Below are 95810 nucleotides of genomic sequence, written 5' to 3'. Positions count from 1 at the left end.
GTGATTTTGAACTGTCGAACCCAGGCGGCCCGCAAATCCTCGCCACGTCTAGGTTCTTCCCACATCATCCCGCGTTATCCCGCCGACGGTCCCTGTGCCAATACTCCCACCACACCACACCGGAGCCGGGTTTTTATTTGCTGCGCTAACAGGCTTACTCGCTGCGCGGGCGACGGTCGCTGCTGCCACCGTTGCGCGGGCCGTTGCTGCGACGATCGCCGTAGCCGCCACGGTTGCCACCGTAGCCACCGCCCGGTTTGCGGTCGCCGTAGCCACCACCGTTACCGCGACGCGGGCCGCCTTTGCCGGCCGGACGGCCTTTCGGCGGGCGACGGGTCGGTTCCAGGCCCTGGATGACGGCTTCGGCCAGCTGGCGCTTCAGGTATTGCTCGATACGACGTACGCGGTGGAATTCGCGCGATTCGGCGATGGTGATCGCCACGCCGCTACGGCCGGCACGACCGGTACGGCCAATGCGGTGTACGTAGTCTTCGGCTTGTTTCGGCAGATCGTAGTTCACTACCAGGCCAATGCCCGGTACGTCGATGCCGCGCGCAGCCACGTCGGTTGCCACCAGAATCTTGATGCGGCCACGACGCAGGTCGTTCAGCGTGCGGTTACGCCAGCTTTGCGGCATGTCGCCGTGCAGGCAAGCCGCGCTGTAGCCCATGTCGGACAGCTTGTCGGCGATTTCTTCGGAACCGATCTTGGTGCCGGAGAACACTACGGCTTGGTCGAAGTCGGCTTCTTTCAGGATGGCGTCCAGCAGACGGTTCTTGTGGTTGTTGTCATCGGCGTACAGCAGATGCTCTTCGATGTTGCCGCTTTCTTCCTTGCGCTCGATCTCGATGCGCTGCGGGTCGCGGGTCATGCGTTCGGCCATCTTGCCGACGATACCGTCCAGCGTGGCGGAGAACAGCAGGGTCTGGCGCTCGCTCGGGGTGGCGGCCACGATGGTTTCGATGTCTTCGATGAAGCCCATGTCCAGCATGCGGTCGGCTTCGTCCAGGATCAGCATTTCCAGGCGCGAGAAATCGATACGGCCGGAGCGCATGTGGTCCATCAGGCGGCCCGGGGTGGCCACGATGATGTCTACCGGGCGCGACAGGGCGCGGGTCTGGAAGCCGAAGGAAGCGCCACCTACCAGGGTGACGGTACGCAGCCAGCGCAGCTCTTCACCGTAGATCTGGGCGTTCTTTTCTACCTGCTGGGCCAGTTCGCGGGTCGGGGTCAGTACCAGAACGCGCGGGCCGTTGCCGGCGCCTTTGGAGCGTTCGCTGACGCGGGTCAGGGCCGGCAGCAGGAAGGCAGCGGTTTTGCCGCTACCGGTTTGGGCGGATACGAGCAGGTCGCGACCAGCGATGGCAGCAGGCACGGCTTCGCCTTGTACCGGGGTCGGCGTGTCGTAGCCGGCTTTTTCCAGTGCTTTGGCAATAGCGGGGGCCAGCCCCAGGTCGGAGAACTTCTGCATGAATTGTCCTTTCAGTCCGGCGTGATGCGCCGGTTGTGAGCCCGCTTGGGGTTACAGGTCATCGAACCAACCTGACGAGCGGCGAACAGCGGGTCCTGAACAGAAAGGACATGGCGGAAACGAAGCCAAATAGGGTCAGATGCGATGAGATCGTAGAGGCCCGGGACGCGGGTATTACCCCGGGCAATTTCGTGAAGGGCGCATTCTATTGAAAATAATTCGTTTGCGCAAGGGTTTTTACAGTTCAGCCTGCGCAAGTCGCTGATTTTTCACTGGGCAAGCTGATTGTATGCAAAAAAAAGCCATCAGCTGCCGCTTAGCCAGCTCAGCGTGGCGGCGGTGTCGGCGCCGGGCTTGTATTCGGCCGCCAGCCAGCCGGTATAGCCACTTTTTTCAATAAAATCAAAATATTCCGCCAGTGGCAGTGCGCCGCTGCCGGGCGCGCCACGGCCGGGGCAGTCGGCAAACTGGATGTGGGCGGTGCGCGGCAGGTGGCGCGCCAGCATGGCCGGAATGGACAGATTCATGCGTGCGGCGTGGTAAAGGTCGATTTGCAGTGCAATATCTGCCGCCGGCACCCGCGCCAGCAGCGCGGCTACCTCGTCCGGCGTGCGCAGCAGGAAGCCCGGCATGTCCAAATCGTTGATGGCTTCGCAGCACAGCCGGATGCCGGTGCCGGCGAAGAAATCGGCGGCGCGCAGCAGGTTGGCCGCCAGGGTGGCTTCGCACGCCGCCCGGCTGTAGCCGTCGGCCAGGCGGCCGGGCAGGATGTTCAGCAGCGTGACGCCCAGCGTGCGGGCGTAGTGCAGCGCGGGCGGCAGCGCGGCGGCAAATTCGGCTTGCCGCGCCGGGTGGCAGGCCAGGCCGGGGCCGCCGGCCATCAGGTCGCCGGCAGCCACGTTGATCAGCAGCACCTGCGTGCCGGCGCTGCGTGCGGCGTCGGCCAGCTGCTCGGCCGGGTAGTCGTAAGGGAACTGGATTTCTACTGCCTGGAAACCGGCGTCGGCGGCACGGGCAAAGCGCTCCGGCAGCGGTACTTCGGTGAACAGCAGTGACAGGTTGGCCGCAAAGCGTGGCATGGGTTTACTCCGGCTGGTAATGCAGGATCAGGCTGCTGAGGTCGGCCTGCGCGTGGCCGGCCTGGCAATGGGCGTGCAGTTGCTGCTGCGCCTGGCTGGCCATCGGCAATGGCCGTTGCAGTGCGGCGCCCAGCGCGGTGGCGTTGTTCAGGTCTTTCAGCAGGGTGGCGGCTTTCCACTGCACCGGCTCGAATTGGCGGGTGGCCATGCGCGGCGCCAGAATCTGGAACGGCAGCGAATCGGCAAAGCCGCCGGCCAGTGCCGGGGCCAGCAGGCTGGCGTCTACCCCTGCGGCTTCGGCCAGCTGCACCGTTTCGGCAATCAGTGCCGCGGTGCTGGCCACGATCAGCTGGTTGCACACCTTGGTGACCTGGCCGGCGCCGCAGTCGCCCATGCGGGTGACGCGCTGGCTGAGGTGGGCCAGTAACGGGCGCAGGCGGTCGATATCGTGCGCGTCGCCGCCGGCCATGATCACCAGCTGGCCGCTTTCGGCGCCTTTGACGCCACCGGAAACCGGCGCGTCCACCCAGCGCATGCCGCAGTCTGCGGCCAACTCGGTGGCGTAGCGGCGGGTGGCGTCGGGGGCGATGCTGGAAAAGTCCACTAGTAACTGGCCAGCGTGGCCGTTGGCGGCAATGCCGCCGGCGCCGAATACCACCTCGCCAACGGCAGCAGTGTCGGCCACGCACAGCATGATGATGTCGCTGCGCTGCACCAGGGTGGCGATGCTGTCTGCCGCCACGGCGCCGGCGGCGGCCAGTGCGGCGGTTTTGTCCGGGCTGCGGTTCCAGACGGTAAGCGGGTAGCCGGCCGCCAGCAGGCGGCGGCACAGCGGTTGGCCCATCAGGCCCAGACCGATGAATCCGATACGCGGGGTCATGTGCGTTTTCCGTGCATGAAGTTGCCTTGATGCTAGCGCAGTGCCTTTCGCCTGCGCAGCAAAAAAACGGGCTGGCGCGTAGCCAGCCCCGACAAGGACTCATTGCAACAAGGTCAGGCCGCCGGCAGCATGCCGGCCGCACTCTCGCTTGCGTAGCGGCGCTGTTGAGGAACCACTACGCCGAACAGCTTACCTGCCGCCACCTGGCCTGACAATGCTTGTTGCATGTTCTTGCCCCGTCATCAATGGCAGCGTTGCTTTGCGTTACAATCGCGCCTTTTTGCGAAGGGAGATCGGGGTGAACGATTTGCATAGCGCCCGTTACCAGGCATCGCGCCCGTGGGCCAAGCGCGTCGCCCAGCTGTTTGCCCAGGCGCGCCAGCAGGAAGATGCCTGCACCCAGGCCGCCCAACTGGTTCAACGCGAGCTGGCCCAGCTGGCCAGCCTGTACAGCATCAACGATACCCAGCGTGAAACCGAGTTCGTGCTGGCCGAAGCCTACGGTCTGTTCGTGCGTGACGGTCGCCGCGTCTACGGTTGCGACACCGCGCTGGCCGCCGCCTTGTGCCATACCCGCCCGCTGACGGCGTTGCCGGCGCAGCTGGCGCTGCCGGAAGGCACCTTTCTGCTGAGCCTGCCGGGCGAGCAGGGCGACGCTGCCGCCTACGTGACGCACCGTGCGGCCGACAAGCGCCTGGACATCCTGCTGCTGACGCCGGACTTCGCGCCGGCTGGCGTGCCGTGCCACCAGCGCATGGAAGCGGCGCTGACGCTGGGCGTGCATTATCCGGATAGCGTCAGCGTGCCCGATTCGCCGGCACTGGCCAGCTGGAAGCCTTGGCTGGAAGGTGTGTTTGCCGTGCTGGCGGTGTTGGCCCTGCCCAAGGTGCAGCAGGCGGCGCAGTGGCTGCCGGCGCCAACGCCTGCCGAACAGCAATGGCTGGATAGCGGCAACGCCCGCGACCGCCAGAAAGCGCGGGCCAGCCTGCTGAAGACCGGTGCGCAGGAAGTGCAGCGGCTGCAGTTGCCGGGCCTGGCGCCGCTGCCGGCAGACGGCGTACGCGCGGGTTATTGGCGGACGCAAGCCAGCAAAGATGGTGACAGGCTGGTATGGGTGCCGCCGCGCGCCAATGGCTAAAGGTTGGCCGCAGGTGCAAAAAAACCGCAGCCAAGGCTGCGGTTTTTTCATGCGGCTAAGCGCGGGCTGTGACTTACAGGAACTGCACGATCAGGCTGCGCAGCGTGCTCATCTCGAACGGCTTGTCGCAGATGGCCGATACGCCGGCTTCTTCCACCGCCGCCAGCCGGGTTTCGTCCTGCTCGCCGGACACCATCAGGATGGGCACCGACATTTGCGGGCTGAGTGTGCGCACGTATTCGATCAGTGCTCTGCCGTCCATTTCCGGCATGTTGTAGTCGGTGATGATCAGGTCGTACTGCGTTTCTTGCAGTAGCGGAATGGCCGACATGCCGTTGGCCGCCTCGTCTACGTACATGAAACCCATGCGTTCCAGCACCGTGCGCAGGTAGTGGCGCGAGGTGCTGCTGTCGTCCACCAGCAGGATGCGCTTGGTGTCCAGGTCGTAGTGCTCCAGTTCGGCGCGGGTTTCTTCGGTGTTCAGGTAGTCCAGCGCCGAGCACAGCGCACGGTCCAGCTGGCGGGTGGTAAACGGCTTGGGCAGGATGGCCAGCGCGCCGGCCTGGCGGATGGCGTCCAGCTGCTGGGCGCGGGTTTCGCTGGAAATCAGCACATAGGGCATGTCGCGGATTTCACCGTCGGCGCGCATGGCCATCACCAGCTCGGCGCCGGTCATGTCCGGCAAATACATGGCACTGATGGTGATGTCCGGGCGCGGCAGCTCGCGCATGCGTTCCAGCCCTTGGGCGCCACTTTCCAGCAGGTCGATGTTTTCAATGCCCATCTCGCGCAGGTGGTGCTGGATGATATGGCGCTGTGTTCTGGACGGCTCGATCAGGCAGACCATCAGGTTTTGCAGATCAAACATGCTGTTTTCCTGTTTTGCTTTCCTGCAAGCATAGTCACTGCGCGGCTTTTGGTCTAACCCCGAACGATAAAACGCCGTTTCTATAAGTCTTGCTTGCCGATTTTGCCGGCCTGGCGTTGTTCGTTTGCCGCAGTCTCGTCCAGCCATTGGCAAAAAGCCTGGATGGCGACGTCGCCGGCGGCGGCGCGCGGCGCGATCCAGCAATAGTCGCGCACCGGCACCACCGGCTGCTGCAGCGGTGCCACCAGCTTGTCGCTGTCCAACGCTTGCTGCGCCATCGGCAGCGGCCCCAGCACCACGCCCAGGCCGTCCATGGCCGCCTGCAGCGCCAGCGAAAAGCGGTCGAAGTGCAGCCGGCTGGCCGGTTTCAGCTCCGGCACGCCGGCCAGCGTGAACCAGCGTTGCCACTGCGTTGGCCGCGTGTCGGCGTACAGCAGCGTGTGCTGCGACAGGTCGGCCGGGCTGCGGATGGGCTGGCTGGCCAGCAGCGCCGGGCTGCACAGCGGCAGCTCCCACTCTTCCAGAAATGGCTTGGCGATGTGGCCGGGCCAGTCGCCGGGGCCGCGGCGGATGGCGATATCAAACGGCGTGTCCAGCCGGCTGATGTCGCGGTCGGACGTCACCAAGTGCAGGTCGATATCCGGCCAGCGCTGGCGGAAGGCGGCCAACCTGGGCAGCAGCCAGAACAGCGCAAAGGTGGGGGTGGAGTTGATCGACAGCCGGCGCTGGCGGTCGGGCTGCAACAGCTGGCTGGTGGCGTTGGCGATCAGGTCCAGGCCGTCCTGCACCTGCACCAGATAGCGCCAGCCGGTGTCGGTGAGCTTGACGCGGCCGCCGCTGCGTTCAAACAGCTGCACGCCCAGCCATTCTTCCAGCTGCTTGATCTGCTTGCTCACAGCGCCGTGCGTCACGTGCAGCTCGTTGGCCGCAGATGAGAAGCTTTCCAGCCTTGCCGCAGCTTCAAAAATGCGCAAGCCGTTGAGGGGAGGGTAGGTATTCATGGCTGTGATTTTATCTCACAATCTATGTTTCGATTACTCGTTTGTGATTGCGGCAACAACGGCGTAATCTGTGGCTGTTATTACCGGAGCGGTCACACCGCGCCGTGTGGCTGCTGGCAGGACGCACCCGCTGCCGGCAGACTGATTGCAACCAACCCAAGCAAAAAGGTCCCGTGCCATGCTAGAAGCTTACCGCCAACACGTTGCCGAGCGCGCCGCGCTGGGCATCCCGCCGCTGCCTCTGACTGCCAAACAGGTAGAACAACTGGTAGAACTGCTGAAAAACCCGCCGGCTGGCGAAGAGCAGACCCTGGTCGAGCTGATTACCCACCGCGTACCGCCGGGCGTGGATGACGCTGCCAAGGTAAAAGCGTCGTTCCTGGCTGCTGTGGCCGAAGGCGACGTGGCTTCCCCGCTGGTATCGCGCGAGCTGGCTACCCAACTGCTGGGCACCATGCTGGGCGGCTACAACGTGAAGCCGCTGATCGACCTGCTGGGCGACGACAAAGTCGGCGCCATTGCTGCCGAAGGCCTGAAGAAAACCCTGCTGGTTTTCGATTACTTCAACGACGTGAAAGAGCTGGCCGACAAGGGCAACGCCAACGCCAAGGCCGTGCTGCAAAGCTGGGCCGACGCCGAATGGTTCACCAGCCGCCCTGAAGTAGCCCAGAAAATCACCGTGACCGTATTCAAGGTACCGGGCGAAACCAACACCGACGACCTGTCGCCGGCACCGGACGCCTGGAGCCGCCCGGACATCCCGCTGCACTACCTGGCCATGCTGAAGAACACCCGCCCCGACGCGGCCTTCAAGCCGGAAGAAGACGGCAAGCGCGGCCCGATGCAGTTCATCGAAGACCTGAAGAAAAAAGGCAACCTGGTGGCCTATGTTGGCGACGTGGTGGGTACCGGTTCTTCGCGTAAATCCGCTACCAACTCGGTAGTATGGGCCACCGGCCAGGACATCCCGTTCGTACCGAACAAGCGCTTTGGCGGCGTGACCTTGGGCGGCAAGATCGCCCCGATCTTCTTCAACACCCAGGAAGACTCCGGCTCGCTGCCGATCGAAGTGGACGTGTCCAAGCTGGAAATGGGCGACGTGATCGACATCTACCCGTACGAAGGCAAGATCGAAAAAGACGGCCAGCTGGTAGAAAAATTCAGCCTGAAATCCGACGTGCTGCTGGACGAAGTGCGCGCCGGTGGCCGTATCAACCTGATCATCGGCCGCAGCCTCACCGCCAAGGCGCGTGAAGCCCTGGGCCTGCCGGCTTCCACCGAATTCCGCTTGCCGAAAAACCCGGTAGACAGCGGCAAAGGCTTCTCGCTGGCACAGAAAATGGTTGGCCGCGCCTGTGGCCTGCCGGAAGGCCAGGGCATTCGCCCGGGTACCTACTGCGAGCCGCGCATGACCACCGTGGGTTCGCAAGACACCACCGGCCCGATGACCCGCGACGAACTGAAAGACCTGGCTTGCCTGGGCTTCTCTGCCGACCTGGTCATGCAGTCGTTCTGCCACACCGCCGCCTACCCGAAACCGGTAGACGTGAAGATGCACAAAGAACTGCCGGCCTTCATCTCCACCCGTGGTGGTGTTGCGCTGCGCCCGGGCGACGGCGTAATCCACAGCTGGCTGAACCGCCTGCTGCTGCCGGATACCGTGGGTACCGGTGGTGACTCCCACACCCGCTTCCCGATCGGTATCTCGTTCCCGGCCGGTTCTGGCCTGGTCGCCTTTGCCGCCGCCACCGGCGTGATGCCGCTGGACATGCCGGAATCGGTACTGGTGCGCTTCAAGGGCGAACTGCAGCCGGGCGTCACCCTGCGTGACCTGGTGAACGCCATTCCGCTGTACGCCATCAAGCAAGGCCTGCTGACCGTGGCCAAAGCCGGCAAGAAGAATATCTTCTCCGGCCGCGTGCTGGAAATCGAAGGCCTGCCGGACCTGAAAGTGGAACAAGCCTTCGAGCTGTCCGACGCGTCGGCCGAACGTTCCGCCGCCGGTTGTACCGTGCGCCTGAACAAGGCCCCGATCGTGGAGTACATGAACTCCAACATCACGCTGATGAAGTACATGATCGCCAACGGCTACCAGGATGCCCGCACCCTGGAACGTCGCATCAAGAAGATGGAAGAGTGGATCGCCAACGGCGAACTGCTGCAGCCGGACGCCGATGCCGAATACGCCGCCGTGATCGAAATCGACCTGGCCGACGTGAAAGAGCCGATCGTGGCCTGCCCGAACGACCCGGACGACGTGAAGTTCATGTCCGAAGTGGCCGGCACCCAGATCGACGAAGTGTTCATCGGTTCCTGCATGACCAACATCGGTCACTTCCGTGCCGCTTCCAAGCTGCTGGAAGGCAAGCGCGACCTGCCGGTAAAACTGTGGCTGGCCCCGCCGACAAAGATGGACGCCGAACAGCTGACCAACGAAGGCCACTACGGCGTATTCGGCATGGCCGGTGCCCGCACCGAAATGCCGGGTTGCAGCCTGTGCATGGGTAACCAGGCCCAGGTACGCGAAGGCGCCACCGTGATGTCCACCTCCACCCGTAACTTCCCGAACCGTCTGGGCAAGAACACCAACGTGTTCCTGGGATCCGCCGAACTGGCCGCCATCTGCTCCAAACTGGGCAAGATCCCGACCGTGGAGGAATACCAGGCCAACATCGGCATCATCAACGAGAAGGGCGCCGAGGTGTACCGCTACATGAACTTTGACCAGATCAAAGACTACCAAGAGGTCGCCGAGTCGGTGAACGTGTAAACCAGCTGTCGGCCCACGGGCCGGCCGGTTTTGCCTAGCCACCCCGCCACGGCGGGGTGGCTTTTTTCTGGTTCCCACGCTTCCGTGAAGAACCTTCTTCTTGGTGTTACCGAGCCGGCGGCTTGCCACGCCTATACCCATGCTGGGTTGGCCGCACCGCTTGTGGCAGAATGCCTGCGTATTATCACCACACCCTGCCACGGCAGGGCCATGCCTGAACACACCATGCTAGACGATATCAAGAAAACCCTGTGGGCCGCCGCCGACAAGCTGCGCGCCAATGTGGACGCCGCCGAATACAAGCACATCGTGCTGGGGCTGATTTTCCTCAAATTCGTGTCCGACACCTTCCAGGCGCGGCGCGACGAGCTTACCCGCCGCTTTGCCGACGAAACCGACGACTACTTCCTGCACGACTGCGACGCCGAGCTGCTGGCCGACGAGCTGGAAGAGCGCGACTACTACCGCGAAGTGAACGTGTTCTGGGTGCCCGAAGCCGCCCGCTGGGAAGGCCTGCGCGCCGCCGCCAAGCAAGCCGATATCGGCAAGCGCATCGACGACGCACTGGCCATCATCGAGCAGGAAAACCCGCGCCTGAAAGGCATCCTCGACAAACGCTACGCCCGCGCCCCGCTGCCGGACGGCAAGCTGGGCGAGCTGGTGGACCTGGTCTCCACCATCGGCTTTGGTGAAGACCAATCCATCGCCCGCGACATCCTGGGCCAGGTGTACGAATACTTCCTCGGCCAGTTTGCCAGCGCCGAAGGCAAAAAAGGCGGCCAGTTCTACACCCCACAGTCCATCGTCAACACGCTGGTAGCGGTGCTGGACCCGCACCAGGGCAAGGTGTACGACCCGTGCTGCGGCTCCGGCGGCATGTTCGTGCAGTCGGAAAAATTCATCGAAGCGCACGGCGGCAAATTAGGGGATGTGTCCATCTACGGCCAGGAATCCAACCCCACCACCTGGCGCCTGGCCGCGATGAACCTGGCCATTCGCGGCATCGATTTCAACCTGGGCCGCGAACCGGCCGACACCTTCATCAAGAACCAGCACCCCGACCTGCGCGCCGACTTCATCCTGGCCAACCCGCCGTTCAATATCAGCGACTGGTGGCACGGCAGCCTGGAAGGCGACCCGCGCTGGGTGTACGGCACCCCGCCCGCCGGCAACGCCAACTACGCCTGGCTGCAACACATGCTGTACCACCTCAAGCCCGGCGGCCGCGCCGGCATCGTGCTGGCCAACGGCAGCATGTCTTCCAGCCAGAACAGCGAAGGCGACATCCGCCGCGCCATGGTAGAGGCCGACGTGGTGGAAGTGATGATCGCGCTGCCCGGCCAGCTGTTCTTCAACACCCAGATCCCCGCCTGCCTGTGGTTCCTGGCCAAGGGTAAAACCACGCGCCAGGGCGAAGTGTTGTTTATCGACGCGCGCAAGCTCGGCAGCATGATCAGCCGCGTGCAAGCCGAGCTGGCCGACGACGCCATTGCCCGCATCGCCGCCACCGTGCAAGCGTGGCGCGGCGCTGCTGAAGCAGCCTATGAAGACATCCCCGGCTACTGCCGCAGCGTGGGGCTAGCGGAAATCGCCGAGCACGGTTTTGTGCTGACCCCCGGCCGCTACGTGGGCGCGGAAGCCGTCGAGGACGACGACGAGGCGTTCGAGGAAAAAATGCAGGCGTTGACGCAAAGGTTGGCCGCACAGATGGCCAAGGGCGCAGAGTTGGATGAGTTGATCCGCCAGAAGCTGGGGGGGATTGGGTATGAGTGCTGAGTGGATCTCAACAACGTGGGGAGAAATCGCTAGCCTTGAGTATGGCAAGGCTATTCGCGATTATCAGGATGCCGATGGTACTTATATTGTTTATGGCACGAATGGACCAATTGGCAAACATCACACCCCACTTTGCAATTACCCAAGCGTTATCGTCGGAAGGAAAGGGGCATATCGAGGAATACACTATAGTGCGAAGCCTTTTTTTGTCATTGATACTGCCTTTTATTTAAAACCAAAGGCAAAGCTCAATACAAAATGGGCGTATTACTGCCTACTAACCTATGACATTAATGGCATGGATTCTGGCTCAGCCATTCCATCCACGAGCAGGGATGAATTCTATAAGCTACCCGTTCTTCTCCCTTCCGAAAATGAGTGCAACCAAATTGCTGAATATTTAACAGCATTCGACGACCGCATCGCCCTGCTGCGCGAAACCAACGCCACGCTAGAAGCGATGGCGCAGGCGTTGTTCAAGTCGTGGTTTGTCGATTTCGACCCTGTGCACGCTAACGCCGGCAACCGCGCCGCCACGCTCCCCGCCGAGCTGCAAGCCCTGTTCCCGTCAACTTTCATCGATACCCCCCAAGGGCCGGTGCCGGAGGGGTGGAGCTTTGTAAATTTAGGTGAACTGGTTTGCAATCAAACTACAACCTTCAAATTTTCGGGTGTCGATGAGGTTGTTTTTGTGAATACCGGTGATGTGGCTGAAGGTGTTTTTCTGCACAAGAACTATAGCCCTGTACAAGGGTTGCCAGGGCAAGCTAAAAAAGCCATTCAAAAAGATGACATTTTATTTAGTGAAATACGTCCAAAAAATAAACGCTTTGCTTATGTGAATATTGATCCTAAGGATTATGTGGTCTCGACGAAGTTCATGGTTTTGCGCGCCATTGGCGACATTGCTCCACGATATATCTATCAGATTCTTAAACAAGATGTGACGATTGATTTCTTCAATATGATTGCCGAGTCGCGCTCAGGGACATTCCCACAGATTACATTTGATTCAATTCAAAGCTACCAAGTTTTGAGACCATCGAAAGCTTGTGTCGACCTTTTTATTGATATTGTCCAGCCAATTATTGATCGAATTGATTTGACCTCCGAGCAAGCCCAAACCCTCGCCACTTTGCGCGACACCCTGCTGCCGCGCCTGATCTCCGGCCAGCTACGCCTGCCGGACGCCGAGGCGGCCTTGGCGGAGGCCGGCGTATGATGCCGTTTTTCGTAGGGTGGGTTAGGCGGAACGCCGTAACCCGCCATGCCATGCACCAAGCCAAACCACCATTTGCCCGCGTGGCGCCGGTGGGTGATGCCGCTGTGCGGCTAACCGCCCCTACACATCGCCTGATCGCAGGCACCCTACGCCTGCCGGATGCAGCTGTGGCCTTGGCGGAGGCTGGCGCATGACCCGCACGCCGCGCACAGGACTCACAGCGGCCAATGTTGGCCGCAAAGCTTTCAGCCACGCATCCGCCTTCCTGAGGCTTGCCCTGCTATACGGGTAAGCCTCTGCGAAAAAGACTGATATTACGAACGCAAATATTAAAGCCTGCAACAACCACAGAGGTTGCTTAGCGAAGACCGGGAGTTTATGGATGAGTAAAACGGTAGCGGAACGCGAAGAAATACTCGCCGATTTTGTCAAGGCGTGGCCAGTGTCAAAAATAGAATCACTGACACTTGATCAGTACATAAAGGTTGATGACAAGAGCACTTTGGCGTACTGGCTTGAGTTTGGTCTGGGGAGATTCCTGGGTTCAATCAAGGGTGGTGACTCTTCAAAGTTCGGTATTTATGAGCGAAAGGCCGAGCCCAAAGGCAGCCGATCATTTATTGGCTACGATGAGCGCTACTCTTGGAAGAAAAAGTATGGCGATTCTGCAGTGTCAGCATTTTCAAAGATCAAGGAGTGCATGCTGCACACTATTCGGGCTGCCCAGTGTGGTGAATTGGATGCTGTAGAAAGTATTGATTTTGAACCTGCATTGAAATGGAAGCTGGCTTTCTTGTATCAAAATCATCAGCAGCCATGCGTGCTTCCAATTTATCAATTGAAGATGCTAAAGAAGCTGGGGAGTGATAAGCCCTATGCCACTCATAGTGATGCATATCGTGATTTGATGTCACGCCGTGGCCAAGAGCCTGTCTTGCAATACGGTGAACGACTGTGGAGTAATGTACCGGAGGCAGAAGATGGCAACATTCTTGATGATGAGCGTGATGAACCCCTGGCAAGCGCTGATAGCTCGGGGGCAAGTTTAATGCGCCATGCCTTGAACCAGATCCTTTACGGCCCGCCTGGCACCGGCAAAACCTATGAAACCATTTACGCGGCCTTGCAGATCCTCGACCCGGCTGCGGCGGCCGCCTACAAGCAGGTGGATGGTGATAAAGCCGCCTCATCCGCACAAAGGTTGGCCGCAAGGGAAAAGCTGAAACAACGTTTTGACGAATTGAGCGCAGAACAGCGCGTGCGCTTTGTTACCTTTCACCAGAGCTTCAGCTACGAGGATTTTGTCGAGGGCTTGCGGGCGGAAACAGACGAAACAAGCGGGCAACTCCGTTACGACGTATCGGATGGCGTATTCAAGATTTTATGCCGTGATGCAAAGAGTAAGGCTGAGTTGGTGTCTGTTTTTGACCAGGCGATTGAACGGTTGCAGGAGAAATTGGATGCTGCTAACGGCAGATTGTCACTGAAGACGGTGCGAGGTAAGGCGTTTGAAGTCGCTTACGAGGGGGGGAAAACATTCCGTGTTTTCCCAAACAGTACCGAAGTGGACGACCCTTACTATGTGGCCAGCATGGATAATGTGAGGAAGCTGTTTGCCGGGGAGGCCAAAAAGGGCATGTATAACCCGTCCTACGTTGAAGGTATGCTGCGCTATTTGCAGGCGGAGTGTGGGCTGCCTGCCAAGCCTGAAGTAACTGAGTCTTCCGCCGAAGTGAAGCCCTACGTTTTGATTATCGACGAAATCAACCGTGGCAATATCTCGCGCATTTTCGGCGAGCTGATCACGCTGATCGAACCGTCCAAGCGCGCCGGGGCCGACGAGGCGCTGTCGGTGACGCTGCCGTATTCCAAAGAAACGTTCAGCGTGCCGGCTAACGTTTACATCATCGGCACCATGAACACCGCCGACCGTTCGCTGGCGGGGCTGGACCTGGCTTTGCGCCGCCGCTTCTCATTCACCGAAATGCCGCCGCAGCCCGAGCTGCTGGATCAAGTGGCGGTGGAAGGCGTCAATATCGGCCAGATGTTGCGGGTGATGAACCAGCGCATCACGGTGCTGCTGGACCGCGACCACACCATCGGCCACGCTTATTTCATGCCACTGCAAACCGAGCCAACGCTGGACATGCTGGCGGACATCTTCCGCCAGAAAATCCTGCCTCTGCTGCAGGAGTATTTCTTCGAGGACTGGGAGCGCATCCGTTGGGTGCTGAACGACCAGACCAAGCCGGATAGCGTGGCTTTCATCATCGAGGACAAGTCGCTGGATGTGTCTGGCTTGTTCGCGGGGGTGGCGGACAAGCTGCGCCAGTCGTCGCAGTGGGTGTTGAATGATCAGGCGTTTGATCAGGCGGATGCCTATCGCGGCATTGCGGCCAAGCTTGGTAAGGGTGAGGAATAGCTTGAAGCGTGAGCCGATTGTGGTGCGCGAGTACGCGCGGCTGACCACCAGCCCTTTGCCCACATCATCACTCGATGAAGCGCAGATCAGCCAGACAGCGTTTGACTGGCTGTGCCAGTTGGCCGCCGGGTTCCGGCGCAGCGGCGCGCAGCTGCTGCAGGTGGATGGCCGCCAGTGGCTGCGGCTGGACAGCCACGTGGGCGTGCTGGAAAGCCCGTGCGGGCAGGTGATCGAAATCTTGCCCAAGCATCACGACGACGGCGATTGCAGGCTGTCTTCGCGCCAGCTGCTGTGCAAGCTGATCGCCGGCTCGCTGGACCTGACATCGCGCGAGGTGGACGAGGCCGGTTTGCGGCTGTTCGACACCTCGCTGTCCGAATGGGTGATGCGCCAGTTCTTGCGGGCGCTGGAGCACTTGCTGAAGCGCGGGCTGCGCTTTGATTACCAACGCATCGAAGAAGAGCAACGTTTCTTGCGTGGCCAACTGGATGTGGTGAAGCAGATGCGCCAGCCGCCGGGGCGGCAACATTGCTTCCAGATTCGCCACGATGTGTTTCTGCCGGACCGGCCAGAAAACCGCCTGCTGCAAAGCGCGCTGACGCTGGTGTGCAAAACGGCGCAGGACGCCGATAACTGGCGCCTGGCGCACGAGCTGGCCGGCATGCTGCACGCGCTGCCCGCCAGCCGTGATATTGACGCCGACTTTCGCGCCTGGCGCAACGACAGGTTGATGGCGCATTACCAGCCCATCAAGCCGTGGTGCGAGCTGATTCTGTACCGCCAGATGCCGCAGGCGGTAGCGGGCGACTATCGCGGCATCAGCCTGCTGTTTCCGATGGAAAAGCTGTTTGAGGGCTATGTGGCGCGCTGGCTGCGTGGCCGCTTGTTGCCGGGCGCACGCCTGATTACCCAGCCCAGCCGCCATGCTTTGTGCCAGCACAATGGCGGGCGCCTGTTCCAGCTGGAACCCGATTTGCTGATCGAGCAAGGCAAGCGCCAGTGGGTACTGGATACCAAGTGGAAACGGCTGGATGAAACCGACCGCGATAAAAAGTACCAGCTGAGCCAGGCGGATTTTTACCAGTTGTTTGCCTACGGCCAGCGTTATCTGGGTGGCGAAGGTGACATGGCGCTGATCTACCCGGCGTGGCGCAGGTTTACCGAGCCGTTGCCGGTATTCGAGTTTGACCGGCAGCTAAGGCTGCACGTGCTGCCGTTTGATCTGGACAACGACACCCTGCTGCACCCGGACGGCCCGTATTTGCCTATCCATTTCGATGCACAAGGCATTTGACGGCATGGCTTTACGCTATGATGTTGGTCTTGAATTCAGGAGGAATGAAGCATGCTGCTGTTTCATTGCACCAAAGACGCCACCGATGCCTTGAGCAGCACACGCCAGGGCAAAACGCAGAGCCTGGTAGACAGCACCCCGTTGCCGGCAGACGCGCAGCCGTGGGTGTGGCAGCTGCATGCGGTGAAAATAGCGCGCCACAACGTGCTGGTGGCGATGCAGGCCGACACCCGTTTTGCCATGGTGTTCTGGGGGCTGAAAAAGGGTGATGGCGAAACGCTGCTGCGCCTGTTTTACGAGCGCCTGGCCAACCATGTGCTGTGGTTGGCCGCAGACGCTGCCGCACTGGACGAGGCAGGCAGCCAGGCCATGCTGGAACGCTTGCTGCAACAGCATGCGGGCTTCCGCTTTCACGCCGGTAGCGACCGTAGCGTGCAAACGCATATCAACGACGTGGTGCGCTGTTGCCGCGATGCCGTGGAAGACAACGGCGGCCTGCCGGATAACCGCGAACAAGCCGCCGGGTTTGACGAATTCCTGAATGGCGGCATCCGCAGCGTGAAAGGCGGTGCCTACTTTCAGCCTGCCGAAGCACTGCTGTGCGCGTGCTTGCGGGATTTTGCCGGTATGGCGGAGCCGGATATTGCCAAGGTGCAGGAACGGCTCAAGGCGCTGCGGCGGCAGGAGATGGCGCAGACCTTGTTGCAGCACGCCGAGATAGAGGGGGTGCCAGAGGATGACCCCGCCCATGCGCTGATGCTGCAGCTGCTGGAGCAGGCGCAAGGCAAGGGCCGCTTGCACTAGGCAGACGCTACGCACACTCCCTGCATTAACCATTGAATGCGCCCGTTGCGGGCCACATACCATGACCGAAGATCAACTGGAACAGGAAGCCCTGAGCTGGCTGGTGGAAACCGGCTATCGCCACGTCTATGGCCCGGCAATCGCACCGGAAGGCGAGCACGCCGAGCGTACCGATTACCGCCAGCCGCTGCTGATAGCGCGGCTACGCACCGCCATTGCGCGGCTGAACCCGCTGGTGCCGCTGGTGGCACGCGAGGACGCGCTGGCGCAGGTGATGGACTTGGGTATCCCGTCAACGTTGGCCGCCAACCGGCACTTTCATGGCCTGCTGGTCAACGGTGTGCCGGTGCAATACCAGAAAGACGGCGAGACGCGCGGCGACTTTGTGCGGCTGATCGACTGGGAAAACACCCCCGGCAGCAACGAGTTTCTGGCCATCAACCAGTACACGCTGAAAGGCCCCAAGCATGCGCGGCGGCCGGACATCATCCTGTTTGTGAACGGGCTGCCGCTGGTGCTGCTGGAGCTGAAAAACCCGGCCGATGAACACGCCGACATCTGGAAGGCGTTTGACCAGATCCAGACCTACAAGGCGCAGATACCGGACGTGTTCCAGTACAACGGGGTGCTGGTGATCTCGGACGGCAGCCAGGCACGCATGGGTTCGCTGTCGGCCAATGCCGAACGTTACATGCAGTGGCGCACCATAGACGGCCTGGCGCTCGACCCGCTGGGCCAGTTCAATGAGCTGGAAACCATGATTCGCGGCGTGTTTGCGCCCGAATATCTGCTGGATTACCTGCGCTTTTTTGTGCTGTTCGAGGACGACGCTGCGCTGGTGAAGAAGATCGCCGGCTATCACCAGTTTCATGCCGTGCGTTCGGCTATTGGCCAGGTGGTGGCGGCGTCCCGCGCCGACGTGGCTGGCAGCCGCAAAGGCAAGGGCGGGGTGGTGTGGCACACCCAGGGCAGCGGCAAAAGCATCACCATGACCTGCTTTGCAGCCCGGGTAATGCGCGAGACGGCGATGGAGAACCCCACCATCGTGGTGATCACCGACCGTAACGATCTGGACGGTCAGCTGTTTGGTGTGTTTTCGCTGGCGCAAGACCTACTGCGCGAACAGCCGGTGCAAGTGGAAACGCGGCAGGATCTGCGCGCCAAGCTGGCCGGCCGCCCATCCGGCGGCATTTTGTTTGCCACCATCCAGAAGTTTGCACCGGGGGCAGACGAAGACCGCTTTCCGCTGCTGTCCGACCGTCACAATATCGTGGTAATCGCCGACGAGGCGCACCGCACGCAGTATGGCTTCGAGGCCAAGCTGCGCGAGCGCAAACTGCCGACTGCGGCCAACGTGGTACAAGAAGCCCGTGCACCGTACCTCACCAGCAGCTACCAGGTCGGCTTTGCCCAGCACCTGCGCGATGCGCTGCCCAATGCCACCTTTGTGGCCTTTACCGGCACGCCGGTAGCCAGCGAAGACCGCGATACCCGCGCCGTGTTTGGCGACTACATCCACATCTACGACATGCAACAGGCCAAGGAAGACGGCGCCACCGTGGCCATCTACTACGAGTCGCGATTGGCCAAGCTAAGGCTGAAAGAGGACGCGCTGCCGCAGATTGACGATGAAGTGGACGAACTGGCGGAAGACGAGGAAGAAGACCAGCAATCCAGGCTGAAATCGAAGTGGGCGGCGCTGGAAAAAATCGTCGGTGCCGACCCGCGCATCCAGCAGGTAGCGGCCGACCTGGTGGCGCACTTCGAGCAGCGCCAGCAGGCACAACGCGGCAAAGCCATGGTGGTGGCGATGAGCCGCGAGATTTGCGTGCATCTGTACGATGCCATCCGTGCGTTGCGGCCAGACTGGCACGATGACGACCCGGAAAAGGGCGCCATCAAGATCGTGATGACCGGGTCTAGCAGCGACAAGGCACTGCTGCGCCCGCACGTGTACACCAAGCAAGTGAAAAAACGGCTGGAAAAGCGCTTCAAAGACCCGGCCGACCCCTTGCAGCTGGTGATTGTGCGCGATATGTGGCTTACCGGCTTTGACGCGCCGTGCGTGCATACGCTGTACGTGGACAAGCCGATGAAGGGCCATAACCTGATGCAGGCCATCGCCCGCGTCAACCGTGTGTTCCGCGACAAGCAGGGCGGGCTGGTGGTGGACTACATCGGCATTGCCAACGAACTGAAAGCGGCGCTGAGGGAATACACCGCCAGCAATGGGCGCGGCAAACCGACGGTAGATGCTGCCGAGGCCTGGGCGGTGCTGGAAGAAAAGCTGGATATCCTGCGTGGCCTGTTGCACGGCTTTGACTACAGCGATTTTGCTACCGGCGGGCACAAGCTGTTGGCCGGTGCGGCCAACCATGTATTGGGGCAAAAAGACGGCAAGAAGCGTTTTGCCGATACCGCGTTGCAGATGAGCAAGGCCTTCAGCCTGTGCTGCACGTTGGACGAGGCCAAGGCCGTACGCGAGGAGGTGGCCTTTTTGCAGGCGGTGAAGGTGCTGCTGACCAAGCGCGACATCTCGGACAAGAAACGCAGCGACGAAGAAAAAGAGCTGGCCATTCGCCAGATCATCGGCCAGGCCGTGGTGAGCGACGAGGTGGTGGACATCTTCGACGCCGTGGGCCTGGACAAGCCCAATATCGGTTTGCTGGACGATGACTTCCTGGCCGAAGTGCGTAACCTGCCCGAGAAAAACCTGGCGGTTGAGCTGCTGGAGCGGCTGCTGGAGGGTGAAATCCGCAGCAAGTTTGCCAGCAACGTCATTCAGCAGAAGAAGTTCTCCGACCTGCTGGGCAGCGTGGTAAAGCGCTATCAGAACCGCAGCATCGAAACCGCCCAGGTGATGGAAGAACTGGTCGACATGGCCAAGAAGTTCCGCGAGGCGGCCCGCCGTGGCGAGGCACTGGGGCTGGGCGAGGACGAGGTAAAGTTCTATGACGCGCTGGCTAATAATGAGGCCGCGGTACTGGAGCTGGGCGACGAAACACTGAAGAAAATTGCCCACGAACTGACAGAAAACCTGCGCGCCAATATCAGCGTGGACTGGTCGCAGCGGGAAAGCGTACGCGCCAAGCTGCGCATCATGGTCAAGCGCATCCTGCGCAAATACAAATACCCGCCGGACCAGGCCGAAGACGCCGTGCAGCTCGTGCTGCAGCAGGCCGAAGCGTTGGGCGAGGAGTGGGTGTGAGTAGGCTACGTTGTTGCAGCGGGTGGGGTAGCGGGCCTGCGGCCTAGACCGTCCAGCGCATCTTCCTGCTCAAAGGCTGGCTAGGGAAAAGCGACTGGTCGGCTTCCGGCCCTGCGTGAAAGCCCTGTAAATGTTTGACTGCTGCGCCCGCGAATTGTTGGGTTGGCATCAATCACGCAGTAGTAACGCCAGTTGTAGCTACACTGCCTTGGTGAAGAGTCTGACCTCTGCAGAAAGGGTTGTGTCGTTACACGGTGCTTTGTGGGGAACCATAAAAAAACCCCGCCTTGGCGGGGTGAAAGCGAGTGTCATGCTCAAACGGTAACTGTTATTCGCGGTACGGTCTTTTTAGGTGTTGGGGTTGGAATCTCGTACCCAAGCATGAACAGGGAAGACTCGAACTTACGCAGCGAGTCGGGCTCTTGGCACCAAGGTGCACTTGCGCGTGACAGTGCTTCATTGACGATCCAGCTGGCACGGATTTTCCACTCGGCATGGAAACGGCTGCGGTTGGCAAGCTGCTTGAAGTGCAGCAGTTCGGTGCTAGGGTTGCGGTTCATGGTGGAAGCACCAGGCGCCCACGGGAAGCAAAGCTCCTCAGGCAGCAGGATGCGGCGGCTTTCGCAGAACTGTCTCACCAGATAGCCCATGGCAGCGCCGGTGCGACCGTCGTAGATCATGATCTTGTCCCCTGCGAGGGCATACACTTTGGTAAAGCCGGCGTTCATGCGTAACTCGCCATCAAAGCGTGCCACATCCGGCTCTTCTGATTGCAGGATATCGAGCGCCTGTTTGACCTTGTTTACCAGATGGGTTTGGTTGTAGCGCGCCCAGTCGCGGTTGAGTGTGTACAGCTTGATGACTTTGCCGCCAGATCCCCACAGCAGGATGTCGTCAATGACGCTTACCAGAGCCGGGGCATTGTTGGTGGTTAGTGCTTCGCGCAGGCGTTTGCGCATGTCACTCAGCTGAACCTGATTCTCATCGAAGTAGTTGCCATTCCAGTAAAAGCGGGCGAAAGCCTGTTCCAGAGTGCTGGCAGAAAAATCCCGGTTGTAGTTGGCCGGTAGGATCTTGTCGCGCACTTTGAAGGTGTGATCGCCGAAACTTTCACCGTCCATCCAGCTGGTCAGCTGTCCGATGAAGTCTTGGACAGGCTGGCGCTGAAGATAATCTGTTTTGTTTGTTAAATTCATTCTTCAACAGGACCTTATAGCAAGGGAGCGGTAAGTAATGCTTGTACGTTTGTTCGGCCTGCGTTCTGTGATCGGGGCGAAAGTGCGCGGCTCAATTTATATTTTCTCACATTCAGATCTTTTCACAACCCTTCAAAATGCCATTGGAATTCAAATGGTGATTTTTAATGTCAAATGGAATTGATATTAAACCTATTGGTTTAAAAACATTTACTAATGCTTTTAAGTTGGAGTGTTTTTAGGCAAGAGACAGGGCACTTTTTTTTGCGGATTTTTGTTGCTTTTTGGCAACCCGCAGTACAATCCAGTACTTTCGGCTGTTTTGGAGCGGATCGGGATGAAATTCGAGCACTTGATCAAGATGTTTGACGAACTGTCACCTGCGCCAGCCATCACGCGGCGCCAGCTTTGGCAGGGCCTGGTGTTGCGGGCAGAAGATCCTTGTCGCTTTGACGAGAACATCACTGAAGCAAGAGTGTTGTCGTACGAAAATGGCAGCTTGCGCAGGGAAGTTCGCTTCGGTGAGCTGGTGGTACGCGAGCATGTAGGTTTTGTGCCTGAAAAAAGCGTGATCTACCAGACCGAGCCCAGCAACCAGTACCCCCCCAGCAAATTAGGGATGTTTATCGAAGAGCCGCAGCCGGGTAGTCTGTTCATCCGCTTTGTGTACGAGAACGATTTGCCGGAAGACGTTGTCACAAACGACACCAACGACCCTGCCTACTACGTTCCCTATTTGAAGTCGGCCTACAAGCAGGCGGACTTACTCACGGCTGAACGTATACTGGCGCTGGCACATGAAGGTGTGCTGGGGTCTGATTGACCCGAACTGTTTTTCTTGCATTTGATGAATGGACGCGAGCGAAGATGAATAAGTGGTTTGCAGCTGTGATGTTGGGGCTGGCTTGTACGCAGGCTTTGGCCGGTGCGGGTGAAGATCGCCAGCGCAGTTTCAAGAAGGTATTGCTCAGCTATGAGCCTATTGGTGTCATGTTGCGTGATGGCCCGTTTCGTAAAGACCAGTTTATCAAGCACGCCGATGCTTTGAAGCTGGTTGCACGTGAGCCGTTCAAGCTTTTTGCGCCCGGAACCATTGACGAAGTAAGCCGTGCCAAGCCGGAAATCTGGACGCAGGCGGCCAAGTGGAAGCAAGAGGAGGTCCGTTTCCTGCAAGCGGTTGATGCGTTGCAGGCTGGTGCGCGTAGCGACGATCTGGCTACGGTGAAGAACAAGTACAACGCGATTTCGCAAAGCTGCAAGAGCTGTCACGATGCGTTTCGTGGGCCCAAAAAGTAAAGCCTGACTGCCGATGCAAGAAGACCCGGCTGATTGGCCGGGTCTTTGTTTTTGCTGGCAATGCTAGGGCTCAGTCTTTGCGGAAGCTGTCGTGACAGGTTTTGCAGGTTTTCATGACGGCGCCGAACTGGGGCTTGACGTCGTCCAGACTCTTGGCGTTAGCCGCAGCCTGCTTCAATTTGGCTACTTCGGCCTTGTGGCCATCAATGGCAGCTTTGAACTCGGCTGGCTTGCTCCAGATTTCCGGCTTGGCATCAGTCTTGCCCTTGTCGCTACCTGGCGTAAAGTACTGCCACGGTTGTTGTGCCAGTTCGTCCAGATGAGCAGCCATCTTGGCAAACTCGTCTTTGTTGAATGGGGTTTCGCCCTTGATAACCTTGGACATTGGTCCGACAGTTTTCTTGTATTGCTCGAAGACATCCTTGCGGGCTGTTACCGGGTCTGCTGCCATGGCGGGCGCCATCAGGGCACAGGATAGCAGGGCAAGCATCAGTTTTTTCATCGTTTCACCTCGCTTCATGAAGACACATATTGAACGTTTGCAGCATAGCACAGTATGTCAGCGTGTTTGCTTGCCAAGGTGTTAACGCTTGTGGTTGCTTTTGTTATAAAGTAACATTTGAGAATTCTTAACGTTTGGAGGGTGCCGCATGGATCATGCCGGCTTTATCGAGGCGGCAGACCGCCATTGCCAGCAGCAGGGCGTCAAGCTGACAGCTCTGCGCCGGCAAGTGCTGGAGTTGGTGCTGGGCTATCAGGGGGTGGTAAAAGCCTACCAGGTACTGGCCGATCTGCAGCGCATGCGGGGCATAGCGGCGCCTCCGACCGTTTATCGCGCGCTGGATTTTCTGGTGGCCGCAGGCTTGTTGCACAAGGTGGATGCGCTAAACGGTTACATTGTTTGCCACCATGTTGGCTGCAGTCACGCCGGCCTGATCCTGGTGTGTGCACAGTGCGGCAAGGTAGAAGAGCTCGATGCCACCCCGACGCTTGATGTGTTGCGTCAGCAAGCCGGGCAGGCTGGTTTTGCCATCAGTGCGCAAAACCTGATGTTGACTGGCCATTGTCAGGGGTGCGCAGCATGAAAAAAACGTTGGTCAATGTCATTACCGGCTTTCTGGGCGTGGGGAAAACCACGGCGCTACGCCACATGATTGCCCACCGCCCGCAGGGTGAGAAGTGGGCCATTATCGTCAACGAGTTTGGCGAGATCGGTATCGACGGTGCGGTGCTGGACAACGGCGAGCTGCCGGTGGCCGAGATTGCAGGCGGTTGCCTGTGCTGCGTGGCCGGGCCGCAGATGACGGTGACGGTGGCCAACCTGGTTCGGCGTGAGCGCCCGGACCGGCTGATCATCGAAGCCAGCGGCCTGGCACATGCCGCCGGCTTGATCGACGAGTTACGCGCTGACCCGCTAGGCAAGGCGCTGGAAGTGGGGGCGGTAATGACGTTGGTCGACCCGCGTCAGTTCGTCAATAACGATTACTTCCGTCAGCCGCTGTACCGCGATCAGGTGATGGTGGCCGACGTGCTGCTGGCTACCAAAGGCGACCTGTGTGATGAGGCAACTCTGGCCCAGTACCGAGACAAGGCGGCCGCCCTTTTCCCGCCCAAGTCGTTGGTGGCAGATATCCGTGACGGTGCGGCCAACCCTGCGTGGCTGGACACCGAAGTGGCGGCCAAGCCGCGTTACCGCCCGGCTGTACGCAGCGACGACAAGCCGGGTTGGCAGTCGCACGGCTGGACCTTGCCGGCGGATACCGCGTTTTCCGGTGAGGCGCTAACTGCCTTTTTTGACACCCTTCCGGGCATGGTGCCGGGTCTGGTACGAGCCAAAGGCATTTTTCGCGTGCTGGACACTTGGCTGTGGCTGAACTGGACCGAAGGGCGCTGGGCGGCCAATCAGGTTGCCTGGCGTCGTGATAACCGTTTTGAACTGATTGCCGAGCAGATCGACATTTCCGCCATTGAAGCGGCGCTGCACGCCTGCATTGCCGCCGAATCCTGAGTTTGAATTACTGCATGTCCGAACATCATCACGCTGCGCATAAGCACCATGCGCATTCGCACCCCCATCCACACGGAGCTGGCGAAGACAGCCACCTGCCGCGCTGGCGCTTGCTGGCCATGCCTGCTTGGCAGCGCTTGCTGCTGGCGCTGCTGCCGCTGGCCCTGCTGTGGCTGTTGGTCGCCTGGGCGCTGGGAGGCGGCGCATGATTACGCTGCATAACCTCACAGTGTCTTACCAGCGTCATCCGGCAGTACACCATGTCAGCGGTCGTTTCATCGCCGGCACTGCCACCGCCATCTTTGGGCCAAATGGTGCTGGTAAAAGCACCTTGCTCAAGACCATCATGGGGGCCCTCAAGCCCGATAGCGGTCATGTACAGCTGCACGGCATCAGTCGGCGCGGGCTGGCCTACCTGCCGCAGCAATCCGAAATTGACCGCTCATTGCCGGTGTCGGTGATTGATCTGGTCAGTAGTGGCCATTGGCGCCATAGCGGCCTATTCGGCAGTGTTGGCCGCAAGCAGGACGAAGCCAGCTGGAACGCGCTGGTGGCGGTAGGGCTGGAAGACTTTGCCACCCGTCCTGTATCGGCCCTATCCAGCGGTCAATTTCAGCGCGTATTGTTTGCCCGCATCCTGGTACAGGATGCCCAGCTGATCTTGCTGGACGAGCCGTTCAATGCGGTGGATGCGCGTACCACGCAAGACTTGCTGCAGCTGGTAGATCGGTGGTGCCACGAGGGTCGCACCGTGGTGGCGGTACTGCATGATCAGGCTCAAGTGCACAGCCATTTTCCGCAAACCTTGCTGATGGCGCGTGAAGTGATTGCCTGGGGCGATACCGCCGAGGTGCTTACCGAGTCACGTTTGCGCAAAGCCAGTGAAACCGCTGCGCATTGGTTAGCCAAAGCCCCGCTGTGTGATGTGGATGGGAGGCCGGCGTGAGTACACTTTACGATTTGCTGCTGGCGCCATTTGCCGATTTTGCCTTCATGCGCCGCGCGCTGGCCGGCTGCCTGGCGCTGGCGTTGGGCAGCGCTCCGGTGGGGCTGTTTCTAGTCATGCGCCGCATGAGCCTGATGGGAGACGCCATGAGTCATGCCGTGTTGCCCGGCGCGGCGGTGGGGTACTTGCTGGCCGGTCTTAGCTTGCCTGCCATGAGCTTGGGCGGCTTTGCAGCCGGGGTGCTGGTGGCCATCATGGCGGGTCTGGCCACGCGTTATACAGCGGTAAAAGAAGATGCCAGCTTTGCGGCCTTTTATCTGCTGTCACTGTCGTTGGGGGTGCTGTTGGTTTCCAAGAGCGGCAGTAATGTCGATCTGATGCATCTGTTGTTCGGCTCGGTGCTGGCGGTGGATGACGCGGCGCTTTTGCTGGTGGCCGCCGTCGCCACCGTCACGTTGCTGACCATGGCGCTGGTATACCGACCGCTGTTGCTGGAGAGTCTGGATCCGGTGTTCATGCGTGCCATTGGTGCTCGTGGCGGCGTGTGGCACCTGCTGTTTCTGTTGCTGGTGGTGCTGAACCTGGTGGCAGGCTTCCAGGCGCTGGGGACGTTGATGTCGGTAGGGTTGATGATGCTGCCGGCCATCGCGTCCCGCTTGTGGGCGGTGTCGGTGGGTGGGATGTTGCTGGTGGCGTTTGCTATCGCTGCCTTGTCCGGCATTGGTGGCTTGCTGCTGTCCTATCACTACGAGCTGCCTTCCGGCCCAGCCATTATCCTGCTGGCGGGTCTGGCCTATCTGTTTTCGCTATTGCTGGCACCGCAGGGTGGCCTGTTGCCGCGCCTGGTGCGAGCGCGTCATTTCACCAACTAGGAATCGTTATGCGTAGATTGCTTGCTGCGGCACTATTGATGTCGCCCCTGTTAGCGCAGGCCAAATTACCCGTAGTTGCCAGTTTCAGTATCGTGGCCGATGTGGCGCGCGAAGTGGGTGGCGACCGCGTCGACGTCGTGTCGCTCGTGGCGCCTGATCAGGATGCCCACGTTTTCCAGCCGGCACCGGCCGATGTCAAGAAGTTGGCCGCAGCCAAGGTATTTGTTGTGAATGGCCTGGGTTTTGAGGGCTGGATGACGCGTTTGAGCAAGTCTGCCGGCTTCAAAGGGATGACGGTGACCGCCGCTGCCAAAGTCAAGCCGCTGGCCATGCCTGAGCACGACGAACACGGTCGCAAAGGCCATGATCATGGGCATGGGCACGATCACGGCAAGGTGGACCCGCATGCCTGGCATAACCCGCAGAACGTGGCCTTGTACGCTGATGCCATGGCTGAGGGCTTTACCAAGGCCGACCCGGAGGGCGCAACGTATTATCGCCAGCGTGCCCAGGCTTACAAAGTAAAACTTGGCGAGCTGGATAGTTGGGCGGCCAAGAGCCTGGCAGCGGTGCCTGCAGAACGTCGCAAAGTGCTGACCTCGCATGATGCCTTTGCCTATCTGGGTGCTCGCTATAAAGTGCGCTTCATGGCACCGCAAGGTGTAAGCACCGACGCCGAGGCGTCAGCCAAGGGCGTGGCAGCGCTGATCCGCCAGGTTAAAAAAGAGAAGGTGACCGCCGTGTTCTTCGAGAACATGGCCGATCGTCGTCTGCTGGATCAGCTTAGCCGTGAGGCCGGGGTGAAAGTGGGGGGCAAGTTGTATTCCGATGCGCTGTCCGCCGACCCTGCGGCCAACAGCTATCTGCAGTTATTCCGCAGCAATGTTAACGCGCTGCTGGCATCCATGAACTAAACAGGCTCAGCAGGTGCCAGCCACCGATGCCGCATACGGCCAGTCCGGCAAGCAGCCGCACTGGCCGTTGTTGTTTCAGGCGTTGCAAATGGCTGGCAAAACTGCCCATCAACAGCAGGTTGGGTAGGGTGCCCAGGCCAAAACTCAGCATCACCAAGGCGCCATCAGCTGCCGACTGCGACGCCAGTGCCGACAGGCTGGCGGTATACACCAGGCCGCAGGGTACCCAGCCCCACACCGCGCCCACCGCTATGCTGTGCAGCGGATGGCGTACTGGTAGAAAGCGCCGCGTCAGTGGTTGCAGTCGCTGCCATAGCGGCACGCCCAGTTTCTCGATGCGGCCAACCATATTCGATAGCCCGGCCAGGTACAGCCCCAGCAGGATCAGCAGCATATTGGCCAGCACAAACAGGCTTTGCTGCAGTGGCAGATAGCTGGTTTGTGCGAGGCCCCAGTGGCTAAGCCCGCCCAGTAAAGCGCCGATCAGCACATAGCTGGCGAGGCGTCCCAGGTTGTAACCCACCAGCAGCAAAGGGCGGCTGCCGTTGCCGGTGAGCGATATGGCCGTGACGATGCCACCACACATGCCAAGGCAATGTACGCCGCCCAGCAGGCCGGTAAGAAACAGGGATATCAGGCTGATTTCCAGCATATCGTTAAAAACAGTTCTAAAACGTAACAGGGATTGTAGCAGTCTTATTAACCAGAACCTTCCATTTTTGCGGTTAATACTCTAATTGACTATTATAAATGACTAGCAATGACATTATGATTATCTGTATTGAAATACTTGCAAAATCATGGTGATAGTCCATCTTTAGTACTAGAAAATCTCGACATTTAGTCACAAAATGAACCCCTTTCCGTGATTGGGGATGTTGTCGATGTGGAGACGTACAAGCACGGTCAATAAGTCAAAAAGCCGTGTGACGAGGGTGGGGAGGTAATAAATGAGCAAGTACATTATCGTAGAACGGCTGGGACAGTGTGCCATTGTTACCATCAATAATCCTTCGTCCAATGCTTGGACGCTGGAGTCGTTGAAGGCACTGAGCGCGGCCATGGAAACCCTGGATGCCGACAGCGCCGTGCGCAGTGTGGTGCTGACCGGTGCCGGCGACCAGTACTTTTCTGCCGGTATCGACATGAATCTGCTGGCCAAGGCCAGCCGTGAGCAGGCGGCACGCATCGTCGACGCGATGGCGCTTGCCTATAACAGCATACGCCAGTTTCGAGGCGTTACCGTGGCTGCGCTTAATGGCCTGGCACTGGGGAGCGGCTTGGAATGTGCCTTGGCTTGTGACTACATTGTCATCGAGCGAGGTGCCAAGCTCGGCATGCCGGAGGCTGTCGCCGGGCTGACGCCTGCAGCGGGTGGTACCAAAGCCTTAACCGACCGCGTCGGCGTGCCGTGGGCCAAGCGCATCATACTGGGTGGAGAGCTGGTGGACGCAGATACCGCGCTACGCATCGGCTTGGCCGAGCAAGTAGTTGATAGCGGCTTTGCCAAGATTGTTGCCATCAGTCTGGCGGGCAAGGTTGCCAACCAGTCGCGTAGTGCGGTGTTGGCGGCTCGGCGTCTGATTGAAGTCAGTCAGCAAACCACCCTGGATCGCCAGCTACTGCTGGAACGGGCAGCTTTTCTGGAGCTGATGGAAGGTGATGAGCAGCGCGAGGGCGTGGCTGCGTTACTGGCCCAGCGCAAGCCTGCTTGGCAGGACGATAACGACGACTAGGTCTTGGTGTTGTCGCTAAAGTTAAAAGCCCGCTTGCTTGGCAAGCGGGCTTTGCTTTGTAGACAGCAAGGCTGCCGGTTCAGGTATTTCAGGTGCAGCGGCGCGGTATGTTGGTACTTTGGCAAGCGCTTGGGCCGCAGCCTGAAACGCAGATGCCAGCTGCAGTCAGCTGGCATCTGCCTGTGCCTTACGGCTGTACCTTGGCTTTGGCTTTCAGGTCTTTGATCAGTGTCTCGATGCGTTCGGACTGGATGCGCTGTTCCAGCTGCGGGCGCAGGGCATCAACCGGCGGCGCGGCTTCCACTTTTACGTCGTCCAGCTTGATGATGTGGAACCCGAACTGGGTTTTGACCGGTTTGGCGGTAACCTGGCCTTTGGCCAGCTTCACCATGGCTTCGGAGAACGGTGCCACGAAAGTAGCCGGCTCGTTCCAGCCCAGGTCACCACCATTGGCTTTGCTACCCGGATCGTTAGACTTTTCCTTGGCCAGCTGCTCGAATGGCTTGCCTTTTTTCAGCGAAGCCAGCAGCGCCTGTGCTTCGGCTTCGGTTTTCACCAGAATGTGACGTGCCTTGTAGCTTTTCTTTTCCGGGAATTCGGCTTTTACCTTCTCGTACTCGGCCTTGATCTGGGCGTCGGTAATCGGGTTGGTGCGAACGTATTCCTTGATATAGCGGTTGGCTAGTGCCATCGCCTGGGCGTTTTCCATTTCGGCCTGGAAGTCAGCAGACTTGTCCATGCCTTTCTTGACAGCTTCCTGGCGCAGGATTTCAGCAGTGATCAGCTGGTCGGTGATCATCTCTTTCATTTGCGGGTTGGCTGGCTGGCCTTGGGCTTCCATCATGCGCACGATGGCATCGATGCGCTGCTGGCTAATGGCAACGCCGTTAACGGAGGGTGTGGCAACAGCGACAGTACCCACGGTCAGCAGGGCAGCGGCGATCAGGGTTTGCTTGAAGCGAATTTTCATCAGAATGTTCCGGTCGGGTTACTGGATGGTGGCCTTCTGGCGCAGGTCGAGTACTGCGTCACGGATAGCCTTTTCCTGAAGTTCCTGCGCAATGCGCGCCTTGACCGCTTCTAGCGGTGCCGGTTGGGCAGCACGGATGTCTTCAACTTTGAAAATGTGCCAGCCCAGCTGCGATTGCAGCGGCTTGGCGCTGATCTGTCCTTTCGGAATGGCTTTCAGCGCTTCGGCTAATGGTGGCTCCATGGCCGCCAAGTTACCCCAGCCCATGTCGCCGCCACGTGCTTTGCTGGCGTTATCCAGTGATTGGGTCTTGGCCATCTGGTCAAACTTGGCACCCTTCTTCAGCGCGGCGATGGCTTTGTTGGCAGCATCTTCGCTGGGCAGTACGATTTGACGGACGGATACCTCGTTGACGCCTTTGAACTGTGCACTGTAGCGGTCGTATTCTGCCTTGATATCAGCGTCGCTCACCGGGCGATTTTTGGCGGCAGCCTCAAAGAATGCTTGTTGCAGCAGCTCTTTGCGCGCCTCTTCCAGGCGTTGGGTGAAGTTGGCAGCCTTGTCCAGGCCAGCTTTCTGTGCGGCTTGCAACACCAGTTCGCGGTTGATCAGGCGCTGGCGCACGTCTTCGCGCAGAGCCGGGGTGTCTTGCACGCGGCCACCGTTGGCGGACAAAATTTGGCTTACCGCTTGGTCGAGTACGCTCTGATCAATAGCAGTGCCATTAACAGTAGCGATGGGTGCGGCCATGGCGCCATGGGTTGCCGCCAGCAGCAGGGCTGCGGCCAACGTTTTGTGAAGTGTGTTCATGAGTTTAGAATTCGTCCGGTGTAAAGGTGCGCATGGCAAGGGCATGGATGCCTTGCTGCATCAGGTCGCCCAGTGCTTCGTAAACCATGCGTTGTCGCTGTATGCGGGTTTTGCCGGCAAAGGCGGTCGAAACGATAACGACATCAAAATGACTGCCATCACGGGCACCGGCATGCCCGGCATGGGCGGCGCTATCGTCATGAATGTCCAGGTGGCTGGGGGCAAGCACCGACAGCCGCTGGCGGATGCTGTCGCTCAAACTCATGCTGGTAGCACTTTGCGGAAGGGCTTAACGGCGACGCTGGCGTAGACGCCTGCAGCGACGTAGGGGTCGGCATCCGCCCAAGTCTGCGCCTGTTCCAAGCTTGCAAACTCGGCCACGATAAGGCTACCGCTGAAGCCAGCCGATCCAGGGTCGATGCTGTCTATGGCGGGGAAGGGGCCGGCCAGTACCAGCCGGCCTTCGGCTTGCAGGGCTTGCAGCCGCTCAAGGTGAGCCGGGCGGGCGGCCAGGCGCTTGTCCAGCGACCCGGCTACATCTTGGCCGGTGATGGCGTACAGCATCAATGGGTCTCCTCGATATACTTTGACAGATAGATACTTTGGGCCACTACAAAAGCAATCATCAGGCCGAAACCGCCGAACAGCTTGAAGTTGACCCATATTGCCTCGCTAAAACGGTAGGCAACAAACAGGTTGATGGCGCCCAAGGCGGCAAAAAAAGCTGCCCAGGCGTAATTCAGTCGTGCCCATACCGCTTCGGGTAGCGACAGCTGGCTACCCATCAGAGTTTTCATGCCAAACCTGCCGCTGAACTGACCGGCAAGCAGACCGCCGCCCATCAGCCAGTACAATACGGTGGGTTTCCACATGATGAAGTGCTTGTCGTGCAATAGCAGGGTGGCACCACCCATGACGACGATCAGACCCAAGCTTACCCATTGCATGGTTTCTACTTTGCGGTAGCGAAGCCAGGTGAGCAATACCATGGCGATAGTGGCCGCAATGGCAATGCCGGTAGCAAGAAACATGTCCTTGGTAAGCCAGTAGCAGGCAAAAAACAGCAGGACCGGGAACAGGTCGGATAAGAATTTCATGTGCAGAATTATGGGGGCAGGGGGCATGCAAAACAAGTGTGACAGCGCCGGTCCGGCTTTGTTCAAATCAGCATGCACCTGGTGGCTGCAGCAGCGGCAAGGACTATGTGCGGCATTTAGGTCACACTTTGCGCGTATCTTGCCCCGGGTATCCACATTGAAGCCTCTGAATGCCAACACAATTTTTCACTGGCTAGGCTACCAAAGTGATTCCGGGGGCCAAAACCGGGTGCAAAGCGATGGCTGCGCGTTATCATGACGTATTGTGTTCTATGAATGTCATCGCGCCGGAGACTGAATGATGGCCCACGAAAAGTACCGCCTGGTTACACGAAGCGATTTTGATGGTTTGGTTTGTGCTGTCTTGTTGAACGAGCTGGATCTGATAGACGAGATCAAGTTTGTCCACCCCAAGGACATGCAAGATGGCAAGGTTGATATCAGTGATCGTGACATCACGACCAATCTGCCTTATGTGCCTGGTGCGCATTTGGCATTTGATCACCATTTTTCCGAAACACTGCGCAACGAAGGCGGGCGCAGTAACCATGTGATTGACCCCGACGCGCCTTCTGCGGCACGTGTGGTGTACAACTATTACGGTGGCAAAGCGCGGTTTCCCGATGTGGCCGAGGACATGATGGCTGCGGTGGACAAGGCAGATGCCGCGCAGTTTACCCAGGATGAAATCCTGAATCCGCGTGGCTGGGTATTGCTCAATTACCTGATGGATGCCCGTACCGGTCTGGGCCGCTTCCGTGAATTCCGCATCAGCAATTACACCCTGATGATGGATCTGATCAAGTACTGCCGTCATCACAGCATTGATGAGATTCTGGCTTTGCCAGATGTAAAAGAGCGTGTAGATCTGTACTTCGAGCACGAGGCCAAAGCCCGCGAACAGATCGAACGCTGCGCCACCGTGCACGGCAATCTGGTCGTGCTGGACTTGCGCGAAGAAGACCTTATCCACCCGATCAACCGCTTTGCCATCTATGCCATGTACCCGCAGACCAATATCTCTATCCACGTGCTGTGGGGTCTGAACCGCCAGAACACGGTGTTTGCCACGGGTAAGTCCATTATCGACCGCAGTAGCAAGACCAATGTCGGTGCGCTGATGCTGGAGTACGGCGGGGGCGGTCACGAGGCTGCCGGTACCTGCCAGGTGGAAAACGAGCAGGCCATGGCGGTACTGGACGCGCTGATCAAGCGCATCAATGCGGATGGTTGAGCAAGTCCGCCAGTAATGCTTGAGCGGCCAACAGGTCCTGGCATACCGCCAGGGCCTGTTTTGCTATCTGCGGGGGTGCTGGTGCCATGTCCGGCACGATGATCACCCTCATGCCGGCTGCCAGCGCGGCTTGTGCGCCGTAAGGCGAATCCTCCAGCACAATACACGCTGTTGGTGGCACTTCTAGCAACGCTGCTGCTTTCAGGTAGACATCTGGCGCTGGTTTGCTGTGTGCGACTTCGTCCCCGCACACGCTGTGACGGAAATAGGGCGCCAGCCCGCTGCGTGATAGCTTGATATCGGCCAGCTGGCGCTGGGTGGCCGTAGCCACGGCACGCGGTACCTGCCGGGCCTCGCACCATTGCAGTAGTGACTCGATGCCGGGTTTGAGCGGGATGGGCGCTTCGTACAAGGCGCGGTGATAAAGTTGACGTGCCGCCTGCAGCAGATCGCGGGTATCGAGGGCGGGGAGTACTTGTTGCAGGTAGTCGGCGCAGCGGTCGCTGGCAAGGCCTACCATGCCTGCCAATACGGTTTCTGGCAGCGTGATGCCCAACTTTTCCCCTGCCTGCCGCCAGGCTTGTGCCGACAGTGCTTCGGTATCGATCATCAGGCCGTCCATATCGAACAGCAGTGCAGCAAACGCCTGATTGTGCATGGCATCATCCTTTGTTGGAGGGCGTTCAGCATACTGCAGGCGTGTTACCTTGTGTATCGCGAATCAACAAGAAGAGCGGAGAGCTTGTATGGCGTATTCGATATTGGTTGCCAATCCTAAAGGGGGGAGCGGCAAGTCGACTTTTTCCACCAATCTGGCTGGTTTCTATGCTGCGCAAGGCACCCGCATCATGCTGGGCGATGTGGATCGGCAGCAGTCATCCCTGTCTTGGCTGGCGTGTCGCGATCAGTCGCTGCCGCCGATATCGGGCTGGAAAGTGGTTGCCGGCGAACCCGCACGCCCGCCAAAGGGCACTCAGGTCATCGTGCTGGATAGCCCAGCTGGCTTGCGCGGCAAGAAGCTAGCCAGTTTGGTGGCGCAGGTAGATCGCGTGATCGTACCAATACAGCCATCACCATTCGATATCTGGGCCAGTCGTGACTTTTTCGAGGTGTTGCTGCAAGAGAAGGCTGTGCGCAAGCAGAAGGCTTTTGTCGGTGTCGTTGGCATGCGCATCGACCCGCGTACCAAGTCGGCGCGTGATCTGCAGCAGTTTCTGGACGGCTTGGATGTGCCGGTGATCGGTCACGTGCGCAGCAGTCAGTTGTATGTACAAGCTGCGGCGCAGGGCATGACCCTGTTCGATCTGCCCGCATCGCGTACCCAGCGTGAGCGTGATGCGTGGCAAAGCATTCTGGCGTGGCTGGATAATTAAGCTGGTAGATTGTGCGATAATGGTTGACAGTAATAAATCGGTGCTGTACATTTGAATCGTTTGTGCGCGCCTTTCGTCGACTTGATGTCGAAAGCAAGCGCAGGGATAAATGCAAGCGGAAGCCAGTGGCTTCCGCTTTTATTTTTGGGGCCCCCAGTTTTATGTCGCTATCCGGAACGGCGGCATGCCAACCCCATTAATGGAGCGCATCATGCACAAAACCGAATTGAATTATGGCGACGTTTATCTGGTGCCTAAAAAGACCATTGTCGATAGCCGTAAAGAATGCGATACCTCGGTGCAGTTTGGCCCGCGTCGTTTCGACATGCCGCTGTACGCGTCCAATATGAAAAGCGTGGTGGATGCTGAAACCTGCGAGTATTTTGCGCGCCGTGGCTGGTTTTACACCATGCACCGTTTTAATGTCGACACGGTAGCTTTTGTAGCAGACATGCAGCAAAAAGGTTTGTTTGCATCGATCAGCATTGGTGTCAATGACGATACGCTGCAACAGTTGGCCGCACTGAAGGCTGCCGGCCTGACGCCAGAGTACATCACGCTAGATATTGCTAACGCTTGGTGTGTGAAAGCTGAGCGCATGATCAAGCACGTCAAGGCCGAGTTTCCGGATAGCTTCCTGATCGGCGGCAATATTGCCACCGCTGAAGCGGCGCGCGATCTGGAAGCCTGGGGCTGCGACGCCATCAAGGCCGGCATTGCCGGTGGCCGTGTCTGCATTACCAAGAACAAGACCGGCTTCCACCGCCCCATGGTGTCCACGGTGCGTGATTGCGCCGCTGTGGTGAAGGTGCCGGTGATCGCTGACGGTGGCATTGTCGAGCACGGTGACGTGGCCAAGGCACTCGCCTGCGGTGCCAGCATGGTGATGGCTGGCTCGCTGTTTGCCGGCTATGACGAGTCTGCTGGTGAAATTGTTGAAATCAACGGCAAGCATTTCAAGAAATATTTCGGTAGTGCCTCGCAATTCAACAAGGGCGAATACAAGAACGTGGAAGGTAAAAAGATTCTGGTTGAATACAAAGGCAGTATGGGCCGAGTGCTGCTGGAGCTGAAAGAAGATTTGCAGTCCTCCATCAGTTACGCCGGTGGCAAGGATATTGCTGCCTTGCGTGATGTGGAAATGATTGTCGTCGCACGTTAAGCCGCTGTGCGGCCAACTTGTGGCTTGGCTGCACGCCATGCAAAAGCCCACTGCCTTCAAGGTGGTGGGCTTTTCTTATTGGGCTGTTGCGGCGAAAATCAGGCTCGGGTGTGAATGAATTCGCTCTTGAAATAATAACCTTGTACCCAGTCGACACCTAATTCTCGTGCCAGTGCCAGATCTGCGGCAGTTTCAATACCTTCCAGTATTGTTGTGCGCTTTTCTTGGCGAGCATAATCGAGCAGCATGCACAACATGCGCTTTTGTGCCGGTTGGTGCATGGCGCGAAGCCAAGCACGGTCAAACTTGAAGATGTCCACGCTGCACAGAATTGGCAACGACAGCATGGTGCCGTTACCACCGATATCGTCAAGCGCCGTCTTGATGCCCATGCCGGCAAGGCAAGACGCCAGCCACAGGCTGCGTCTGGCTTCCTGAATGCTTGCATTCTCGATAATCTCGACCACCATTCTATTAGGCTGATCCAGCAAGCGTAGTACCGGGTGTTGCTCCGGCGAGGCTTCGTTGTCGATCACGTCCGGGTCCAGGTTCAAGAACAGCAGGCCATCAGCCGGTGCGTTGGCAATCTGCCAGCGTTTGCTAAGCTGCTCGGCTTGAACCAGCGTGATGGGGGAGGCGTGCAGCGCTGCGAATACGTCTTGCGGGGCGACTGCTTGTTGCTTGTCATCGTAAAACCTGGCCAAGGCCTCATGTCCAACCGTTTGTAGCGTATGGACATGCTTGATGGGTTGGTATTCTGCGCCAATGCGCTGCTGTTCGAGGATGTCCAGCAGGGTATGGGTGCTGATAGGGTGTGCTTGGTGGTTCATTTAATTTGATAGTGATTCTTGTTCTTGAAATGTACTGCTTTTCTTTGATCCTGGGAAGTCAGTATCAATATAATCAACTCTTATTTCATTAGCGTTTGCTTATGAATGCTAGAATCTGCCGACGACACAACGCGAGCCTGACATGAAGATCAACAACCCGGTCACCCAGAATGAGCTGTTTCTTGACCCTCAGCGCCCGATTGTCACCAAGACAGATCTGAAGGGTGCGATTACGTATGCCAATCGCGCCTTCATTGAAATCAGTGGCTTTGAGGAGCACGAATTATTGGGCGCCAACCATAACATCGTGCGCCATCCTGATATGCCGCCGCAGGCATTTGCCGATTTGTGGGATACCGTCAAGGCTGGCAAACCTTGGCGTGGCCTGGTCAAGAATCGCGCCAAGAACGGTGACTTCTATTGGGTGGAGGCTTATGTGACTCCGATCCGGGTACAAGGGCAGCTGCAAGGTTATATCTCGGTACGAAGCGCGCCACAGCGTGCCGACGTGGCAGCTGCCGAGACCTTGTACCAGCGTGTGCGTGCCGGCCAGGCGCGTCTGCCATCTACGCTACAGGCGTATGCCGCACGCAAAGACAGTGGCCGTATTGGTTTTGCCTTGACTGGCGTGTTTGTCGGCGTGCTGTTCGCTGGGGGCGCGGTGCCTGGACTGGAGGATGGCTGGCGTTTGTTGCTGGCCGTGCTTGGCGTGGCAGGCCTGGGGCTCACTTCCTTCTGGTGGCGTCGTAGCGAGGCGCAGGGTCAGGCACTCATTCACCGTGGTCTGCGTGCCCTGGGCGAAGGCCGGCTGGATCAGCCGCTGCGTGCCGAGCTGGGGGGGCAGATCGGCCGCATGACCGATAGCCTGGAGGCATTGCGCTTGCAATTGCGCGCGTTGGTGGCGGATACCTTGGCTGCCAGTGCAGATACCCATCAGCAGGCTGCCCGTTTGGGTGAAGAGATGGCCGGGCTGGTAGGCCGTGCTCATGAGCAGGGTAGTGGTCTGAACCATATCAGCAGCTCGATGATGGCGATCAGCGAAACGGTTGGCCGCATTGTGGCCATGACCGATCAGTGTGTGGAAGGCGCTGAGGCCACCCGCCGTGCTGCGACAGATGGCGAAGGCGTGATGAAGCTGGCGGAGCAGGCTGCAGGGCAGGCGGTGCAAGTTGTTAGCGATTCGAAAAACCAGCTCGGAGAGTTGTCGGCGGCGATTGCGCAGATCAAGGGCATGACCGACCTGATTCACGAAATTGCCGACCAGACCAATCTGCTGGCGCTGAATGCGGCCATCGAATCGGCACGAGCCGGCGAGACCGGGCGAGGCTTTGCCGTTGTGGCCGACGAGGTGCGCAAGCTGGCTGAGCGTACTGCACAAACCACCGAGCGCATCACGGCACTGGTGCAGGATATTGTCAGCATTACGGATAGCGTGGCGGGCAAGATGGATTTGTCAGCAGCCGAGGTTGGCCGCGTCAGTGACGAGATCCGCCAGTCCGCCAGCCACTTGCAAAGCCTGCTGCGGGTGGCAGACGAAGCGCGTGACTTTGCGCTGGGTTTGTCGTCGCAAATGAATAGCCAGTCGGCGTCGGTACACCATGTGGCGGCGTCGGTGGAGCAGTTGGCCGCATTAGGTGAACAGAACGTCAATTCGGCGCGTTTTGTGCACGCTAGCGCACAAAAGCTGGAAGACACTGCCAGCGACATGGACAAGCTCACCCGCGATTTCCGGCGGGAAGGCTGATCCAGCGTGCAGTGCTCAACAAAAACGGCGCCGATAGGCGCCGTTTTTTCGGCCAGTGGCTGTTTACAAGTGCAAGGCCCCGATCAGATCGGCTTCCAGTGCCAGCAAGGCCTTGTCATCGGATAGCCGAGGCGATGATAGCAGGAAGGAGTCCTCGACCCGACCGCCTAGCGTCATGATCTTGGCGGAATCCACGCTGACCTGATAGTCGGACAGTACTTTGGCAATGCGTGCCAGCAGACCGGGGTTGTCGCCTGCCACGATGGACAGCACAAAGTGCTTGCCCTTGTCGTCGGGGCGGATCAGCACCTGTGGCTTTACCGGGAAGTTTTTCTGGTGGCGATTAAGCCGGCCTTTGGCGGGCAGGCTGATCGGATCTTGCCGCTGCAGGGTGGCGGCCAGTTCGAACTCGATGAAGTTGATCAGGTCGCGGTAGTTGCCCTCGTGGTGCTCTGGCAGGAATACATGGAAGGTATCCAGTGCGTAGCCATGGCGCGTGGTGTAGATCTTGGCGTCAGCAATGCTGTAGTTATGACGACCCAGGAATGCGCACAGGCGGGCAAACAAATCCGGCTGATCCGGCGTATAGACCAGTAGCTGCAGGCCTTCTTTGTCTTCCGATAGCCGGGCACGGACCACCGGTTCCTGGGTGTCGACCAGGCGCGCCAGCATGCGCGTGTGCCAGGCGATTTCTTTGGCTTCATGGCGCAGAAAATAGACGGTTTCCAGTTTTTGCCAGAAAGCTTGTTCTGCACCTTGCGGCATGATGTGCAGCCGCATCAGGCGCAGCGCAGCCTGCTTGCGTTCTTCTAGCTCGGAGTTCACATCAATGTGGCCACCGCGCTTCAGTGCACGCTGGGTGGCGTAGAACAGGTCTTCCAGCAGCTTGGCTTTCCACGCATTCCATACCTTGGGGCTGGTGCCGCGGATGTCGGCTACCGTCAGGATGTACAGTGCGGCCAACCTTCTGGGGGTGCCGACCAGCTCGGCAAAGTACTGGATGGTGTCCGGGTCGTAGATGTCCTGCTTCTGTGCCACGCTGGACATGGTGAGGTGCTGTTGTACCAGCCAGACCACCAGTTCGCGGTCTTCGTCATTAATGCCGTGGTTATCGCAGAATTGTGCCGCGTCCGCCATGCCCAGTTCGGAGTGGTCGCCACCGCGGCCCTTGGCAATGTCATGCAGCAGGGCGGCCACGTATAGCAGCTCGGGGCGGTCGAACTCGTGTATCAGCCGTGATAGCAGCGGGTACTCATGGTTAAAGGCGGGGATGGCAAAACGGCGCAGGTTGCGTACTACCATCAGGATATGCTCGTCCACGGTGTAGACGTGGAACAGGTCGTGCTGCATCTGGCCCATGATGCGGCCGAAAGCCGGCAGGTACTTGCCCAGTACGCCGTACAGGTTCATGCGGCGCAGGGTGCGCGTCAGGCCACCGCCGGCGCGGAACAGCTGGATGAACAGCTCACGGTTAACCGGGTCGCGGCGGAAGCGGTCGTTGATCTGGCGGCGCGCGTGCCACAAACCGCGCAGCGTGCGCGGCGCCATGCCACCCAGCTCGTGCTGTTGCAGATGCAGGAAAGCACGCAGGATGGTGGAAGGTTCGCGCTCGAATACCTGGCTGTCGTAGATGCCCAGCAGACCGTTGACGCTATAGAAGTGTTCGTCCAGCTGTTGCGTAATACGCGGTACGTCACATACCAGCCGGGCACGCAGGTTGGGGAGCAGGATGCCGTTAAGCTGGCTGACATTCTTGGCCGATTTGTAAAAACGCTGCATCAGCTGCTCGCTGGCGCGCTTGGCCTTGTCGTCTTCCAGGCCGCTCATGGTAGCAACCTGTTGCTGAAGATCGAAAATCAGCCGGTCTTCACGGCGGCGGGCCGCCAGGTGCAGGTCAATGCGGATCTGCTCCAGCTGGCGCTCGCTGTAGTGGATCAGACGCGCTTCGGAGGCGGTCAGAATCTCGTTGGCCGCCAGGCTATCCCAATTCTGGCCAAGGCCAATGGCCTTACTGATCCACAGGATGGTGTGCAAGTCGCGCAGGCCGCCCGGGCTTTCCTTGACGTTGGGTTCCAGGTTGCTGGTGACGCCAAAATGTTTGTTGTGGCGTTGCTGTTGCTCCAGCAGTTTCCCTTCCAGAAAGCGTAGTGGGTCGCGGTGCTTTTCTACTGACTGGTTCAGCTGGTGGTATAGCGTGATATTGCCGGCAAGCAGGCGGTTTTCCAGCAAGGTGGTTTCCACCGTGATGTCCTGGCTGGCTTCGCTCATGCACTCTTTGATGGTGCGTACGCTATGGCCCACCTCCAGCCCGATGTCCCACATGACGCCGATAAAGTTTTCTACCGCGCCAGACAAATGATGCGAGGTGGCCTCTGGCAGCAATAGCAGCAAGTCGATATCGGAATGAGGGAAAAGTTGGCCGCGGCCATAGCCGCCGACTGCCAGCAGTGCGGCGCGTTGGCCCAAACCCAGTACTTCCCACACCGAGCGGATGGTGCTGTCCACCAGATGGCCGTGCTTGATCAGGTACTGGCGGGCGTTACGGTTCTGGCGGTACTCCTGTGCCAGAGCGTCACGGCCTTGTTGCAGGGTTTGCCGCCAGCGGCGGGTAAGCTGAACCTGATCCTGGTTACTCATCGTCTTTCCTGTCTGGCTATGGCAGTCAAGCCTGCCACCAGAAACAGCATGGTTGGCAGGGTGGCCGAAATAATCGGGTTCCAGTTATACAGCAAGCCTAAATGCCCAAACAGGCGGTTGCTGAAGTGGAACGCAATGCCCAGGCAGATGCCGGCAAACAGCTTGATACCCAGGTCGTTATGGCGGCCGGAAACCGGCGTAAACGCGAGCGCTACCATCACCATCGAAATGCACGCCAGCGGGTAGAACAGTTTGCTCCACAGGGCTATTTCGTAGCGTTGCGTCTTCTGATTATTGTTATGCAGGTGTTCGATATAAGTCATCAGGTCGAGCGCTGACATCTGCTCGGGCACCACCAGCAGTACCGACAGGATGTCCGGCTGAATGACCGAATGCCAGACCTGTTGGTTCAGCCGTTGTACCCTGACCTGGTCGGACAGGATTTCAGACTGTCTGACGCCGCTGAGCAGCCAGCTCTTGCTTTGCGGCTGATACTGCGCACGTTCTGCGTGCCGGCTCATCACCAGTCGGTAGTCTTGGTCGTAGGTATAAATGCGTACCCCAAGCAGTGTGTTGTCGGGCAGCATTTCACCAACGTTGATGAAGTGATTGTCGTCCTTCACCCACAGCCCGGAGCGGAATTCTTGGGCTACCAGTGAATGTGTAGCCTGAAGTTTTATTGTTTCGGCATTTTTTTCTGCCAGCGGTGCACCAAACTCGCCCAGCAGCAAGGCAAGAATGGCTGTGATGATGCCGAACAGCAGCTTGATGCGGGCAATCTGGCCCAGCGAGACGCCAGCTGTACGAATAGCGGTGTACTCCGAGGTACTGGACAGCTGCGACATGGCAACCATGGCACCAATCAACACCGCCAGTGGCATTAATTCATAAGCGTGGCCGGGTGCTTGCAACAAGGTATAGATCAGCAAAGTGCCGGAATCGAAGTTGCCTTTGCCGATATTGGGTAGCTCGCGAACGGCATCAAAGAAACCGTACAGGCCCAGCAGGCAAGCCAGGGTGAACAGGGTAGTGCTGGTGAAGCGGCCCAGCAGGTACTGGCGCAGCAAGCTCATGCGGCTTTCCTCCGCAGCAAACGTTTCATACGGATAAGCCAAGGTTCAGCAGGTCGGTTGCGATAGAAAAGCAGTGCAGCAGCCAAGCCCAGCATCAACAGGTGAGCCGGTGCGATGGCCAGCGCACTGCCCAGTTTGCCGCTGGCAATGCCGTCACGCAGCAGCCACAGCAGATTCTGGTACAGCAAGTAGGCCCCCAGCGCAAACACCAGGTTGTATGCATGGCCGGCACGGGGATTGAAGTAGCTGAGCGGCACCGCCAGCAAAGCCAGTACCAGTGCGCATATCGGCAGCGACAGCCGCCACGCCAATTCGGCCTTGTCTGCTGGGTCGCTGCTGCCCAGTAGCGCCAAGGTTGACCGTGTCTCGCTATTGACTTCCGGCTGCACCAGCCGGGCAACCTCCGTGACTTTGAGTGTGTAGCGCTCGAATTCGGCTACTTCAAAGGCGCCGGAGCCGGGCTCGCCGGTATAGCGGCGGCCGTTCTTCAGTATCAGTACCCGGTTACCATCCTTGTCGGTGCTCACTTGCCCCTCTCTGGCAAAGATGGACGATACCTCGCCGGCGCGCGTGGTTTGCACAAACACATTACGGGTGGCGCCGCTGAGAACCGAGTAGCTTTCGATGAAGTAAACGCGGTCGCTACTGCGCGATTCCTTGAATACGCCTGGTGCCAGCGCGGTCATTTCTTCGCGCTGCTTCAGTGTTTCGGCGTACTCCTTGCTGCGCTGCACGGCCCATGGTTCGACCACAGTCGTACCGACAGCAATCAATAGTGATAGTGGCAGGGCAAAGCGCAGTACTGGCCATAACCAGTCAGCCAGCGATTTGCCACTGGCCATCCAGACAGCCATTTCGTGCTCGCGCCACATGCGGGTCAGGGTGACAATGACGCTGACGAAGATGGTGAGAATCATCAGAACCGGAAAAAAACCGATTGACCAGAAACCCACCATGGCAAAAACGGCATCACTGGCAATGCGGCCTTGCGCGGCGCGGCCCAGTAAATTGATGGTCTGCGTGCTCAGCAGAATGGCGAACAAAATGAAAAAAACCCCGATACTGGTATAAGTCAGCTCGCGGGTAAGGCTTTTCTGAAAAAGCATAAAACAGGCCCGTTTTTGACAATTCGTCAAAAGGATAGTGATAATTGGAAAGGTTAACCTGAATGGTTGTCGGCCAGAAAATCAAGGCTTGCCGGCCGCGTGCCGGAGGGCCAAAAGCCCGCCGGATAGTCTGTCTTGATGTAGCAAACACACATGGTGGAGCGTTTCATGGAGTTTAACATTAAAAGCGGAAGCCCGGAAAAACAGCGCGTCGCCTGCGTTGTGGTCGGAGTGTACGAAACCCGCAAACTATCCTTTGCTGCCGACCTGCTCGACCGCATTTCCAACGGTTTCATTAGCGACGTGCTCAAGCGCGGCGACATGGACGGCAAGCTCGGCACCACCCTGGTGTTGCACTCTGTGCCGCACACCCTGTGTGATCGCGTGATGTTGGTTGGCCTGGGCAAAGAGCGCGATTTCCGCGCCAAAGAATACCGTGAAGCCATTCGCGCATCGGTGAAGGCGCTGGCAGCAACCCAGTCTAACGAAGTGGTCAGCTATTTGTCCGAACTGCACGTCAAGAAGCACGATGTAGAGTGGATGGTAGAGCAAGCTACGGTGGTGACGCTGGACGCCCTGTACCGTTTCGACAAATTCAAGTCGCGCCAGGACGATGTGCGCGAGCCCCGCAAGATGACTTTGGCCGTACCCCGCCGCAGCGACCTGACCGATGGTGAGCGCGGCTTGTCGCGTGGCCAGGCTATTGCTGCCGGCATGAAGATGGCCAAAGACCTGGCCAACGCTCCCGGTAATGTCTGCACTCCCAGCTATCTTGCTGACGCCGCCCGAGACATGGCGCAAGCGTTTGGTGCCGATGCCGAAGTGATGGGGCCGCAGCAGCTGGACGAGCTGAAAATGCACTCCTTCCTTGCCGTGGCCAAGGGTAGTGATGAAGAGCCGCGTTTCGTGGTGCTGAAGCACTTTGGTGCGAAGGACAAGAATGACCGCCCGATTGTCCTGGTGGGCAAAGGGCTAACCTTTGACTCGGGTGGTATCTCGCTGAAGCCCGGCGAAGGCATGGACGAGATGAAATACGACATGGGCGGTGCTGCCGCTGTACTTGGCGCCTTCCGTGCTGCGGTAGAAATGAAGCTGCCGCTGAACCTGATTTGTGTTGTCGCCAGCTGCGAAAACATGCCGTCCGGTCGTGCCGTAAAGCCTGGCGATATCCTTACCTCGATGTCTGGCCAGACCATCGAAGTGCTGAATACCGATGCTGAAGGCCGCCTGGTGCTGTGCGATGCACTTACTTATGTCGAGCGTTTCAACCCGGCCACCGTGGTAGACGTAGCCACCCTCACCGGTGCCTGCGTTATTGCACTGGGGCATGTTGCTACCGGTCTTTACAGTAACCAGGACAGCTTGGCCAAGGAGTTGTGGGCGGCCGGGGAGGAAGTCGGTGACCGCGCGTGGCATATGCCGCTGTGGGACGAATACCAAGAGCTGCTGAAGAGCCCGTTTGCCGACATGGCCAACATCGGTGGTCGTGCCGGTGGCAGTATTAGCGCTGCCTGCTTCCTGTCGCGCTTTGCCAAGGCTTACGACTGGGCGCACCTGGATATTGCCGGCACAGCATGGCGCAGTGGCAAAGACAAAGGGGCCACCGGTCGTCCGGTGCCGATGCTGGTGCAGTTCCTGCAGGACCGTGCCGATATCGCACTGGGCAATGTGGTGCGTCGTGGCCGCCCGCGTCGTGAAGTGGTTGAAGTGGCAGACGATGACGCGGATTGATTTTTACACCGGGGTTGGCAACGTGCAGGCATTTGCCTGTCGTGCCGCCCAGACGGTATACCGCAAGCAAGAACGGCTGCTCGTCGTGCTTGCTGACGACCAGGCGCTCGAAGCTTTCAGCCGGGCGCTTTGGTCTTTTGGTGAGGGCAGCTTCATTGCCCATAGTCGCTGGGATGCCAAAGAAGCCAGCGCCTCGCGCATCTGGTTGGCAACGCACTTTGACGTGCCGGCAGCCCCGACTGTAATGTTGAACCTGGGTGAGGCGCAGGCAGAAGACCCCTCGCGCTTTGCCCGCATATTGGAAGTCGTCAGTCAGGACGAAGCCGCCAAGGCTGTGGCGCGGCAGCGTTATCGCCGCTATCTCGACCTGGGCTTCGAAATTCAACATCACGACATGAGTGATGCAGCATGACAAATCCCTCTCCCGATAATGACTGGAACGCACTGGACCTGCCGGTGCTGACTGATGTGGTCGACGTTGATCCGCCAACGATTGATGTGCCTGTGTACGATTTTACCGCTGAGCTGGATGCCCTGGCCCAAGCGGTTCCCGCCGATGCCACGCCTGAGCTGGTACTGCCGCCAGAGCTTTCGCTGGACGATGTACTAGGCGATGACCTGCCTGCCGAGGACGCCAGCCTGAGCACCAGCCAGCTGATCGAACGCCTGCCGTCACTGGATCTGGAAATCGACCTGCCTGCCGAGCTAGCACTGGATGACGTACTGCCGGGGCTGGAGCGTGCACCCCAAGCCGAGATCGCAGAGGCGGCCGCGGAGGATTTCGACTTCACGCTGCAAGAAGAGCCGGCCGCGTCTACCAACGATAGCAACGGTCTAGGTGCGCTGTTTGCCCGCGCCAGTTTCGAGCCATTGGCACCAGCGGCAGACCCCGTTCCGCTGGCAGAGCGCGCTTCTGTGGACCGGCTGTCGGCGCAACTGGATGATTTTGATGCGCCGCTTGATATGCCGGAGTTGCCGGGAGACGCCTTCCTCAGCAAGGCCGGCGATGCGGATGTACAGGTGGAGGTTTTTTCTGCCGATTCGGTTGACGACGAATGGGCCGGCACCTGGGAGCCACCGCAGACGGTGGAACCCCCTTTATTGCGTGCCGAAGATCTGGAGCAAGCGCCAGGGCACGAAGCGTCATATGCTGCTGACGAGGCGGTAGCACTGGCTGACGCAACATCGCTGTTGTCGCCAGTAGCCGATAACGCACTGCCCGCTAGCGCCAATGCGGATACCCCGCCAGCATCGGCTGCAATTGTCACCGGCTTCGAGGCCCTGCCATGGGATGTACCTGAGCAGCCCGCGCCGGTGGCGCCCAACCTTGCCGTGTCGGTAGACGACATTCTGGCCAGCCTGCAAGCGGCGCCGGAGCCAACCAGCCCTGAGGCGGCTGCGAACGACCTGTCTGCGGACGCGGCACTGGCGGCCAGTCTCGATCTGCCGCCGGCTGCCGCCTGGCTGCCAGCGCAAGACGGCTCCGCGCAGGTAACAGATGCGGCACTGTCTGCCACGCAGCCGTTTATCGAGCAGCCCCTTGCTGCGCCGGCTGCCATCTCTCTGGATAGCTTGCCAACCGGTGTTCTTGGTGGCGGCCTGGGTCTTGCTGCCGATAGCAATGCCTTGGCAGCTGCCAGCCTGGGTCAGCCGGCCGCTGCCTTGCCTGGTGGCGGCGACTGGCTTGCCAGCCGCTCCGGTTTTGATGCGAGTGATAAAGAAGTAGAACTGGCATGGGCGCGGGATCTGGGCGCCGAGCCTCCGTTGGATCTGGATCAGTTGCCGCCGCCTGAGGCCGCAGTGGTGCCGGTGATTGCCGAAGTGATTCGTCTGCGCCGAGGCCAGGCGGTGGTACAGGAGACCACGCCAGTAACGCCACTGCAGCCGCCCATGCCAGCGCCGGCCGACGTGGTGACGGCAGCGACCGCCGCTGCCGAACCGGCATCCGGGCTGGCTGACGACACCATCCGTATCGAAGCAGTCAGCGAAGCGTTACCGTTGCTGGCCGCCACGCCGCCGGCTGCCCAGGCATTGGACGAAGACGCGCTGATCGAGGCGTTGTATGCCCGCGTGTTACCGCGCATGAAAGTGGAACTGACGCTATGGATGCAGGATGCGCTGGAGCAGCAGGCCAAGCAGCTCATGGCTGGTGTGATGAAACAATTGAAAGAAGATTTTGATATGATGCTGGCTGAATCGCTGCGCAGCGCACTGCGTGAGGCGCTGGACGAAGCAGCTGGCAAACACGGGGAGCAGCATGACTGATCGTTTATCCAGCATTATTACCCGTAGCGGGGATGAAGGCAGTACCGGTCTGGGTGACGGTAGCCGTGTGTCCAAGAATGCCGAGCGCATCCATGCGCTGGGTGATGTGGACGAACTGAATACGGTACTGGGCTTGTTGCGCTGCGAAAGCCTGCCTGAAGGGGTAGATGCTTTCCTCGCAGAAGTACAGCATGATTTGTTTGATCTGGGGTCCGAATTGGCCGTGCCTGGCTATCAGGCATTGCTGCCAGCTCAGTTGCAGATGCTGGAACAGCAAGCCGCAGCCTGGAACGACAGCTTGTCGCCGTTGAAAGAGTTCATTCTGCCAGGTGGCTGCCGCGCTGCTGCTATTGCTCATCAGGGGCGGGCGGTTTGTCGCCGCGCCGAGCGCAGCGTTGTTGCGCTGGGCGAGTTTGACGCCATGCCGCCATTGCCCCGGCAGTACCTCAACCGCTTGTCTGACGTATTATTTATCCTTAGCCGGCACCTCAACGCCGCTGCCGGTGTGCAAGATGTGCTGTGGCAGCCCCGCAGGTTGGCCGCAAACGCTTAAGGCGGCCTTGCTAAACGGCACCTTACGCCGATAACAGTCGAACCCAATACAGAGCCTGTTTGCCTCGCAAGCAGGCTCTTTTATCAATAGCAACGGAAAATTTTCAACGGTACAGGTGATGCCACCCGGTCTGTCGTCCGCCTCCGGGCGCGGGTCGGTTGCCTGTGTTGCTGGCGGTCACAAGGTCAGGCGCGGGCACGTCCGTGCCGTTCATAGTCGAGGTGTGTGGCCAGGTCGGCGGAGGTTACCGGCCGTGCCAGGTAAAAGCCTTGCAGCTCCAGATCGGGGTAGCGGCCTTGCAGGTAGGCCAGGTCGTGCGGGTTATCAATACCTTCTGCCACCATGCGCAGCTTCAACTGGCGACCGATCTGGATAATGCCGTCCAGGATGCTCTGCGTGCGGTGCGCCTGATGGATGCTCTTGATCAGCGTACGGTCCAGTTTCAGCTCGGTAATCGGCAAGTCTTTCAGCTGTTCCAGGTTGGTGTGGCCGGCGCCGAAGTCGTCCAGCGATAGCTCGAAACCACGCATCCGCAGGCGCAGCAAAGCCGCCAGCGTGTTACCCAAATTCTGGAAGGCCATGGTTTCAGTGATTTCCAGCACAATCTGGTTTGCCGCAATCTGCCGTTCTTCCACCTCTTTGATCAACCACTCAAAAAATTCGCTATCGTCCAGTAAGCCGCGAGACAGGTTGATGGATAGACGCAGGTCGTGCGCCCAGGCATTGCGACTGAGCAGATCAAGACTGGTCTGCACAATGCGCCGTGTCAGCAAGACAATGAAACCTTCATGCTCCAGGCGATTGATGAAGCTGGACGGGCCTAGCAGGCCATAAGCAGGGTGTTGCCAGCGTGCCAGTGCCTCCACTTGCAGTGCGCGTCGATCGCGCTGGTTATAGATTGGCTGAAAGTAGGCGCAGAACTGGTTTTGTGCCAGGCCCGAGAAAATTTCCGTTAGCGGGATGGCCTGCTCGGCAGCAAGATTGCTTTGCCGGTTGTGGAGTAATTGCTGTACTTGCTGCAGAAAGTCTTCCACCCCAACAGGCTTGGCCAAGTAGGCAATATTGGCAAAACCCAGCTCTTCGGCAGCACGCATGCAGTTCGCGAGCAGCTCTGGTACGTGGCCGCTCAGCAGCAATAGAGAGGGCAGCTGTACATGGCGCGAGAGGGCTTGTATCAGTTCTATGCCATCCATGCCTGGCATATTGATATCGGTAATAACCAAATCCAGCTGGCCCAGCTTGCGCGCCAACTGTTCCGCCCAGCGCCCGTCTGATGCTTCATGTACCTCAACATCCGGTAAAGTTCGGCACAGTGCTGCCAGCGCTTCGCGCTGACTGGTGCTGTCTTCTGCGATAAGGATATGGCAAGCCATCGGTGCTTCCTCCAGCGTTCATTAAGTATAAGCACCTTCAATAAAATCTTTCTAGAATTCTATATTAATCAATGCTTATGGGCCCCCGAGCATACGACTGTGGCACAATGCAGCGCTGTTTTTACCCGCAGATTACGGACATGAACAAACACGCCTTACAACAAGCCATCCAGCAGGCAATGGCTGCAGGTCGCAGCAAACAGGCTATTTATGATGAACTGCAGCCACAGGCGGCCAACCCCGGCCAGCTGGCCTATCTGCTGGCAGCCAGTATCGGCCCCGCACGGCGCCAGCAGTTGCAGGTCAAAAACCACACCTTGGTTGCGGTGATGATGGGCTATACCCTGTTATCGCTCGGTATGGGGTACCACGGCGGCGTACTGGCCAGCGGCCAGGGTGGGGTGTGGATGGCCTTGTTTAGTGCGTTGGTGCCTGCCGCGTTTGCCATCGGCTTTGCCCGATGGCTAGCTGCCGCGTTTAACGTCTATATCCTGTATTCGCTGATCCAGCTGCCGCAGTTGCTATCGCAGCTGTCGCAAGGGGGCTGGTGGTCGATGCTGCCACTGTTGATGACGGTGCTTACTCTGGTGCTGACCTGGCATCTGCGTGGCCAGGCGTTCCCCGACTTTACGCCGCTGTGTGTGCCACGTCGCAATGCCGACGGGCAGTTTGTGTTCCGCGACTGAGCGCTGCGGGCTGTATCCGTCAAACGGCGGCCAACCTTAGCCGGGTTGGCCGCCGTTTTGCGTGGCTGGCTACTGTGGAATGTACAGCGTGCCTTGCATCAGCGGGCGGGCGTGGCGGGTCATGACCACTTCGGCAATCTGCCAGCTGCGGCCTTGGCGTTGCACGATGGCTTCCAGCGTCTGGCTGCCGCCAGCGTGGGCAAAGGTGAGGGCTTGGCCGCGTACCGGGGCGCCGCACAGTTCGGCCACCAGCGTGTTGTTGATGGCGGCGGCCGCGGCCAGCGCGATGGCGCCGGTGCCGGTGTAGGCGTGGTGCAGGCGGCCCATCGATACGATGCGGGCGGTTAGCGCACAGCCGGCTTGGCTGGCGGGGGACAGGAAGCTGATTTTGGGTGTGGCCGGGCGTTCGCGCTGGATGGTGTCGATGTCCGGCCCCAGCTTCATCATCACCGCGCCGGCGCAGCGCGCCCATTCCAGTTTTTGTTGCTGTTCGGCGCTGAGGGCGTGGCCGGTTTCGTCACCGCGCAGGCCCAGGTCGGCCGCGCGCACGAACACGGTGGGGTTGCCGGCGTCGATCAGCGTGGCGTCCAGCCTGCTGCCGTCGGGCAGGGTAAGCGTGTCGCGCGGTCGGCCGGTGGGAAACAGCTTGCCGCTGGCGCCGCCGGCCGGGTCCAGAAAACGCAGCCGTATCGGTGCAGCCGGGAAGGCGATGCCGTCCAGCTGGTAGTCGCCCCACCAAACCGGTGCGCCGTCCTGCATCGTTAGCTCGGCAATGATTTTCTTGCCGATATTGGCCTGCCAGATGTGCACGGCTACCGGGCCGTTGGCCGGTGCACCGGCGACCAGCTGCTGCATCAGCGCAAACACCGGTACGGCGGCGCTGAGGTTACCGCAGTTGCCGGACCAATCCACCAGCGCGTCGGCGATGGCGACGTGGCCGAACAGGTAGTCCACGTGGCAGCCGGGCTGTTGCGACGGGCCGATGATGACGATCTTGCTGGTGCTGGAGATGCCGGTGCCCAGGCCGTCCAGCTGGCCGCCGTATGGGTCGGGGCTGCCCAGCGCACGAATCATCAGCGCCTGTACGCGGGCCGGGTCGTCGGGTAGCTGGTCGGCACGGAAGAACAGGCCCTTGCTGGTGCCGCCACGCATCAGCGTGGCGGGGAGTGTGGTAAAGGTCATGCCGGGTGCGGGTAGGTTTTCTTGGCCTGGGCGATGGCGGCCACGCGGGCGGCGTCCACGGCCTGGGCGATGTTCTTCTTGTCGGGGCAGGCTTTGGCTACCGCGCCGGCGTCCACCGCCTGGGCAGCGGCCAACATGGTGGCCAGGTAGTCGGCCTGCGGGTAATCGCACTGCTCGAAGTGCAGGCGGCCACGGGCGTCGGCCACGCAGGCGGCCAACAGCTGGGCAAAGCGTTCCGGCCGCCGCAGCGCGTCGCAGTCGCGCAGCAGGCCAAGGACGGTGTCCGGGCGTAGCTGGAAGGCCGTGTGCACCTTGGTGTGGTATAGCGCGGTGATGCGTGCCAGGTCGCGGCACTCGGCGGGGACGCGCAGCCGTTCGCACAGTGCCAGCAGCGGTGCTTCGCCACGCGATTCGTGGCCGATGTGGCGCGGCAGGATGTCGGCCGGGGTGCGCGCCTTGCCCAGGTCGTGCATCAGCGCGGCAAAACGCACCGGCAGCGGCTGGCTTTGGCTGGCGCTGTAGTCCAGTACGCGCATCACGTGGTCGCCGGTGTCGATTTCCGGGTGGTAGTCGGCGCGTTGCGGCACGCCGAACAGCGCGTCCACTTCGGGCAGCAGCCGCGCCAGGGCGCCACAGTCACGCAACACCAGCAGCATGCGCGACGGGGTGTCGGTCATCAGGCCTTTGGCCAGCTCCTGCCACACACGCTCGGCCACCAGTGCGTCCACCTCGCCGTTGGCCACCATCTGCTGCATCAGCGCTTGCGTTTCCGGCGCCACGACAAAGCCGAAACGGGCGGCAAAGCGCGCCAGGCGCAGGATGCGCACCGGGTCTTCGGCAAAAGCCGGGCTGACGTGGCGCAGCACGCCGGCCTGTACGTCGGCCACCCCGCCGTAGGGGTCGATCAGCGTGCCGTCGTCGTCCTGGGCGATGGCATTGATGGTGAGGTCGCGGCGGATCAGGTCTTCTTCCAGCGTGACGTCGGGCGCGGCGTGGAAGGTAAAGCCGTGGTAGCCGCGGCCCACCTTGCGCTCGGTGCGCGCCAGCGCGTACTCCTCGTGCGTGTGCGGGTGCAGGAACACCGGGAAGTCCTTGCCTACCGGCTTGAAGCCGCGGGCCAGCATGGCGTCCGGCGTGGCGCCTACTACCACCCAGTCACGGTCTTTCACCGGCAGGCCCAGCAGGCGGTCGCGCACGGCGCCGCCAACGATATAGCACTTCATCAGCGGGCGGCCCTGGCGCGGTAGCGGTCCAGTGTCAGGTTGCTTTCCTGCTGGCCGAGGTAGAGCGGCGCCACGGCTTCCAGCGCGGTGGGGGCAAAGCCTAGCAGCGCGGCGGGGAAGGGCTGGTCGCTGACGTTGTCCACCCGCAGCGAGCGCACGTTATCGGCGCTCAGCAAGGCGGGGCCGGGCAGCAGGCCCAGCAGCGTGGCTTGCAGCATGGCGGCCCATTCCGGCAGGCCGACGATGGTACGCGGGTGGCCGGACAGGTTGGCCGCGTAGGCCACCAGCTGGCGCAGCGTGTAGACGCCGGGGCCGGCCAGGTCCAGCTTGCGGCCAACGGTGGCCGGGCGCGCCAAGCTGGCGGCGACGGCGCGGGCCACGTCGTCTACCCATACCGGGGCAAAGCGGGTACCGGCGCCGCCAATCGGCAGAAAAGGCGCTGTGGCGGCCAGCTTGGCAAACATGTTGAGGAAGTTGTCGCCGGCGCCAAAGATCACCGACGGGCGCAGGATGGTGTAATCCAGGCCGCTGGCTTCGATCAGCCGTTCGGCCTTGCCCTTGGTTTGCTGGTAGTCGCTGGGGGCCTGCTCGCTGGCGCCCAGCGCGCTGATGTGCACCAGGCGGCGGATGCCGTTGGCGTGGCACGCGGCCACGATTTTCTCCACCAGCTGCACGTGGGCGTGTTCGAAGGCAGCGCGGCTGCCATGCAGGATGCCGACCATGCTGATCACGGCGTCGTGGCCGGCCAGTAGCGCGGCCAGCTGCGCCGGGTCGTGTACGTTGCACTCGCGCAGCTCGGCGTGTGGCAGCGGGATCAGCGTGGCCTTGTGGCGCTCGCGGTTGCGGGTGGCCAGCGTCAGCGCGTGACCGTCACGGGTGAGGTGTTCTGCAATGTGGCTGCCGACGAAACCGGCGCCGCCGATGATGGCTATTCTCATTATCCACTCCCAGTATGTTCAGCGGCCTGCACCTGTCGTTGCAGGCCTGTCGTCAAATGTTGTCTAGCGTGGCGGGATGGTGCCCAGCCTTGCCGTGAGCGTGGTATTACCCTGGCGGAAGGCGCCGGCGTAGTACACCGCATTGGCCAACACCTTCTGTACGTAGTCTCGCGTTTCATTGAAGGGGATGGTTTCGGTATAGATGGCGCCCTCCAGCGGGCGATTGGCTTGCCAGCCGCGTGCGCGGCCTGGCCCCGCATTATAGGCCGCGGTAGCCAGTACCGGCTGGCTGTGCAGGGTGTCCAGTACGTGACGCAGATACCAGGTACCCAGCCGGATATTGTCGTTGATATCGTTGACTTGGTAGCTCGGCATGCCGATTTTGCCGGCTACCCATTTGGCAGTGGCCGGCATCAGCTGCATCAGGCCGCTGGCACCCACGCTGGAACGCGCCACGTTGAGAAAGCGGCTTTCCTGGCGAATCAGGCCGTAAACCCAGGCCTCGTCGATGTCCAGCTGCTGGGCGTAAGTGCGGGTAATGTCACGGTATGGTGTCAGATAGCGCAGGCTGAAATCGTGGCTGTCGCGGGTGCGTTCGGCAGCGTGGATGGCCATGTCGTACAGACCGCGCTGGCGGGCGAGGTCGGCGGCGGCCAACAGTTGCAGGTCGCTGCGCTCGCGCAGGGCCCAGCGCCATACGCGGCGGCCTTCTTCGCGCCATTCGATACGGTTGCTGCGTTCTGCCAGCTCGAACAATGCCAGTGCTTGCACAACGCCAGGGTCGCTGGCCACGCTGCGGCTGGTGGCGTCGTCTACCTGTACGCGTGTTGGTGGCGCCTCCAGTGTTGCCCCCAGCGCTTCTTTGGCCAGCAGACCGTAGTAGCTATGTTCGAAGCTGGTTCTGACCAGTAGCGGCGTGGCTTCGTGATTACGGCCTTGCGCTCTCATGGCACGGGCACGCCAGTACTGCCAGGCAGGCTTGTTGGCCAGCTCGTCCGGCATGGCGCGGGCAATCTGCTCTACCCGCGCCCAGTCTTCTTGGCGCAGGGCGGCCCGTAGCCACCATTCCCACTGGTCGTTATTGAATTGCGCGCTGTCTGCCTGGGCAAAGGCACCCAGTGCCGTAGGCATGTCCAAGCGCCGCGCGGCCAACAGCCCCAGTTGGCCATAAACGAAGCCGCGCTGTGCGGTGCTTAGCTGCTTACTGTCGGCCAGTTGTGCCAGTGCGCCGCTGAGGTCGCTCTTGCCACGATTCACCAGTGCCTGTGCTTGCTGTTCCGGGCTGCCGGGTCGGAAAAAGCTGTCTTCCAGCTTGGCGGCGGCGGCCAGTCGGCGCGCAGTGGTAGTGAAGTTGCCGGCGATGAGCAAACGCAGCCGGGCTTGCGTCTGGGCATTATCCAGCAAGCCGCGTGCGGCTTGGGCGTCGATCAGGCGGTTGCAACCGTCGGCCAGGTTGCCGGCCAGGTAGCTGCGGTCGGGCTTGATGCTTTGCTGGTTCTGCAGGGTGGCCAGATTGATAAAGCACACGGTTTCGGCGTCGCGGGCATTATCAGCCAGGACTGGTGCAGTTTTCAGCAGCTCTTCCCACTGGCTGCGGCGGCCCATGTCTTCCAGCAGTTCGTTGAGGGTGCGCTCGACCAGATAGCCGCTACGGTAGCGATTGACGAACTGGCGCGCCGGGTTGCTATCGCCGTTTTCCAGCGCTTTCAGCCCCAGCCAGTAGCCGGGGTAGGCGTCCAGCGGGTCTTTGCCCGCCTGGCTGGCCAGGGTGCTGAGGGTTGCGGTGTCGCCGTTGCGGAAGGCGTCGCGGGCCTCGAATAGCTGGCTGTCGCTTAGCGCGTGGCTTAGTAGCGGCAGCAGGGCGAAACCCAGCAGGGAGTAGCGTTTTTGCATGGTCATTTTCGCCAGAAAGCAGGGGTAAACAGAATCAGGATGGAAAAAATTTCCAGCCGGCCCAGCAGCATGGCAAAGCTGCAGACCCAGGTCTGGAAGTCGTTGAGCGCAGCGTAGTTACCGGCCGGCCCCACCTGGCCCAGCCCCGGGCCCACATTGTTGATGCAGGCCAGTACGGCACTGAAGGCGGTGATGAAGTCCAGCCCGCTGCCGATCAGCACGAAAGACAGCAGTACCACGCTCATGAAATACACAAAGATAAAACCCAGCACCGAAAACGCGATGCGCTCGGGGATGGTGCGGCCACCGATTACCAGCGGCAGGACCGCACGCGGGTGCAGCAGGTTCCCCATTTCGCGCAGGCTTTGCCGCGTGAGTACCAAGGTGCGGATCATCTTGATGCCGCCGCCACAGGAGCCGGAGCTGACGGTAATGCACGACAGGAACAGCATCCACAGCGGTACCAAGATGGGCCACTGCGCATAATCCACGCTGGCGTAGCCGGTATCGGTGGCAATCGATACAAGGTTGAATGCCACATGGCGTAGTGAGGTGGCAAAGTCGTACACCCCTTGCCACCACAAGTACACACTGCAGAGCAGTACGCTTGCCGCTAGCAGGCCCAGCACGTAACGTGCCTCAATATCCTGCCAGTAGCTGCGTAGTGTTCGGCCTTGCCAGGCGGTAAAGTGGGTGGCGAAGTTAAGCGCCCCCAACAGCATGAACAAAATGAGAATGGCTTCGATTAGTGGCGAGTTGAAGTAGCCGACGCTCTGGTCGTAGGTGGAGAACCCGCCTAGCGCTACGGCGGTAAATGCGTGACAAATGGCATCCAGCGGCGTCATGCCGGCCAGGTACAGGCAGGCAAAGCAGATCAGAGTCAGCGTGCTGTACACGTACCACAAGTTCTTGGCCGTTTGGCCGATACGCGGTGCCAGCTTGTTTTCTTTCATCGGCCCCGCCATTTCGGCCTTGTACAGCTGCATGCCACCGATACCCAGCATAGGCAGGATGGCCACTGCCAGCACAATGATGCCCATGCCGCCCAGCCAGCTCAGGAAATGGCGCCAGAAATTCATTGCAGGCGCCAAGTTTTCTAGCCCTTGCAAGGTGGTGGCGCCGGTGGTGGTGAGCGCCGACATCGCCTCGAAGAAGGCATCGGTGACGCTGAGATTGGGTAGGTACAACCACAGCGGCACGGCTGACATGGCAGCAAAACTCACCCATAACAGGGTGACCAGAATAAAACCGTCGCGTGGTTTGAGTTCGCGCTCGAAGCGGCGTGTGGCCAGCCAGCTGACGCTTCCGATGGCCAGACCGCTACCCGCCGAGTGCACGAAATGCCGCCAGCTGCCGTCCTGGTAGTACCACGACACCAGGCAGGGCACCAGAAACATCAGCGCCGACAGCAGGATCAGCTTGGATAGCACATGAATGATGGGCAGCAGCTTGCTCATGCTGGCACTTCGTACAGTTCGATCGGCAGCCCGTCCGGGTCGGCCAGAAAAGTGAAACGGCGGTCCGTGTATTCGTCCACGCGTACTGGCTCGCAGACCACCCCCAGGCTTGCCAGGCGGCTGATGTCGGCGTCCAGGTCAGTGGTGGCCAATGCCAGGTGGCGTAGGCCGCAGGCCTCTGGCCGGCTGGGTCGCGCTGGCGGGTTGGGGAAGCTGAACAGTTCGATCTGGCAGCCGTCCGGCAGTGCCAGGTTCAGCTTCCACGAGTCACGCTCGGTGCGGTAGTGCTCCGACACCAGCGCGAGGCCCAGGGTGTGCAGGTAGAAATCGCGCGAGCGCGTGTAGTTGGCCGCAATGATGGCCACGTGGTGAATGCCGCGAATGCTCATGCTCAGAAGAATCCCAGTTTGACTTGCGTGAGTTTTTCGATCTGCCGTACGCGGTGACGGCCGTGCACAAAGATGATCAGATGGTCTTCGGCCTGCAGCACGGTATCGTGGTGTGCCATCAGCACCTGACCGTCGCGGATGATGGCGCTGATACTGCAGCCGCGCGGCATGTCCAACGCATCGATACGGCGGCCAACCATGCGCGAGTTGTGCTCGTCACCGTGGATGATCACCTCCAGTACCTCGGCGCGGCCGCGGCGTACCGGGTGCGCTGCCACCACGTCGCCACGGCGCAGGTGGGCCAGGATGGAGCCGATAGTGGACAGGTAGGGGGAGATGACGATATCGATGCGGTTGCCTTCCAGCAGGTCCACGTAGCTGGCGCGGTTGACCAGTGCGATGACGCGGCGGGCGCCCATGCGCTTGGCCAGCAGCGTGGACATCAGGTTGTCTTCGTCGTCGTTGGTCAGCGCGCAGAAAGCGTCCATTTCGTCGACGTTTTCTTCATCCAGCAGCTCTTCGTCAGTGGCGCCACCGTGCAATACCAGCACGCCGGGCAGGTTTTCCGCCAACCAGCGCGCGCGTTCAGCACGGTATTCGATGATTTTTACCTCGTAGTCATCGGCCAGTTGCCGCGCCAAGCGGTAGCCGATATTGCCGCCACCGGCAATCATCACGCGTTTTACTGCCTTTTCGCTGGGGCGCAGCTCGGCCAGCATGGTGGGGATGTCGGCCCGCGCTGCCACAAAAAACACCTCGTCGCCTTCCTGAATGACCGTGCTGCCGTCTGGACGTACCAGGCGGTCGTCACGGTAGATGGCGCAGATGCGACAGTCGGTATCCGGCATGTCTTCGCGCAGTTGGCGCAGCGGTTTGCCCAGCAGCTTGCCGCCTTGCTGCGCGCGCGACACTACCAACTGGGCACGGCCATCGGCAAAGTCGATTACCTGTAGTGCACGCGGGTATTGCAGCAGCCGCTTCAGGTTTTGGGTCACGATCTGTTCCGGGCAGATGGCGTGCTCCACGCCGAATTGCTCCAGTACCGGCAAATCGCCGTCCACGTAGTCGGTGGCGCGGATGCGGGCAATGCGGGTGGGGATGTTGAAGTGGCGCTGCGCCAGCGCACAGGCCAGTAGGTTAGTTTCGTCGCTGCGGGTCAGCGCCAGCAGCATCTCGGCCTCGTCGGCACCGGCGTGGCGCAGCACGCCGGGCAGGGCGGCGTTGCCGGCGACGGTGCGGATGTCCAGCCGGTCTTGCAGCACTTTCAGCAGGTTCGGGTCTTGGTCGACTACGGTAATGTCGTTGCCTTCGTCCACCAGGTTTTCGGCGACGCTGGCGCCAACCTGGCCACCGCCTAGTATCAGTATCTTCATGTTCTTTGCGCAGCCAAGGTGCCGCCGGATGAGTGTCTGCGCCCATTTTACGATGCATCAAGCCTGCATATCGAGTGCTACGCAGTCGCCATGCCGGCATTGCATGGCATGTTGTCGTGCGTATTTGTATTTAGGCCATTGATTAAAAAAGAGTATTTTCTCATGGCGAGCGGGTGGTGTTGGAAATTGCCCAATTCGGGGAAATGATTTCAATAAATCATGGCCAGCGCTTACCGCCGGGCAGATAATGCGCTGTTGATGCCTTTATGCAGTCTGACTGGTCGGGGGCGCCCTTACAGCCGATGACAATACTGTTTTTTCTTTTGCTTGCCGCCGCTTGCCTTATCGTGCTGCGGCGTATGCGCTACTTGCAGCGACAACTGCAGGTTCTGCGGCAACAGGCAGCGCAGCAAAGTCGGGCCACGCAAGATTTCTTGTCGGTAGCTGGCGACTGGTTTTGGGAGCTGGACGCCGAGGGCCGCATCGTGCGCTGCACTGAGGCGCTGCAGCCGCTGTTGGGCTTTGCACCGTTGTCCTTGTACGGTTTGCACTGGCAGCAGTTGCAGGGCACCCGGGGGTCGCCACAGGCCAGCGCCCAGTTGGCCGCATTGCTGGCGGCAGGTCAGCCGTTTCGCAAGCAGGTACTGTTGCTGCATTGTCCTGATGGCGTAGAGCGGCACATCGAGCTGAGTGCGGTGCCGGTGCGCGATGCGCAGGGCCGGCTCACCGGCTACCGTGGTGCCGGTCGTGACGTAAGCGAGGCGCAGCAATTGCAAACGGCGTTGCGACAAGGCAAGCAAGACCTGGGTTTGTCGCTGTCGCAACAGGCACTTGCCCTGATCGAGGCGCGTCTGGCGGCCGAACAGGCTTGGCAGACGCAAAACCGCTTACTCGCCAATGTGTCGCACGAACTGCTGACCCCGCTGCATGGCATGCTCAATTTTGCCGAGATGGCTCGCCTGAAACTGGCGCGTGGCGACGTTGGCCGCGTGGCCGAGCACTTGGCCAATATTGCTGCTAACGGGCAGCGCTTGCAGTACCAGCTGAACGGTTTGATCGACCTGGCTGCGCTCAGTGGTGGCCGGCGGCCGTTTCACTGGCAGAGCCTTAACCTGCGCTTGTTGGCCGAAACCTGCCTGGCACAATACGAGCCGGCCATCTCCCAACAGCGACTGCTGGTTGAGCTGCACAGCCATCCCCTGCCAAGGCTGGTGGCTGATCATGGCAGTATCAGCCAGCTGCTGAGCCACCTGCTGGGTAATGCGGTGCGCTTTTCGCCGCCGGGTGGTTTGATACGCATCGATATCGATCGCCTGGCCGATCGGGTCACGCTACGTATCAGCGATCAGGGCCCAGGCGTTGCCGCGGCAGATGCCGACCGCATTTTCGAGGCTTTTGAGCGTGGCGACAGCAGTAATGGTCACAGCGGGCTGGGGCTGGCCATTTGCCGCCGGATTGTCGAAGCGCACGCAGGCACCTTGTCGCTGCTGCCTGCAGCGCAGGGTGCCTGCTTCGAAGTGACGCTGCCATTTGTGGCAGGCCAGCTGCTGGAGCCACCCCCGCAGGCGCTGGTGCCGGCGCCGTTGGCGAGGTAAGTCGTGGCGGGCGTGCGGCTTACTGACGCCGGTCTTGCTGTTCGGACGGCTTGTCGTCGTCTTCCATCAGAATGCGGTGTGCCGGGCCTTCTAGGTCGTCAAACTGGCCGGATCGCGTCGACCACCAGAACAGTAGGCCGATGAAGAACACCAGCACGATGCTCATCGGTATCAACAAGTACAGGCTTTCCATTACGTGCTCCGTTTGATCAGGCGCAGCGCGTTGCTGACAACCAGCAGCGAACTGAGCGCCATGCCCAGGCTGGCCAGCCAGGGCGTCACCCAGCCAGCCATCGCCAGCGGCAGGGCAAGCAGATTGTACATCGCGGCCCAGGCCAGGTTTTGTCGAATGATGTGCATGCAGCGTGCGGCCAGGCCCAGTGCTTGTGGCAGGCGGCCCAGCTCGTCGCCCATCAGCACCATGTCGCCACTGGCGCGTGCTACATCGGTGCCGCCTCCCATCGCCAGCGACACGTCAGCACGGGCCAGTACCGGCGCGTCGTTGACGCCGTCGCCCACCATCAGCACACGGGCGCCGGCTTGCTGTAGTTGGCCGACGTAGGCCAGCTTGTCTTCCGGTGTGGCGGCGGCACGGTAGTCGGCAATCTGCAGTTGTGCGGCCAGGCTGGCGACCGCCTTGTCGGCATCGCCGGACAGCAAATGCACCCGCAGGCCGCGTGCCTGCAAGGCCTGGACCAGCGCGGCGCTGTCGTCGCGTACCTGGTCACCAATGGCAAACACGGCGGCCACGCCGCGGGCATCGCCCAGCGCGATGACGGTAGCGCTGGCCGGCAGGTCGTCCGGCAGGGCCACGCTGCCGCCCAGTTCCGCCACGAAGGCCGGGCGGCCCAGGCGCCAGCGCTGGCCGGCAAAGTCGGCTTCTACACCCTGGCCGGGGTAGTTGCTACGTTGGCCGCAAGCGGGTAGTGCGCTGTCTTCGGCGGCTTGCAGCAGCGCACGCGCAATCGGGTGTTCGGAGCCTTGCTCCAGCGCGGCGGCAATGGCCAGCGCCTGTTCGGCGTCCGGATGGCTGAAGCGGTAGCTGGCCAGCAGGTGCATGCGGCCGTGGGTGAGGGTGCCGGTCTTGTCGAATACCACGTCGCTGATGCGCGCCAGCGTTTCCAGCGCATGGCCGCGGGTGGTGAGGATGCCCAGCTGCGCCATGTGGCCGGTGGCGGCGGTTAGCGCCGCGGGCGTGGCCAGCGACAGCGCGCACGGGCAGGACACCACCAGCACGGCCACGGTCACCCACAAGGCGTGCTCCTGGCTGCCGGCCAGGCTCCAGCCGATATAGGTGGCGGCGGCGGCCAACAGCAAAACGGTGACGAACCACACCGCGTAGCGGTCGGCCAGCTCGGCCAGGCGGGGTTTTTCCGCCAGCGCCTGGTCCATCAGTCGCACAATGCCCGCCAGGCGGGTGTCGCTGCCGGTGCGGGTAAGGCGCAGCAGCAGCGGGCTGGCCTGGTTGACACTGCCGGCGATCACGCTGTCGCCGCTTTGCTTGGCAATGGGAGTGCTTTCACCGGTGAGCAGCGCTTCGTCCACGCTGCTGCTGCCTTCCAGAATGTCGCCGTCGCAGGGAATGGTTTCGCCCGGTTTCACCAGTACCACATCGCCTACCGCCAGCTGGCTGACGGCCACTTCCTGCTGCGCCGGGTCTTGCGGCCAACCCGGCACTGTGTGGGCAAAGGCGGGGATCAGCTTCACCAGCTTTTCGGTGGCTTCGCCGGTTTTGCGCCGTGCCATGCTTTCCAGATAGCGGCCACCCAGCAGCAGGAAGATGAACATCGACACCGAGTCGAAGTACACGCCGTGTTCCACCTTGTTCAGCAGCGCCCACAGGCTGGCCAGGAAGGCGGTAAGGATGCCGATGGTCACCGGCGTATCCATGCCGACCCGGCCGCGCTTCAGGTCGCGCCAGGTGCTGCGGTAGAACGGCACCGCCGAAAACAGCACCACCGGCAGCGTCAGCACAAAGCTGGACCAGTGCAGCATCCACAGCCACTGGCTTTCGATCTCGCCGTCCGGCGCCATGTACACCGGGTAGGCGTACATCATTACCTGCATCATCGACAGCCCGGCTACCCACAGCCGGTTCAGCGCCATCTTGCGCTCTTTCTGGTGCAGCGCTTCCTGGCGCGAGGCGTCGTAGGGGTGGGCGCGGTAGCCGATGGCGGCGATGGCTTCCAGGATCTGGCTGAGCTTCAGCTGGCGTACGTCCCAGCGCACGCGGGCGCGGTGGTTGGCGTAGTTGATGTCGACCGACAGCACGCCGGCCAGCTTGCGCACGTGTTGCTCGTTCAGCCACACGCAGGCGGCGCAGGTAATGCCTTCCAGCATCAACGAGGCCTCGCGGATGTGCTCGTCCTCCACGTGTACGAAGCTGTGCTGCAGCGCTTCGTTGTCGTACAGCTGCATCTGTTGCAGCAGCTCGGCCGGTAACGGCTCGGCCTGGCGCTGCTCGGCGGTGCGGTGTTCGTAGTAGTCGGACAGGCCGCTGTCGATGATGGTCTGCGCCACGGCCTGGCAGCCGGCGCAGCAGGCCTGTTCGGTGCGATTGCGGTAGCGGATGGGAAAAGCCTGCCCCTCGGGTACGGGCAGGCTGCAGTGGAAGCAGGTCGGATTCATGGCGTGCTATTGTAGTGCAAGAGATGCTTCTTGTTTTGCCGAGGGTCAATCATGTCCATGCAGCTGGTTACACAAAGCGCGCCGGGTGGCGCCGATACGCTCGAAATCACCTTTGCCGAGAAGCCGCAGCCGGCGCCCGGCCAGCTGCGCGTGCGCGTGCTGGCGGCCGGCATCAACCGCGCCGACATCGTGCAGCGCGAAGGCCATTACCCGCCACCGAAGGGCGCGTCGCCGGTGCTGGGGCTGGAAATCGCCGGTATTGTCGATGCCGTCAACGGGCCGTCCCGCTTTCAAGAGGGCGACGCCGTGTTCGGGCTGGTGTCCGGCGGCGGCTACGCCGAGTACGCCTTGATCGATAGCAGTGCCGCCTTGCCCAAGCCCGACCTGATGAGCTGGGCCGAAGCCGCCAGCCTGCCCGAAGCGTGGATGACGGCGTGGTTCAACCTGGTGGACATCGCCGCCGTCCAGCCGGGCGAGACGGTGCTGATTCACGCCGGCGCCAGCGGCGTGGGCGCGGCGGCCATCCAGCTGGCCAGCCTGCTGGGTGCCCGCGTGATTGCCAGCGCCGGCAGCGACGACAAGCGCGCGTATTGCCGCAGCCTGGGTGCGGAAGTGGTGATCGACAGCCGCCAGCCCGGCTTTGCGGCCAACCTTAAGGCGCAAGGCGGGGTGGACGTGGTGCTGGACCCGGTGGGCGCCGCGCTGTTCGACGACAATATCGCGGTGCTGAAGCCGGACGGGCGCCTGGTGGTGATCGGCATCATGGGCGGCAGCAGCGCCACGCTGAACCTTGGGTTGCTGCTGGTCAAACGGCTGCGCTTGCTGGGTTCCACGCTGCGCAGCCAGCCGGAGGCGGTGAAGGCCAGGTTGGCCGCAGCGCTGGAAGCCGAGGTGCTGCCGGCGCTGGCCGACGGCCGTGCGCGCATCACGCTGGATAGCGTTTACCCGCTGGCGGCGGTGGCCGACGCCCACCGCTACGTGGAAGATAACTGCAACCTGGGCAAGGTGGTGCTGAGCCTGCTGCCTGTCATCACGCCGTAACCGGGTTTCGATAATCTGGCCCTAACAGCAAATCGCTTCTGCTGGATGGACCTGGATGGGATGCGGGGCTGCCTTTGGACGGGCAGCCCCTCTTTTTTTGCCCGCCGTGGCCACCCGCCGCCTGTGCTAGACTGCGCGCTTGCCAGCGGGCGCCTGCCGCCCCGCCCAACGAACACGAAAGCCCCATGCATGACTACCGGCAACGAGCCCTGGCGCCACGCCAAAAACCTGCAGCAAACCCTGGACACCCTGCTGGCCGAAGCCATCACCGCCAGCGGCCTGTGCCGCAAGATCGCCGAGCAGCTGCATTCGCAGCAGCAACATCAGGGCGAGCGCAGCGCGCTGTCCAGCAGCTTTGGCCTGCTGGTGCGTAACAAGAAAAAGAAGGAATTCATCGGCGGCTGGCTCAATTACCAGATCAGCCTGGCCGGTGATGGCCTGCCGCAGCGCGCAGACGGCCAGCCGTGCGCGCCGGTGCTGCACGTGGCGCACTGGGCCTGCGAGTTTGCTTTTGAGTACGACGCTTATGTCGGCTTCCCCGCCAGCCTGTGGCAGCCGTGGCAGCAGCAGGGCGACAGCCTGCTGTGGTGGGAAGAGAGCGACAGCCAGTTCGGCCCGGAATGGACCTACACGCTGGACCTGGCGGCGCTGAACAGCGACGATGCGCTGCGCGCCGCCGTGGTGGCACCGGCGCTGGCGCTGCTGGCCGGCAAGCCGGTGGCCGAGGCGCTGCCGGCTACCACTCCCGGCCTGTTGCGCTACGGCAGCGTACAGGACGCCAACGGCGACACCGACCTGCGCGTGCTCTGAACGTCCCTTAAACAAGTAATGCGCGATGCGGCCAACCTTGCCAGCCAGGGTTGGCCGCAGTGCTTTTGGCGGTGGCCGGTAGCAAAACACCCGGCGCGGAGCCGGGTGTGCGGGTAATGCGTGCCGTTAGGCGAGGCTTAGGTCCACTGGATCAGCGTGTGGTTTTTCTTGCCGCGCTTCAGCAGGCTGTACTGGCCAAACAGGCGGTCGCTATCGGCCACCTGGTAGTCCAGCGCCTCGATCTTGTTACCGTTGATGCTGACCGCGCCGCTCTGGATGAAGGTACGGGCTTCGGACTTGGACTTGGCCAGGCCACCGGCCACCAGCGCGTCGATCAGGCCGGCTTGCGCCAGTTCGATCTGCACGCACGGCATGCCGTCTTGTGCCAGCTGCGCCAGGTCGGAGGCGGTGAGGTCGGCGACGCTGCCGCTGAACAGGCTGGCGCTGATGCGCTGCGCGGCGTCCACGGCGGCCTGGCCGTGCACCAGCGCCGTAGCTTGCTCGGCCAGAATGCGCTGCGCCTGCGGCTTGCCGCCGCTGGTCTTGTCCTGCTCTTCGATGGCGGCGATCTCGTCCAGCGACAGGAAGGTGAAGTAGCGCAGGAACTTGTACACGTCGGCGTCGGCGGTGTTCAGCCAGAACTGGTAGAACGCGTACGGGCTGGTCTTGCTGGCATCCAGCCATACAGCGCCGCCTTCGGTCTTGCCGAATTTGGTGCCGTCGGCCTTGGTCACCAGCGGCAGGGTCAGGCCGTACACTTGTTTCTGGTGGATGCGGCGGGTGAGGTCGGTGCCGGCGGTGATGTTGCCCCACTGGTCGGAACCGCCAATCTGCAGTACGCAGCCGTGGCGACGGTACAGCTCGGCAAAGTCGTAACCTTGCAGCAGGCTGTAGCTGAACTCGGTGTAGCTGATGCCCTGGTCTTCGCGGTTGATGCGCTGCTGTACCGATTCCTTCTTGATCATCTGGTTGACGGAGAAGTGCTTGCCGATGTCGCGCAGGAACTCCAGTGCGCCCATGCCGCCAAACCAGTCGTAGTTGTTGGCCATGATGGCGGCGTTGTCGCCGTCAAAGCTCAGGAACGGCGATACCTGGCCGCGGATTTTTTCTACCCAGCTGGCAATCACGTCCGGGGTATTCAGTTTGCGCTCGGTAGCCTTGAAGCTGGGGTCGCCGATCATGCCGGTAGCGCCGCCTACCAGAGCGATAGGCTTGTGGCCGGCTTGCTGGAAGCGCTTCAGCACCAGTACCGGTACCAGATGGCCCAAGTGCAGGCTGTCGGCGGTGGGGTCGAAGCCGCAATACAGGGTCACGCTTTCCTTGGCCAGCAGTTCTTCTAGCGCGGCGGCGTCGGTTTGTTGTGCAATCAGACCGCGTGCTTGCAGTTCCTGGATAAGCGAGACTTGGGACATCTGTATTGTTCTCCTGAATGGTCGGGGCGCGCGGCCCCACAGCAAAACAGCAAGTTTACCCGATTTTGCCGTTTTGCTGCGTTGGCACATGGCGGCCAACATTTGTTAAGGATTGCTGCAGCACTTGATACGGCAGCAGGGTTAAAATCCTTGTTGCATGAGGACATGCCGGCACAGGCCGGTACAAAAGGGAGAGGGTAAATGAGTAACAAGGTAAAAGTGTGGGACGTGCCAACGCGATTGTTTCACTGGACGCTACTGGCGATGTTTGTAGGTATGTGGGTCTCTGTTGAAAACGGTGAGCTGTTGATCCACACCCGTCTGGGGGTGGCGATGCTGGTACTAGTGGTGTTTCGTGTGCTGTGGGGGTTTGTGGGTAGCCAGACCGCCCGCTTCAGCGACTTTTTCAAACCCTGTCAGGTAAAAGCCTACCTGCGTGGCGAAGTCAGCGAAAACCAGCAGCCGGGCCACAACCCGCTGGGTGGCCTGATGGTACTGGCGCTGCTGGGGGCGCTGCTGGTGCAGCTGGGGCTGGGGCTGTTTGCCGCCGATGTAAATAGCTATACCTTCGACGGCCCGCTGGCCAAACTGATCGACAGTGAGCTGGCCGAGCAGATTACCGAATGGCACGAACTGTGGTTCAACCTGCTGCTGGGCTTGGTTGGCGTGCACGTACTGGCGATTGTGGCCTACCGCAAGCTGAAAAACGTGAACCTGGTGCCGCCGATGATCACCGGCAGCAAAACGCTGGCAGGCGAGGTCAAGCCGCTGCGCTTTGCCCCGGGCTGGCTGGCGCTGGTAGTGCTGGCGGTGGCCGTCGTGCTGGTGGTGGGGGGCTTGTCGCTGGTGTAAACACCGGCGTCGGGCTTGGCAAAGGCACGCTGCGGCGTGCTTTTTGTTTTGCCGCGAGGTAGTGCGCGCGCTACGGTCATGCCGCTTTGGGCCGCCGCGGGTAGGCAAAACCTGTCTGCCCGGGTGGTTTTTCATGGTGAATGCTGCAGTAATCTGCTGCGCGCAGGCTTTAACTGTAATCAATTTAGTACACGGCCATTTCGTACCATAATGAGGCAACGATAAACGGAGACCACACCATGACCCGACGTACCAAGATTGTTGCCACCCTTGGCCCCGCCTCCAGCGACCCGCAAACCCTGGAACGCCTGCTGCAGGCCGGCGTCAACGTGGTGCGCTTGAACTTCTCGCACGGCAGCGCACAAGACCACATCGACCGCGCCGCGCTGGTACGCAGCACTGCCGACAAGCTGGGCCTGCCGGTGGCCATCATGGTGGACTTGCAAGGCCCCAAAATCCGCGTCGGCAAGTTTGCCAACGGCAAAACCACGCTCGCCAACGGCCAGCCGTTCATTCTGGATGCCGAATGCGCGCTGGGTGACGACGGCCGCGTAGGGCTGGATTACAAAGAACTGCCGGGCGACGTAGAGCCGGGCGCCGTGCTGCTGTTGGACGATGGCCGCATCGTGCTGGTGGTGGAAAAGGTGCTGGGTAGCCAGATCCATACCAAGGTAAAGGTGGGCGGCGTGCTGTCCAACAACAAGGGCATCAACCGTCAGGGCGGCGGCCTGTCTGCGCCGGCGCTTACCGCCAAAGACATCGACGACATCAAGGTGGCAGCCCAGCTGGAAGCCGACTACGTGGCGGTGTCCTTCCCCAAGAGCAGCGCGGACCTGTACATGGCGCGCACGCTGATCAACGCCGCCGGCTGTCAGGCGCGCATCATCGCCAAAATCGAACGCTGCGAAGCCATCACCAACCTGGACGACCTGATCAACTCTGCCGACGGCATCATGGTGGCGCGTGGCGACCTGGCCGTCGAAGTGGGTGACGCCGCCGTGCCGGCGCTGCAGAAGCGCATGATCCGCGCCGCACGCGAGCGCAACAAGCTCACCATCACCGCCACCCAGATGATGGAATCGATGATCAGCAGCCCGGTGCCCACCCGTGCCGAAGTGTCCGACGTGGCCAACGCCGTACTGGATGGTACCGACGCGGTGATGCTGTCCGCCGAAACCGCCGCCGGCCAGTTCCCGGTAGAAACCGTGGAAGCCATGTCGCGTGTGTGCATGGAGGCGGAAAACTCCAGCGACTACCAGCTGGAGCGCACCTTCCTCAACCGCGAGTTCACCCGTGTTGACCAATCCATCGCCATGGCCGCGCTGTTTACCGCCAACCACCTGCCGGTGCGCGCGCTGGTGTCGCTCACCCAAACCGGCTCTACCGCGCTGTGGATCAGCCGCGTCAACTGCGGCGTACCTATCTACGCGCTGACGCCCGAAGTAGGCACCTACCGCCGCCTGGCCATGTACCGCGACGTGTTCCCGATGCTGCTGCCCGCCGCCACCGACCAGAAAAAGCTGCTGGCCGCCGCCGAGCGCAAGCTGCTGGAACGTGGCCGGGTAGAGCAGGGCGACGTGCTAGTGGTCACCATCGGCGACACCGTCGGCATGATGGGCCACACCAACACCATGAAGATCATCAAGGCGGGCGAATCGCGTTAAACGGTTAGTGCCTGGCTAGCCAGGGCTGCTTTGTCTGTTACCTCTTGCGGCCAACCGTGCTTGGAACGGTTAGCCGCAATGTCATTCAGGCCATGAAAATACACTTTGCATTTATCGTGCAAAATGCCGATTTCATTGTTCTGTGGAAGCGCTGCTTCATCATGCCGAATCATGACAATTGCTTGCTATGATGCAAGGCCATGAGCAACGGAGGGGTCATGAAACCAGCGTACCTGCTGTACATTGCGGCAGCTGTACTGGTCGTACTGCTGGCTTGGGTGATGCTCGGTAGCAACCCTGACGACCCGCGTGTTTGCCCGCCGGAGCGTCGGGTCGGCAACTTCTGCAAAGCCAGCCTGCCCGGCGGCGTAATCTGGCTACGCGAGATCCCCGGCGCCCGCCCGGCGGGGTAGTGCGCGGGCTGTACGAGTGGTGCGTTATTCCGGCGCCGCGCCTGCCTGGCTGTGTTGGCGTGCATGGCTTTGTGCGGCGTTTCAGCACATGCGGATATAATCAGCCGCATTACGCCAGCCTCAGGTTTTGGTAATGGATAAGAAAAAGCTGTCTGAACGGGACATTTGCACCAAATTCATCACCCCCGCCGTGCAAGCTGCAGGTTGGGATACCCAGCGCCAGATGCGCGAAGAGGTAGGCCTTACCGCCGGGCGCGTGCTGGTGCGTGGCAACAAGGGGGTGCGTGACCGCAAGACGGTGCTGCGCGCCGACTACGTGCTGTACTTCAAGCCTGGCCTGCCACTGGCGGTGGTAGAAGCCAAGGACAACAAACACACGGTGCGCGATGGCATCCAGCAGGCGCTGAAGTACGCCGACATGCTGGATGTGCCGTTTGCCTTTTCCAGCAATGGCGACGGCTTTGTCTTCCACGACAAGACCCTGGCCGATGGCGTGCTGGAGCGCGAAATCACCTTGGCCGAGTTTCCGTCGCCAGACTTGCTGTGGCAGCGTTACCTTGCCTGGAAGGGCATTGCCAGCACGCAGGCAGCGCTATACGCGCAGGATTACCACCCCGGCCGCACCGCACGTTACTACCAGGTTAATGCCATCAACCGTTCGGTAGAGGCCGTGATCAAAGGCCAAAAGCGCGTGCTGCTGGTGATGGCCACCGGCACCGGCAAAACCTTTACCGCGTTCCAGATCATCTGGCGGCTGTGGAAGTCCGGCACATCCAAGCGCATCCTGTTTCTGGCCGACCGCAACATTCTGGTTGACCAAACCATGGTGGGCGATTTCAAGCCCTTTAAAGGCGCCATGGCCAAGCTCAGCGTCAATCAGAAAGGCGTGGAAAAAGTGGATGCCTCGGGGCAAATCAGCACCGAGATGGTGGCGCTGGGCGTGAATGCCGCCACCAAGAAGGTGGATAAATCCTACGAGATTTACCTGTCACTGTATCAGGCCGTTACCGGCAGCGAAGAAGAACGCAATATCTACAAGCAGTTCAGCCCCGACTTTTTCGACCTGGTGGTCATCGACGAATGCCACCGTGGCAGCGCCGCCGAAGATTCGGCCTGGCGCGACATTCTCGACTACTTCGGCAGCGCCGTGCACTTGGGCCTTACCGCCACGCCGAAAGAAACGGCAGACGTTTCCAACATCACCTACTTTGGCGAGCCGGTATACACCTACTCGCTCAAGCAAGGCATCGAAGACGGCTTCCTGGCACCGTACAAGGTCATCCGTGTCGATCTGGACAAAGACCTGGGCTGGCGCCCGCCCGTAGGCAAGGTGGATGCCAAGGGCCAGATCGTTGAAGACCGCATCTACAACCAGAAAGACATGAACAAGGCGCTGGTGCTTACCCAGCGCGACGAGGCCGTCGCCCGGCGCATAACCGAGCTGCTGCACGCCACCGGCCGCATGAACAAGACCATCGTGTTCTGCGAGGACATCGACCACGCCAGCCGTATGCGGCAAGCACTGCTGAATGCCAATAGCGACCTGGCGGCGGCCAACCCCAAGTACGTGGTGCAGATAACCGGCGACAATACCGAAGGCAAACTGGAGCTGGACAACTTCATCGACCCCAAGCGCGCCTACCCGGTGATTGCCACCACCAGCCGGCTGATGACCACCGGCGTGGATGCGCAAACCTGCAAGCTGGTGGTGCTGGACCGCACCATCAACAGCATGACCGAGTTCAAGCAGATCATCGGTCGCGGCACCCGTATCAACGAAGACTACGGCAAGCTGTGGTTCACCATTCTGGACTTCAAGAAAGCCACCGAAAACTTTGCCGACCCGGCGTTTGACGGCGAGCCCACCGTTATCTACGAACCGAGTGGTGGGGAGCCTATTACCCCACCCGAAGACACCGTGCTGCCGCCGGAAGGCGACGCTGCGCCCATGCCTGGTGCCGGTGAAGATGCCGGCGAAGCGGGCGATGCCCACGGCGGGCAGGGCGGTGGCGGGCGCGTCAAGTACGTCATCAACGACGTGCCGGTGTACGTGGTGAACGAGCGCGTGCAGTACATGGGCAGCGATGGCAAGCTGATTACCGAATCGCTGAAGGACTACACCCGCATCCAGCTGAACCAGCGTTTTGCTTCGCTGGACGCCTTCCTGCAAAGCTGGAGCGACGCTGACAAAAAGCAGGCCATCGTTGACGAGCTGGAAGCGCTGGGCGTGTTTTTTGACGAGCTGGCCAAAGAAGTAGGCAAAGACCTGGACCCGTTCGACCTGATCTGCCATATCGCCTTCGGCCAAAAGCCGCTTACCCGCCGCGAGCGTGCCGAGCAGGTAAAGAAAAAAGACTACTTCGCCCGCCACAGCGGTACCGCCCGCCGCGTGCTGGAAAAGCTGCTGGACAAATACGCCGATGAAGGCATTGCCAATATCGAACAAACCGAGGTGTTGCGAACGCCAGACTTTGCCGCCCTGGGTTCGCCGGTAGAGCTGATCAAATCGTTTGGCGGCAAGCCGCAATACCACCGCGCCGTGCGCGAGCTGGAACAAGCCCTGTACCAATAGCCCCCACGCCACCGACGCTGACGTGCCGGTAAAAACCGGCACCAGCGCCGTACTTGCCTTAAAATGCCACCCCACACGCGGGGCCAGCCGCCGCGGCTGCGCCCGCCGCGCGGGCTGCGCCGCCTTGCGGCCAACCTGGCACCCCTAGCACCGACCAGCTTTCCGAGACGTTCATGACCATCAGCACCACCCTCATCAAATCCATCCAGGACATCATGCGCCAGGATGCCGGCATCGATGGCGATGCCCAGCGTATTTCGCAGCTTTCCTGGCTGCTGTTCCTCAAGATTTTCGACGACCAGGAAACCGAAATCGAGATGATGCGCGATGACTACGTCTCGCCCATCCCGGAAGCCTACCGCTGGCGCAACTGGGCGGCCGACGCCGAAGGCATTACCGGCGACGCCTTGCTGAACTTCGTCAACAACCAGCTGTTTGCCGAGCTGAAAGACCTGTACACCGCCACCAACCCGCGCGCCGAGGTGGTACAGGCGGTGTTTGAAGACGCCTTCAACTACATGAAGTCCGGCCAGCTGCTGCGCCAGGTCATCAACAAGATCAACGAAATCGACTTCAACAGCCAGCAAGACCGCCACCAGTTCAACGACCTGTACGAAAAAATCCTCAAAGACCTGCAAAGCGCCGGCAACGCCGGCGAGTTCTACACCCCGCGTGCGGTGACACAGTTCATGGTGGATAGGGTCAATCCGCAGCTGGGCGAAGCGGTGCTGGACCCGGCCTGCGGCACCGGCGGCTTTCTGGCCTGCGCGCTGGAGCATCTGCGCCAGCAGGTAAAGACGGTGGACGACCAGGCCCTGCTGCAGCAAGCCATCCACGGCGTGGAAAAAAAGCAGCTGCCGCACCTGCTGTGCATTACCAATATGCTGCTGCACGGCATCGAGGTACCCAGCCAGATCCGCCACGACAACACGCTGGCGCGCCCGCTGGTGAGCTACGGCCCGCGCGACATGGTGGACGTCATCCTCAGCAACCCGCCGTTTGGCGGCACCGAAGAGCCGGGCATCGAGGCCAACTTCCCGGCCGATGTACGCACCAAGGAAACCGCCGACCTGTTTCTGGTGTTGATGGTGGAGCTACTCAAGCAAAACGGCCGCGCCGCCGTGGTGCTGCCCGACGGCACGCTGTTTGGCGAAGGCGTTAAAACGCGCATCAAGGAAAAGCTGCTCACCGAGTGCAACCTGCACACCATCGTGCGCCTGCCCAACGGCGTGTTTGCGCCGTACACCGGCATCAAGACCAATCTGCTGTTCTTTACCAAAGGCCAGCCCACAAAAGACATTTGGTACTACGAGCACCCGTACCCGGCCGGCTACAAGAGCTACAGCAAAACCAAGCCGATTCGCATCGATGAGTTCGATGCTGAAAAAGCCTGGTGGGGCAGCGAAGCCGACGGCTTTGCCAGCCGCGTCGAGAACGAGTTCGCCTGGAAAGTCAGCATCGACGACATCCGCGCCAAGGGCTTTAACCTGGACCAGAAAAACCCGCATGTCGGCGAAACCGTCAGCCACGACCCGGACGAGCTGCTGGCGCAGTACCAGGCGCTGCAGGCCGACGCGCAAGCCTTGCGCGACCAGCTGAAAGCCATCCTCGCCGCCGCATTGGCCGGCTCGTCGGCAGACACGGGGGCCAAGGCATGAAGTTGACCGAAGGCTTCAACCTGCTGGCCACCGCGCCGGACGGCATCAAGCGCCTGCGCGAGCTGATTCTGAGCCTGGCGGTACAGGGCAAGCTGGTGCCGCAAGACCCGAACGACAAGCCGGCGAGCGAGCTGCTGAAGCAAATCCGTGCCGAGAAACAGCGGCTGGTTGCGGAAGGGAAAATAAAAAAGGATAAGGAGCTGTCTGTTATCGCTCCTGATGAGCAGCCATTTAAAATTCCCGCTACTTACGAGTTGATTAGACTGGGCACTGTCCTCAGTATGGTTAATGGTCGTGCATTCAGGTCGGCAGACTGGATTTGTGAAGGAATTCCAATTATCCGAATTCAGAACTTGAATAATATTGATGCACCATTTAACTATTGCGCACGAGAGGGTCTTGATGAGCGTCATCTTGTTCGAAATGGGAATTTGCTCATAAGTTGGTCAGGTACGCCTGGTACGTCATTTGGTGCTTTTATTTGGAATAGAGGGGAGGCGGCGTTAAATCAACACATTTTCCGCTGCGAACAAATTGGTTCCGCCTATGCCCCGGAATTTTTAAAACTTGCGATAAACAGCCAGCTAAATGTGCTCATTTCTCAAGCGCAAGGTGGTGTGGGACTTCAACATGTGACGAAGGGAACGCTGGAATCACTAGTTCTGCCACTCCCCCCTCTCGCCGAACAATCCCGCATCGTCGCCAAGGTCGAAGAGCTGATGGCGCTGTGCGATGCACTGGAAGCGCGCGGCCAACTGGAGGCCGAGCAGCACGCCCGCCTCACCGCCACACTGTTCGACGCGCTGGCTGCCAGCGAGTCGGCGCAACAGCTGCAGGAAAACTGGGCCAGGTTGGCCGCAAGTTTCGACCTGGTGCTGGACCGCCCGCAAGCGGTAGACGCGCTGGAACAAACCATTTTGCAATTGGCCGTGCGCGGCCTGCTGGTGCCACAAGACCCGGCCGACGAACCCGCCAGCGAACTACTCAAGTGTAGGATCCCATTTCCGTCTAGATTTGGGACATTACTAAATCAACGGGGTTCTAGCTGAAAGTGGGACGGATCAGGCACCGGCGTCCCATTTTCGTAGATTATCCTCTCCCATGCGTTAGCACGTCGCTTCACGGTGTCGTGCCACTTCGTCAGATCGCCGACGCTGTGCTTGGCGATGAACCGTTCAAGCGCTTCGGAACGAGTATATACCAACTGGCGGCATGCTTCGATGCTGGTTCCCCGAAGGGGATAGATCGATACAGCCTTCAGCATGAGCATTGCCTTTCGGGGGGAGCGGCCAATCCTGTCAGCTATCTCGGTACCGAAAATGTGCTGACGGAGGAACCGATCTACGTCGACTTTTCGGACTCGGGAGCCATGGTGCTTGCTTGTCCCGAGCTTGTGAGACCGAATGTAGTCGTTCTGGGTGAGCCAGTAAGCAACCTGCTGTTTCACCCCCAGCACTTCCGCAAGCTCGGGAATCGTAATCCAGTTGGCCCGATCTGTTTGCATGGCGGCTCGCCACTGGATCAGATCCTTACGCTTGAACACCCAGCGGCTGATGCCTGTTTTGCCGATAAGCGTTCTGTTCAGCACCAGTGTCCCCGCCTTGACCTCCTCCACTAACGACACAACCTCGTCCGCGTTCCACTGCCAGTATTGTAAGACGTCCGCGAGCGATATCTCGTCATCTTCTATGTAGTAAACACGAGGAAGCGCCTCGCCCAGTTCTGCCAGCTGGTATACCTCCGTACTGGAGATGCACCACGGCAGGTGCTGCTGGTCGTTCACACGTCTGGCGGATGGGAAAAGCAGCTTCAGTATCCGCCTCATCCTTACTTTGCCCAGCCCAAGAATCTCCATGGCCTTGCTCAGGGTGATTTCTCCAGCCAGCTCCTCCTCCACTCGTGCCAACTGGTCTTTCCGTACCATCAGGAAATGCCTGCCCTTGGCGCTGATTGTCTCTTGTCCATCCAGTTGCCCAGATCGGACGAGATACCTCACCCTGGCCATCGAGATGCCGAGCCGGTCTGCTGCAGCCTTGCCCGGTATCCACTGTACGTTTTCCAGTATGGTATCGGTCAGGCGTCGGTTTCGTTTGGCCAGTGCGCCTTTCCAGTTATGAGAGACCCACTGTTCAAATGCTTCCCGCACAGGACTGTAGATGCCACCGCGCAGGCCTCCTTTATATAGGTATTGGTACGCATCCTTGAACACGGCTTTCAGACTGATCCTGGCTTCTCCACCAGTGTTCTGTATCACATCTAGCATACGGTGAAATTTCTCTGGCCAGAAAACCAGCATCTCTGCCGCCAGTGACGAGACGGTCCAGGACACAACCATTGCACCTGCGTTGGCGATCTTGAGCGGTTTTTGGCTTGCAGCCGGATCCAGATACGCCCCTAGATACCGGATCAGCGATTGCACTTGATCAATCGTCATCCCATGGAACGGATAGCCATGCTGGTAGCGGATGTCCTGTCTGAACAGTATCTGCTCTAGTACCTCGCCGAGCAAAATGCTGGCGGGTGGTGCATCCTCCGGCATCTCCTGACGGAGGTCCGCACCACAGTTACAGCGCAGCAAGCTATCCCGTTGCCAAGTTAGGTGTTCTCCACAGCTTGAGCAGCGATCGATCAGCCACACGCCATGCTTATGGCAGGTGTCAAAGTGCAGAACTTCCCACCCCAGTTGCCAGCGAGGATCTTCTCCTAGGCAGTGAGGACAAAACCGAGCGTACTGTCGATTCCAGATACCCGGCTGTCCTTGCTGAAGCGTGGCCACGTACCGCACCTGCTCATGTAATTCCGGATAGAGCTGCGGGTGTGGCAGTAGTTGTTGCTGCAGTAAGGCCTCCACGTCGTATGCGATTCCAATTTGCGCCAAGTCCCGCAGATTCATGAAATTGGCTTCTGCCAGTCTGAACAGGTAGCCAGTGGGACCCTCGGTCCGAGAGGGATGAGGGCGGATTAAAAGAGTCGGTATTGGTGGTGCATTGGTACTGTCATGCATTGCTTGCACCTCCCTTGGTGGTCCGTAATCCGAGTTTTACGGCGACGGGGGAGCCAACAGGGTCCTTGCGCGTATGCTGGTAGAAAACTTCCCCTGGTCGGTTTAGTGGGCGTATGGGTGATTCGGGGTGAAATGGGTTCAGGATGTCTGGTACATCTTTCCAGATCCGCTCGCGGAAACCGGCAGCCAGCACGTCTAGCGACAACGTATTCAATCTGGCCAGGTTGGCGGCACATACCGCACCCTCTAGTAGCTTGATGGTGTAGTCGAGTAAGCCAAAGCTGGCCGTATGAATGCGACGGGCAAGATTAGCCTCATGCAGGGGAATCTCGCTTTCCATCGGTAGGCACGGGGCAATGGCTTTGAGCAGACCGCGGTACTCGATGAAATCTGCCTCATCTTCAAGGGAGAAAGGGTCCATCTGGATGCATTGCGAGAAGCGGCGAGACAACTGCTCATTACTACGGATGACCAGTTCTGCGGCGGGCAGGCCACACCCGATTACCACCAGACCTGTGCTTTCCAGCAGGTTTTTTAGCCAGTCGGTGACATCGCGAAATGCTGTCACGCTCGGGGTGTAGAACAGGTGCTGAAACTCATCCAGCAGCAATACTTCCACACTGCACTGCTTGATGAATTCCACGAGCCGGGTCGTCTTTTCGGGTGCAGTGCCGCGATGTGATTTACGGTCTCCCATGGTCTCAAGAATGGCACCGGCCAAGCTTCGTACCGTGGGAGAGGAGGGCACTCGAACGATCAGTACAGGGATCTGTGTCCGTTGTGCTCCAAAGGTGCGGGGATATTCAGCTGCATAGGTTTTCAGGACGGTACTTTTACCAGCACCGGAAGGCCCGATCAGTAGCATGCCACCGCCCACACCATGGGTACGACGTCGGTGGTGCAACTCGGCGATTAGGAACACAGCATTTCGGAATCGCTGGTGGCAAATCGGCTCCAGTAGCAGCTTGTAGCCCAGCACTTTCTCCGAGGCGACGCCGGCAGCTGGAACAAACTTTTTCATCATCAGAAGGGGATCCATCAGATACCCCCTTTCTTGGTCGATACAGAAAACTCAGGCAGGTCGTCGCTCAAGCCGTCCGGTAGGTCTACCGGAGGGGTAACCTTCTTCCGCTTTGCGGGTTTGCGGGCTTCGGCCAATGGGTCCTGTTTCGCAAGTGCAGCCTCACTATTCAGGTTGTACTGACGTGCCCCCGACTTACGATAGCCCATCTTTTTGTGCTGCAGCGCCGCTTGCGCGATCTCCTGGATTTCGCGTTTTGCCTCCAGCAACTCCGCTGTATTGCACTGCTCACCGAACTTCTTGCGCGCATGGGCGCGGATGGTGCGGTGCATTTCCCTGGTGAGACCCGCAGCGTACTCAATATCTCGAGCCGGCACACGGAGGTACACCTTGCTGTCCGGATCCAGGACATGGATGTGGCCAACATCGTCCTCGTAATACTTGATATCCACAGGAAGGTTCTTACCGGTACGGCGGCGAATAAGTTGTACGGTGTGATCGTTGTAGTGCAGGCCTTCGAATTCGATCCCATAGTGAAATAACGTGCGTTGGGCAGGGATACCGGCAATCAGCTCCAACTGCTGAGGATCGAGCGGTAAGGCAATTGGCGTGGTTTCGGCTGATTCCTGCCATCGGTCCAGTGGCCGGCTTTTGATACCCCGGTGCGGAGTGACGTTGTAAACGTCGACAATCCATTTGATGACCAAGTGGGTTAACGTCTGCATATCCAGGCAGGCCTGCTTTTCTGAGTCGTAATCTCCTCGCTGTGTTGGGTTGGAAAAGGTAGTTCCAGGCAAGGAATGAATCAGTCCCGCGCTTATGGTCCGGTTGAGACGCTCGATCCCGCCTTTCTGGAAAGGCATTTTCGAACCGCAGAACAACAGTTCAATTGCCAGTTCAAGACATGCTTGTTGGAAGCCAGTGCCATGCAGGTCTGGGCCATTGTCTACGGCGGCCAGTCCAGGTATCCCATGTGCAGGCCAGATATTTTTGATGTCTGGAAATTGAGAAAGCAGATCATCCTTAGGCAGGATACTGCGACGCAGACACTGTAATAGTGAGTTCGACGACGGTGCACCAATACTGATGTAGAAGCCGACAACCATCCGAGAATAACTATCGATCGCCAGGGTAATCCATGGCCGCCCCAGCGCCAGCCCCGTCACCAAGTCGATAATGATGATATCCAGCGGCGTATGGTCGATCTCTATGCGCTCCAATATGGCTTGAGTCTTGACCATGCCAATGGCGGCCCGGTACTTCATGCGAGTGGCTTCAGCCCCTTCCCGAGCCAGATCGACCAAGTCTTGCTGAAGCTCTCCCAACCAACGATAAACGGTGGTTCGCCCTGGACATTTCATCTGTTCATGTGTGGGTAGCATCTGATTGATAGCCAGGACGCGCTCTCTGATGCGTTCATAGACCTTGAGCTGGGGTAGCTTGTTATTTGTCAGGTAAACCTCAGCAAGCACCTCTTCGAAAATGGCATAGCTGGGCTTGTGCTGGTGGACAGACGCCGGGCGATTCCAAGGAATCAGCTTCAGAATGGACCGGGTTTGCCGGTAACGCCGCCACCAGACAGAGACAGTCGAAGGGCATGGCGGCTCCATATCGCCGATTTCTGCTGCGATTTCACCGATACGTTCAGCCCATACAGCTGGGTTATAGGCGGTCTGATCTGGGTTCAGTTGCTGCAGGTAGTACAAACGGCGTTTGGCAATCTGCTGGATTTTGATTGGATAGGTCGATAGATCACGAGGGGTAACGACATAGAGCACGTTCCCCAGATTAGCCAGTGACTGCTCATCAATCAGCCACTCTTGCGATTGCCAGCGTTGCAAGAGCTCGGCATACGTCAGATTCAGGATTTCGCCATCCTCGGAACACAGCTGCAACTTGCCGCTGGCGAGCCGTCGATCCAACTCCCAGCGCGTCTGTCCAGCAATGAAGAGAAGCCCTCGCTTAAAAGTAAATCGCTGCATTTGCTCCTCCGGTGGGTAGTTGCACGGAGGATGCCGGTGTGAGTACCTGCGACAGGTCAGCGACAAGCAAGCCTTTTGCTATCAGGGCATAGGCCACATCTGTACCAAACATATCCAGGTACTCTTGAAGACTGCCGTGGTTGTATCCGTGCAGCTTCGCTGCAATCTCCTTGACTGACGGTAAGTTCGCGGGAGGGTAGTTGTACCAATGTCGTAGTCGCTTAAGATTGCTGAACTGGGGTTCTTGGTATATTTCCTGTTCGGTCAGGATCAGAAAATGTTCGCCCTGCTCCTGTAGATGCTTTGCTATCCATGTGTATTTGGTTTTTACCACGGGCCGTTTGAGCTCGCCTGATGGTTTGACCTCAATGAGCAAGGAGGTCTCATCGCACAAGTTAACGCGTAGATCCGGGACATAGCGACACATCACTTCGCCGTTCCAATAGACAACTTCCTCAGGCTGCTCCTGATAGCTGATCACACCCGGTGACAGCTCAATCAATAGCAGAGCAGCTTTTTCTAGGGGGGACTCCCAAAGCACCATTCTGTCGAGTTTTTTTGAGGGGAAGTCACCACGAATGTTCCTCCCCCTACGGGTAACGACTTTGCGTACTCGCATCGTTTTCTCCTGGTAACGCAGGCAAGACTTCTCCCTGCGCTACCACGCATCTGTTTGGAAAAAGCCAATCGCAGGACGAGCGAAACCGCCGTTCAGCTGCTTGCTGACCGTTTTTGGCTTGAAGTGTGGGAAAGTGGCTTGACCGCTAAGATGCGTGAGACGATACTGAGCTTGTTGAGGGCAAAGGTTTCGGCTTTTGCATCAAAGGGCTAGCCACTGTGCTAGCCTTTTTTACATATCTGTCTCCTCGTTCTGAGTTGGTGACGCCCCCTCTACACGAGGGAATTTCCAATTTAAATATCCAAACAAAGCTTTGTCCCCCACTCATGGGGTGCGGCTGTCCCCTTCGGCGGAGAGCTTCCTTGGTGAACGACGCTGCATTGCCTCATGTAGGATGGCGATCAGTTCCGCGTTCACACTGCGGAAGTTTGAAGCGGCTTGAGTTTTCAGCCAGTTTGCTACCGGCATCGGTAACCGATATTGCGACCGGTAAATTTCTGTTTGGGCATCCATCATCGTAGTGCTCCAAGTGTGTTGACACATTTCTCATATTGGCATGGTTTTATTCTAGTGCCAATTTTATGCTTGAAATTTCTTAAAATGATGTCAAACTGACATCAATTCTGGGGCTTAACTAGGCAAAGCCAATGACTGACGACATTTACCGCACACAACTCCGCCTCCCAATCAGAGTGTATGAACGATTAAGAGTCGCAGCCGAGGAGTCTGGCAGGTCACTCAATGCCGAAATCGCACATCGGCTAGACGTGTCCCTGACCGCGAAGACCATAGGTACTGATGCCAGCCAGCCCACAGAAAGGCAAAAAGCAGAACTCCTGCTGGACTTTGAAGCATGGCTGAGAGAGTCGAGTACCTACCAAAATGAAAAAACGGCTTACCGAGAATACTGCCGTCTCTACAACGGTGCAGACCCCGATTGGGAACAAGTTGAGCCAGTCCATGGCATTGAAGAGGTAAACCCACGATTCCTGCGCGACCTGGCATTAGCGTGGCGCCGATATGCTAGGGAGTCCGTATATGTTCAGCAGTTCACAGACCCAACACGGCCGCAGCGCCTTGCCCCTGAGCGCCGCAAAGGCGAACTTGTGATGTCTTATCTCGGCTGGTGCAACGCACTGGAGAATGACCCACTAGCACCAGCTTCATTGGTTGAGTTTTGCAGGCAATACAACGATGGAGAGGGGCGCAAGGTCCTGGAGATGCCCGAGATTTCCCCCGGCTATCTAGAGGAGCTCATGGGTGTATGGCTTTACAACTTGCCCGTGCAGCTCGCCGGGACTCCTGGCGATAGAGACTTCATGCACCAAGCGCTGAAGGCTATGCAGAAACATCAAGAGGACAAGCTTAAAACCATTGAAGCGGCCATGAGCCGTTTTGCTGATGTGGATCTGGGCAAGATGTGATCGCGGACAGTCTCTCAGGCATTGCCATGAGGGGGATGCCATTGGTACTCCAGAGCAGCTAGCACGTCCTCCAGGAAGTACCTGCGCCCGGCCCTTGGCAAGCAGGCCGGCGGCATGCTGATGGACCGACGTCCACCCCACCTTGAGTAGCACGTGACTTTAGCGTCCAATCCACCATGACAAGGAGTTGGACATGAAGAAACGATTCACCGAAGAACAGATCATCGGCTTCCTGCGCGAAGCAGAAGCCGGCATGCCAGTCGCCGAGCTGTGCCGCAAGCATGCCTTCTCGGAAGCCAGCTACTACCTCTGGCGCAGCAAGTTTGGTGGCATGAATGTCTCGGAGGCCAAGCGTCTCAAAGAGCTGGAAGCCGAGAACGCTCGGCTGAAGAAGCTCCTGGCCGAGACCATGCTCGAGAACGAGATCACCAAGGAAGCCCTCCGAAAGAAGTGGTGAGCGCACCGTCACGGCGGGAGCTGGTGCGCCGCTTGATGGGCAAGGGGCTGAGTGAACGCCGCTCGTTGCGGGTGGCGGGCATGAGCCCCAGCGCTTTCCGCTACCAGCCGCGATCAGACCGTAATGCCTCGCTCAAGGAAAAAATCATCACCCTGGCGCAGCGCCACCGGCGCTACGGTGCCGGCATGATTTACCTGAAACTGCGGCAGGAAGGTATGCAGGTCAATCACAAACGGGTCGATCGGCTCTATGCCGAGGCGGGTCTGCAAATTCGTCGGCGCAAGTGCAAGAAAGTGCCGCTGGCAGACCGTCATCCGCTGGTGCGGCCGATGGCGGCCAACCAGGTTTGGTCGATGGACTTCGTGTTCGATCGGACAGCAGAGGGGCGTGTCATCAAGAGCCTGACCATCGTTGATGGCGCCACGCACGAAGCAGTGGCCATTGTGCCGGAACGGGCGATGAGCGGCGTGCACTTGACGCGCGTTCTCGACCAGTTGGCGCAGACGCGAGGCTTGCCCAAAGCCATCAGGACGGATTACGGCAAGGAGTTCTGCAGCCGTGCGATGCTCACTTGGGCGCATGCTCGGGGTGTTCAGCTCTTCCTCATTGAGCCGGGCAAGCCGAATCAGAACGCTTACATCGAATCGTTCAACGGGCGCTTCCGGGACGAATGCCTGAACGAACACTGGTTTACCAGTCTGCGCCATGCTCAGGTCGTCATCGAAGCCTGGCGAAGGGAATACAACAACGAAAGGCCGAAGAAAGCGCTGGGTGGTTTGACGCCAGCGGCCTACGCCAAATTACTGGCGGAGAAATCAGGTAAATTAGCCTCGGACTCTAAAGCGTAGTGCTACTGAGACTGGGGGGACGTCGCAATTAGCAGCCTGAGCTGTGCAGAAAGGGCTGGGTCATTACACCTTCAATAGCTTAGAGAATGTGCGCCAAGTAGTCAGCTATCCGTTGCTTGTTACGACTCATACCGGTACAGCCTCCGCGATAACCCGGGCACGGAAGGAGTCAGGCAGCGCATTGGGTGTCAGCACATCGACTGGCACACCAAGCAGTTTGCGCAGTTCGTAGCGGATGGCACCGATATCCATCATCGTAGTTTCAGGAGTCGGGTCTATCAGGATGTCGAGGTCGCTGTCGTCGGTATCGTCGCCGTGAATGACGGAACCAAACAGCCGTGCATTGCTAGCGCGATGGGCCTCGACAATGCTGCGAATGCTGGCCCGATGGGCTTGGAGAGCTTCAGAAGGTTTCATGACCTTACCAACAGGCCCATCAGAACTAAGGAAGGTCTGAATAAGTACCTGCGTCAAAATATCAGAATAATATAATCAATGCATTATGACGCACTAAGGTTGCAATCGGCTACTGAACCTCCCCCACTTTCCTAGATACCTCGTGAGTTTCACACTAGGCTCCACAAAGAAGTGTCATGAGCAAGTCGTGTTTCCCTGAAGAGTTCAAGATTGAAGCCGTCAAGCTGTTTACACAAGAATCAGGACAGGCCCGCTGGTGGCGGTATCGGACAGCCGAACGGCTACTTCAACCATTGGCGAACTCACCTTCCCGCCCCATACCATCCAAGCCAGCGGGATATCATCCTCTGCGCAAGTGCGAAACAGCTTTAGGCATAATACGTGCCACTAATTCTCAGAGGGAGAAAATTTACTGACATTGCTAATGTCATTTTGTGGTCTGATCTATGAGATACATCCGACATAGCTCGTCGGACATCAAACCGCTGGCCACCTAGCCATTGAAATCGGTTGTACCGGGGATGTCGACATGGCACCCATTCTTACCAAGGCTCACAGTTAGCTTCTATTGCACTTGCCCAAACCGCGAATGCATTCGCAATTTCACCTTCCACCAATACACCTGCTTCCAGCCCGTGATCCAGCCCTGATTTGGTGAAGTTTGCGCTACCCACATAAGCTTTTACAAAATCGGCAATAATGAGCTTGGCATGCAGGATAGGTGTCAGACCTTCATGCGGTTTAGGGGCCAGTACCCGTACCTGCGCACCGGCCTGTTTCAGGATCTTGACGAAGTTCCTCAACCCCTCTACATCGCGTTCTTTCATCTTGGCCTGGGGCTGAGTAAATATGGTGACTTGGATGCCTTGGTAACTCTGGCGTCCTGCAGCGGCCAACAGTGCTTGGGTGCCATCTGCGCGCCAGTAAGGTGAGAAAATTATGAGGTTCTCATTGGCGCTTTCCAAGAGCTTGCCAAGGGCGACGAGTAAACTACCTCCCCACAGACCTGAAAATGCGGACTGATTCGCCAAAAAGGGGTCCAGATGCTGCGGGGCGCTACATAGAGCTTGCGTGCCGGTGGTAATGGGTTGTCCGGCATAAGTCCCGTAAGCGTGCGAGTATGCTTCCCAGGGAACGCCAACAGTCAACTCATTCCAGGCCTCTTTCGGGAAAGACGGTAAATGCAGGTTGGCGTTCGCTCCGTGAGTAGATTGCATCTTGCTCACATGTGCGCTGACCGCCACGGTCATCTCGTGAGCCAGGACCCGGGCCTGTGGAATCGACAGGCTCTTCATATAGTTGGCTAGCCCATAGATGAGCAAGGCCCGCATCGTAATGCTCATGCCTGCCAGAAACCCTTGGGAATCCAGAGGCTCTGCCCCTTGTCGGCATAGCCGCCATGCAGGTAGGAGCGCGAGACACCAACGTTGAATGTTTCACAACCGCGCGAAATCTGGATGCAACCGGGACAGGCGGAGCCCACGTCCGAGCAAATTGGATCAAAAGCGCAGTTGTAGGCGTGCAGTGAAGCGTCATCGAACCAGCGCCGCAAGTAATGCTGGAAAAGCGTCAAGAGGCCGCCTGCAGTGTAGTTTTGCACTGAGGTAACATAAATTAGGAAGCTTAGGTCCATCGGCAGGATGTACTCCGTAAGCGTCTGGCTGTCGTAGCCGCTGTGGCGCCGTGCAGTAAGCATCAGCGTGTGGCTGATGGTATGCAACAGGTGAAACGGAGCAGCTATTTGCGCCCCCAGGGCCTTGGTTAGCTCTGCAGCTTGCCCGGGCGGCTGGGTCAGGATGGGACTATTTTTCAGCAAATAGGCCTGGGCAGCCGCCCTTGAAGCCAGAGCTTCAGGCGGCGGTGTCTCCCATCCCGCGCTGTGGACACACCAGTTCAAGACCTTGAGCGAGTCGAGTTTGATCCATAAAGCTTCGGTTTGAGCGCTCAAGGCATAGAGTACAGCCTTGCCCTTTGCCGAAGAACGCACCCGGTCTTCGAATGGATTAAGCTTGACCGGCACTTCGTCCGGGCTGCGCTCGGGCTCGCGCTTTTCGCGCGTGAAACCAACCGCCGATAAGACCACTTTGAGGTCAGGAATGTGGGCGATGTCCTGCACCCCGAACATGTCCTGCACGTCGCGCCAATCCTGGGTTCGGCTAGCCCTGATGGTCGGATCGACCGTAGCGTCGATAGACGGCTGAAGGCCTTGTCGACCGACATCATGGCGAAGCAGCACTGCTTCCATAGTGCGACGTTGCTTGATGAGTTCTAGTAAGACATCGTCGCGGTCGATGAAATGACGAACGGCTAGGAAGGTGCCCTCCGATGCCCCTGACTTGCTAATAAGCTTGGAAAGTTTCTCCTTCGAGATGTCGAGGATCGAACCTAGGTCAGTGCCGGCCGCAATGAGGGCCTCGAGCTTGACGATGTCTTGCTCAAGCTTTTCTCGTTCGGCGTGGATCTGACCTAGTTCCTCTGGGGTGGCCGTGCCTCCTTCGAGGATCTGCAGAAGCTGGGACTGCAAGGCCAAGCTATCAATGCAGCCGAGAAGTCCAAAGGCTACTCCTTCGGCTAAGTCCTTGGCGCGCCCCGTGAGCCCGCCGCCTTCGGCCAGTCGTGCGAGCTCACACTGCACACTCGAGACGAGTTGACCAGGCGTCTTGGAAAGCGCCACGAACTGCAACACTTGGGGGAAAAAGGCATCCCCACCTCCGACCGGTGTTCCCTTTTGCAGGGGCGGAAAGTTCTTGCCACTGTTGGCACTATTGACAGAGCAGGTCGGACACAAATCCGTGGTGGCGCCAGAGACGTTTTCGTCGGTGGTCATGTCGAAGAACATGTTCTGGCGGTACATGCCAGTGTTCGCTCGCAGGCCAAGGGCAATGTGGCCGCGCGCCGCTGGCGGGACCGTTATGGCTGTTATGTGGCCACAGCGGTGTACCACGACGTAGGGCACTTGGTGCATCAAGCCGTGGCAGCCCTTGCGGTTGCAGCGGATGTTAGCGTTGCCGCCGCTGCCCGTGATACGTCCTTGCGCGCTCGTGAGCACAAGCTCGGGCGCCCGCTTGGGTTTGTCGTGATTTTCCAGCGCGCCGCATTTGCTGCAACGTAGGACCATAGGAAACGGCGTAACATATATTTCGCTGGGGGCTTGAACCCGGAAGTCGTTGCGTTCGGCAGCTTCCTCGAAGAGAGCGTCAACCGAGCCGCCATTGCTCTTCCAATCGAAAAGGAACTTGCGTACCGCGTCAATCAGCTGATTGCGGTCGAGCCCTTCCAATGCGTCCTCTTTGTCCCCAACGCCAACGACCTGGGCCAGCGACTGATTGCGTAGGCGTGTGACGGCGCCCGGAAGGTAATTTTCGTAGAAGATCCGGCTGTTCTGAATCAGTTCTTGTTCGATCTGGTCGGCCATAGCGGTTACCTCCCCAGGGCATGGAGCACGTGCGCGGACTTGGCATCCAGCGGCGTGATTTCGACTTGGTTTTCGATGTCGCGGAAAGACCGCATAGGGCCGAACTTGTAAATGGACTCTAGAGCGGTGCCTAGGTCCTTGTCAGCATTGGCTGCGTTGAGGTTTTGCAGTCGATGTAGTCCCCGGTTGACCTCCTCGTCCAGCTGCTTGCGAAATGTGGTAAGTACCCGGATGTCGAAATACGGCTGCACCGCAGGTGGTACATCCAGTGCCTCGATCAGCATGCCGCGCAGTTTTTGGCGCGCGATGCCTGTGGCGTCGTTGAGAACTTTGTGCAACTGGCTGGCACCGCGGTTGAGTCCTTCCCCCCAACCTGGCTGGAACTTGGCCCAGTTGAAGACCACCGCAGTGAAGACGCCGGGCAAAGTCCGCTGCAGCACATTGGGTGCAAAGCGGTTAATGGGAACTGAGTCAACCAGCTTGTCAAGGAAGAAGTGGTAATCCCCGAAGTTGAGGAAAACTCCCGACTCGAATAGCTTGCCCGCACTTAGGATCGATATGACGATGCCGGGTTGAGTGCGTCCACTGCGCGCGGAGGATTGGATGTACTCCGCCGTTGAGGGCGGCCAGCCGTCAAGTACCATGAAATTGAGTTCCGAGATGTCAACCCCGTGAGAAACAACACTCGTGGCCACAATATGGCGCATAGGGTCGCTGGGCGTCTTGGTTTCTACGTGGTGGATAGCTCCAAGAATGTCGTCTAGGGAGGTCTGGCCGTCAAGCAGTACATGGGTGCGCGGCTGTGCATATCTAGGGTTGAGGTTTTCGAGGTGCTCCCGGATGATCGTCGTCTGGCGCTTGCGGATCGCGTAGATCAGATCGGTGTTGAGGTATTTTCCTATGTAGTCGACGAGTTCCGGCACCCGAGCCGCAGGAAAGCCAAGTTGCTGGATAACTTCAGGATTCATGGCCGCCAGCCCCTGGAGCCAATGGTCGATCTGGTCCAAGTACCGTGAGGCGACCTCAGCGGCAGCGCGCTCGGTGCCACCACGCGTGAAACTAAGCGGCAAGACGCCAGCGAACCAGCGCCGAATCAACGGATCACTCCCATCCCTGCTGATACGCGCGTAAAAGGACTCTCCCTTTTTGGCGCCGGGAGCTGGAAAACGTCGGCCCGGCCGCATGTACAGATGAAGGATGTGGTTCTCAAAGTCTTTAATAGTGGCCGTGGCTGCCAAGACCTTCGATGCTTGGCCACCGTGGCCGACTTGCAAGCTCTGCAGGAGAGTCTCGTAGTGGGCATCGAAGTTGCCTAAAGACTCGCGCAAGAGGTGCAGTTCGTCTTGGATCAGGAAGGGAATGCCTGGATCGAGCATAGGCGCAAGCTGCAGCGTGCGCACCTTGCTGGTACGAGAGTTATTTCCGCACTCCATGGACTCGTATTCGTCCTGCACATTCTTGACGATGCGTTGGTGCCTGCATTTCGCCTCAGCGGTGAAGCCGTGTTCTGGACAGAAATGCCGGAAGGCTCCGAAATACCCTGCGAACTTCTCATTGTGGGCAATGACGGCAAGCTTATCGACTGTGCCAACTAGCACCGTAGGCAAATAGCGGTAGCACTCTTCGTCGCTAACGTAGATGCCGACTTCGCCCGCGATGCCCTCTCCGTGATCACCCAATGAAGCTTTCGTGTTGCTCCAGCACTCAGGGTTGTTGCAGCAGTGCAGCATGCGTGAGCGCGCTATGTCTGTCTTCATTCCTACTGAGCCAGCCTTGCCACAATACGGACAGTCGGTGATGAATTGGAAGCGCTGCAGCTGCTCAGGGGTCAAGTCGGGCAACCAGACTGCCGAGCCTTTGACTTCGGATCGGCTGATATTGCCTGGAGTGCCACTGCCGGTGTAGTAGCCTACTGTGAATGGATGCCCCTTGATGGACTCCCGACAGCGCAACATTTCTGCTTGAGCCACAACGTAAGAGAGACGCTGGAACTGCTGGGCGGAAAGCATACGTAGCGGAAAACGCATCCAGGCAGTGGTGCCATATAGCCGCCCCCGCACCCTAGCATAGAGCATTGCAAAGGCAATGATGCCTAGGTAGGCCTCGGTCTTACCACCGCCGGTGGCAAACCACAGCACGTCCGCAGTTTCGGCCACATTTTGGCGCTCGTGCACCATGCAGTGGCGCTCGTAGACTGACCTGACCTGTGTGAGGATAAAGCCCAGCTGGAACAGGTGCCAGCCATCAAAGGTCTTGCCTTGCAAAGCGATGGCTCGTCCCATGACTTCATTCATCCAGGCAAAGCACCGACGTAGATCCTCGTGCTTGCGCAGTAGTTCGACACCGTCGGTGATGAGCGCCACCTCGCGGTTGTAGGCCGCGCGGTCGTTCTGGACCTCCTTAAGCTCGGCAGCTTTGCCCGCTGCTTGGAGTTCGGCTTCCACTGCATCCCAGATCACATTGTAGTTCTTGAGCGCGCTAAGGAAGCCGTCGAGCACCTCAAGAGGCTTTTCCTTCAGCAAGGCAAAGCTCGCCGGCAAGGGCATGCTGACGTCTTTGGGCGTCGGGGCATCCACCCTAGGCTGCGCGAAAATCGGCATCGAATCAGTTCGGAATCGCTTTGGGCCTACCCTGTTGACCGCACAAGCTACGCCATAACCTGCCACTCCATCCTCGGGTTGATAGCGATAATCTTCGGGCTGCAAGCGGTGTGGTACATCGATTTGGCGTCCTTTATAGAGGTATGTCTCGAACTCGACATCCAACAGGCAGGGCTTGTTGAGGCAGTATTGCCGCCCGGTCGCTGAGTCATTGTTATTTTGCAAGTACACCTCAAGCAGATAATGCTGCCCCTTGCCCGCGAAACTGGGTGGTGGAGGACGTAACCGGACGCGAAGCACTATGTCATGCTCAAAGATTCCGTCTCCCTTAAACATGCTTTTGGCGACCAGTTTGGCTAAGTCCTCGTCAGTGGCACAATGGCCATGTTCCCAGGGAATAATCTGGCTGGCCCATCCCTTGTCGTTGACCTCACAAATTCTGAAGATTCGCAGGTCACTTTTCCAGACACTCTGCAACGGCTTCAATACCGATTCGAGTCTGTGTTCCTTCCAAGTGCTAAGTTCGTTGGTCTGCAGGGTGAAACCGATGTCCGAGAATGCAACGGTGAACCGTTTGAAGCAGTCTGGTACCTTCTGACGGCTCTTGTCGCCGTCCGGGCCTACCTGAACGTGCGAGAGCATGGTCTGGAGCGAGGGGATATAGCGGTGAGTGACATCGAATCGCCCTTCTAGACCAATGACTACTCGCCCCTGCTCATCGGGCTCGACCATAAGCACCATGCCCATGGCACTGGGAGCCTGCTCGCGGTGGTAATCTGGATCTGGGCGTGGTGCCAGACCACCTACCAAAGAGATTTCGCCCGGGTCCTCGTCGGTGATGATCCCTTCTGGCGGCAAAACTGCCTGAGACTTGCCGGTCATGCGCAAACGTATCGCTTCGAGTAGGCGCTGTGATATGCCCATCTTCTCCTTGTAGCTCAATGTCATAGAGTCTCCGCTCTCCCAGTAATTTGATCCGATTTCAATTTCTTAGCGTCGGCAAGTGTTCTCCAGCGTGGTGAACCACGACCTTGGCGCGCAGTGCATCCCAATGAAAGTGCAGGCGCAGCGTGTAGCGTGGATCGAACGCTCGCCCGAGCTTGATGTGTCGGGAGATGTCGACTTTCTCGCCCTCGTAGACGCGGAAGTAATGCTGCTCATGCTTCCCCTTGGTCACATCAGACATGTTTCCTGCGTAGGATGCTGGAATTTTGGCGAGCATGGCTTCTACGTCCTTGAGCGACTTGCTGTGGTCTGCAAGCATGGGGTAGAACCCATCAACTAGGACCTCCAATACCTTGCCAAAGGCTATTAAGTCTGCAAAGGGCGAGGTGCGCATGACACGCTCGCAGGCCGGGGTAAAGAGCAGCTTGCTGCCATGGCGCATGGCAAATTCCAGGGCGACATCCTTGATGGTCCGAGGGAGGAGCGCCCCTTGGTCCAGTGCTGGTCGCTCGATGCGCACCACCTTGCCGACTTTCACCATGGCATCGAACACATCGCGAGAGAATCGTCGTGTCCCGATCTGTACGGCCGAGACATCTCGGTTGCGGGAGACCGCGATGGCTCGGCGCAAGTCGGTGCCAATGCGGCGATGCTCGTTACGTATCACACTGATCGCATTGGCCACCATATCCGCCATCTTCTCGGCATTGGGAATCTGGGCTGAGTCCGCTAGCAAGCGGATGGCAGCAGGGTTCTGCGGTCCGATGACTCCGCCGTGGGCCCAGTTCTGTACGGTGTTGTTGTGTACATTGAAACGTTTGGACTTAAGGTGCTTGTTGAGCTCGGCTGCGGTCTTGAATTTCTCCATGCCAAGGTTGACATAGTCCTGCCACTTCTCTGCGATGCGCAAGGTTTGACTCAGCCCGTAGTTATCTTGCACAAACATGTCAAAGAGGTCGCGTTGTGTTGCCGCATGTTCCTCGCCGGTGACTAGAATAACGAGCTCATTGCCGATTGCGAGATCCTTGGCAAGACATACGTCGAGTTCCTCTCCTAGCAGTCGCATGACCTGCTGATTGACTCCCTTGCGCATAGGTTCTGCTCGTCCTTCTAGGTACAGAACTACGACATCCGGCGTGGGCTCGGACGCGAATTCGTCATCTCGCTGCACCGGCATGGGATCGGTTAGGAGTACGTCGAGCCAGTTATCGAAGCCTCGGGAGGCTCCGAGGGGTGCTACACGCATTTTGGGCGGGTATTCGCCATCGATATCAAGCAAAGTGAACGGCACGGCGCTATCGACGGGGTAATTGTCATCGATGAGCGCATCATGCAAATGCCCGTTTGACGGCCATTGCAAAGACCATAGGCGCTGTTTGTCACCATGCGGTGCGCTGGGCAGCGCGTGACTTTGCCACCAGGCCTGTATCTGGGCGCAGACTCGCTCATGTTCGAATGGGTGGCACAGAACGGTTTTCTTGCGGGCCTTTAGCCCCAGCCAGTGAATGCGGGACGGGTACAGCACCCCCGCGTAGATTGCTAGGTCGGCCTCCTCAGGCGCAACGGCGGTCGCACCATCCATCTGGGAAACGATCACGGCACCGATGACTTCGGGCCCGAGGCGGTCTTCGAGGTAGTTCTGCAAGATTTCCGCATCGCGTCGACCGCCTACCAGCACATTTACGCGCTGGCAGCAGATTAGGGCATCACTGCAGAGTTTGACGATGGCTTCTACACGTCCAGGCCTAGCCTCAGCCAAATCCTTCATCATGTGCTGAGCCATTACCATGATTTGCGAATGAAGTTCCTGAATATCGCCGCGGCGTCCCTTGAGGCGCGAGGCAATGTCAAGCCAGGATGCGATCATTCGAATTGGATAGCGGCCGCTCCGTATATGGCGGTGGGTACCTTTTTCGTGCAAAGGTAAAGGGACATTGAGGCAGCGCAGCGCACGGTCTACAGCCATTAGAGCTGAAAGTTCTTGTGAGCCCCCCCCCGTATCTTCCATCTTGCGCTTGAGATTCCATACCATAAACCCCAGCTTCTTGACGAAGGCGTCCATTACCGGATCGCGCGCAGCAACGACCTCGATGGGGGAGAGGAGATTTATTGGTTTGCCCGTATCGTGGCGTAACGCCACTACGTCTCCTAGGCGCGTGCTCCAGGCGTGCATGGGGAAAGGCTCGGCCAAAGCCTGCCCCGTGTAGCCCAGCGCCACAATCGGCACGCCAGGGAAGAATTCAGGTAACACCTTGATGAGGCTGAGCGAATTCTCGTAGCAACCCTGAGGGGTGGTCTGCACGATGATAGCAAAGGGCTTAGTTTTGGCGCCGAGTAGTTCCAGAGTTTCGAGCAGGTTGCCGTGCCCGTTGACAAGTAACGTGCGCTGGAATTCGGAAGGGTCTAGCGGCTGATTGCCGTCCACTAAGCGCGGGCGCATGACTGCGGACGTGCTAAATTCGCGCCACATTCGCCGAGGCCGCCCAAATACAATCAAATCTGTGCGGTGTTCGATTGAAATCGGGTTAAACCAGGCCGATCGTAGTAGCCCGCCAGCGGCATCCAGGCGCAGACGGTGCAGGTAGAAAGCTAGTCGAGCTAAGGTTGGCTCGCGTCCAATTGGCAGACTTAAGTGCACCGATTGTCCAAATCTCAGGAGCCGGCCCATGGCTGCCAAGGCCACGGCTTCCTCCTCTTGTGGGACGCTTAAGCCCTCATGCTCCCAAATCTCGGCGCCGCCTCGCAGCAGTTCTGAGGCGGTTACGGCGGGCCAGGACTGTTCGATCAGACCGCGCCAACCGATGGGCTTGGGCGCGGCTGTAGCTACCGCAGCTCTCACGCCAACGCTTCCTCAGCGCGTGCTACCGTCGGCTGCCATTCAGCGATTGCTCGCTGGATCGATGGGACAAAACCATAAGTGATCTCGCCTTCGCGATCGGCGTCCTTAGATTGCTGCTTGCTGTTGACCTCGATCACCCTTAGTGCGGCCCACCACCGCACGACTGCGTCAGCTTGGTCAGGCGTGATTGGAAAATCGGGGTCCTCGTCGCACATGAATTCGATGGCTGTTTGCAAGTCGCCGCGGGAGAAGCTCGTGAGCATGTCGAACTCCTTGAGCTTGCCGCCTAGCGGCAGCGACCACGGCAGGTTGTTCATCCCTGACATAGTCACGAACCTCTCGAAATCCTTGCCTTGCAACTGCGCAAGTGGCGTGAAGGTCTTTGATAGATCAGCCAAGCTGGAGGCAGATTTCTTCTTCCTGCGCGCCTCGATAAACTTCATTAAGTAGTCGTACCAGCCCTCAGTGGCTGAGCGCAGCAACTCGCCTTGTTTTTGTGTGGACAACATTTCTTGCTGCTCGAGCAAGCTTTCGCAAGCATGCTGTGTCCAGCGGTTGAGGTCGACTCGGCCTCCGATCTCGTCAGGCGCAGCGGTGAGCCAGGGGTGGGAATGCCAGTTCCACATGGCCTTGGGGCCTAGCAGGAAGACTAGACGTAGCGGATGCTTGAGACGTGTCGCCTTCGAAGCCTTTTCGTTAGCAATGCTGATCAGATCCATAATCCGATCGATCGAGGAGCATTCCTCGAGAGAGATCAGTACGACCGCCGGCTTTGCTGAGGCCCAGCTATCGATCGCAGTCTGGATGCGCTCGGAGAACTTATTAAGCTCGATCTTCGCTGTATCGATCATGACCTGCGTTTCGTACTTGGACATCAAGGAGCCAGACTGGAACTCGTTGATAGCGTTGAAGCCCTCCTGTATGGTCTCTATAGTTAGCCCTAGGGCCGGTGTGCCCATGACTAGGGAAACCGAATACTTGGGGGCTCCCTCGGGCGGCGTAGCTGATAGGATGATTCGTTCGTCTTGAAGGGACAGCGGCGATGGAATCTTGTTAGGGCCCGAGTCCGTGGCATGGCAGGTTAGGACGTCCTGCTCGTGATCCTTCAAGCCCTTGATGGCCTGTTGTAACTTGTGCTGGATGTCATCCATTGAGCCGATGAGCTGCAAGATGGATTGGTTGCGCCAGGCGTACTGACGCTTAGCCTTATCGTCCACCCGCAACACGCCCAGTCCGACAAGCTCCTGCAGGATGCTCTCGAAGCCGGACTCGCTCATTTGCTCAAACTCTTCAGGCACCCAGGTGCGTGCCACTTCCAGCGCCTTGCTGACCGTAAACTTCCCTATGCTCTTGTCGTATGCGGCGATCAGGCCATAGACCGCCACTGTGTAGCGTTTGTCTAGATTGAGCGTCATGTCAAAGCGCTCACCGGATAGCCGGCGCACATCGGAGTTGTTCTCAATATTTTCGATGTCGGTCTGGCGGATCGGGCGAATGCCGTCGGTTCGGGTGCGGTCCCGCCCCAACTGCTCCACTAACTCGCTGCAGAAAATGTGCAGCAAGCTCGGGTGTCGGTTCGTGAACGCCATCACGCGGTCGACTAACTCCGGCTCCTCAAATCGATAGCCAAGGGCGGTCAGCGGCTGCAAGATCAGACTGCGAGCATCCTGGGATGATAGGATGCCGACCTCTAGTGGACTGCCGAGCTGCTCCAAGGGCACGTTCGGATAGGTGCGGAAGCGGTTGACGTTGTTTAGACCGGCGAACACCACTCGGAAACGATGATGTTGATCGTTGACCAGCGCCTTGAGCGAACGCACCAATTCGAAGTTGGTCGCGGCATCCTTGTTGAGGACTGAGTCGATTTCATCGAGACAGAATAGGACCTTGGTAGTGCCTGGGCGAAGAAACTCCTGTCGTAATCTTTCTTCCGGATCCATCAGGGAACTGCCTGGGTTGTTGGGCAGGACCTTGTCGTCGATGAGCTTGCGCACCAACTGCTCGAACAGGCGCGTTTTTACATTGATACCGCGCTCGACCACATGCTGGAAGATGCCGTCCATCGGCATGTAGTAGGCGTGGTTGTGCAGCGGGTCGCGCTTCTTGAATTCCTGTACCGCGGCATTGAGCAACGTGGTTTTACCCAGTTGGCGACCGCCGTAGACCAAAGCCGCGCCCCGTGGCTCGACCAGCGAAGCAATGTCGTTTTCACGACCGAAGCGCATCTCGGGCGGCGCCGGTAAACGAGCATCTCCCTTGGTGTAGGGGTTGTAGAACGTCCAAGCGGCACTCACCCGGAGAAATGTCTCGAACATCACTTGCTGATAGCGCGCCGTGGCGACATAGGAGAGGATGACGGGATCCAGGAGAAATATGGTGCATTTGCGATCTCGGCAGAAGGTTGCGAATGCCTTGCGCTCTTCCGGACTCAAAGGATGCCCTACCATGAGGATGGAACGGTCTGGCTGGCCGTGCCGCTCGATGAGATCAATCAAACCGGCCTGGTTCCAGTTCCCTTGCACAAAGATAATGTTCAGAAGTTGGGAGGACCCGATGTCACCCTCGAAAAGTGGAAAGCCTTTGGGTAGAGATGGTCGCGAGATGCGCACCTTTAGGCGCCGGAAGTCGCCCGTAGGCGTGTACTCGCAGCTATTAAGAACATCCTCGTTGCCGATTTTCTGTACAACATCCAAGCCAAGGAACTGCAGCACCGAGACGATGTCTTCATAGGTGGCTCTCTCGAGCTTGATCTTCTTGTTCCTTCCTTTGCTGCGCCACTCAAGCAAGGTCTTAATGGTGTTCCTGAAGTCCACCTTGTTAATGGCGTAGTCCAGTCCGCCCGGGGCCTCGTCAATGACCCGCTCCCCAGCCTCGCGGGGGTTAAGGTGCTCGCCCAGCAGAGTCGACAGGGATCCCTCTACCTGCAGGAATGCGCTCAGCTCAGCGTTATCCAGCAGCGAGGTCGCCACTAAGCGAGCATTGCGTTCGCTGTGCTCCTTGAGTTGGTTGATGAGCTCGCGCACCAGTGAGAGATTGCGTTTATCCAGAGCATGGCGGGCACGTACATCCCAGCCTTCGGGAACGGCATCCTGCCCCAGCTTGACGCGGATATTCAGCAGTTCGCGGTCGAGTTCCTCTTCAAGCAGCGCTGCACTGCTGCTGAGGAGTTTTTCCAAGGAGCGGACCCGTTGTTGGACTTCTGTTTCGATGTCCGAAACGTCCACGTATGGCCTACGATCTGATAGTTCTTCGAGCCATTCATAGCCGAGGTCCACGTTAGCAAGGTGTTCGCCTTCGTTGATGATATCCACCGACATCGCTTGCAGCGAGAGGTTGCGGAACTGCTCGATCGCCTTCTTGAGCTCGGCGCGCACCCCAGCAATGTCGTTGCTCACGTTGTCGATTTCGGACGTGCGTGGGCTGCCATCCGACTCGATCTGCCGCAATAGGAGGAAGCGCACCCAGTGCGACTGCTGACGTTGGGCTAGAGCTAGCATGTCTGCCAGCCAGTTTGGCGATGTCAAACGCATGGCGAACCACTCCAGGCGCAGGTCGACCCCCACATCCCCCATGTCAAGCTTGGCCAAAGTCTCG

Annotated in this window: 76 protein-coding genes and 1 pseudogene (1 of these 77 only partly in view); 37 read left to right on the top strand and 40 right to left on the bottom strand. The window is 59.4% G+C overall.

Annotated features, from left to right (window positions below; translation table 11 throughout):
• Positions 1-154 precede the first annotated feature (154 nt).
• The 3 genes and pseudogenes from ACK4FZ_RS02600 to ACK4FZ_RS02590 all read right to left on the bottom strand — a co-directional run.
• The gene (locus ACK4FZ_RS02600) at positions 155-1471 is read right to left on the bottom strand and encodes a DEAD/DEAH box helicase (protein ID WP_144373577.1); all 1317 of its coding nucleotides are present in this window, start codon (positions 1469-1471) and stop codon (positions 155-157) included.
• Between the two features lie 305 nt (positions 1472-1776).
• A complete protein-coding gene (locus ACK4FZ_RS02595; protein WP_409818165.1) occupies positions 1777-2550 on the bottom strand; it encodes a hydroxypyruvate isomerase family protein in 774 nt (257 codons plus the stop codon).
• A gap of 4 nt (positions 2551-2554) precedes the next feature.
• Positions 2555-3448 (bottom strand): annotated as a pseudogene (locus tag ACK4FZ_RS02590) (NAD(P)-dependent oxidoreductase); the annotation flags it as partial.
• 280 nt (positions 3449-3728) lie between these two features.
• Here ACK4FZ_RS02590 and ACK4FZ_RS02585 point away from each other — a divergent pair.
• Positions 3729-4568, top strand: coding sequence for a hypothetical protein (locus tag ACK4FZ_RS02585; RefSeq protein ID WP_409818164.1), 840 nt, complete (start codon positions 3729-3731; stop codon positions 4566-4568).
• Between the two features lie 73 nt (positions 4569-4641).
• On the opposite strand, the gene ACK4FZ_RS02580 is transcribed toward ACK4FZ_RS02585, so the two are convergent.
• Complete coding sequence (locus ACK4FZ_RS02580) at positions 4642-5436, bottom strand: response regulator (RefSeq protein WP_144373581.1); 795 nt, start codon at positions 5434-5436, stop codon at positions 4642-4644.
• A gap of 80 nt (positions 5437-5516) precedes the next feature.
• On the bottom strand, positions 5517-6437 hold the full coding sequence (gene gcvA, locus ACK4FZ_RS02575) for a transcriptional regulator GcvA (RefSeq protein ID WP_409818163.1): 921 nt from the start codon (positions 6435-6437) through the stop codon (positions 5517-5519).
• Between the two features lie 178 nt (positions 6438-6615).
• Here gcvA and acnB point away from each other — a divergent pair, with 178 nt between their 5' ends.
• The 7 genes from acnB (at position 6616) to ACK4FZ_RS02540 (ending at position 19933) form a co-directional block, all read left to right on the top strand.
• The gene (gene acnB / locus ACK4FZ_RS02570; RefSeq protein ID WP_409818162.1) at positions 6616-9207 is read left to right on the top strand and encodes a bifunctional aconitate hydratase 2/2-methylisocitrate dehydratase; all 2592 of its coding nucleotides are present in this window, start codon (positions 6616-6618) and stop codon (positions 9205-9207) included.
• A gap of 210 nt (positions 9208-9417) precedes the next feature.
• Positions 9418-10983, top strand: coding sequence for a type I restriction-modification system subunit M (locus tag ACK4FZ_RS02565; protein WP_409818161.1), 1566 nt, complete (start codon positions 9418-9420; stop codon positions 10981-10983).
• The gene (locus tag ACK4FZ_RS02560; protein ID WP_409818160.1) at positions 10973-12205 is read left to right on the top strand and encodes a restriction endonuclease subunit S; all 1233 of its coding nucleotides are present in this window, start codon (positions 10973-10975) and stop codon (positions 12203-12205) included. The genes ACK4FZ_RS02565 and ACK4FZ_RS02560 overlap by 11 nt, the downstream gene beginning before the upstream one ends.
• 382 nt (positions 12206-12587) lie before the next feature.
• Entirely contained in the window at positions 12588-14627 is a 2040-nt protein-coding gene (locus tag ACK4FZ_RS02555) for an McrB family protein (RefSeq protein ID WP_409818159.1), read from the top strand.
• Position 14628: 1 nt separating this feature from the next.
• Complete coding sequence (locus ACK4FZ_RS02550) at positions 14629-15921, top strand: McrC family protein (RefSeq protein WP_409818158.1); 1293 nt, start codon at positions 14629-14631, stop codon at positions 15919-15921.
• Between the two features lie 51 nt (positions 15922-15972).
• Positions 15973-16725: a DUF6933 domain-containing protein gene (locus ACK4FZ_RS02545; protein WP_409818157.1), complete on the top strand. Its 753-nt coding sequence runs from the start codon at positions 15973-15975 to the stop codon at positions 16723-16725.
• Between the two features lie 61 nt (positions 16726-16786).
• The gene (locus ACK4FZ_RS02540) at positions 16787-19933 is read left to right on the top strand and encodes a type I restriction endonuclease subunit R (RefSeq protein ID WP_409818156.1); all 3147 of its coding nucleotides are present in this window, start codon (positions 16787-16789) and stop codon (positions 19931-19933) included.
• 314 nt (positions 19934-20247) lie between these two features.
• Here the strand turns inward: ACK4FZ_RS02540 and ACK4FZ_RS02535 are convergent, their stop codons facing one another.
• A complete protein-coding gene (locus tag ACK4FZ_RS02535) occupies positions 20248-21129 on the bottom strand; it encodes a hypothetical protein (protein WP_409818155.1) in 882 nt (293 codons plus the stop codon).
• Between the two features lie 337 nt (positions 21130-21466).
• On the opposite strand from ACK4FZ_RS02535, the gene ACK4FZ_RS02530 reads away from it, so the two are divergent.
• Positions 21467-21952, top strand: a complete 486-nt coding sequence (locus ACK4FZ_RS02530; protein WP_409818154.1) for an AtaL-like protein — start codon at positions 21467-21469, stop codon at positions 21950-21952.
• A gap of 44 nt (positions 21953-21996) precedes the next feature.
• Complete coding sequence (locus ACK4FZ_RS02525; RefSeq protein WP_409818153.1) at positions 21997-22425, top strand: c-type cytochrome; 429 nt, start codon at positions 21997-21999, stop codon at positions 22423-22425.
• Between the two features lie 70 nt (positions 22426-22495).
• Here the strand turns inward: ACK4FZ_RS02525 and ACK4FZ_RS02520 are convergent, their stop codons facing one another.
• Positions 22496-22927: a c-type cytochrome gene (locus ACK4FZ_RS02520; RefSeq protein WP_409818152.1), complete on the bottom strand. Its 432-nt coding sequence runs from the start codon at positions 22925-22927 to the stop codon at positions 22496-22498.
• 148 nt (positions 22928-23075) lie between these two features.
• On the opposite strand from ACK4FZ_RS02520, the gene ACK4FZ_RS02515 reads away from it, so the two are divergent.
• From ACK4FZ_RS02515 to ACK4FZ_RS02490, 6 genes are read left to right on the top strand one after another with little or no spacing between them, the layout of a single operon-like run.
• Complete coding sequence (locus ACK4FZ_RS02515) at positions 23076-23510, top strand: Fur family transcriptional regulator (protein WP_409818151.1); 435 nt, start codon at positions 23076-23078, stop codon at positions 23508-23510.
• Positions 23498-24433 (top strand): CobW family GTP-binding protein, encoded by a 936-nt coding sequence (locus ACK4FZ_RS02510; protein WP_409818150.1) that lies wholly within the window; start codon positions 23498-23500, stop codon positions 24431-24433. The genes ACK4FZ_RS02515 and ACK4FZ_RS02510 overlap by 13 nt, the downstream gene beginning before the upstream one ends.
• Positions 24434-24447: 14 nt before the next feature.
• Entirely contained in the window at positions 24448-24642 is a 195-nt protein-coding gene (locus ACK4FZ_RS02505; protein ID WP_409818149.1) for a hypothetical protein, read from the top strand.
• Positions 24639-25379: a metal ABC transporter ATP-binding protein gene (locus ACK4FZ_RS02500; RefSeq protein WP_409818148.1), complete on the top strand. Its 741-nt coding sequence runs from the start codon at positions 24639-24641 to the stop codon at positions 25377-25379. The genes ACK4FZ_RS02505 and ACK4FZ_RS02500 overlap by 4 nt, the downstream gene beginning before the upstream one ends.
• A gap of 47 nt (positions 25380-25426) precedes the next feature.
• The gene (locus ACK4FZ_RS02495; RefSeq protein ID WP_409818175.1) at positions 25427-26251 is read left to right on the top strand and encodes a metal ABC transporter permease; all 825 of its coding nucleotides are present in this window, start codon (positions 25427-25429) and stop codon (positions 26249-26251) included.
• A gap of 38 nt (positions 26252-26289) precedes the next feature.
• A complete protein-coding gene (locus ACK4FZ_RS02490; RefSeq protein ID WP_409818147.1) occupies positions 26290-27165 on the top strand; it encodes a metal ABC transporter solute-binding protein, Zn/Mn family in 876 nt (291 codons plus the stop codon).
• On the opposite strand, the gene ACK4FZ_RS02485 is transcribed toward ACK4FZ_RS02490, so the two are convergent.
• Positions 27137-27817 carry a sulfite exporter TauE/SafE family protein gene (locus ACK4FZ_RS02485; RefSeq protein ID WP_409818146.1) on the bottom strand — a complete coding sequence of 227 codons (681 nt, stop codon included), beginning with the start codon at positions 27815-27817 and terminating at the stop codon, positions 27137-27139. The two genes, ACK4FZ_RS02490 and ACK4FZ_RS02485, sit on opposite strands and share 29 nt — an antisense overlap.
• A gap of 298 nt (positions 27818-28115) precedes the next feature.
• On the opposite strand from ACK4FZ_RS02485, the gene ACK4FZ_RS02480 reads away from it, so the two are divergent.
• Positions 28116-28901 (top strand): enoyl-CoA hydratase, encoded by a 786-nt coding sequence (locus ACK4FZ_RS02480; protein ID WP_409818145.1) that lies wholly within the window; start codon positions 28116-28118, stop codon positions 28899-28901.
• Between the two features lie 187 nt (positions 28902-29088).
• Here ACK4FZ_RS02480 and ACK4FZ_RS02475 read toward each other — a convergent pair whose 3' ends face one another.
• From ACK4FZ_RS02475 to ACK4FZ_RS02455, 5 genes are read right to left on the bottom strand one after another with little or no spacing between them, the layout of a single operon-like run.
• Complete coding sequence (locus ACK4FZ_RS02475) at positions 29089-29871, bottom strand: peptidylprolyl isomerase (RefSeq protein ID WP_409818144.1); 783 nt, start codon at positions 29869-29871, stop codon at positions 29089-29091.
• 18 nt (positions 29872-29889) lie between these two features.
• Entirely contained in the window at positions 29890-30681 is a 792-nt protein-coding gene (locus ACK4FZ_RS02470; protein WP_409818143.1) for a peptidyl-prolyl cis-trans isomerase, read from the bottom strand.
• A 4-nt stretch (positions 30682-30685) separates the two neighbouring features.
• On the bottom strand, positions 30686-30946 hold the full coding sequence (locus ACK4FZ_RS02465) for a BolA family protein (RefSeq protein WP_409818142.1): 261 nt from the start codon (positions 30944-30946) through the stop codon (positions 30686-30688).
• Entirely contained in the window at positions 30943-31245 is a 303-nt protein-coding gene (locus tag ACK4FZ_RS02460) for a YciI family protein (RefSeq protein ID WP_409818141.1), read from the bottom strand. The genes ACK4FZ_RS02465 and ACK4FZ_RS02460 overlap by 4 nt, the downstream gene beginning before the upstream one ends.
• Positions 31245-31778: a septation protein A gene (locus ACK4FZ_RS02455; protein WP_409818174.1), complete on the bottom strand. Its 534-nt coding sequence runs from the start codon at positions 31776-31778 to the stop codon at positions 31245-31247. The genes ACK4FZ_RS02460 and ACK4FZ_RS02455 overlap by 1 nt, the downstream gene beginning before the upstream one ends.
• A 298-nt stretch (positions 31779-32076) precedes the next feature.
• Between ACK4FZ_RS02455 and ACK4FZ_RS02450 the strand changes: the two genes are divergently transcribed.
• Complete coding sequence (locus ACK4FZ_RS02450; RefSeq protein WP_409818140.1) at positions 32077-33012, top strand: exopolyphosphatase; 936 nt, start codon at positions 32077-32079, stop codon at positions 33010-33012.
• Here the strand turns inward: ACK4FZ_RS02450 and ACK4FZ_RS02445 are convergent.
• Entirely contained in the window at positions 32996-33670 is a 675-nt protein-coding gene (locus tag ACK4FZ_RS02445) for an HAD family hydrolase (protein ID WP_409818139.1), read from the bottom strand. The two genes, ACK4FZ_RS02450 and ACK4FZ_RS02445, sit on opposite strands and share 17 nt — an antisense overlap.
• 88 nt (positions 33671-33758) lie before the next feature.
• Between ACK4FZ_RS02445 and ACK4FZ_RS02440 the strand changes: the two genes are divergently transcribed.
• Both ACK4FZ_RS02440 and ACK4FZ_RS02435 read left to right on the top strand, forming a co-directional pair.
• A complete protein-coding gene (locus tag ACK4FZ_RS02440) occupies positions 33759-34385 on the top strand; it encodes an AAA family ATPase (protein WP_409818138.1) in 627 nt (208 codons plus the stop codon).
• 211 nt (positions 34386-34596) lie between these two features.
• Entirely contained in the window at positions 34597-35547 is a 951-nt protein-coding gene (locus ACK4FZ_RS02435; protein WP_409818137.1) for a GMP reductase, read from the top strand.
• Between the two features lie 98 nt (positions 35548-35645).
• Here ACK4FZ_RS02435 and ACK4FZ_RS02430 read toward each other — a convergent pair whose 3' ends face one another.
• The gene (locus ACK4FZ_RS02430; protein ID WP_409818136.1) at positions 35646-36377 is read right to left on the bottom strand and encodes an EAL domain-containing protein; all 732 of its coding nucleotides are present in this window, start codon (positions 36375-36377) and stop codon (positions 35646-35648) included.
• Between the two features lie 142 nt (positions 36378-36519).
• Between ACK4FZ_RS02430 and ACK4FZ_RS02425 the strand changes: the two genes are divergently transcribed.
• Positions 36520-38121 (top strand): methyl-accepting chemotaxis protein, encoded by a 1602-nt coding sequence (locus tag ACK4FZ_RS02425; RefSeq protein ID WP_409818135.1) that lies wholly within the window; start codon positions 36520-36522, stop codon positions 38119-38121.
• 63 nt (positions 38122-38184) lie between these two features.
• Here the strand turns inward: ACK4FZ_RS02425 and ACK4FZ_RS02420 are convergent, their stop codons facing one another.
• From ACK4FZ_RS02420 to lptF, 3 genes are read right to left on the bottom strand one after another with little or no spacing between them, the layout of a single operon-like run.
• Positions 38185-40758 (bottom strand): [protein-PII] uridylyltransferase, encoded by a 2574-nt coding sequence (locus tag ACK4FZ_RS02420; protein WP_409818134.1) that lies wholly within the window; start codon positions 40756-40758, stop codon positions 38185-38187.
• A complete protein-coding gene (gene lptG / locus ACK4FZ_RS02415) occupies positions 40755-41831 on the bottom strand; it encodes an LPS export ABC transporter permease LptG (RefSeq protein WP_409818133.1) in 1077 nt (358 codons plus the stop codon). Before lptG ends, ACK4FZ_RS02420 begins: the two co-directional genes overlap by 4 nt.
• The gene (gene lptF / locus ACK4FZ_RS02410) at positions 41828-42937 is read right to left on the bottom strand and encodes an LPS export ABC transporter permease LptF (protein ID WP_409818132.1); all 1110 of its coding nucleotides are present in this window, start codon (positions 42935-42937) and stop codon (positions 41828-41830) included. The genes lptG and lptF overlap by 4 nt, the downstream gene beginning before the upstream one ends.
• Before the next feature lie 168 nt (positions 42938-43105).
• Between lptF and ACK4FZ_RS02405 the strand changes: the two genes are divergently transcribed.
• From ACK4FZ_RS02405 to ACK4FZ_RS02390, 4 genes are read left to right on the top strand one after another with little or no spacing between them, the layout of a single operon-like run.
• The gene (locus ACK4FZ_RS02405; protein WP_409818131.1) at positions 43106-44668 is read left to right on the top strand and encodes a leucyl aminopeptidase; all 1563 of its coding nucleotides are present in this window, start codon (positions 43106-43108) and stop codon (positions 44666-44668) included.
• Complete coding sequence (locus tag ACK4FZ_RS02400; protein WP_409818130.1) at positions 44655-45080, top strand: DNA polymerase III subunit chi; 426 nt, start codon at positions 44655-44657, stop codon at positions 45078-45080. The genes ACK4FZ_RS02405 and ACK4FZ_RS02400 overlap by 14 nt, the downstream gene beginning before the upstream one ends.
• Complete coding sequence (locus ACK4FZ_RS02395) at positions 45077-46933, top strand: hypothetical protein (RefSeq protein WP_409818129.1); 1857 nt, start codon at positions 45077-45079, stop codon at positions 46931-46933. Before ACK4FZ_RS02400 ends, ACK4FZ_RS02395 begins: the two co-directional genes overlap by 4 nt.
• Positions 46926-47486, top strand: coding sequence for a cob(I)yrinic acid a,c-diamide adenosyltransferase (locus ACK4FZ_RS02390; protein ID WP_409818128.1), 561 nt, complete (start codon positions 46926-46928; stop codon positions 47484-47486). The genes ACK4FZ_RS02395 and ACK4FZ_RS02390 overlap by 8 nt, the downstream gene beginning before the upstream one ends.
• Positions 47487-47671: 185 nt before the next feature.
• Here ACK4FZ_RS02390 and ACK4FZ_RS02385 read toward each other — a convergent pair whose 3' ends face one another.
• A complete protein-coding gene (locus ACK4FZ_RS02385) occupies positions 47672-48859 on the bottom strand; it encodes an EAL domain-containing protein (RefSeq protein ID WP_409818127.1) in 1188 nt (395 codons plus the stop codon).
• A gap of 140 nt (positions 48860-48999) precedes the next feature.
• Here ACK4FZ_RS02385 and ACK4FZ_RS02380 point away from each other — a divergent pair, with 140 nt between their 5' ends.
• Complete coding sequence (locus ACK4FZ_RS02380; RefSeq protein ID WP_409818126.1) at positions 49000-49545, top strand: hypothetical protein; 546 nt, start codon at positions 49000-49002, stop codon at positions 49543-49545.
• A 69-nt stretch (positions 49546-49614) separates the two neighbouring features.
• Here ACK4FZ_RS02380 and ACK4FZ_RS02375 read toward each other — a convergent pair whose 3' ends face one another.
• The 7 genes from ACK4FZ_RS02375 to trkA form a co-directional block, all read right to left on the bottom strand.
• On the bottom strand, positions 49615-50727 hold the full coding sequence (locus tag ACK4FZ_RS02375; protein ID WP_409818125.1) for a PrpF domain-containing protein: 1113 nt from the start codon (positions 50725-50727) through the stop codon (positions 49615-49617).
• Positions 50724-51950 carry a multifunctional CCA addition/repair protein gene (locus ACK4FZ_RS02370; protein WP_409818124.1) on the bottom strand — a complete coding sequence of 409 codons (1227 nt, stop codon included), beginning with the start codon at positions 51948-51950 and terminating at the stop codon, positions 50724-50726. The genes ACK4FZ_RS02375 and ACK4FZ_RS02370 overlap by 4 nt, the downstream gene beginning before the upstream one ends.
• Positions 51950-52888 (bottom strand): complex I NDUFA9 subunit family protein, encoded by a 939-nt coding sequence (locus ACK4FZ_RS02365; protein ID WP_409818123.1) that lies wholly within the window; start codon positions 52886-52888, stop codon positions 51950-51952. Before ACK4FZ_RS02365 ends, ACK4FZ_RS02370 begins: the two co-directional genes overlap by 1 nt.
• A 63-nt stretch (positions 52889-52951) precedes the next feature.
• Positions 52952-54781, bottom strand: a complete 1830-nt coding sequence (locus tag ACK4FZ_RS02360) for a transglycosylase SLT domain-containing protein (protein ID WP_409818122.1) — start codon at positions 54779-54781, stop codon at positions 52952-52954.
• Between the two features lie 2 nt (positions 54782-54783).
• Positions 54784-56238 (bottom strand): TrkH family potassium uptake protein, encoded by a 1455-nt coding sequence (locus ACK4FZ_RS02355; protein WP_409818121.1) that lies wholly within the window; start codon positions 56236-56238, stop codon positions 54784-54786.
• Positions 56235-56627 carry a VOC family protein gene (locus tag ACK4FZ_RS02350; RefSeq protein ID WP_409818120.1) on the bottom strand — a complete coding sequence of 131 codons (393 nt, stop codon included), beginning with the start codon at positions 56625-56627 and terminating at the stop codon, positions 56235-56237. The genes ACK4FZ_RS02355 and ACK4FZ_RS02350 overlap by 4 nt, the downstream gene beginning before the upstream one ends.
• Positions 56628-56629: 2 nt before the next feature.
• Entirely contained in the window at positions 56630-58000 is a 1371-nt protein-coding gene (gene trkA / locus ACK4FZ_RS02345) for a Trk system potassium transporter TrkA (RefSeq protein WP_409818119.1), read from the bottom strand.
• A 359-nt stretch (positions 58001-58359) separates the two neighbouring features.
• Between trkA and ACK4FZ_RS02340 the strand changes: the two genes are divergently transcribed.
• Positions 58360-59595, top strand: a complete 1236-nt coding sequence (locus ACK4FZ_RS02340; protein WP_409818118.1) for an ATP-binding protein — start codon at positions 58360-58362, stop codon at positions 59593-59595.
• 19 nt (positions 59596-59614) lie between these two features.
• Here the strand turns inward: ACK4FZ_RS02340 and ccoS are convergent, their stop codons facing one another.
• Positions 59615-59788, bottom strand: coding sequence for a cbb3-type cytochrome oxidase assembly protein CcoS (ccoS, locus tag ACK4FZ_RS02335; protein WP_409818117.1), 174 nt, complete (start codon positions 59786-59788; stop codon positions 59615-59617).
• On the bottom strand, positions 59788-62223 hold the full coding sequence (locus ACK4FZ_RS02330) for a heavy metal translocating P-type ATPase (RefSeq protein ID WP_409818116.1): 2436 nt from the start codon (positions 62221-62223) through the stop codon (positions 59788-59790). The genes ccoS and ACK4FZ_RS02330 overlap by 1 nt, the downstream gene beginning before the upstream one ends.
• A gap of 51 nt (positions 62224-62274) precedes the next feature.
• Between ACK4FZ_RS02330 and ACK4FZ_RS02325 the strand changes: the two genes are divergently transcribed.
• Positions 62275-63264 carry an NAD(P)H-quinone oxidoreductase gene (locus ACK4FZ_RS02325; RefSeq protein WP_409818115.1) on the top strand — a complete coding sequence of 330 codons (990 nt, stop codon included), beginning with the start codon at positions 62275-62277 and terminating at the stop codon, positions 63262-63264.
• Between the two features lie 189 nt (positions 63265-63453).
• Positions 63454-64074: a hypothetical protein gene (locus ACK4FZ_RS02320; RefSeq protein WP_409818114.1), complete on the top strand. Its 621-nt coding sequence runs from the start codon at positions 63454-63456 to the stop codon at positions 64072-64074.
• A 137-nt stretch (positions 64075-64211) separates the two neighbouring features.
• Here ACK4FZ_RS02320 and tyrS read toward each other — a convergent pair whose 3' ends face one another.
• Positions 64212-65486 carry a tyrosine--tRNA ligase gene (gene tyrS / locus ACK4FZ_RS02315; RefSeq protein ID WP_409818113.1) on the bottom strand — a complete coding sequence of 425 codons (1275 nt, stop codon included), beginning with the start codon at positions 65484-65486 and terminating at the stop codon, positions 64212-64214.
• A 201-nt stretch (positions 65487-65687) separates the two neighbouring features.
• On the opposite strand from tyrS, the gene ACK4FZ_RS02310 reads away from it, so the two are divergent.
• The 6 genes from ACK4FZ_RS02310 to ACK4FZ_RS02285 all read left to right on the top strand — a co-directional run bounded on the left by ACK4FZ_RS02310 (position 65688) and on the right by ACK4FZ_RS02285 (position 73694).
• Positions 65688-66338 carry a cytochrome b/b6 domain-containing protein gene (locus ACK4FZ_RS02310; RefSeq protein ID WP_409818112.1) on the top strand — a complete coding sequence of 217 codons (651 nt, stop codon included), beginning with the start codon at positions 65688-65690 and terminating at the stop codon, positions 66336-66338.
• 239 nt (positions 66339-66577) lie between these two features.
• Entirely contained in the window at positions 66578-68002 is a 1425-nt protein-coding gene (pyk, locus tag ACK4FZ_RS02305; RefSeq protein WP_409818111.1) for a pyruvate kinase, read from the top strand.
• A 218-nt stretch (positions 68003-68220) separates the two neighbouring features.
• Positions 68221-68415 (top strand): hypothetical protein, encoded by a 195-nt coding sequence (locus ACK4FZ_RS02300; protein WP_409818110.1) that lies wholly within the window; start codon positions 68221-68223, stop codon positions 68413-68415.
• Between the two features lie 133 nt (positions 68416-68548).
• Complete coding sequence (hsdR, locus tag ACK4FZ_RS02295; RefSeq protein ID WP_409818109.1) at positions 68549-70987, top strand: EcoAI/FtnUII family type I restriction enzme subunit R; 2439 nt, start codon at positions 68549-68551, stop codon at positions 70985-70987.
• Between the two features lie 173 nt (positions 70988-71160).
• Positions 71161-72645: an N-6 DNA methylase gene (locus ACK4FZ_RS02290; protein ID WP_409818108.1), complete on the top strand. Its 1485-nt coding sequence runs from the start codon at positions 71161-71163 to the stop codon at positions 72643-72645.
• Positions 72642-73694, top strand: coding sequence for a restriction endonuclease subunit S (locus ACK4FZ_RS02285; RefSeq protein WP_409818107.1), 1053 nt, complete (start codon positions 72642-72644; stop codon positions 73692-73694). Before ACK4FZ_RS02290 ends, ACK4FZ_RS02285 begins: the two co-directional genes overlap by 4 nt.
• On the opposite strand, the gene ACK4FZ_RS02280 is transcribed toward ACK4FZ_RS02285, so the two are convergent.
• The 5 genes from ACK4FZ_RS02280 to ACK4FZ_RS02260 form a co-directional block, all read right to left on the bottom strand.
• Complete coding sequence (locus tag ACK4FZ_RS02280) at positions 73676-75649, bottom strand: TniQ family protein (protein ID WP_409818106.1); 1974 nt, start codon at positions 75647-75649, stop codon at positions 73676-73678. The two genes, ACK4FZ_RS02285 and ACK4FZ_RS02280, sit on opposite strands and share 19 nt — an antisense overlap.
• Entirely contained in the window at positions 75642-76688 is a 1047-nt protein-coding gene (locus ACK4FZ_RS02275; RefSeq protein WP_409818105.1) for a TniB family NTP-binding protein, read from the bottom strand. Before ACK4FZ_RS02275 ends, ACK4FZ_RS02280 begins: the two co-directional genes overlap by 8 nt.
• Positions 76688-78652, bottom strand: a complete 1965-nt coding sequence (locus ACK4FZ_RS02270; protein ID WP_409818104.1) for a Mu transposase C-terminal domain-containing protein — start codon at positions 78650-78652, stop codon at positions 76688-76690. The genes ACK4FZ_RS02275 and ACK4FZ_RS02270 overlap by 1 nt, the downstream gene beginning before the upstream one ends.
• On the bottom strand, positions 78633-79271 hold the full coding sequence (locus ACK4FZ_RS02265; RefSeq protein ID WP_409818103.1) for a TnsA endonuclease N-terminal domain-containing protein: 639 nt from the start codon (positions 79269-79271) through the stop codon (positions 78633-78635). Before ACK4FZ_RS02265 ends, ACK4FZ_RS02270 begins: the two co-directional genes overlap by 20 nt.
• Positions 79272-79595: 324 nt before the next feature.
• Positions 79596-79787, bottom strand: a complete 192-nt coding sequence (locus ACK4FZ_RS02260; RefSeq protein ID WP_409818102.1) for an Arc family DNA-binding protein — start codon at positions 79785-79787, stop codon at positions 79596-79598.
• Between the two features lie 131 nt (positions 79788-79918).
• Here ACK4FZ_RS02260 and ACK4FZ_RS02255 point away from each other — a divergent pair, with 131 nt between their 5' ends.
• Both ACK4FZ_RS02255 and ACK4FZ_RS02250 read left to right on the top strand, forming a co-directional pair.
• The gene (locus tag ACK4FZ_RS02255; protein WP_409818101.1) at positions 79919-80695 is read left to right on the top strand and encodes an Arc family DNA-binding protein; all 777 of its coding nucleotides are present in this window, start codon (positions 79919-79921) and stop codon (positions 80693-80695) included.
• Between the two features lie 193 nt (positions 80696-80888).
• A protein-coding gene (locus ACK4FZ_RS02250) for an IS3 family transposase (RefSeq protein WP_409818100.1) occupies positions 80889-82000 on the top strand; the annotation gives its coding sequence in 2 pieces (ribosomal slippage) (positions 80889-81147 and positions 81147-82000; 1113 coding nt in all).
• Positions 82001-82126: 126 nt separating this feature from the next.
• Here the strand turns inward: ACK4FZ_RS02250 and ACK4FZ_RS02245 are convergent.
• The 6 genes from ACK4FZ_RS02245 to ACK4FZ_RS02220 all read right to left on the bottom strand — a co-directional run.
• Positions 82127-82417, bottom strand: a complete 291-nt coding sequence (locus ACK4FZ_RS02245) for a nucleotidyltransferase family protein (protein WP_409818099.1) — start codon at positions 82415-82417, stop codon at positions 82127-82129.
• A gap of 542 nt (positions 82418-82959) precedes the next feature.
• On the bottom strand, positions 82960-83760 hold the full coding sequence (locus ACK4FZ_RS02240) for a phospholipase D-like domain-containing protein (protein ID WP_409818098.1): 801 nt from the start codon (positions 83758-83760) through the stop codon (positions 82960-82962).
• Entirely contained in the window at positions 83757-85832 is a 2076-nt protein-coding gene (locus tag ACK4FZ_RS02235; RefSeq protein WP_409818097.1) for a hypothetical protein, read from the bottom strand. Before ACK4FZ_RS02235 ends, ACK4FZ_RS02240 begins: the two co-directional genes overlap by 4 nt.
• 5 nt (positions 85833-85837) lie before the next feature.
• A complete protein-coding gene (locus ACK4FZ_RS02230) occupies positions 85838-89380 on the bottom strand; it encodes a helicase-related protein (protein ID WP_409818096.1) in 3543 nt (1180 codons plus the stop codon).
• A 34-nt stretch (positions 89381-89414) separates the two neighbouring features.
• Positions 89415-92216, bottom strand: a complete 2802-nt coding sequence (locus ACK4FZ_RS02225; RefSeq protein ID WP_409818095.1) for a hypothetical protein — start codon at positions 92214-92216, stop codon at positions 89415-89417.
• On the bottom strand, positions 92213-95810 hold the 3' portion of the coding sequence (locus ACK4FZ_RS02220) for a hypothetical protein (RefSeq protein ID WP_409818094.1). Its footprint extends 3242 nt past the window's final position; the window shows 3598 of its 6840 coding nt (coding positions 3243-6840); its start codon lies off the right edge, out of view; the stop codon is at positions 92213-92215. The genes ACK4FZ_RS02225 and ACK4FZ_RS02220 overlap by 4 nt, the downstream gene beginning before the upstream one ends.

This window comes from Vogesella sp. (genome assembly GCF_046297735.1).
Lineage (GTDB): Bacteria > Pseudomonadota > Gammaproteobacteria > Burkholderiales > Chromobacteriaceae > Vogesella > Vogesella urethralis.
The sequence above is the reverse complement of the archived record's forward strand: the minus strand, read 5'-3'. Positions and strand labels throughout refer to the sequence as shown.

What these genes read in the sequence shown, in the direction of transcription:
- ACK4FZ_RS02545 (WP_409818157.1), top strand. Translation starts at nt 15,973, where the DNA reads ATGCTGCTGTTTCATTGCACCAAAGACGCCACCGATGCCTTGAGCAGC.
- ACK4FZ_RS02475 (WP_409818144.1), bottom strand. Translation starts at nt 29,871, where the DNA reads ATGAAAATTCGCTTCAAGCAAACCCTGATCGCCGCTGCCCTGCTGACC.
- ACK4FZ_RS02260 (WP_409818102.1), bottom strand. Translation starts at nt 79,787, where the DNA reads ATGATGGATGCCCAAACAGAAATTTACCGGTCGCAATATCGGTTACCG.
- ccoS (WP_409818117.1), bottom strand. Translation starts at nt 59,788, where the DNA reads ATGGAAAGCCTGTACTTGTTGATACCGATGAGCATCGTGCTGGTGTTC.
- ACK4FZ_RS02470 (WP_409818143.1), bottom strand. Translation starts at nt 30,681, where the DNA reads ATGAACACACTTCACAAAACGTTGGCCGCAGCCCTGCTGCTGGCGGCA.
- lptF (WP_409818132.1), bottom strand. Translation starts at nt 42,937, where the DNA reads ATGCTTTTTCAGAAAAGCCTTACCCGCGAGCTGACTTATACCAGTATC.
- ACK4FZ_RS02400 (WP_409818130.1), top strand. Translation starts at nt 44,655, where the DNA reads ATGACGCGGATTGATTTTTACACCGGGGTTGGCAACGTGCAGGCATTT.
- ACK4FZ_RS02555 (WP_409818159.1), top strand. Translation starts at nt 12,588, where the DNA reads ATGAGTAAAACGGTAGCGGAACGCGAAGAAATACTCGCCGATTTTGTC.
- ACK4FZ_RS02450 (WP_409818140.1), top strand. Translation starts at nt 32,077, where the DNA reads ATGATGGCCCACGAAAAGTACCGCCTGGTTACACGAAGCGATTTTGAT.
- ACK4FZ_RS02530 (WP_409818154.1), top strand. Translation starts at nt 21,467, where the DNA reads ATGAAATTCGAGCACTTGATCAAGATGTTTGACGAACTGTCACCTGCG.
- ACK4FZ_RS02480 (WP_409818145.1), top strand. Translation starts at nt 28,116, where the DNA reads ATGAGCAAGTACATTATCGTAGAACGGCTGGGACAGTGTGCCATTGTT.
- ACK4FZ_RS02375 (WP_409818125.1), bottom strand. Translation starts at nt 50,727, where the DNA reads ATGACCTTTACCACACTCCCCGCCACGCTGATGCGTGGCGGCACCAGC.
- ACK4FZ_RS02405 (WP_409818131.1), top strand. Translation starts at nt 43,106, where the DNA reads ATGGAGTTTAACATTAAAAGCGGAAGCCCGGAAAAACAGCGCGTCGCC.
- ACK4FZ_RS02270 (WP_409818104.1), bottom strand. Translation starts at nt 78,652, where the DNA reads ATGCAGCGATTTACTTTTAAGCGAGGGCTTCTCTTCATTGCTGGACAG.
- ACK4FZ_RS02565 (WP_409818161.1), top strand. Translation starts at nt 9,418, where the DNA reads ATGCCTGAACACACCATGCTAGACGATATCAAGAAAACCCTGTGGGCC.
- ACK4FZ_RS02285 (WP_409818107.1), top strand. Translation starts at nt 72,642, where the DNA reads ATGAAGTTGACCGAAGGCTTCAACCTGCTGGCCACCGCGCCGGACGGC.
- ACK4FZ_RS02455 (WP_409818174.1), bottom strand. Translation starts at nt 31,778, where the DNA reads ATGAAATTCTTATCCGACCTGTTCCCGGTCCTGCTGTTTTTTGCCTGC.
- ACK4FZ_RS02445 (WP_409818139.1), bottom strand. Translation starts at nt 33,670, where the DNA reads ATGCACAATCAGGCGTTTGCTGCACTGCTGTTCGATATGGACGGCCTG.
- pyk (WP_409818111.1), top strand. Translation starts at nt 66,578, where the DNA reads ATGACCCGACGTACCAAGATTGTTGCCACCCTTGGCCCCGCCTCCAGC.
- ACK4FZ_RS02435 (WP_409818137.1), top strand. Translation starts at nt 34,597, where the DNA reads ATGCACAAAACCGAATTGAATTATGGCGACGTTTATCTGGTGCCTAAA.
- ACK4FZ_RS02290 (WP_409818108.1), top strand. Translation starts at nt 71,161, where the DNA reads ATGACCATCAGCACCACCCTCATCAAATCCATCCAGGACATCATGCGC.
- ACK4FZ_RS02300 (WP_409818110.1), top strand. Translation starts at nt 68,221, where the DNA reads ATGAAACCAGCGTACCTGCTGTACATTGCGGCAGCTGTACTGGTCGTA.
- ACK4FZ_RS02390 (WP_409818128.1), top strand. Translation starts at nt 46,926, where the DNA reads ATGACTGATCGTTTATCCAGCATTATTACCCGTAGCGGGGATGAAGGC.
- ACK4FZ_RS02425 (WP_409818135.1), top strand. Translation starts at nt 36,520, where the DNA reads ATGAAGATCAACAACCCGGTCACCCAGAATGAGCTGTTTCTTGACCCT.
- ACK4FZ_RS02235 (WP_409818097.1), bottom strand. Translation starts at nt 85,832, where the DNA reads ATGGCCGACCAGATCGAACAAGAACTGATTCAGAACAGCCGGATCTTC.
- ACK4FZ_RS02385 (WP_409818127.1), bottom strand. Translation starts at nt 48,859, where the DNA reads ATGGCTTGCCATATCCTTATCGCAGAAGACAGCACCAGTCAGCGCGAA.
- ACK4FZ_RS02365 (WP_409818123.1), bottom strand. Translation starts at nt 52,888, where the DNA reads ATGAGAATAGCCATCATCGGCGGCGCCGGTTTCGTCGGCAGCCACATT.
- ACK4FZ_RS02355 (WP_409818121.1), bottom strand. Translation starts at nt 56,238, where the DNA reads ATGAGCAAGCTGCTGCCCATCATTCATGTGCTATCCAAGCTGATCCTG.
- ACK4FZ_RS02280 (WP_409818106.1), bottom strand. Translation starts at nt 75,649, where the DNA reads ATGCATGACAGTACCAATGCACCACCAATACCGACTCTTTTAATCCGC.
- ACK4FZ_RS02440 (WP_409818138.1), top strand. Translation starts at nt 33,759, where the DNA reads ATGGCGTATTCGATATTGGTTGCCAATCCTAAAGGGGGGAGCGGCAAG.
- ACK4FZ_RS02460 (WP_409818141.1), bottom strand. Translation starts at nt 31,245, where the DNA reads ATGCTGTACGCCATCACCGGCCAAGATGTAGCCGGGTCGCTGGACAAG.
- ACK4FZ_RS02515 (WP_409818151.1), top strand. Translation starts at nt 23,076, where the DNA reads ATGGATCATGCCGGCTTTATCGAGGCGGCAGACCGCCATTGCCAGCAG.
- ACK4FZ_RS02320 (WP_409818114.1), top strand. Translation starts at nt 63,454, where the DNA reads ATGACTACCGGCAACGAGCCCTGGCGCCACGCCAAAAACCTGCAGCAA.
- ACK4FZ_RS02420 (WP_409818134.1), bottom strand. Translation starts at nt 40,758, where the DNA reads ATGAGTAACCAGGATCAGGTTCAGCTTACCCGCCGCTGGCGGCAAACC.
- ACK4FZ_RS02465 (WP_409818142.1), bottom strand. Translation starts at nt 30,946, where the DNA reads ATGAGTTTGAGCGACAGCATCCGCCAGCGGCTGTCGGTGCTTGCCCCC.
- ACK4FZ_RS02485 (WP_409818146.1), bottom strand. Translation starts at nt 27,817, where the DNA reads ATGCTGGAAATCAGCCTGATATCCCTGTTTCTTACCGGCCTGCTGGGC.
- ACK4FZ_RS02395 (WP_409818129.1), top strand. Translation starts at nt 45,077, where the DNA reads ATGACAAATCCCTCTCCCGATAATGACTGGAACGCACTGGACCTGCCG.
- ACK4FZ_RS02245 (WP_409818099.1), bottom strand. Translation starts at nt 82,417, where the DNA reads ATGAAACCTTCTGAAGCTCTCCAAGCCCATCGGGCCAGCATTCGCAGC.
- ACK4FZ_RS02380 (WP_409818126.1), top strand. Translation starts at nt 49,000, where the DNA reads ATGAACAAACACGCCTTACAACAAGCCATCCAGCAGGCAATGGCTGCA.
- ACK4FZ_RS02560 (WP_409818160.1), top strand. Translation starts at nt 10,973, where the DNA reads ATGAGTGCTGAGTGGATCTCAACAACGTGGGGAGAAATCGCTAGCCTT.
- ACK4FZ_RS02595 (WP_409818165.1), bottom strand. Translation starts at nt 2,550, where the DNA reads ATGCCACGCTTTGCGGCCAACCTGTCACTGCTGTTCACCGAAGTACCG.
- ACK4FZ_RS02350 (WP_409818120.1), bottom strand. Translation starts at nt 56,627, where the DNA reads ATGAGCATTCGCGGCATTCACCACGTGGCCATCATTGCGGCCAACTAC.
- trkA (WP_409818119.1), bottom strand. Translation starts at nt 58,000, where the DNA reads ATGAAGATACTGATACTAGGCGGTGGCCAGGTTGGCGCCAGCGTCGCC.
- ACK4FZ_RS02500 (WP_409818148.1), top strand. Translation starts at nt 24,639, where the DNA reads ATGATTACGCTGCATAACCTCACAGTGTCTTACCAGCGTCATCCGGCA.
- ACK4FZ_RS02275 (WP_409818105.1), bottom strand. Translation starts at nt 76,688, where the DNA reads ATGGATCCCCTTCTGATGATGAAAAAGTTTGTTCCAGCTGCCGGCGTC.
- ACK4FZ_RS02360 (WP_409818122.1), bottom strand. Translation starts at nt 54,781, where the DNA reads ATGCAAAAACGCTACTCCCTGCTGGGTTTCGCCCTGCTGCCGCTACTA.
- ACK4FZ_RS02525 (WP_409818153.1), top strand. Translation starts at nt 21,997, where the DNA reads ATGAATAAGTGGTTTGCAGCTGTGATGTTGGGGCTGGCTTGTACGCAG.
- ACK4FZ_RS02230 (WP_409818096.1), bottom strand. Translation starts at nt 89,380, where the DNA reads ATGACATTGAGCTACAAGGAGAAGATGGGCATATCACAGCGCCTACTC.
- ACK4FZ_RS02540 (WP_409818156.1), top strand. Translation starts at nt 16,787, where the DNA reads ATGACCGAAGATCAACTGGAACAGGAAGCCCTGAGCTGGCTGGTGGAA.
- ACK4FZ_RS02505 (WP_409818149.1), top strand. Translation starts at nt 24,448, where the DNA reads ATGTCCGAACATCATCACGCTGCGCATAAGCACCATGCGCATTCGCAC.
- ACK4FZ_RS02240 (WP_409818098.1), bottom strand. Translation starts at nt 83,760, where the DNA reads ATGAGCATTACGATGCGGGCCTTGCTCATCTATGGGCTAGCCAACTAT.
- ACK4FZ_RS02325 (WP_409818115.1), top strand. Translation starts at nt 62,275, where the DNA reads ATGTCCATGCAGCTGGTTACACAAAGCGCGCCGGGTGGCGCCGATACG.
- ACK4FZ_RS02370 (WP_409818124.1), bottom strand. Translation starts at nt 51,950, where the DNA reads ATGAAGTGCTATATCGTTGGCGGCGCCGTGCGCGACCGCCTGCTGGGC.
- gcvA (WP_409818163.1), bottom strand. Translation starts at nt 6,437, where the DNA reads ATGAATACCTACCCTCCCCTCAACGGCTTGCGCATTTTTGAAGCTGCG.
- ACK4FZ_RS02430 (WP_409818136.1), bottom strand. Translation starts at nt 36,377, where the DNA reads ATGAACCACCAAGCACACCCTATCAGCACCCATACCCTGCTGGACATC.
- ACK4FZ_RS02340 (WP_409818118.1), top strand. Translation starts at nt 58,360, where the DNA reads ATGCGCTACTTGCAGCGACAACTGCAGGTTCTGCGGCAACAGGCAGCG.
- ACK4FZ_RS02580 (WP_144373581.1), bottom strand. Translation starts at nt 5,436, where the DNA reads ATGTTTGATCTGCAAAACCTGATGGTCTGCCTGATCGAGCCGTCCAGA.
- acnB (WP_409818162.1), top strand. Translation starts at nt 6,616, where the DNA reads ATGCTAGAAGCTTACCGCCAACACGTTGCCGAGCGCGCCGCGCTGGGC.
- ACK4FZ_RS02255 (WP_409818101.1), top strand. Translation starts at nt 79,919, where the DNA reads ATGACTGACGACATTTACCGCACACAACTCCGCCTCCCAATCAGAGTG.
- ACK4FZ_RS02490 (WP_409818147.1), top strand. Translation starts at nt 26,290, where the DNA reads ATGTCGCCCCTGTTAGCGCAGGCCAAATTACCCGTAGTTGCCAGTTTC.
- tyrS (WP_409818113.1), bottom strand. Translation starts at nt 65,486, where the DNA reads ATGTCCCAAGTCTCGCTTATCCAGGAACTGCAAGCACGCGGTCTGATT.
- ACK4FZ_RS02495 (WP_409818175.1), top strand. Translation starts at nt 25,427, where the DNA reads ATGCGCCGCGCGCTGGCCGGCTGCCTGGCGCTGGCGTTGGGCAGCGCT.
- ACK4FZ_RS02265 (WP_409818103.1), bottom strand. Translation starts at nt 79,271, where the DNA reads ATGCGAGTACGCAAAGTCGTTACCCGTAGGGGGAGGAACATTCGTGGT.
- ACK4FZ_RS02535 (WP_409818155.1), bottom strand. Translation starts at nt 21,129, where the DNA reads ATGAATTTAACAAACAAAACAGATTATCTTCAGCGCCAGCCTGTCCAA.
- ACK4FZ_RS02520 (WP_409818152.1), bottom strand. Translation starts at nt 22,927, where the DNA reads ATGAAAAAACTGATGCTTGCCCTGCTATCCTGTGCCCTGATGGCGCCC.
- ACK4FZ_RS02310 (WP_409818112.1), top strand. Translation starts at nt 65,688, where the DNA reads ATGAGTAACAAGGTAAAAGTGTGGGACGTGCCAACGCGATTGTTTCAC.
- ACK4FZ_RS02330 (WP_409818116.1), bottom strand. Translation starts at nt 62,223, where the DNA reads ATGAATCCGACCTGCTTCCACTGCAGCCTGCCCGTACCCGAGGGGCAG.
- lptG (WP_409818133.1), bottom strand. Translation starts at nt 41,831, where the DNA reads ATGAGCTTGCTGCGCCAGTACCTGCTGGGCCGCTTCACCAGCACTACC.
- hsdR (WP_409818109.1), top strand. Translation starts at nt 68,549, where the DNA reads ATGGATAAGAAAAAGCTGTCTGAACGGGACATTTGCACCAAATTCATC.
- ACK4FZ_RS02600 (WP_144373577.1), bottom strand. Translation starts at nt 1,471, where the DNA reads ATGCAGAAGTTCTCCGACCTGGGGCTGGCCCCCGCTATTGCCAAAGCA.